This window comes from Anaerofustis sp. (assembly GCF_019420015.1).
Lineage (GTDB): Bacteria > Bacillota > Clostridia > Eubacteriales > Anaerofustaceae > Anaerofustis.
Window position 1 is genome coordinate 1 of sequence record NZ_JAHZIA010000007.1, and the last position, 104,546, is coordinate 104,546.

97 protein-coding genes, 1 tRNA gene, 1 other RNA gene and 1 riboswitch are annotated in these 104,546 nt (G+C 30.5%); of the genes, 51 read left to right on the plus strand and 48 right to left on the minus strand.

The genetic code is table 11. The features are described from left to right. Window positions 1-529 precede the first annotated feature (529 nt). The 3 genes from QZ357_RS00865 to QZ357_RS00875 all read left to right on the plus strand — a co-directional run bounded on the left by QZ357_RS00865 (window position 530) and on the right by QZ357_RS00875 (window position 5,054). A complete protein-coding gene (locus tag QZ357_RS00865; RefSeq protein WP_290770777.1) occupies window positions 530-3,130 on the plus strand; it encodes a calcium-translocating P-type ATPase, PMCA-type in 2,601 nt (866 codons plus the stop codon). A 107-nt stretch (window positions 3,131-3,237) separates the two neighbouring features. Then, window positions 3,238-4,425: a hypothetical protein gene (locus QZ357_RS00870; RefSeq protein WP_290770779.1), complete on the plus strand. Its 1,188-nt coding sequence runs from the start codon at window positions 3,238-3,240 to the stop codon at window positions 4,423-4,425. A gap of 224 nt (window positions 4,426-4,649) precedes the next feature. Next, complete coding sequence (locus tag QZ357_RS00875) at window positions 4,650-5,054, plus strand: hypothetical protein (protein ID WP_290770781.1); 405 nt, start codon at window positions 4,650-4,652, stop codon at window positions 5,052-5,054. A gap of 46 nt (window positions 5,055-5,100) precedes the next feature. On the opposite strand, the gene QZ357_RS00880 is transcribed toward QZ357_RS00875, so the two are convergent. Both QZ357_RS00880 and QZ357_RS00885 read right to left on the minus strand, forming a co-directional pair. Beyond that, a complete protein-coding gene (locus QZ357_RS00880; RefSeq protein ID WP_290770783.1) occupies window positions 5,101-5,676 on the minus strand; it encodes a hypothetical protein in 576 nt (191 codons plus the stop codon). Between the two features lie 110 nt (window positions 5,677-5,786). Further along, entirely contained in the window at window positions 5,787-6,164 is a 378-nt protein-coding gene (locus QZ357_RS00885) for a nuclear transport factor 2 family protein (protein ID WP_290770785.1), read from the minus strand. 134 nt (window positions 6,165-6,298) lie between these two features. On the opposite strand from QZ357_RS00885, the gene QZ357_RS00890 reads away from it, so the two are divergent. The 3 genes from QZ357_RS00890 to QZ357_RS00900 are packed head-to-tail and all read left to right on the plus strand — an operon-like array spanning window position 6,299 to window position 9,084. Beyond that, window positions 6,299-7,837, plus strand: coding sequence for an FGGY-family carbohydrate kinase (locus tag QZ357_RS00890; protein ID WP_290770787.1), 1,539 nt, complete (start codon window positions 6,299-6,301; stop codon window positions 7,835-7,837). A gap of 11 nt (window positions 7,838-7,848) precedes the next feature. Further along, entirely contained in the window at window positions 7,849-8,811 is a 963-nt protein-coding gene (locus tag QZ357_RS00895; RefSeq protein ID WP_290770789.1) for an acetylxylan esterase, read from the plus strand. Window positions 8,812-8,826: 15 nt separating this feature from the next. Further along, window positions 8,827-9,084, plus strand: a complete 258-nt coding sequence (locus tag QZ357_RS00900) for a TIGR03905 family TSCPD domain-containing protein (protein WP_290770791.1) — start codon at window positions 8,827-8,829, stop codon at window positions 9,082-9,084. 24 nt (window positions 9,085-9,108) lie between these two features. Here the strand turns inward: QZ357_RS00900 and QZ357_RS00905 are convergent, their stop codons facing one another. The 4 genes from QZ357_RS00905 to QZ357_RS00920 all read right to left on the minus strand — a co-directional run bounded on the left by QZ357_RS00905 (window position 9,109) and on the right by QZ357_RS00920 (window position 14,523). After that, the gene (locus QZ357_RS00905) at window positions 9,109-10,497 is read right to left on the minus strand and encodes an MATE family efflux transporter (protein ID WP_290770798.1); all 1,389 of its coding nucleotides are present in this window, start codon (window positions 10,495-10,497) and stop codon (window positions 9,109-9,111) included. Between the two features lies 1 nt (window position 10,498). Beyond that, a complete protein-coding gene (locus QZ357_RS00910; RefSeq protein WP_290770800.1) occupies window positions 10,499-10,942 on the minus strand; it encodes a MarR family winged helix-turn-helix transcriptional regulator in 444 nt (147 codons plus the stop codon). A gap of 108 nt (window positions 10,943-11,050) precedes the next feature. After that, window positions 11,051-12,640, minus strand: coding sequence for a Na/Pi cotransporter family protein (locus tag QZ357_RS00915; protein ID WP_290770802.1), 1,590 nt, complete (start codon window positions 12,638-12,640; stop codon window positions 11,051-11,053). 293 nt (window positions 12,641-12,933) lie between these two features. Continuing rightward, window positions 12,934-14,523 carry a ClC family H(+)/Cl(-) exchange transporter gene (locus tag QZ357_RS00920; protein ID WP_290770804.1) on the minus strand — a complete coding sequence of 530 codons (1,590 nt, stop codon included), beginning with the start codon at window positions 14,521-14,523 and terminating at the stop codon, window positions 12,934-12,936. A 327-nt stretch (window positions 14,524-14,850) separates the two neighbouring features. Between QZ357_RS00920 and QZ357_RS00925 the strand changes: the two genes are divergently transcribed. Together QZ357_RS00925 and clpB are read left to right on the plus strand one after the other, a co-directional pair. Further along, complete coding sequence (locus tag QZ357_RS00925) at window positions 14,851-15,513, plus strand: CopG family transcriptional regulator (protein WP_290770806.1); 663 nt, start codon at window positions 14,851-14,853, stop codon at window positions 15,511-15,513. A 20-nt stretch (window positions 15,514-15,533) separates the two neighbouring features. Next, the gene (gene clpB, locus QZ357_RS00930) at window positions 15,534-18,122 is read left to right on the plus strand and encodes an ATP-dependent chaperone ClpB (protein WP_290770808.1); all 2,589 of its coding nucleotides are present in this window, start codon (window positions 15,534-15,536) and stop codon (window positions 18,120-18,122) included. A 62-nt stretch (window positions 18,123-18,184) separates the two neighbouring features. Here clpB and QZ357_RS00935 read toward each other — a convergent pair whose 3' ends face one another. From QZ357_RS00935 to murC, 4 genes are all read right to left on the minus strand, one after another. Beyond that, window positions 18,185-19,636 carry an FAD-dependent oxidoreductase gene (locus tag QZ357_RS00935; protein WP_290770810.1) on the minus strand — a complete coding sequence of 484 codons (1,452 nt, stop codon included), beginning with the start codon at window positions 19,634-19,636 and terminating at the stop codon, window positions 18,185-18,187. A 120-nt stretch (window positions 19,637-19,756) separates the two neighbouring features. Next, window positions 19,757-20,527: a 4Fe-4S binding protein gene (locus tag QZ357_RS00940; protein ID WP_290770812.1), complete on the minus strand. Its 771-nt coding sequence runs from the start codon at window positions 20,525-20,527 to the stop codon at window positions 19,757-19,759. 55 nt (window positions 20,528-20,582) lie between these two features. Continuing rightward, the gene (locus tag QZ357_RS00945; RefSeq protein ID WP_290770814.1) at window positions 20,583-21,128 is read right to left on the minus strand and encodes a ferredoxin domain-containing protein; all 546 of its coding nucleotides are present in this window, start codon (window positions 21,126-21,128) and stop codon (window positions 20,583-20,585) included. 205 nt (window positions 21,129-21,333) lie between these two features. After that, window positions 21,334-22,734 (minus strand): UDP-N-acetylmuramate--L-alanine ligase, encoded by a 1,401-nt coding sequence (gene murC, locus QZ357_RS00950; RefSeq protein WP_290770817.1) that lies wholly within the window; start codon window positions 22,732-22,734, stop codon window positions 21,334-21,336. A 243-nt stretch (window positions 22,735-22,977) separates the two neighbouring features. On the opposite strand from murC, the gene spoVG reads away from it, so the two are divergent. Further along, a complete protein-coding gene (gene spoVG / locus QZ357_RS00955; RefSeq protein WP_290770819.1) occupies window positions 22,978-23,259 on the plus strand; it encodes a septation regulator SpoVG in 282 nt (93 codons plus the stop codon). A gap of 121 nt (window positions 23,260-23,380) precedes the next feature. On the opposite strand, the gene QZ357_RS00960 is transcribed toward spoVG, so the two are convergent. Then, complete coding sequence (locus QZ357_RS00960) at window positions 23,381-23,947, minus strand: ECF transporter S component (protein ID WP_290770821.1); 567 nt, start codon at window positions 23,945-23,947, stop codon at window positions 23,381-23,383. 79 nt (window positions 23,948-24,026) lie between these two features. Further along, window positions 24,027-24,139: riboswitch (FMN riboswitch) on the minus strand. A 230-nt stretch (window positions 24,140-24,369) separates the two neighbouring features. Here QZ357_RS00960 and QZ357_RS00965 point away from each other — a divergent pair. Then, window positions 24,370-24,612, plus strand: coding sequence for a helix-turn-helix transcriptional regulator (locus QZ357_RS00965; protein WP_290770823.1), 243 nt, complete (start codon window positions 24,370-24,372; stop codon window positions 24,610-24,612). Between the two features lie 162 nt (window positions 24,613-24,774). On the opposite strand, the gene deoC is transcribed toward QZ357_RS00965, so the two are convergent. After that, a complete protein-coding gene (gene deoC / locus QZ357_RS00970) occupies window positions 24,775-25,446 on the minus strand; it encodes a deoxyribose-phosphate aldolase (protein WP_290770825.1) in 672 nt (223 codons plus the stop codon). Between the two features lie 47 nt (window positions 25,447-25,493). Further along, entirely contained in the window at window positions 25,494-26,591 is a 1,098-nt protein-coding gene (locus tag QZ357_RS00975) for a galactitol-1-phosphate 5-dehydrogenase (protein WP_290770827.1), read from the minus strand. A gap of 177 nt (window positions 26,592-26,768) precedes the next feature. Between QZ357_RS00975 and QZ357_RS00980 the strand changes: the two genes are divergently transcribed. Then, a complete protein-coding gene (locus QZ357_RS00980; RefSeq protein ID WP_290770829.1) occupies window positions 26,769-27,701 on the plus strand; it encodes a sugar-binding transcriptional regulator in 933 nt (310 codons plus the stop codon). A 30-nt stretch (window positions 27,702-27,731) separates the two neighbouring features. On the opposite strand, the gene QZ357_RS00985 is transcribed toward QZ357_RS00980, so the two are convergent. The 14 genes from QZ357_RS00985 to pflA all read right to left on the minus strand — a co-directional run bounded on the left by QZ357_RS00985 (window position 27,732) and on the right by pflA (window position 41,503). Further along, window positions 27,732-28,175, minus strand: a complete 444-nt coding sequence (locus tag QZ357_RS00985) for a threonine/serine exporter family protein (RefSeq protein ID WP_290770831.1) — start codon at window positions 28,173-28,175, stop codon at window positions 27,732-27,734. A 1-nt stretch (window position 28,176) separates the two neighbouring features. After that, complete coding sequence (locus QZ357_RS00990) at window positions 28,177-28,929, minus strand: threonine/serine exporter ThrE family protein (protein WP_290770833.1); 753 nt, start codon at window positions 28,927-28,929, stop codon at window positions 28,177-28,179. A gap of 148 nt (window positions 28,930-29,077) precedes the next feature. Continuing rightward, complete coding sequence (gene phnX, locus QZ357_RS00995) at window positions 29,078-29,854, minus strand: phosphonoacetaldehyde hydrolase (protein ID WP_290770834.1); 777 nt, start codon at window positions 29,852-29,854, stop codon at window positions 29,078-29,080. Continuing rightward, complete coding sequence (gene phnW, locus QZ357_RS01000; RefSeq protein WP_290770836.1) at window positions 29,847-30,947, minus strand: 2-aminoethylphosphonate--pyruvate transaminase; 1,101 nt, start codon at window positions 30,945-30,947, stop codon at window positions 29,847-29,849. Before phnW ends, phnX begins: the two co-directional genes overlap by 8 nt. A gap of 3 nt (window positions 30,948-30,950) precedes the next feature. Then, window positions 30,951-31,952 carry an extracellular solute-binding protein gene (locus QZ357_RS01005; RefSeq protein ID WP_290770838.1) on the minus strand — a complete coding sequence of 334 codons (1,002 nt, stop codon included), beginning with the start codon at window positions 31,950-31,952 and terminating at the stop codon, window positions 30,951-30,953. After that, window positions 31,936-33,576 carry an ABC transporter permease subunit gene (locus tag QZ357_RS01010; protein WP_290770840.1) on the minus strand — a complete coding sequence of 547 codons (1,641 nt, stop codon included), beginning with the start codon at window positions 33,574-33,576 and terminating at the stop codon, window positions 31,936-31,938. The genes QZ357_RS01005 and QZ357_RS01010 overlap by 17 nt, the downstream gene beginning before the upstream one ends. Next, on the minus strand, window positions 33,573-34,343 hold the full coding sequence (locus QZ357_RS01015; RefSeq protein WP_290770842.1) for an ABC transporter ATP-binding protein: 771 nt from the start codon (window positions 34,341-34,343) through the stop codon (window positions 33,573-33,575). The genes QZ357_RS01010 and QZ357_RS01015 overlap by 4 nt, the downstream gene beginning before the upstream one ends. A gap of 220 nt (window positions 34,344-34,563) precedes the next feature. After that, a complete protein-coding gene (locus tag QZ357_RS01020) occupies window positions 34,564-34,917 on the minus strand; it encodes a heavy metal-associated domain-containing protein (RefSeq protein WP_290770844.1) in 354 nt (117 codons plus the stop codon). Between the two features lie 185 nt (window positions 34,918-35,102). Beyond that, window positions 35,103-35,276 (minus strand): FeoB-associated Cys-rich membrane protein, encoded by a 174-nt coding sequence (locus QZ357_RS01025; protein WP_290770846.1) that lies wholly within the window; start codon window positions 35,274-35,276, stop codon window positions 35,103-35,105. Window positions 35,277-35,351: 75 nt separating this feature from the next. Next, window positions 35,352-37,535 (minus strand): ferrous iron transport protein B, encoded by a 2,184-nt coding sequence (feoB, locus tag QZ357_RS01030; RefSeq protein WP_290770848.1) that lies wholly within the window; start codon window positions 37,533-37,535, stop codon window positions 35,352-35,354. A gap of 66 nt (window positions 37,536-37,601) precedes the next feature. Beyond that, the gene (locus QZ357_RS01035; RefSeq protein ID WP_290770850.1) at window positions 37,602-37,820 is read right to left on the minus strand and encodes a FeoA family protein; all 219 of its coding nucleotides are present in this window, start codon (window positions 37,818-37,820) and stop codon (window positions 37,602-37,604) included. 46 nt (window positions 37,821-37,866) lie between these two features. Continuing rightward, on the minus strand, window positions 37,867-38,079 hold the full coding sequence (locus tag QZ357_RS01040; protein ID WP_290770852.1) for a FeoA family protein: 213 nt from the start codon (window positions 38,077-38,079) through the stop codon (window positions 37,867-37,869). A gap of 470 nt (window positions 38,080-38,549) precedes the next feature. Continuing rightward, window positions 38,550-40,778: a formate C-acetyltransferase gene (gene pflB, locus QZ357_RS01045; protein ID WP_290770854.1), complete on the minus strand. Its 2,229-nt coding sequence runs from the start codon at window positions 40,776-40,778 to the stop codon at window positions 38,550-38,552. Between the two features lie 23 nt (window positions 40,779-40,801). Further along, entirely contained in the window at window positions 40,802-41,503 is a 702-nt protein-coding gene (pflA, locus tag QZ357_RS01050; RefSeq protein ID WP_290770856.1) for a pyruvate formate-lyase-activating protein, read from the minus strand. Window positions 41,504-41,790: 287 nt separating this feature from the next. Here pflA and QZ357_RS01055 point away from each other — a divergent pair, with 287 nt between their 5' ends. Next, entirely contained in the window at window positions 41,791-42,960 is a 1,170-nt protein-coding gene (locus QZ357_RS01055; protein WP_290770858.1) for a cation diffusion facilitator family transporter, read from the plus strand. Window positions 42,961-43,015: 55 nt separating this feature from the next. Beyond that, the gene (locus QZ357_RS01060; RefSeq protein ID WP_290770860.1) at window positions 43,016-44,227 is read left to right on the plus strand and encodes an HD domain-containing protein; all 1,212 of its coding nucleotides are present in this window, start codon (window positions 43,016-43,018) and stop codon (window positions 44,225-44,227) included. 108 nt (window positions 44,228-44,335) lie between these two features. Here QZ357_RS01060 and udp read toward each other — a convergent pair whose 3' ends face one another. Together udp and QZ357_RS01070 are read right to left on the minus strand one after the other, a co-directional pair. Next, on the minus strand, window positions 44,336-45,109 hold the full coding sequence (udp, locus tag QZ357_RS01065) for a uridine phosphorylase (RefSeq protein ID WP_366934104.1): 774 nt from the start codon (window positions 45,107-45,109) through the stop codon (window positions 44,336-44,338). A gap of 21 nt (window positions 45,110-45,130) precedes the next feature. Beyond that, window positions 45,131-45,667, minus strand: a complete 537-nt coding sequence (locus tag QZ357_RS01070; RefSeq protein ID WP_290770864.1) for a TIGR00730 family Rossman fold protein — start codon at window positions 45,665-45,667, stop codon at window positions 45,131-45,133. A 167-nt stretch (window positions 45,668-45,834) separates the two neighbouring features. On the opposite strand from QZ357_RS01070, the gene QZ357_RS01075 reads away from it, so the two are divergent. Both QZ357_RS01075 and ilvC read left to right on the plus strand, forming a co-directional pair. After that, complete coding sequence (locus QZ357_RS01075; protein WP_290770866.1) at window positions 45,835-46,536, plus strand: GntR family transcriptional regulator; 702 nt, start codon at window positions 45,835-45,837, stop codon at window positions 46,534-46,536. Between the two features lie 142 nt (window positions 46,537-46,678). Continuing rightward, window positions 46,679-47,704 carry a ketol-acid reductoisomerase gene (gene ilvC / locus QZ357_RS01080; protein WP_290770868.1) on the plus strand — a complete coding sequence of 342 codons (1,026 nt, stop codon included), beginning with the start codon at window positions 46,679-46,681 and terminating at the stop codon, window positions 47,702-47,704. A gap of 55 nt (window positions 47,705-47,759) precedes the next feature. On the opposite strand, the gene dcd is transcribed toward ilvC, so the two are convergent. After that, a complete protein-coding gene (gene dcd, locus QZ357_RS01085) occupies window positions 47,760-48,278 on the minus strand; it encodes a dCTP deaminase (RefSeq protein WP_290770869.1) in 519 nt (172 codons plus the stop codon). A 404-nt stretch (window positions 48,279-48,682) separates the two neighbouring features. On the opposite strand from dcd, the gene ffs reads away from it, so the two are divergent. Continuing rightward, an RNA gene (gene ffs, locus QZ357_RS01090) (signal recognition particle sRNA large type) lies at window positions 48,683-48,948 on the plus strand. A gap of 26 nt (window positions 48,949-48,974) precedes the next feature. Beyond that, window positions 48,975-49,874 carry a DMT family transporter gene (locus tag QZ357_RS01095; RefSeq protein WP_290770871.1) on the plus strand — a complete coding sequence of 300 codons (900 nt, stop codon included), beginning with the start codon at window positions 48,975-48,977 and terminating at the stop codon, window positions 49,872-49,874. A gap of 53 nt (window positions 49,875-49,927) precedes the next feature. Here the strand turns inward: QZ357_RS01095 and QZ357_RS01100 are convergent, their stop codons facing one another. After that, window positions 49,928-51,292, minus strand: coding sequence for an MATE family efflux transporter (locus QZ357_RS01100; protein ID WP_290770873.1), 1,365 nt, complete (start codon window positions 51,290-51,292; stop codon window positions 49,928-49,930). Window positions 51,293-51,545: 253 nt separating this feature from the next. Between QZ357_RS01100 and QZ357_RS01105 the strand changes: the two genes are divergently transcribed. Then, window positions 51,546-52,964 carry a 3D domain-containing protein gene (locus QZ357_RS01105; RefSeq protein ID WP_290770876.1) on the plus strand — a complete coding sequence of 473 codons (1,419 nt, stop codon included), beginning with the start codon at window positions 51,546-51,548 and terminating at the stop codon, window positions 52,962-52,964. A 483-nt stretch (window positions 52,965-53,447) separates the two neighbouring features. After that, complete coding sequence (gene secA, locus QZ357_RS01110; RefSeq protein WP_290770878.1) at window positions 53,448-55,940, plus strand: preprotein translocase subunit SecA; 2,493 nt, start codon at window positions 53,448-53,450, stop codon at window positions 55,938-55,940. Between the two features lie 73 nt (window positions 55,941-56,013). On the opposite strand, the gene QZ357_RS01115 is transcribed toward secA, so the two are convergent. Both QZ357_RS01115 and QZ357_RS01120 read right to left on the minus strand, forming a co-directional pair. Next, entirely contained in the window at window positions 56,014-57,672 is a 1,659-nt protein-coding gene (locus QZ357_RS01115; protein WP_290770880.1) for a hypothetical protein, read from the minus strand. Then, window positions 57,662-59,761 (minus strand): MMPL family transporter, encoded by a 2,100-nt coding sequence (locus QZ357_RS01120; protein ID WP_290770882.1) that lies wholly within the window; start codon window positions 59,759-59,761, stop codon window positions 57,662-57,664. The genes QZ357_RS01115 and QZ357_RS01120 overlap by 11 nt, the downstream gene beginning before the upstream one ends. 206 nt (window positions 59,762-59,967) lie before the next feature. On the opposite strand from QZ357_RS01120, the gene QZ357_RS01125 reads away from it, so the two are divergent. The 5 genes from QZ357_RS01125 (at window position 59,968) to upp (ending at window position 63,521) form a co-directional block, all read left to right on the plus strand. Then, window positions 59,968-60,567: a TetR/AcrR family transcriptional regulator gene (locus tag QZ357_RS01125; RefSeq protein WP_290770884.1), complete on the plus strand. Its 600-nt coding sequence runs from the start codon at window positions 59,968-59,970 to the stop codon at window positions 60,565-60,567. Between the two features lie 118 nt (window positions 60,568-60,685). Next, entirely contained in the window at window positions 60,686-61,546 is an 861-nt protein-coding gene (locus QZ357_RS01130) for an ABC transporter ATP-binding protein (protein WP_290770886.1), read from the plus strand. Further along, window positions 61,546-62,265 carry an ABC transporter permease gene (locus tag QZ357_RS01135; protein WP_290770888.1) on the plus strand — a complete coding sequence of 240 codons (720 nt, stop codon included), beginning with the start codon at window positions 61,546-61,548 and terminating at the stop codon, window positions 62,263-62,265. The genes QZ357_RS01130 and QZ357_RS01135 overlap by 1 nt, the downstream gene beginning before the upstream one ends. 86 nt (window positions 62,266-62,351) lie before the next feature. After that, entirely contained in the window at window positions 62,352-62,819 is a 468-nt protein-coding gene (ybaK, locus tag QZ357_RS01140; RefSeq protein WP_290770890.1) for a Cys-tRNA(Pro) deacylase, read from the plus strand. Between the two features lie 72 nt (window positions 62,820-62,891). Next, window positions 62,892-63,521 carry a uracil phosphoribosyltransferase gene (upp, locus tag QZ357_RS01145; protein WP_290770892.1) on the plus strand — a complete coding sequence of 210 codons (630 nt, stop codon included), beginning with the start codon at window positions 62,892-62,894 and terminating at the stop codon, window positions 63,519-63,521. A gap of 52 nt (window positions 63,522-63,573) precedes the next feature. On the opposite strand, the gene QZ357_RS01150 is transcribed toward upp, so the two are convergent. Both QZ357_RS01150 and QZ357_RS01155 read right to left on the minus strand, forming a co-directional pair. Then, a complete protein-coding gene (locus QZ357_RS01150; protein WP_290770894.1) occupies window positions 63,574-64,035 on the minus strand; it encodes a pyridoxamine 5'-phosphate oxidase family protein in 462 nt (153 codons plus the stop codon). 10 nt (window positions 64,036-64,045) lie between these two features. Next, window positions 64,046-64,879 (minus strand): pyridoxamine kinase, encoded by an 834-nt coding sequence (locus QZ357_RS01155; protein ID WP_290770896.1) that lies wholly within the window; start codon window positions 64,877-64,879, stop codon window positions 64,046-64,048. Between the two features lie 277 nt (window positions 64,880-65,156). Between QZ357_RS01155 and QZ357_RS01160 the strand changes: the two genes are divergently transcribed. From QZ357_RS01160 to QZ357_RS01185, 6 genes are all read left to right on the plus strand, one after another. Continuing rightward, a complete protein-coding gene (locus tag QZ357_RS01160) occupies window positions 65,157-65,927 on the plus strand; it encodes a DeoR/GlpR family DNA-binding transcription regulator (RefSeq protein ID WP_290770898.1) in 771 nt (256 codons plus the stop codon). 285 nt (window positions 65,928-66,212) lie between these two features. Then, on the plus strand, window positions 66,213-66,803 hold the full coding sequence (locus QZ357_RS01165) for a DeoR/GlpR family DNA-binding transcription regulator (protein WP_290770900.1): 591 nt from the start codon (window positions 66,213-66,215) through the stop codon (window positions 66,801-66,803). A gap of 121 nt (window positions 66,804-66,924) precedes the next feature. Then, the gene (locus QZ357_RS01170; protein ID WP_290770902.1) at window positions 66,925-67,218 is read left to right on the plus strand and encodes a PTS galactitol transporter subunit IIB; all 294 of its coding nucleotides are present in this window, start codon (window positions 66,925-66,927) and stop codon (window positions 67,216-67,218) included. A 33-nt stretch (window positions 67,219-67,251) separates the two neighbouring features. Further along, complete coding sequence (locus QZ357_RS01175; RefSeq protein WP_290770905.1) at window positions 67,252-68,520, plus strand: PTS transporter subunit IIC; 1,269 nt, start codon at window positions 67,252-67,254, stop codon at window positions 68,518-68,520. A gap of 12 nt (window positions 68,521-68,532) precedes the next feature. Beyond that, window positions 68,533-68,847 carry a hypothetical protein gene (locus QZ357_RS01180; protein WP_290770907.1) on the plus strand — a complete coding sequence of 105 codons (315 nt, stop codon included), beginning with the start codon at window positions 68,533-68,535 and terminating at the stop codon, window positions 68,845-68,847. 1 nt (window position 68,848) lies between these two features. After that, window positions 68,849-69,988 carry an amidohydrolase family protein gene (locus tag QZ357_RS01185; RefSeq protein ID WP_290770910.1) on the plus strand — a complete coding sequence of 380 codons (1,140 nt, stop codon included), beginning with the start codon at window positions 68,849-68,851 and terminating at the stop codon, window positions 69,986-69,988. A gap of 70 nt (window positions 69,989-70,058) precedes the next feature. On the opposite strand, the gene QZ357_RS01190 is transcribed toward QZ357_RS01185, so the two are convergent. Beyond that, complete coding sequence (locus QZ357_RS01190; protein WP_290770912.1) at window positions 70,059-70,598, minus strand: stage V sporulation T C-terminal domain-containing protein; 540 nt, start codon at window positions 70,596-70,598, stop codon at window positions 70,059-70,061. A gap of 105 nt (window positions 70,599-70,703) precedes the next feature. Further along, window positions 70,704-71,297, minus strand: coding sequence for a TetR/AcrR family transcriptional regulator (locus QZ357_RS01195; protein ID WP_290770914.1), 594 nt, complete (start codon window positions 71,295-71,297; stop codon window positions 70,704-70,706). Window positions 71,298-71,570: 273 nt separating this feature from the next. Here QZ357_RS01195 and QZ357_RS01200 point away from each other — a divergent pair, with 273 nt between their 5' ends. From QZ357_RS01200 to dnaN, 3 genes are all read left to right on the plus strand, one after another. After that, the gene (locus QZ357_RS01200; protein WP_290770917.1) at window positions 71,571-72,026 is read left to right on the plus strand and encodes an S-ribosylhomocysteine lyase; all 456 of its coding nucleotides are present in this window, start codon (window positions 71,571-71,573) and stop codon (window positions 72,024-72,026) included. Between the two features lie 533 nt (window positions 72,027-72,559). Continuing rightward, entirely contained in the window at window positions 72,560-73,945 is a 1,386-nt protein-coding gene (gene dnaA / locus QZ357_RS01205) for a chromosomal replication initiator protein DnaA (protein ID WP_290770919.1), read from the plus strand. 185 nt (window positions 73,946-74,130) lie between these two features. After that, a complete protein-coding gene (gene dnaN, locus QZ357_RS01210; protein ID WP_290770921.1) occupies window positions 74,131-75,237 on the plus strand; it encodes a DNA polymerase III subunit beta in 1,107 nt (368 codons plus the stop codon). A gap of 50 nt (window positions 75,238-75,287) precedes the next feature. Here dnaN and QZ357_RS01215 read toward each other — a convergent pair whose 3' ends face one another. The 3 genes from QZ357_RS01215 to guaB all read right to left on the minus strand — a co-directional run bounded on the left by QZ357_RS01215 (window position 75,288) and on the right by guaB (window position 79,096). After that, window positions 75,288-75,632, minus strand: coding sequence for a LytTR family DNA-binding domain-containing protein (locus QZ357_RS01215; RefSeq protein WP_290770923.1), 345 nt, complete (start codon window positions 75,630-75,632; stop codon window positions 75,288-75,290). A 441-nt stretch (window positions 75,633-76,073) separates the two neighbouring features. Continuing rightward, the gene (gene guaA, locus QZ357_RS01220; protein ID WP_290770925.1) at window positions 76,074-77,621 is read right to left on the minus strand and encodes a glutamine-hydrolyzing GMP synthase; all 1,548 of its coding nucleotides are present in this window, start codon (window positions 77,619-77,621) and stop codon (window positions 76,074-76,076) included. An 11-nt stretch (window positions 77,622-77,632) separates the two neighbouring features. Continuing rightward, complete coding sequence (gene guaB, locus QZ357_RS01225) at window positions 77,633-79,096, minus strand: IMP dehydrogenase (RefSeq protein ID WP_290770927.1); 1,464 nt, start codon at window positions 79,094-79,096, stop codon at window positions 77,633-77,635. Between the two features lie 316 nt (window positions 79,097-79,412). On the opposite strand from guaB, the gene QZ357_RS01230 reads away from it, so the two are divergent. Genes QZ357_RS01230 through QZ357_RS01250 form a run of 5 tightly spaced genes read left to right on the plus strand, consistent with a single transcriptional unit; the run spans window position 79,413 to window position 82,754 of the window. Continuing rightward, entirely contained in the window at window positions 79,413-80,177 is a 765-nt protein-coding gene (locus tag QZ357_RS01230) for an AAA family ATPase (protein ID WP_290770929.1), read from the plus strand. Between the two features lies 1 nt (window position 80,178). Beyond that, on the plus strand, window positions 80,179-81,054 hold the full coding sequence (locus tag QZ357_RS01235) for a ParB/RepB/Spo0J family partition protein (protein ID WP_290770931.1): 876 nt from the start codon (window positions 80,179-80,181) through the stop codon (window positions 81,052-81,054). Between the two features lie 4 nt (window positions 81,055-81,058). Next, the gene (locus tag QZ357_RS01240; protein WP_290770933.1) at window positions 81,059-81,868 is read left to right on the plus strand and encodes a hypothetical protein; all 810 of its coding nucleotides are present in this window, start codon (window positions 81,059-81,061) and stop codon (window positions 81,866-81,868) included. A 19-nt stretch (window positions 81,869-81,887) separates the two neighbouring features. Continuing rightward, window positions 81,888-82,565 (plus strand): CvpA family protein, encoded by a 678-nt coding sequence (locus QZ357_RS01245; RefSeq protein ID WP_290770935.1) that lies wholly within the window; start codon window positions 81,888-81,890, stop codon window positions 82,563-82,565. Window positions 82,566-82,574: 9 nt separating this feature from the next. Next, window positions 82,575-82,754, plus strand: coding sequence for a DUF951 domain-containing protein (locus QZ357_RS01250; protein ID WP_290770937.1), 180 nt, complete (start codon window positions 82,575-82,577; stop codon window positions 82,752-82,754). Between the two features lie 29 nt (window positions 82,755-82,783). On the opposite strand, the gene QZ357_RS01255 is transcribed toward QZ357_RS01250, so the two are convergent. Together QZ357_RS01255 and QZ357_RS01260 are read right to left on the minus strand one after the other, a co-directional pair. Then, window positions 82,784-84,109, minus strand: a complete 1,326-nt coding sequence (locus QZ357_RS01255; RefSeq protein WP_290770939.1) for a hypothetical protein — start codon at window positions 84,107-84,109, stop codon at window positions 82,784-82,786. Between the two features lie 240 nt (window positions 84,110-84,349). Then, entirely contained in the window at window positions 84,350-85,294 is a 945-nt protein-coding gene (locus QZ357_RS01260; RefSeq protein WP_290770941.1) for an AEC family transporter, read from the minus strand. Between the two features lie 184 nt (window positions 85,295-85,478). Here QZ357_RS01260 and QZ357_RS01265 point away from each other — a divergent pair, with 184 nt between their 5' ends. The 9 genes from QZ357_RS01265 to QZ357_RS01305 all read left to right on the plus strand — a co-directional run bounded on the left by QZ357_RS01265 (window position 85,479) and on the right by QZ357_RS01305 (window position 92,196). Further along, window positions 85,479-86,237 (plus strand): acyl-ACP thioesterase domain-containing protein, encoded by a 759-nt coding sequence (locus QZ357_RS01265; protein ID WP_290770944.1) that lies wholly within the window; start codon window positions 85,479-85,481, stop codon window positions 86,235-86,237. Continuing rightward, window positions 86,227-86,700 carry a 23S rRNA (pseudouridine(1915)-N(3))-methyltransferase RlmH gene (rlmH, locus tag QZ357_RS01270; RefSeq protein WP_290770946.1) on the plus strand — a complete coding sequence of 158 codons (474 nt, stop codon included), beginning with the start codon at window positions 86,227-86,229 and terminating at the stop codon, window positions 86,698-86,700. The genes QZ357_RS01265 and rlmH overlap by 11 nt, the downstream gene beginning before the upstream one ends. Window positions 86,701-86,753: 53 nt before the next feature. Beyond that, window positions 86,754-87,416, plus strand: a complete 663-nt coding sequence (locus QZ357_RS01275) for a YoaK family protein (RefSeq protein ID WP_290770948.1) — start codon at window positions 86,754-86,756, stop codon at window positions 87,414-87,416. A 292-nt stretch (window positions 87,417-87,708) separates the two neighbouring features. After that, a complete protein-coding gene (locus QZ357_RS01280) occupies window positions 87,709-88,299 on the plus strand; it encodes an ECF transporter S component (RefSeq protein ID WP_290770950.1) in 591 nt (196 codons plus the stop codon). 10 nt (window positions 88,300-88,309) lie between these two features. Continuing rightward, complete coding sequence (locus QZ357_RS01285) at window positions 88,310-89,083, plus strand: type III pantothenate kinase (RefSeq protein WP_290770952.1); 774 nt, start codon at window positions 88,310-88,312, stop codon at window positions 89,081-89,083. Beyond that, window positions 89,061-90,077 carry a tRNA-dihydrouridine synthase gene (locus QZ357_RS01290; protein ID WP_290770954.1) on the plus strand — a complete coding sequence of 339 codons (1,017 nt, stop codon included), beginning with the start codon at window positions 89,061-89,063 and terminating at the stop codon, window positions 90,075-90,077. The genes QZ357_RS01285 and QZ357_RS01290 overlap by 23 nt, the downstream gene beginning before the upstream one ends. Continuing rightward, window positions 90,074-90,949, plus strand: a complete 876-nt coding sequence (locus QZ357_RS01295) for a YicC/YloC family endoribonuclease (RefSeq protein WP_290770956.1) — start codon at window positions 90,074-90,076, stop codon at window positions 90,947-90,949. Before QZ357_RS01290 ends, QZ357_RS01295 begins: the two co-directional genes overlap by 4 nt. Before the next feature lie 11 nt (window positions 90,950-90,960). Continuing rightward, window positions 90,961-91,506 (plus strand): guanylate kinase, encoded by a 546-nt coding sequence (gene gmk / locus QZ357_RS01300; RefSeq protein ID WP_290770958.1) that lies wholly within the window; start codon window positions 90,961-90,963, stop codon window positions 91,504-91,506. A gap of 21 nt (window positions 91,507-91,527) precedes the next feature. Then, window positions 91,528-92,196 carry an allulose-6-phosphate 3-epimerase gene (locus QZ357_RS01305; protein WP_290770960.1) on the plus strand — a complete coding sequence of 223 codons (669 nt, stop codon included), beginning with the start codon at window positions 91,528-91,530 and terminating at the stop codon, window positions 92,194-92,196. A gap of 51 nt (window positions 92,197-92,247) precedes the next feature. Here the strand turns inward: QZ357_RS01305 and QZ357_RS01310 are convergent, their stop codons facing one another. The 6 genes from QZ357_RS01310 to QZ357_RS01335 all read right to left on the minus strand — a co-directional run bounded on the left by QZ357_RS01310 (window position 92,248) and on the right by QZ357_RS01335 (window position 98,775). Next, window positions 92,248-93,195: a calcium/sodium antiporter gene (locus tag QZ357_RS01310; RefSeq protein WP_290770962.1), complete on the minus strand. Its 948-nt coding sequence runs from the start codon at window positions 93,193-93,195 to the stop codon at window positions 92,248-92,250. A gap of 116 nt (window positions 93,196-93,311) precedes the next feature. After that, window positions 93,312-93,881, minus strand: coding sequence for an ANTAR domain-containing protein (locus QZ357_RS01315; protein WP_290770964.1), 570 nt, complete (start codon window positions 93,879-93,881; stop codon window positions 93,312-93,314). A gap of 28 nt (window positions 93,882-93,909) precedes the next feature. Beyond that, entirely contained in the window at window positions 93,910-95,205 is a 1,296-nt protein-coding gene (locus QZ357_RS01320) for a glutamine synthetase family protein (protein WP_290770966.1), read from the minus strand. A gap of 8 nt (window positions 95,206-95,213) precedes the next feature. After that, window positions 95,214-95,945, minus strand: a complete 732-nt coding sequence (locus QZ357_RS01325) for a glutamate synthase (protein WP_290770968.1) — start codon at window positions 95,943-95,945, stop codon at window positions 95,214-95,216. A gap of 216 nt (window positions 95,946-96,161) precedes the next feature. Next, a complete protein-coding gene (locus tag QZ357_RS01330; protein ID WP_290770970.1) occupies window positions 96,162-97,667 on the minus strand; it encodes a glutamate synthase-related protein in 1,506 nt (501 codons plus the stop codon). 1 nt (window position 97,668) lies between these two features. Further along, a complete protein-coding gene (locus QZ357_RS01335) occupies window positions 97,669-98,775 on the minus strand; it encodes a glutamine amidotransferase family protein (protein WP_290770972.1) in 1,107 nt (368 codons plus the stop codon). A gap of 415 nt (window positions 98,776-99,190) precedes the next feature. Here QZ357_RS01335 and QZ357_RS01340 point away from each other — a divergent pair, with 415 nt between their 5' ends. The 4 genes from QZ357_RS01340 to QZ357_RS01355 all read left to right on the plus strand — a co-directional run bounded on the left by QZ357_RS01340 (window position 99,191) and on the right by QZ357_RS01355 (window position 104,545). Beyond that, window positions 99,191-101,275 (plus strand): glutamine synthetase III, encoded by a 2,085-nt coding sequence (locus QZ357_RS01340; protein WP_290770974.1) that lies wholly within the window; start codon window positions 99,191-99,193, stop codon window positions 101,273-101,275. 85 nt (window positions 101,276-101,360) lie between these two features. After that, the gene (locus QZ357_RS01345; RefSeq protein WP_290770976.1) at window positions 101,361-103,088 is read left to right on the plus strand and encodes an ammonium transporter; all 1,728 of its coding nucleotides are present in this window, start codon (window positions 101,361-101,363) and stop codon (window positions 103,086-103,088) included. 180 nt (window positions 103,089-103,268) lie between these two features. Next, the gene (locus tag QZ357_RS01350; RefSeq protein WP_290770977.1) at window positions 103,269-104,315 is read left to right on the plus strand and encodes an alcohol dehydrogenase catalytic domain-containing protein; all 1,047 of its coding nucleotides are present in this window, start codon (window positions 103,269-103,271) and stop codon (window positions 104,313-104,315) included. 145 nt (window positions 104,316-104,460) lie between these two features. Beyond that, a tRNA-Tyr gene (locus QZ357_RS01355) sits at window positions 104,461-104,545 on the plus strand. The last annotated feature ends 1 nt before the right edge of the window (window position 104,546 follow it).

The window sequence follows — 104,546 nt, forward strand, 5'->3', positions numbered from 1 at the left end:
CAGGACTTGAACCTGCGACCTCCGGGTTATGAGCCCGACGAGCTGCCAACTGCTCCACCCCGCGTCAGTACGTTATATTATAGTCTCAAAACATTAATTTTGTCAAGTATTTTTTTTATTTTTTTAATATTTTTTTACATAATTTATTTATGTATCTCTATAAAAACAGTATAACATAAAACACTGCAATAAATATACCTTATCATAAACAAAGTAATCCTTTGTAATACGTCTTATTTACAAAAGAATAACATTCATACAGTATAAATTTACATAGAAAGTAAAACCATAATATATAAATTTATAAATTTCGTAATAATGCTATTGCATTTTAAATCAATATAAGGTATATTATATATCAAATAAAAGGGAGTAGCTGGCACAATGTGTTTATGGTGTCGTCAATCTCGACAGTACAACTGTCCGTATCATAATTAAACAGCGAGACTTTTATTGTATATTGATATACAATAAAAGTCTCGTTTTTTATTGTATATTAAAAATTTGTATGAAAGGATCAATTTAGAGAATGAAAAACTACTACAACCAATCTGCCAATGATGTAAAAACGGCAATCAACGGTTCAACAGAACCGATAAGCAGCAGTAAAGTAAAAGAAAACCAAGAAAAATACGGATACAATGAACTATCCGAAGGAAAAAAGAAAAGCATACTCCAAATATTTCTTGAACAGTACAAAGATTTTCTTGTAATCATACTTATTATTTCAGCTGTAATCTCAATGTTTTTGGGTGAAAAAGAAAGCGCCATAGTAATATTGGTAGTTATAACAATCAATGCTATTTTAGGAACAGTTCAAACAATTAAAGCAGAACAATCTTTAAACAGCCTCAAGCAGCTTTCTTCTCCAAATGCAAAAGTTTTAAGAAATGGTATAATCGTTGAAATACCTAGCAGAGAAGTAACTATCGGAGATGAAGTCCATCTTGAAGCAGGGGACTATATCCCTTCTGACGGAAGAATTATAGAATGCTCAAGTCTAAAAGTAGACGAAAGTGCACTAACCGGAGAAAGTCTGGCTGTGGAGAAAACAGAAGAATCTCTTAAAGGAGAACTTCCTTTGGGAGACAGAAAGAACATGGTTTATTCCGGAAGTTTCGTAACATACGGAAGAGCTTCATATATAGTTACCGACATAGGAATGAATACGGAAGTAGGAAAGATAGCATCGCTTATTAAAAATACATCTGAGAAAAAGACCCCGCTTCAAGTAAACCTGGATAAATTCGGACAAAAACTTTCAATCGCAATATTAGCACTATGCGGATTATTATTTGCCCTTCAAGTAATACAAGGGGGAAACATAACTGACGCATTTTTATTTGCAGTAGCACTTGCCGTAGCTGCAATTCCAGAGGCTTTAAGCTCAATAGTCACAATTGTTTTAGCCTTTGGAACACAAAAAATGGCAAAAGAAGGAGCCATAATACGTAAGCTTCAAGCAGTTGAAGGGCTCGGCAGTGTATCCGTAATATGCTCGGACAAAACAGGAACACTTACACAAAATAAAATGACAGTAGAAAATTACTATGTAGAAGAAAAAGATATAACCGCAGATAAAATAGACATAAATAATCCTTCTCATGCAGATATGCTTCTATACAGTATCTTATGCAACGACTCGACAAACGTCGACGGAAACGAAATAGGAGACCCTACAGAAACGGCTCTTATAAACTTAGGTGAAAAATATGCATACAGCGCAGTACAACTGAGAAAAAAATATCCAAGACTAAGTGAAATTCCTTTTGACAGTGACAGAAAGCTTATGTCTACACTGAATAAAATAAAAGATAATTATACTGTTATTACAAAAGGAGCAATCGACGTAATACTAAACAGAGTAACACACATAAATAAAGATGGAAAAAACGTCAAAATTACCAAAGAAGATATAGAAAAAATAGAAAAACAAAACCTTGAGTATTCTAAAAACGGTCTTAGAGTTTTAGGTGTAGCATATAAAACTTTAAAAGAAGAAAAAACTTTAGATCTTAATGACGAATATGATTTGATTTTCCTTGGACTTATTTCAATGATGGACCCTCCAAGGGAAGAAAGTGCAAAAGCCGTACAGGAATGTTTAAGCGCAGGTATAAAACCCGTTATGATCACAGGAGACCATAAAGTAACCGCATCGGCAATAGCAAAAAGAATAGGAATATTAAGAAATGATGACGAAGCCTGCGAGGGCGCTGAAATAGAAAATATGTCCGATGAAGAATTAAAATCTTTTGTGGAAAAAACAAGTGTTTATGCAAGAGTTTCTCCTGAACACAAAATAAGAATCGTAAGAGCATGGCAGGATAAAGGAAATATAGTTGCAATGACCGGGGACGGAGTGAACGATGCCCCTGCATTAAAACAGGCAGATGTAGGAGTTGCTATGGGGATTACAGGAACGGAAGTATCAAAAGACGCTTCTTCAATGGTACTGACGGATGACAATTTTGCAACCATTGTTAAAGCAGTAGATAACGGACGTAATGTATATGCAAATATTAAAAAAGCAATACAATTTTTAATTTCCGGAAATTTTGCCGCTATCTTGGTCGTATTATTTGCTTCATTAACGGGTCTTCCGGTTCCTTTTGCACCGGTTCACTTATTGTTTATCAACTTGCTTACAGACAGTCTGCCTGCAATAGCACTTGGGCTTGAACCTCATAACCATGACGTTATGAACGAACCTCCAAGACCTATGAATGAATCTATAATGAATAAAAAATTCTTAACAAGCGTCGGAACTGAAGGGTTTGTAATAAGTATAATGACAATAGCAGCATTTTTAATCGGATACAAAAACGGAAATGCAGTTTTAGCTAGTACAATGGCATTTGCAACATTATGCTTATCCAGACTTATGCACGGATACAACTGTAAAGAAAATAAACCTGTACTATTTACCAAAAGATTTTTTAACAATAAATATATGCAAGGTGCTTTCGCCATAGGTTTTGTACTTCTAAATACAGTTTTATTGATTCCTGCGGTACAAAGCATATTTTCGGTTCAAACACTAAATATAACTCAATTAATAACCGTATATATCTTATCATTTATAAATATACCTGTAATTCAACTACTTAAAAAGATAAGAAATAAATAAAAATAATTAAAAGGTACTTATATATAAGTACCTTTTTGTTTATTTTATCAAAAAATATGACTTTTCCGTCAATATATGGTATAAATATATATATCGGAGGAAATAAATTGAAAAAAACAATACTAAGATTATTAACTTTAATATTTCTGATTATGTTTTGTTTTTCACTTTGCGGATGCAAAAACAATGCTTACAAGAGTTTCAGCAAAACAATAAAATACGAAGACCTGGACAGCGTGGATAAAAAAATGCTTAGCCAATTAAATAAAATACTATATAAATCAAAAGAAAATTTATGGCAAAACTTTAACTTGAAAAACAAGCCTTTAATAATGATAAGAAAAGACGAAAATGATGATAAAGGAAAACAAAACAGAAAAGATATATCCTATTATGCAATAAACATAGACGGCATAGAAAAAGAAGCCACAAAAAAAGTCAAAATGCCGGAGGGCTTTTATTTCAAAAGCGTATACAGATTTAATAAAGTACCGGACTATTTAAGCCGGTTAAACGAAAATCACAGTTTGGCTGATGATAAACTGAAAATAGGAAATATCGATAATATATTTTATTTTAAATATAACAGCAAAAATTTTACAACCGAAACCGAAAACAATATAGAAAATTTATTCCCCGTATCATTTTCAAAGAGCGCTTTTGAATATTATGTACAAAATTCATGGAAGTTGACATATCCCAAAAGTATAGCCCTTACAAAAAAAGAAATATCTTATATAGGACTTAAATATAAAATTATAGAGCAGCTGCAAAAAGAAAACAAAAAAGAAGAGATAAACAAGAAAAAAATAAATATGCTTATAAGTGAATACATAAGCGTTGAAGCAGAAAGGTATTCACTAAATAATAAAGAGTATCTTGAACAAGAAAGAATCAAAGAAACCGTATTGGGAAGCTCATTTTATATTTCATTCAGAGCATCAAAGCTCACAAATACGAAATATGATATACTGCAATATGAAAATAAAATCGTTACACTTTCAGAAGTATTCAACTTGATGAGTCAGGATAAATATCCCGTTACATTTATTTCTAACGACGAACTGTCTATAACCGGTATGATTTTATGTATTTCTTTAAACAACATCCAAGGTACAAAATGGCAAAGCGAAATCAATAAAAATGACGAAGAAAAAACAATAACATTATATGACATTATACATGACTATTATAAAAAAAATAAGTTAAAAAAAATAAATATAGAGGATATAAAAGAAAAATATAACTATAATAAAATATTGGAAAAAAGTGAAAAAATTCAAAGATTACTATAAACAGAGGTTAAGACCTCTGTTTTTTATTTTATATATGAAAGTATTATTGACACAACAAAAACAATATATTTATAATAAAATCAAAATCAGATACAAAAAGCAGAAAACTTTTATTAAAAGTAAATACAAGACCTAATTAAAATGATTAACTTAATCCCAGTTTAAAAGTTTATTTCTAAATAAGTCTTAAAAAATGTAATTGGAAGAAAAGAGAGGGTTGTATTATGTCAAATAATTTAATAATGATTATTATTATTTTCATGATGTTAGTCTTTGTACCTACAACAACAGTGTTTTTAATAATTATATTTAGTAAAAAAAGCAGGGAAAGAAAAATTAAAAATTATACAGGTACTGCCGAAGAAACAATAACAAATATCGTTAAACGAGGAATAGATTCTCCATGGATAATATATGCATCCTACAATGTAGATGGGATACACTACAACATAAAAGAAACAGCAAAGTTAAAAAGTAATATCATAAAAGTAGGGAAAATCCCCATAGGACAAAGGAAAACATTTATAATGGGATTTATTAAAAAAGGCAACAAAATAAAAATCCAATATGACGAAAATAATCCGAAGAAAGCAATTATTGCCGATAACAATGGTATCATAACAGGCTGATATAACAAAAAACACAAAATAAAACAACCATAAATTTATGGTTGTTTTAAAAATGAAATTTATCATTTAAATCTATTATTTCTTCATATTCTTTTTTCTTTTTTAAGTGAAATAATATTAAAATTCCACCGATAAGTATCCCTATTCCCAATCCGATAAAAAAGTCCACCGGGTAATTTGATATTATATAAAGTTTTAAAAATATCATAATCGCAGTTATACCCAAAGCATATTTCCCAAATTGTTTTTCATTATAATATATCAAAACAGTACTGCACGCACTCATCATTATATATCCGGCAGGAAAAGCATATCGTCCTATTTCCGGAAGATAAATACCAACCCCGTTTTCACTTAAGAAAACTCTAAAATGAAACAACAAAGGTTTCATAACTTCATTTCCGATTATAGAGCAAATAAATAATCCAACGATAATAAGTACTGTAAATTTTTTGTCTTTTTTATAAAAATAAAGACATATACTAAAAACAATCCAAACAAATCCCATTACCAATACATTACTTATAACGGGAATAATATGTCCGGATAAAATTTTATTTAAAGATATCGGAAGTGCAAGATTATCGACAAACATAACCAGAGTATCAAGTAAACTATCCATATACAACTCCTATTACTTATATTAAATATTTTATATATTATAAACCAAATACATAAAAAGGTCTACTTATCTTTTATAAAAATAATAAAGAGGATTAACCCCCTTTATTTTTAAACCGTAGTAAATGTTTTTTGTATTATTCTCCATTCATCGTCAACTTTAATTAAGTGAAACAAATCTTTTATCGTTGCAAATCCAAAAAAGCCATCAACATATAATGTCACTTTTGCAATACCACCGATAACTTCCAAATCACTTATAACACATTTGCAATCGATATTTTCACTTTTCATTGAAGGTTTAGAAGAAAGATCTTCATAAAAAATTTCCGGAGTCCCGACAATCACATCTTCCCCCAAATAACCGCTCATACCTGCTTTTTCATGAAATATTTTTTTAAGTGTATCAATATCGGCCGCATATACCGCATTAAAGTATTTTTCTACCAATTGCTCAATCGCCTTAGCTTCCAAAAAATTATTATTCATAATTCTCTCCTTTGCAACTATATTTTTATTTATTATAACATAAACCAATATTTAATTTATTGATTAAAATCTAAAAAGTCAAATTTAATATGCTATAATAAAACATATAAAAACAATACAAACGGGTGAATTTTATGCAACATATTGTTTTAATAATAGACTGCGGTACACAAAGTATACGGGCAATGCTGATAAATCAAAAAGGGGAAATACTTTTAAAAAAGAAAAAAGAGTATTTATACATAAAAAACGAAAAAGAAAATTTTATAGAATTTGACGCAAATGATTTCTTTGAAGACATAATAAAATTACTGATAGATTTAAGAAAAAGCAATAAAAATTTGTTTGAACAAATTAAAGGAGTCAGTATCACTACACAGAGAGATACATTTGTGGTGGTAGACAGAAACGGAAAACCTTTAAGAAATGCCATATCATGGATGGACAGGAGAAAAGCAAAAAACTATAAGCCTCTAAATCCTTTTTACAGCATACTTTTTAAAATTGTCGGAATGGATAAAATGGTAAAGAGCTTTATGGAAGATGCACGATTTAACTGGATTATAGAAAATGAACCTCAAATCTGGGAAAAAACGCATAAATATCTATTGCTTCCACAATATTTAAACTACAAATTTATAGGTAAATACATAGAAAGCGACGCAGGAACAGTCGGACATATTCCTTTTGATTATAAAAACAGAACATATGATAAACCCTATGGAATAAAAAGAAAGCTGTTTAATGTAGAACAAAGAAAACTTGCAAACATAGCCCCTTCAACAACCGTTATGGGAACAATATCAGATGAAATATGTGAAAGAATAGGATTAAGAAAAGGAACACCCCTAATAGCCAGCGGAAGCGACAAAGCGTGTGAAACCGTTGGGGTAGGGTGTATAAAAGAAGGAATCGGAAGTATATCTTTGGGAAGTCAGGTTACGATACAAGCCACAACGGACAAATATTATGAACTTACAAAATTTGTTCCGCCTTTTGACAGTGTAATCCCTAATATGTACAATCCCGAAATAATTTTATATAGAGGATTTTGGTTAATAACTTGGTTTATAAAAGAATTCGGATACAAGGAAGAAACAATATCTCAAAAAAATAATGAAGATATATTTCATATAATGGATAGTAAATTAAAAGAAATTCCTATAGGATGTGACGGATTAATACTCCAACCATACTGGGGACAAGATATTTTAAGACCCCTTGCAAAGGGCAGTATTTTGGGATTTAATGACCAACATACAAGAATGCATATATACAGAGCAATAATAGAAGGTATAGGATATTCTTTAAAAGAAGGAATAAACAAAATCGAAGAAGCATCAAAAGTCAAAATCAAAAAAATTGCTTTGTCGGGCGGAGGTTCCAAAAGTGATATTATTTGTCAGATATTAAGCGATATTTTAAATAAAGAACTTTATACAATACAAACATATGAAGCTTCCGGAATAGGTGCGGCAATGACATCTTTCATAGGATTGAATATATACGAAAATTTCGAAGAAGCCTGTACAAATATGGTAAGAATCAATAAAGTTTATATTCCAAAAGAAGAAAATGCAGAAAAATATAATCGGATTTATAACAATGTATACAAAAAAATATACAAGAATGTAAAAAATATTTATACAAAAATAAATAAAACAAATATATAAGGAGGAGTAACATGCCACTAAAAAATACTATCGAAAATTATAAAGATTATATGGGTATTTCCCCAAAAGCAGAGGACTTTGATGAATATTGGAATGAAGGCATAGAGGAAATGAAAAAAACAGATTTTTCTTATACACTGGAAAAAAAGGATTTCCCCATGGAAAATATAGAGGTATTTGATTTATACTTCAAGGGCATGAACGGCGAAAATGTTCATTGTGAATTTGTAAAACCAACGCATATCAAAGAAAAAATTCCTGCTGTAATATCTTTCCACGGTTACACATCCAATGCAGACAGCATTTACTCAAAAGTACCATATGCGTATAACAATATTGCATTTTTAGCTTTTGAAGTTCCAGGGCAAGGAGGAAAAAGCGAAGATAATTATACGGCAAACGGGCCGACCCTTTACGGACAAATAATAAGAGGTGTTGATGACAAAAACAAAAATAAACTTTTTTTCAGAAATATATATTTAAACGCCTTAAAAATATCTTTAATACTTTCCGATATGGACTTCATAGATGAAAACAGAATCGGAACAACCGGGAAAAGTCAGGGAGGAGCATTAAGTCTCGTAGTTGCGGCTCTAAACAATAAAATCAAAGCAAGTGCGGTCATTTATCCTTTCTTGGCAGATTTTAAAAAAATATTTGAAATGAATATGTGTGAAGATGTGTATGTTGAGTTTAAAAATTGGTTTAGAAAATACGATACTCTGCACGAAAAAGAAGATGAATTTTTTGAACGTCTGTCTTATATAGATGTACAAAACTTTGCAGATAAAGTAAAATGCGATACTTTGTTTTTTACTGCATTATTGGACACAACCTGTCCTCCGATAACACAATTTTCAATATACAATAAACTTAAATGTAAAAAAGATATTAAAGTATACTGTGAATATACTCATGAAAGATTACCTTACTCAGATGATATAACATATAAATTTTTTAAAGAAAAACTATAATTAAAAGGATAAAAAATGAAATATAAATACAAAACAAAAGGAACATGCTCCACAGAAATAACTTTTGATATAAATAACGACGTAATAACAAATGTAAAATTTACGGGCGGATGCAACGGGAATTTACAAGCTGTATCAAAACTCGTAGACGGATTAAAAGCAGAAGAGATAGAAGCAAAATTAAAAGGTATACACTGTGGGATGAGAAATACCTCCTGTGCAGACCAACTTACTATTGCAATAAAAGAAGCCCAAAACAAACAAAAAGGATGAAACTATTCATCCTTTTTTATTTTTTTAAGCATTAATTACCTCATTATTATCCATATTTTTTAATATTTTTTTACTGCTAAAGACAAATACCATACATGTTGTAAAAATGGCGATAACATCCGCAACCGGCTCTGCCCAAAATACGGCGGCAACTTTGTTTTCAAAAAATAAAGGCAAGATATAAATAAGAGGAATCAGCAATATAATCTTTCTGAATATAGCCAAAAAAGTAGATATTAAAGCTTTACCGAAAGCAATAAAAGTCTGCTGACATGCTATTTGAGCACCCATAAGAAGTAATCCCGCCATATATATCCTAATTGCCCATACCGACAATTCCATAAGCTGAGCGTCATTTGTAAAGATTGAAATAAGAAGCTCTGGAGTAATTTGTGCAAGTAACCACAATAGTGTCGAATATGACAGGCAACATATAAGGGTTAACTTAAATGCTTTCTTTATACGTTCCTTATGACCCGCACCGTAATTATAACTTATTATAGGTTGTCCGCCTTGTGTAATTCCCTGTAGAGGGAGCATTGCAAATTGCATAACACTAGATAATATAGTCATTGCTCCGACGGCCAAATCACCTCCGTATTTAAGAAGAGATGAGTTAAAACACAAAACTAAAACACTTTCTGTGGCCTGCATTATAAAAGGAGCTATACCAAGAGCAATAGAAGGAAGAAGTATATTAAAATCAATTTTGAAATTTTTTATCTTCAACTTCAAAACTGTATTTTTTCCTGTTAAAAAATTTAAAGCAAACAATGCGCTTATAGCCTGAGATATAACCGTTGCGAATGCTGCCCCCTGAACTCCCATATCAAATCCAAAAATAAATATAGGATCCAATATAATATTGGTAAGAGCACCTATTATAACGGTAAACATACTTACCATGGAAAAACCCTGAGCCGCAATAAAAGCATTCAAACCAAGAGTAAGCTGAACAAATATTGTCCCAAGAGCATATATAGTCATATACTTTTCCGCATAAAATATAGTATTTGCACTGGCGCCAAACATATAAAGTATCGGTGTTTTAAAAATCACAATAACAACAGTAAGAATAAGAGATACTATAATCAGCGATATAAAAGAATTTCCTAAGACTTTTTCCGCACTGTCATTATCTTTTTTACCCATAAATATACTTGCTCTTGGAGATCCTCCGACACCGAATAAAAAAGCAAAAGCAGAAATTATCATAATGACGGGAAAACATACCCCGACACCGGTTAGGGAAGCTGCACCTATCTCTGGGATATGACCTATATACATTCTGTCTACCATATTATAAAGAGCATTTATTATTTGAGAAGTTATTGCAGGAAGTGCCAATATCAACAATAACTTACCTATCGGTGCATTTTCTAAATCCACTTCTTTTGACATTTTTAATTTCATATTACTTCAACCTCTCATTAAAACAATCTAATATTTTTCTTATTGTACTTTGTGCTTGACGTATTTCCTCAAAAGATATATTCGTTAATATAGAAGATGTTATCTCTTTTTGTACAGAAGATATTTTCTTTATAATAAGATCAGACTTATTTGTAAGACTGATTCGCTGGATCCTTTTATCGAGCTCATCCTTCTTTACATCTATCAGTTCTTTTTTTTCTAAACTATCAATACTGCGACATATCAAACTTTTAGATACATCCAAATAAATATACAAATCTTTATTAGTATTTTTTAAAGGGTTATTATAAAGAAAAATTAGAATACTTATCTCATTGGGAGAGTAGGTATTATCATTAAACATTTCGGTAAATACTTTTGAATAAGCCTTTCTTACCGTCGCCAAATCTTTTAGTACAGTTTCTAAATTTTTTACAAAATACATGTTTACACCTTAAATAATCTACAATAGTTTACTTGTGAACTATTATAGTTTCTTTATATATATATTGTCAAGAAAAAAGAACACCTTAATAGTGTTCTTTTAAAAAATTTAATCTTCATTTACAACCATCATATTATAATCCCTTGCAATGGCAAGTATATGTTCGTTAATTCTCTCTACATCGTTGACCAGCTGAGAAAAGAATAATGTTAACTCAAAAGAAATACTCTTTTCTTTCATTCTTTCGATTTGGCTTTTTTTGATATCTTTACATAATGCTTTTATATTAATATAATTTTCTTCTTCTTTATTGATATCTTTTAAATCTTTGGATGCAGATATAATAAGCTTTTGAAGTGTATTTATTCTTTCTTTCTCTTGTTCGTTTAGCTTATTTTTTGAATAACCCTGTATTCTTACGGCATAATTTGAGATACGCTCAATATCTATAAGTAAATGATAATAAATACTCATAACAAAACTGTTTTCACTGTTTTGCTCTATCCCCAAAGCCTCAGTTATATACTCAGACAACTTATTATTGATTGCATCAACCTTTTCTTCTCTTTTTAAAAGACTTTTTTCTCTTTCTTTATCAAAGGATATCAACTGCGAAAAGCTGTCATCGATATTTTTAAACGCAAGATTCTGAATATGTTCTATTTCACTTTCGATTTGTTCTACCAAAATTGCCGATGTACCGATCTGGTACGAAAGGGTAGGAAGAGGAGATGAGAAAATATCTTCTTCTTCATTATTTTTATTGGCAGGCAATACTTTTTCTGCAAAGTTTGCAAGATATGTTCCGAATGGAAGCAATAATAATGTCGTTACTATGTTAAATAATGTATGCATATTTGCAATTTGCGCGGCTGCATTATCAGGTGCAAACGAGCCCACAAAAGAAACAAGTGGCGTAAACATACAAATAACAGTAAAAATAACAGTACCTATAACATTGAAAGATAAATGTATAACGGTTGTTTGTTTAGCTTCTCTTCCCGTTCCTATAGATGCCAAAACAGCTGTAATACATGTACCTATATTTTGTCCGAAAAGCACATATACCGCTCCATCAAGACCTATAAGCCCATTTGCGGCTAAAGCTTGTAATATCCCTACAGAAGCACTTGAAGACTGGATAATTGCCGTAAAAACAGCTCCTGCCAAAATCCCAAAGAAAGGATTAGAAAATGTAGTCATAAGACTGATGAAACTTTCAGACTCTCTAAGAGGCATCATCGCACCGCTCATCATTTCCATACCTATGAAAAGAACTCCAAGCCCTGCTATAATTTCTCCTATACAATGTACCTTAGGATTCTTAAGGAAAACAACCAACACTACTCCAGCAAAAGCCAAAACCGGTGCAATCGCTCCAATATCCAAAGCAATGAGCTGACCTGTAATTGTAGTACCTATATTTGCCCCCATGATAATCCAAACTGCTTGTCTTAGTGACATCATTCCGGCATTAACAAAACCTACAACCATAACGGTAGTGGCACTTGATGATTGGATAATGGCAGTAATAACAGCCCCTACAATAACACCCAAGAATCGATTTGAAGTAAGTTTTTCCAAAATACCCTTCATTTTATCTCCGGCAGCTGTTTCCAGCCCTCCGCTCATCATCTGCATTCCATACAGGAACAGTGCAAGTCCTCCAAGTAAACTGATTATATTTGTTAATGTCATAAAATTTCTCCTTTTAATTTTATTAATTATTGTTACGTAAATTTATTGTATAAAAATTGTATAAAATCAGTATAACAATTGTAAAATCAAGTAGATAAAATGTACATAGGGTATCCATATTTTTTACATTGACTTTACATATATTTTACTTTAGGAGAAAAATAACACAAATTATAATAAATGAAATCTCAGATTCAAATAAAAAATACTTGATGTATAAATCAAGTATTTTCCCATTTAAATAACAATAAATCACTATTTTAAAACACATAATTAAAGATACTGTATATTCATCAAGTAATATATTTATTTTTTTTCTCACAACACATCTGAGTTAATATTTCATTCATATAATCCATTTCTTCGGCGCTTATAAGTACAGTAATGAAATCACCTGCTTTTACTTTATTATAACCCCGCGGAATAAATTCGTGATTTCCCCTTTCAATAGAAACGACCAGACAATTTTTAGGCCATATAATTTCACCCATTTTTTTACCGTCAACTTCACTTTCAAAAGTAACATTATATGTAATCAACATCGTTTCTCCTGCAGGTTTTCTTCTGTCAATTTTTCTGTTATCTAAAATCCTCTCTAACAAGCTTTCATATATTGGCTCGCTTCCGCAAAAATATGCCACGACATAGGATATTACACTTACCAAACTTATGGAAAGCATATGCTCCAACGAGCCCGTCATTTCAGAAACCAGAATTATACCTGTTATAGGTGCTCTTACCGTTGCAGCAAAAAAGCCTGCCATAGCAAGAATGATAAACTTACTCATAAACGCTTCCGTCAAACCTAAATATTCGATTACAAAACTTCCATATATAGCACCGCAAAAAGACCCCATAACCAGTAAAGGAAAGAATATACCTCCGGGTGCCCCTGAACCAAAACAAACAGCTGAAAACAAAAATTTTACAATAAGCAATACGATAAGAGTAGAAACAATAAAATTACCTTTTACCAATATATCGACCATAACGCTTCCTCCTGCAAGAACATAAGGATAAGTTAAAGCCAAAATACCGGATATAACAAAAGGAATAATAATTTTATATTCCGGTTTTATCCCTTTAATTTTAGCATAAATGCTTTGAGCAAATAGCATACCTTTGTTGTACAAAACACCGCAAAATCCCAAAAATATTCCCATAACAATCAAGGTCCAAAAATATTGCAAAGGAATCGTCTGTAAATTTCCGTAATTAAATACCGTTGTCATTCCAAAAATACTTTTAGCCAAAAAATCTGCCGTAACGGCAGCAGTCATAACGCTGACAATAACTCTTCCGTCAAAATTCTTATGTATTTCTTCCAGTGTAAACATAATTCCTGCCAAAGGTGCATTGAAAGCAGCAGCAAGCCCCGCACCTGCACCACAGGAAATATATGTTCTTTCTTTTGTTTTACCTTTATGCTGAACTTTCGCAAGTAGTTTACCTGCCATTGCTCCTAGTTGTATGGAAGGACCTTCTCTTCCGAGGGATAATCCGCCTATAATACATGCGGTACCGCCCAAGATTTTATTTACGATTACCCTCACAGGATTATGAGAAAGATATCCTTTCATCTCTCCGCTGACCTGAGGAATTCCGCTGCCTGATATTAAAGGCTCTGCCTTAACAAGTTTTCCGACAATAATACCCAGCAATATCAAAAAAACAAACCATAATATTATTCTTATTGTATTTCCTTGTATCAAATCAATACCGTTAAATAAAAACTTCTCTGCCTGCAAAAGTAAAAATCGATATACTATCGCAACCAAACCCGAAACGATACCGATAAATAATCCCTCAATAACAAACTCTATTTGAGCTTTTCCCCTTTTATTATTAAGCCTTGTTTTTATGTTCTCCATCGTATTGTTCAAAATAAATACCTCACCTGAATATTTAACCTTTATCTATATAATATTTAGTGCTTATTTATTGACGAAAATAAGCAATTTTTACTTAAAAACAACATACAAATATCGGTTAGAAATTCTCTTATAATACATTCTAAATTACATGAATAATATTGTAAAGAATTAATGTTTAGGATTAACTACATAAGTCAAAAATTATATATTAAATAGTTATTGAAATATATAAAATATTCCGTATTATTAATTTGTAATTAAAATTATATAATTATATTGACAAATTATATAATTGGGTATATAATTCATTCAAAATAAAGGAAAGGCAGAGGAAAAATGGGAAAAAGTGTATATAGTTTAGTACTTATGGACGAGGTTGTTGAAAAGATAGATGAAGAAGCTTATCAAATGGGAACAAGCAGATCAAATCTCATCAATCAAATTTTGGCGGATTATGTATCATACACAACACCTCAAAAACAGGTAGAAGGAATTTTTTCTTCTTTGGAAAATATGTTTAAAGAAATGAATACTTTTCAGGTTTTGGCAAATCCGTCTCCTTACTTTATGAATATAACTAGCTCGTTAAGATACAAATACAGACCTACGATAAAGTATGGGGTGGAGTTATACGACAATTCAAAATACTCTTTTGGCGAATTAAAGGTTACACTGAGAACAACAAATCAATCTTTAATCAGAGATATGAATCAATTTCTCAAATTTTACGCCCAACTGGAAGAAAAATATATAAGAGGAATTTTGGAGGAAAATTTATGTTACAAAATAGAAGAAAAAAAATATACAAGACAATTTGTTTTACCGAAAGAAAGAGGAGTTGACAAGGTTGATCTTGGAGTATTAATCGGAGAATATATAAAAGTATTCGACAGTGTGCTTAAAGTATTTTTAAGCGAACTGCCTTATACACAAGATGCATGCCAAGATGCAGAAAAAGAATACATTACTTTAATGCAAAAAGTACATGCAATTATTTAACTTAAAGGAGGATAAAACTTATGAATGCAAATGATTATACCGAAAAATCTCTTTTAGCAATACAAAATGCCCAAAACATGGCACTGAACAATAAAAATTCCGTTATGGAAACAGAACATCTTTTATATGCTCTTTTGGATGACACCGGTGGGCTTATAGGGGAACTGCTTTCTAAAATGCAAGTAAATGTAGAAAGTTTAAAAACGGAAGCAAAAAGGAAAATAGATTCTTTTCCAAAAGTCAATTCAATAGATGTGAATAGTCTTTACGCCAGCAACAATTTAAATAGGGCAATAAATTTATCGGAACAAATAGCAAAAAATATGAAAGATGAATATGTTTCCGTTGAACATTTATTTTTATCACTATTCAGCGAAGGCGGAAGCTATATAAATGATTTATTCAGAAAATATAAAATAGATAAAAACAACTTTACAAAAAATTTATCTTTAGTGAGAGGAGGAAGAACAGTGACAAATCAAAATCCTGAAAATACTTATAATGTTTTAGAAAAATACGGTTCTGATTTGGTAGAACTTGCAAAGAAAAATAAACTTGATCCGGTTATCGGACGAGATGACGAAATAAGAAATGTAATAAGAATATTATCGAGAAAAACAAAAAATAACCCTGTCTTAATAGGAGAACCGGGAGTCGGGAAAACAGCCATAGCCGAAGGATTGGCTCTCAGAATAGTAAGAGGGGACGTTCCAAACAACCTAAAAGACAGGAGCATATTCTCTCTTGATATGGGAGCATTGGTAGCAGGTGCAAAATTCAGAGGAGAATTCGAAGAAAGAATAAAAGCGGTACTTGATGAAATCAAAAAAAGCGAAGGTAAAATAATTCTGTTTATAGATGAACTCCACACCATTGTAGGCGCAGGTAAAACCGACGGAGCAATGGATGCCGGAAATCTGTTAAAACCACTGCTTGCAAGAGGAGAACTACACTGTATCGGAGCAACAACACTGAACGAATACAGAGAATATATAGAAAAAGACGCTGCACTGGAAAGAAGATTCCAACCTGTTATGGTAGGAGAACCTACCGTTGAAGATACCATTGCGATTTTAAGAGGACTCAAAGAAAGATACGAAATTTATCACGGAGTAAAGATAACCGACCAGGCATTGGTATCAGCAGCAGTCCTTTCCAACAGATATATAACAGATAGATTTCTTCCTGACAAGGCAATTGACTTAATCGACGAAGCTTGTGCATTAATTAAAACAGAAATGGATTCAATGCCTACAGAACTCGATGAAGTCAACAGAAAAATAATGCAATATCAAATCGAAGCAACTGCGCTAAAAAAAGAAAAAGACGAACTTTCCAAAAAACGCCTAAGTGAAATCAATAAAGAAATTGCCGAACTTACAAGCAAATTCAATGAAATGAAAGCAAAATGGCTTAAAGAAAAAGATAATATAGGCAAAGCGCAAAAGCTAAGAGAAGAAATAGATAAAGTGAATATAGAAATAGAACAGGCGCAAAGAGTCAATAACCTCAATAAAGCCGCAGAACTTAAGTACGGGAAATTACCGGAACTGCAAAAGGAACTTAAAGCAGAAGAAGAAAAGTCAAAGGAAAAACATTCAACACTGTTAAGAGACAAAGTATCAGACGAAGAAATAGCAAAGATAGTTTCAAAATGGACACATATCCCTGTATCCAAACTTGTAGAAGGAGAAAGAGAAAAACTTCTTCATTTGGAAGATACTCTCCACAAGAGAGTAATAGGACAAGATGAAGCTGTAAGACTTGTAAGCGATGCGATAATAAGATCAAGGGCAGGAATACAAGACCCTTCAAAACCGATAGGTTCTTTCCTATTTTTAGGACCTACCGGGGTCGGAAAAACAGAGCTTGCAAAAACTCTTGCCTACACACTCTTTGATAATGAACAAAATATAATCCGTATAGATATGAGCGAGTACATGGAAAAATTCAGTGTATCAAGACTTATAGGAGCTCCTCCTGGATATGTCGGATATGATGAAGGAGGACAACTTACTGAAGCGGTAAGAAGAAATCCCTACAGTGTCGTATTGTTTGATGAAATAGAAAAAGCACACCCTGACGTATTTAACATTCTCCTCCAGATACTTGATGACGGAAGAGTAACGGATTCACAAGGAAGAACAATAGATTTTAAAAATACAATAATTATTCTTACTTCAAATTTGGGAAGTGAGTATCTTCTTGAAAGCACTGAAAAGTACGGAGATATTACGGAAGAAACCAAAGACAATATAGATAAACTGTTAAAAACACATTTCAGACCAGAATTTTTAAACAGGCTTGATGAAATAGTTATATACAAACCACTTAAAAAAGAAGAAATATCTCAAATAGTAGATTTAATGCTTGAAAGCTTAAAGAAAAGGCTTGAAGACAAATTCTTACACCTAGAAGTAACCGATACAGCAAAAGACTTTATTATAGATAACGGTTATGATCCTATATTCGGAGCTAGACCTTTAAAAAGATTTATTCAAAGCAAAGTCGAAACATTGATTGCAAAAGCAATACTCGCAAACAACTTTGAAAGCGGAACAACATTAACCGTCGATATAAAAGATAACAATCTAAGTATAAGATACTAAAAATAAAAGGACCTAAAGGTCCTTTTATTTTTATAATACATAGTAATTAAAACATTAAATTTTTATCGTTTTACGAAATCCAACTTATAAACACTAGGGCCGGTTATTACATTGCCTTTATAATCGAATCTTGAACCATGACAAGGACAATCCCAGCTTTTTTCATCGGGATTCCACACAAGCTCACATCCAAGATGCGGGCATTTTACAGATACCATATAGCAGCTTCCGTCAGTATCTTTATATACGCCTATCTTTTCCCCATTATACTCAACTATACCTCCATGTCCTAAAGACAATTCATGCAATTCAGTATCAGGTAAATTAAAATACTCTCTGCCTATTCCTTTTATAACATGAGGTCCTTCTTTTATAACCGATTTACTTATATCTTTTGTATCAAATCTTTCCGGCGAAAATATACTTTTATCGTTATTTAAATTTTTTGTTATCATATCCTTTATAACTTCACTTCCGTACATAGCGTGAGTTAATCCCCATTTATTAAATCCGGTTAAAACATAAATATCCTTCAATCCTTTTGATAACTGACCTATATAAGGAACCTTATCTATGCTCATACAATCTTGAGAAGAATAATGATATATTTCCTTTGAATGCTTATAAAACTCTTTTATCTTATCTCTTAAAAGATTATATTGACCTCCCTCGCTATTTTCACCGCACCTATGCTTTGCTCCTCCAAATAATAAGTATTTTTCATACTGACGAAAAGAGTATCCGTTATCTATATCAAAATAAATATCTTTCAATATATCATTATTTTCTAACACCAAAAAATAAGACCTTTCTTGATGCATGCGCATAAAATAAAATCCGGGAAAATTCAAAAAAGGAAATCCACAGGCAAATACTATTTTATTTGCTTTAATTTTAAATCCTTTATTGGTCAACAGTATTTTTCTTTTTTCTTTTATTGTTTCTATACGTGTATTTTCATATATTGTCAAATCCTTCAAAATGTGATTAATGAATTTTAACGGATTGAACTTTCCCTGCTTATTGTATTTTATTGCTCCTTTAAATCCTCGCGGAAGCTTATCAGATGATAAATACTTACAATCAATTCCACATTCAATCAACGCATCATACTCATCTACCAAAATATCTTCACTTACAGTTGAATATAAATAAGCACTACACTGCTCAAAATCACAATCAATATGATTTGATTCTATCATTTTTTTATAGTCTTCTATACCTTTCTCACAACTTCTTGCATATTCTCTTGCCTTTTCTATTCCAAAGTCATTTAATAACTGCGCATATATAAGCCCATGCGCCAAAGATATTTTACCGGTAGTAAATCCGCTGGTACCACCACAAATTTTACCGGATTCAAAAATAACAGGATTGAGCCCTTCTTCTTTTAATTTATAAGCCGTTAAAATCCCCGATATGCCTCCTCCTATTATCGCGACATCCACATTAACATTTTTATTCAAACTCTCATAGTCGGAAAGAACAACCGTATTTTTCCAAAATGAATTCATATTATACCTCTTGATATTTATTTTCTGTATTATTGACAATTATAGGTAATAATATAAGTCGAAAAGAAAAAAACTTTGCTTCATTTAAAATAAAAAAGACTTTTAAAAAGTCTTTTTTAATTATAGAAATAATTCGTTTTCTTTTCTTACTGAGCATACTTCCTTTAATTTATGCTTTAAAGAAATAATTAACTTTTCATCCAAATAGCGCGCATTGCTACTACATAATTTTATACACCTCATACAGGATATACATTTTTTATTATCTGTACTGCTTGGGTTGTCCATAGGTATAGCTCCGACAGGACAAACCCTTGCACAATATCCGCAAGAAGTACAACTCTCATTCACATCGGGTACTATCGGAACAGTACCGTATTTCTTATAAGAAATATTACCTGGAACACAAACTTCACGTATTGAGTCATTTTCTATGACCGATCTTATTTGCAAAGCATAATTCTCTAATGTTTTAATGTCACTGTAATCAGGTCGCCCCTTTGCATAACTACTTACTATAGAGTGCTCACAAACAACGCCGATAGCGGCAATACAGATAAACCCACTATCCTTAAGTATATTTTTAAGTTCTAAAAGGGTATCCTCATAAGCTCTGTTTCCGTATGTTACCACAATGACGGCAAGTGTATTATTACCTTTTATTTTCTTCAATCGTTCACTTGCATCCCTTGGAACCCGTCCCCCGAAAGACGGTACTCCTACAATACATATTTCATCTTGATTAAACTCATAATTCGAATAATCTCTCTGCCTAACCGTCAAGTCTATGTTTGTAGACTTATCAGACAACACATTGCCAACAATTTGAACGACCTTCTCAGTAGAATATGTAGGGCTAAAATAAATATTATTTATTTCTTTTATTTCCATATTTTATTCCTCTTATATCAATGAATTCATGATATTTCAATAAAATCCTTTATAACTATTTTTTCACTCTGTCAAAATATGGACTTTTACCACTTATACTTATAGGAATACCTTCCCAAATAATATCTTTATCGTCCACATATTCCATTTCAGAAAATACCTTGCCTATAGAAAACATCACTCTACTGTCAACTCTGTTATCCGCAGCCACAGAAACGGCAGAGCCTATCGCAATTCCCAAATCAATAGTGTTAAATGCACATCTGCCACCTGCCGTTTTATTTGCTCCGCAATTTTCAAACCCACAAAAAGAACAATGCTTAAGACCCGTATAGGCTTTTTTCACACCTATAAGCACAACTGCACCGGAATTTCTCAAATTTTTCCCATCTCTGACATAATGCCCTTCTTTTTCGCCAAATTCCCTAAAGTACACTTCTTCCATTTTATCCGCAAGTGCATCTTTTTCATTCCCTGTCAACACATAAGTGACAATATTATCTACACCTTTTGTCTTAGGAGCTGTTCTCGCTGCCGCACACATCTTTGCTGCAGTTTCCAGCAATGCTTTTTCTTCCATGCCTTTACTTTCATACAACATTTTATTTATCTCCTTTATATTTAATAAAATAATAATCCCCGACAACGTATATTATATTCTGCTAATCCATAACCCCAAATTATCATATTATAAAATTATTGGTTAACACTAGTTTATCATATGATAACGTTTTTGTAAATTTGCACATTTGCTTTAAAATATATAAAGTTTTATAAAAATAAAAAGATGTACATAAATGTACATCTTACTCATATATCTCTTTTAATTTATCTACTATATCATAAGCAACTTTATTAATAGACTGACTTCCGGCAACTAAAACAAAATCGCCCGCTTTCGCATTTTCTACAATATAGTCTCTTATATCATCAAACTCGCTTATAACTTTAGAAGGTATATTGTATTTTTCAACAACCTTCTTTGCTATATCTTCAGAATATATATTCCATTCATTATCTTCTCTGTCAGAATATATATCATTAAGAATTAGTTCGTCCGCACCTTGCATTGCATCAACAAATTCATCAAACAAAAGAAATGTTCTGGAATAAGTATGAGGTTGGAATATAACAAACAGCTTATTGTGTTGATAATTCTTACAAGCATCAATTGTTACCTTTAATTCGGTAGGATGGTGAGCATAATCTTCTATTACCGTAATATCGTTGATTACACCTCTTTTTTCAAATCTTCTTTTTGCACCGGTAAATTCTTTAAAGCTTGCATTTACCACTTCTTTATCTATCATAAAGAAATCTGCCACTGCAATTACGCTTAAAGCATTAAGAACGTTGTGTTCTCCCGGAATATTCAATTCGAAATGATAGTAAAATTCTCCGTTCTTATATATATCAAAGCTAGGTTTTCCAAGTTCATTATATTCTATATTTTTCGCAACAAAATCATTATCGTCTTTTAATCCTACCTTTATAATGTTACACTCAAGCCCATCAATAATATCGAGAATATTTTTATCGTCTCCGTTAATTACAAGCAAACCGTCCTTCGGTGTTATCTCGGCAAATTTTCTGAATGATTCTTTTATCTGCGATAATCCTCCGGTAAAATAATCGAGATGGTCTCTTTCTATATTTTGGATTGTTCCGACAAAATGTCTTGAATGAAGAAAACTGTCCACAAATTCACAAGCTTCTATAACAAAATATTCACTGTCTCCAACTCTTGAATTACCATTTATCTTTTTAAGAGTTCCTCCTATGGATATAGAAGGATCAAGATTAGCATTTAAAAATACCAATGACATTAAAGAAGATGTAGTCGTTTTTCCATGCGTACCGCTTACCGCAATGGTTCTTTTATAATATCTGCTTATAAGTCCTAAAAATATAGAACGTTCTATCTCTAGAATCCCCTTATTTTTACCCTCTACTCTTTCGGGATTGTTTTCTCTTATTGCTGCCGAATATACTATTAAATCAATATCATCTGTAATATTATCTTTATTATGACCGATAATAACCTTGATACCGTTTTTTTCCAGCTTATCCGTATACACACATGGTCTCATATCAGAGCCCAACACTTCTTTTCCGTTTATTTTTGACATAAGCGCAAGTCCTGACATACTTGTACCGCCAATACCTATAAAATAAATCTTTTTAATATTTTCTAAATCTATATTCATAAATTATTCACCGCCGTTATTTAGTAAAAACTCAATATTATATCTATTTTACTATTTTTTCATGTATTTTACAATATATATTTAAATCATATTTGTACATATAAAATTATATGCCTTTATATAAAATTTTATTACATATATAACTTTATATAAGCCCTTTATTCATCGGTATGTAATCGTTATTGCAATTATTTAATTTATGATGTATAATAAAATTAACAGAAGCAAAGGGAGGAAATACAAATGCAAATCACAGACATTAGGGTAAGGAAGACATATGATGAAGGAAAGATGAAAGCGATTGTATCTGTTACTTTTGATGATCAGTTCGTTATTCATGACATCAAAATAATTGAGGGAGACAACGGGGTATTTATAGCTATGCCTAGCAGAAAAATGCCTAACGGAGAATTCAAAGATATTGCGCATCCAATAAACCTTGAAACCAGAGTCGAAATACAAAATAAAGTTTTGGAAGCATATGAAGAAAAGCTAAAAGAGCTTGCTGAAGAAACAGAAGAATAATGAAAAATCAAAAAACCTTTCAACTTGAAAGGTTTTTTCTTTATAAGAAATCTTATAAAGGAAAATAAAAGAGCCTCTCAAAAGAGAGGCAATGGATTCATTAAGTAAAGATTTATAAAAACTATTTGGTAACTTTTACACTTTTTCTATCAGGCTCTTTATGTATAAAGTTACTGATAGGCTTATATATAATAAATGTAACCAAACAGTTAATACCGGCTTTAAGCAAATTAAAAGGAATAACAGCAACAGGAAGAGATGCTTTAACGGCTTCAAGGGGCATTCCGTAAAAGTTAGTTGTAATAATCAAATTAGCCGGAATCATTATCAATACCATAGATAATGCACCAAGTATCAATCCTATCATGGCTCCTTTTTTTGTTTTGTTTTTACCATACACATATGCGGTAACACCGACAAGAGCACTGCTTGATATTATATGCATAAGAGCTCCCACCCATCCGTTCATGGCACTCACGGTCATCGCCTGAATACAACTCGAAATTACTACGGCAATAATCCCAACCACAGGTCCAAACTGTAAACCCGCAATAAGAAGCGGAATATCCATAGGCTCATATTCAAGCCATGCAGCCGATGGCATAATAGGAAATCTTACGATAAGCATAAGTACAATTGATAATGCTATAAGCATTGAAAGTGTTACAAGTCTTCTAGTGTCTTTCATTTTTTTATACCTCCTTAAATTTAAGGTATACATAAAAAAATAGTAATCTCCCTTCAGGAAATTACCAAAAAAATACTTTATGTATCCTCTCTCATCCGGACTTTACCGTCGGTAAAGGAATTTCACCTTTTCAGCTTTCGCTCGCAGACTTTAACTGCCGGTAGGGAATTTCACCCACCCCTGAAGATTGTTCAAATCTATTATAGTAAAATATATTGGAAAAGTCAATATAAAGTAGTTATAGATTACTTTTATATTCCTTCAATTTAAGATAAAATATATTGGTAGTTTAATTTAGAAATAGTATTATGTTAATTGAAATATTATTTTAAATAATCAATAATTTATAAAAATATTTTTTTTGATTTTTAATACTACTTTATACTACTTTTATCTGCACAAAATAAAAAAGGAGGTAAAAAATGCAGCTAAGAGACGCATTGAACAGAAGAATTATAAGTCTTGGCGAAGAGAGAGGATACTCTGTCAACAGCTTAGCAAACATGGCAGGAATTCCACCGACAACATTATACAGTATGTTTGATGGGAAGTGCAAAAATCCAAGCTTTAAAACAATAAAAATGATTTGTGATTGCCTGGAAATCAGCATTAAAGATTTCTTTAACGACGAAATTTTTGATGATTTGGAAATTGGATTTAAGTAAATTGCAGTATGGCATATTATCGGTTTTTTAATTTCTGAATTTAATAAAACAATTTACGAGTATTTTTAATTAAGTTATTTAATCGGAAAACAAAACGGATAATAAAAAAAGAAGAGATTTTATCTCTTCTTTTTATTTTAACAAAGTATAACCTTAAAATTATTATTTGCTTGCTGCATCAATTTCATCAAACATAGCTTGTGTTTTTGAAATACCAAGTCTTGAACAACCGGCTTTCAAGAATGCTTCTGCGTCTGCTACTGTAGCAATACCGCCTGCAGCTTTTATTTGTACTCTTGTAGTATCAATATTTTCTTTCATTATAGCTACATCTTCAAGTGTTGCGCCGCCTGAAGAGAATCCTGTTGATGTTTTAACAAAACCTGCGCCTGCGTCAGAACAAATTCTTGAAGCTTTAGCGATTTCTTCTTTTGTAAGTAAGCAGTTTTCCAAGATAACTTTAATGTTAGCAGGAGAAGCGTTTACTACTTCGTATACATCATTATAAACTGTATCATAATCTCCTGATTTTAAAGCTGAAACATTTAATACGATGTCAACTTCTGTAGCACCCATGTTATATACTCTTTGAGTATCTGCAACTTTTGACTCAGTTAATTCAGCGCCGTTTGGGAAACCAACACATGCACATACAGCAGTTTCAGATCCCTTAAGTATTTCATAAGCCATTTTTACTCTGCTTGGAGTAACACATACAGTTCTACATTTCCATTCTTTAGCGAATTGGATACCTTTTCTTACTTCATCATAAGTTAATTGTGGTTTTAATAAAGAGTGATCGTTCGCTCTTGCTAATTCATATTTTGTTAACATTTTAATTTTCTCCTTAATATTATTTATATTTTAATTTTAATTAAAAACTATTTTCCCGGTTCATAACCGTCTTGTGTAATTACGATTTTATTAAAGAATTCTTTTCTTTCTATTAGTTCAAATGCATCTTTAACATCATCTACTTTAAATCTGTGTGAAATAATTGATGTCAAGTCAAGAAGACCTTTTTTAGCCGCATCAATCGTTGCACAGAATTCTTCGTATTCAGGTGTGAAATTATAACACCAAGAACCTTTTATTGTAAGCTCTTTTCTTAAAATACATTTATCATAAGATTTATCAAGTACATTTACGTCCCCGTGAGGTGTACCTATACATGTAAATGTTCCGTGTTTTTTCAAACATTGTAGCGCTTGATTAAATGTTATAGGAGAACCGGCAGCTTCTATACATACTTCAGGACCGTCTTCTCCTGTATATTCTTTAATTTTTGCAACAACTTCTTCATTTGTCATTCCCATTGAGTTGATTGTATATGTTGCACCAACTTTTTTAATAAGGTCTAATTTTTCATCTTTGATGTCAACGGCAATTACCATTCTTGCACCGCATATATTTGCCCACTGTACCATATAGTATCCAACAGGACCCGTACCGAATACTACTACCGCATCGTTAACTTTAATACCTGCTCTTAAAGCACCGTGTAAAGATATAACCGCAGGGTCTATTTGACAAATCATATCCCAACTAAAATCATCCGGGCATACATAGCATTGAGTAGCTTTTACCGCAACATACTGACCGAATCCTCCGTCGCTTCTTGAACCCGTATAACCATATGTATCACAAAGATTGATATTACCGTTTAAACAATCTTTACATTTTCCGCAACCTGTCATTGGGTTTACATCGACTCTTTGACCAACTTTTAACTCTTCTCTTAAGTCAAGGTCTTTTACGCCTTTACCTATTTCTACGATTTCACCACCAAATTCATGACCAAGTGTTGTAGGAAAATGATATGTACCTGTTGAAAATACTCTTCCTAAATCCGAACCGCATATACCTGCGCAGTATACTCTAAGTAAAACTTCGTCATCTTTAATTTGCGGAATATCCACTTCATCACATCTTATATCATTAATTGCATGAAGTCTGCCTGCTTTCATTTTTCCTTCCATTTTTCTCCTCCTAAAATAACTGAATTTATCTACATTTTATTGACATCAGTAATATAATATGTTAAAATTCTTTTTGTTCATATGAACAAATGATATGCTCATATGTTCAATTTCAACCGTATTATATAATAAAAATTTAAAGATGTCAACTCATTTTCTGAAATTAGGAGAAAAAATATGCTTGATAACAATACACTATCTCAAATAGCAAAAATGTATTACCTTGAAGGACTAACCCAAAAACAAATAGGCGATAAATTGGGTATTTCAAGAATAGGAATATCCAGAGCTCTAAAAAGATGTATAGACGAAGGTATAGTCGAAATTAAAATAAAAGAATTTACACCTATAAGTAACTTGGAAGAGGCCTTAAAAAATAAATATAAAAATATTGATTTTAAAATAGTACCTTATTTTAAAGACAAAGTTAAACTTGCCCGCTCATTGGCAGACGGAGCGGGAGAAGTGTTAAACGATCTTGTCAAAAATAACAATAACATCGGAATAGGGTGGGGAAGAACCCTTAGCAATGTAAATATAGAAAGCAATATAAAGTATCCAGAAAAAACCTTTGTTTCTTTGCTTGGAGGCTACGGGAATGTATCCATAGATATGCATTCAAATCAAATAACCGCAAAAATAAGCGAACAGTACGGAAGCAAAGCAATGGTACTGTTAGCTCCTTCTATTGTGGAAAATAAAAAATTTAAAGACATAATAATAAATGAGGGTTCTATAAAAGAAGTATTTGATATGTACAAAAAACTCGACTGTGCCATAACATCTCTTGGAAATCCCGCTGATGACAATGCGACCATATATAAATCAGGATACTTTAAAGATGAGGATTTAAAAGAATTAAAAGACAGAGATATATGCTGTGATATTGTTTCTTCCTTATTTTTAAACCGAGAAGGAAAAGAAGAAAATTTGGAGATACTTGACCGAATCATAGGAATAAACGGCAAAGAATTCAAAAAAATACCTACAAAAGTCGTAGCGGCCGGAGGAGAAAACAAAATGTTTGCAATATATCTTGCATTGATAAACGGTTATGTAAACAAAATTATTACAGATGAAAATACTGCCAATTACCTTTTAAAAAAATAAAATACCGTATATACTACGGTATTTTTTTATTTAGTAAAAATATTTCTTTATTCTGGTGATTATTTGCATAACTGATGTAACAATAATAATTCCAAAAGATATAGCAGCAGCTTCTTTCATAACCAAAGAAAAATAATATATAAACATATCCATATTGTTTATGACAAGATTATACATTGTATAATATAAATCTCCTCCCGGAATTAAAGGAATCAATATTGGAACCAAAATAACAATAACCGGAGTCTTTATTTTTCTTGCTAAAATTTCTGAAAATAAAGAAAGTATAGTTGTTGTTATAAAAAGAGTTATAACTTTACTTCCGTTAAAACTAAAGAAAAACAAATAACAAATCCATCCTATTGCAGAACCGATACCTATAATAGAAAGTTTATCTCTTTTTATATTAAATAAAATAGCAAAACCAAGAGACCCTATAACCGCCATAATTATCTGTATAATTCCCTGTAACATATTAACCTCCTATAGGAATTAATATAAAAGCAAATCCCATTGCAATGGCTATAGCCTTTAAAATAGACTCCAAAACACCCAAAAGTCCAGAAATAATATCTCCGTTTATCATATCCCTCAGGGAAGAAGTAAGAGTAAGTCCAGGAATAAGAAGCATTATATTTCCTATAATAATCTTATCTATATTCACACCTATTCCTATATTATTTAAAATAACGGCACAAAGAGCTGTTATAAGAGAAGAAAGAAGATTAGTTACAAAATTATTTATCTTTAATTTATTTAATAAATTAACAGTAAAATACATTACACCCCCGGTTATCATGGAGGCAATACTATCCATCAAATTTCCACCAAAAAATACAGAAAAGGCTCCTGATACAAAAACATAAGAAAGAAAAATAAGCTTTTTATCATAATGATCCGTATTTCTAATATTATCTATTTCCTGGCCAAGTTCTGTTATATTTGGTCTTTTTATACATATATTTCTTGAAAGTTGATTTACATATTCAACCTGCTCTAAGTTTGTTTCATATTTACTTATTCTTCTTGTTTGAGTTATAATATTGTCATTAGAAAATTTAACAGTCAAAATAATGGTAGAGGTAATAGTAAAAACATCTACCTTTTTTAAAGCATAAGCATTTCCTATTCTACTTAAAGTATCCTCTACTCTGCTTACCTCTGCTCCGGAAGTAAGCAGTATCTCCCCTAAATCCAACATATATGAAACAAATTTTTCTTCCTTCATTTTAAATCCTTTCGATATTTATTGGGATATGTACTTAAAATATTATATTAATCTTTATTAACTTTTTCCAGTATTATTAACTCTAATTTACAAAATAAAAATAGATGACAAGTAACTTGTCATCTATACATACGAGGTAAAGTATATATTAAAGATTATTCACCAAATCAATAACTCCGCTAATATCTTTTATTACATAATCAGCACCGGCTTTATTATATATATCCGTTACTTTTTTAATTTCTTTATTTCTTTCTTCTTCGCTTAAACTGTCATATTCTTCTTTTGTAAGTCCCATTTCAGAACTGCCTTCAATAATACCAACAGAAATAATTCCCGCATTTTTCCCTTCTTTTATATCAGAAACAGTATCTCCGACCTTAATTACTTCTTTTACAGAGCCTATTTCAAGTTCTTGCATATTTTTATATATCATATAAGGATAAGGTCTGCCTTTACCTAAAGTAGAATCAGGACTAAACCAAGCATCTGGTTCATACCCTTGCTCTTTTGCAACCTTTGTTACAATTGCCATCATTTTATCTGTGTAACCTGTTGTAGAACCTATTTTTATTCCCATTTCTCTTAGTTTATTAACAGTTTCAATAACATATGGTTTAACATCTGAATGTTTATCCAAAACTTTTAATATCATATCTGAAAATCTGTCATGCATTACATGAACATCATCTTCGTTAAAATCTCTTCCATGTTGTTTTTTAAACTGTTCTCGTAAACTTTCCATATTAAGCATTGTTCTTATATGATCTATTTTAAGCATACCCATTGGTTTTCTTGTTTCTTCCATTGTTGGATTCATACCATATGCTTTAAATACTTCTATAAAAGTTTGAACAGGTGCAAAACATCCATAATCTACTGTTGTTCCTGCCCAGTCGAATATCACGGCTTTAATATTACTCATTTTCTACTCCTTTTAAAAATTCTCTAAATATTTCATATAATTTAATTATATCTTCTTCGTAAATTTCTCCTATATTGCCTATTCTAAAAGAGTTTATATCTTCAATTTTACCGGGATATATTGCATACCCTCTTTGTTTTATAAAATTATACATTTCTTCAAAAGTATATTTAGCATCTTTAGGATAAATAAAAGATGTTATTATTGGAGATTGATAATCAATATCCACATAAGTATCAAATCCAAGTTCCTTCATTTTTTCTATTAAAAGACGATTATTGTTATAATATCTTTGATGTCTTTTTTCTATCCCTCCTTCTTCATTAAGTTCATCCAAAGCTTTGTTAAAAGCTAGAACAGTATGAGTAGGCGATGTAAATCTCCATTTTCCGTCTTTGTTCATTGTTTCCCACTGTGCATATAAATCAAGAGAAAGACTTCTTGCTTTATCTTTACATTTTAAAAGCTCATCTTTTTTAGCAATTATAAAAGAAAATCCCGGAACACCTTGTATACATTTATTTGCACTGCTTATAATAAAATCTATATTATAATCTTTTACAGGAATATCAATTCCACCAAAACTGCTCATTGCATCAACAATAAATGTTTTATCATATGATTTAACTACATCTGAAACTGATTTTATATCATTTAATATTCCTGATGTTGTTTCGCTGTGTACCATTGAAACATGAGTAATATCACTGTCACTTTCAAGTATTTCTTTTATTTTATTTAAATCATGTCTTTTATTATATTCTTCAACATACATAACATAATTAATTTTACTATGTTCTGCTATTTCAGACATTCTTTTTCCATAAGCACCGTTTGCAAGAATCAATAACTTGTCCTCTTCTCCAACACTGCTTGTAATAACTGATTCAACGCCAAAAGTACCGCTTCCCTGCATTAATGTACAAGCGTATTCATCTTTTGTAACATGTGCTAATTTAAGTAATTTATTTATAATATCTATAGTTATTTTTTTATAATCGTCATCCCAAGTACAATGGTCAAAGAGCATTTGCTCTTTGACCGTTTTTGTAGTTGTTAGAGGTCCCGGTGTTAATAATTTATAATTAACCATTTTTTATTTAGCTGCCTCCTGTTTACATTTTTCTGAGAATTCTTGGTGTTGCTTTAATAAATCTGCAGATAATTTTTCTTTAAATACTTTAGGATATTTAGAAGCATTTTCTTTGTTTGTCGTTTCACCTTCGTATACTGCATTTGGATAATATTTCATTAATTCGCTTCTTCCTTTATTGATAATGCAATCTGCGATTTCCATACAAAGAGGATTTGTTTCTTCTCCTTTATCTATTACTGCAACTGATTCTGTTAAAGAAAAGTTTCCTTCTGTTGGGTCAACATAGTCTACTGGAAGACCTTCTTTTTTATCTGAAACAGCTTGTTGTCTAAGCCCGAACCCTATTGCAACCTCTCCTGAACGAACTTTTTTGATAGGACCTGATCCTGAATCTTCAATATGAGGGCCTGCATTTTCATATATCTTTGTAAGAACTTCAGCTCCTTCTTCTTCACCGTATTCACTTATTATTGCTTGAATAAGTAACCAAGCTGTTGAAGATGATTGAATGTCTGTTACAGAAATATTATCTTTGTATATATCTTTTGTTAAATCTTTTATAGATTTAGGCATTGGTAAATTATTTTCTTTTAATACATCCGTATTAACTATTATTGTACCTTCTTGAGATGTTATAGGAGCATAGAATGATGGAAATTTATCTTTTGTTTTTACATCAAAAGTTAAATCCTTAAACATTTTATTTTTTTCCTGTGCACTGTCAAGATAGAAAGAAGACATTGTTACCATATCGGCTTCAATATTTGTTCCCTCAGCAATAAGTTTTCCGCCAAGTTCGCTTGTTCCGAAAGTTTGGAACATATATTTATCTTTATATCCGTTTTCGTCTAAAATTTTAGACATAGCTTCAATTGCTTCATCATCTGCGTTTGAGTAAATAATTACTTTTTCATCACTCCCGGAAGCATCTTTACTTCCACATCCTGTAAATAAAGTAAGTCCTAAAAATAAACATAATAATAAACTAACTAATTTTTTCATTTATTTTCCCCTTTTTGTTTGATAATTTTTGAAATAATATTTTTATGATTATATTTGTTATCATTATCATTAAAGATAAGATAAAAATTTCATTAAATTTAGCAAAATGCTGTAATTCTACTATTTTTGTTGTCATAACCATTGTTTTTGTTCCAACAAGGAATACTATGGCACTTATAGTTACCATTGCATTAACAAAATAATAAGATAATACTTCAAATATTGTAGATTTTGCATTTGGCGTAACAATTCTAAATATTGTCTTTATCCAGCTATCTCCCATAAGCATTGCCGTTGTTTCCCATGAACTGTTCATTTTTCCAAGAGAATTTTTAAACATTAGATACGGTGTTGAAAAATAGTGAATTATATTACAAATAATTATTAGAGGGAATGTATTTTGAAGACTCGTTCCCGTAAACATAAGAAGATATGCTATACCAAGAACCATTCCCGGAATTGTATTTGTAATTAAAGAAATATTTTCAATGATATTTTTTAATTTTTTACTTAAATTACTTCTTGCTGTTACAAGAGCGGCAGAATAAGTAAGTATCATACCTATAACTGCAGTTAAAGCAGCAACAATCAATGAATTAATATATACTTGTAATAAGTTTTGACCTATAATAGCTTCTTTTAAATTATCAAATGTAAAAGATAAATCATAAGGCCATCCCTTTATAAAAGGAATAATAAATATTACAAGAAATAAAGAAAATACCATTATAGAAAAAATAGAAGAAAGTGCTCCACATAATATATCTCTTATATTATTTTTCTTTATTTCTATTTTTGATATTTTTTGATATCTTATATTGTATTTTTCCAAATAAGTTAGAAGCGTAATACTTATGATAGAAGGGATAAGCATTACTATTGCAATAACAGCCCCACTATTAAAATCAGGAATTGCCCCGAGCATTTGACTATACAAACTTGAAGCTATAACAGAATACTGCCCTCCAACGGAAGCAGGAATACCAAAGTCCGTAAAACTTAAAAAGAAAGTTTGTATAAAACAAGCTGCCAAGGTTCCAAGTAAAGGTCTTAAAAGTGTATTTTTAAATGTTTTAAAACCGTTATCTCCCATTACCTGTGATACAACCATATATTTTCTGTCAATATATTTCATGGTGTTGCTTATTAGCATGAAAGCAATTGGTAAGGTATAAATTACAAAGCCAAGAACAAGCCCATTAAAACCGTAAATATCAAATATTTGCCTGCCAAGTAATTTTGTAATAAGTCCTTGTTTACCAAATGAGTATATTATTGCAAAACCATATGTAACTGTAGGAAGTAACATTGGAAGAGTACAAGCTGTTTTTATAACTTTTTTTATCCATGATTTTATGTTTGTGTATTCAATTGAATATGCCATTATAAAAGCTATAAAAGTTGCAATTAAGGCACTGACGATTGATACCGTAAATGAATTTTTCAGTGTCGTTGTAAAATCAGCCGAAGATGTGGCTTGTTTAACATAATCCAGAGTAAAACCACTTTCAGAAATGAAAGCATTACCTATTATTTTTAAGAATGGTAACAGTAGAAAACCTGCAAAGATAATTAAAATAACAGAAAATATTATTTTAATCTCTAAGCTTTTTGTTTTCCTCATGCAAGCTCTCCGTTAATGTTCGTATTTAATTGGAACAGAGAAAATATATTATTTCTCTTTATTTCAAGCTGATTTAATATAAAATCTTTTACAAAATTATTATTAGGATTATGTATTATTTCTTCAGGTTTCCCATATTGTGATATACTTCCTTCGTTTATAATCAAAACTCTGTCTGATAAAGTCAAGGCTTCTTCGGGGTCATGAGTTACTATGATTGTCGTAAGATAAAGTTCTTTTGCTATTGTTTTAATTTTGTCTTTTATAGACTCCTTTATAACCCCATCAAGAGCACTCAAAGGTTCGTCTAAAAGAAGTATTTTAGGTTTCATAACCAAAGTTCTTGCCAATGCAACTCTTTGTTTTTGCCCACCTGATAATTGCTCTATTCTTTTATCCAAATGTTTTTCCAGCCCAAGTAAATGTATAAGTTCATTTACCTCTTCTTTTGTTGAAATATCAGGATTATTTTTTAGTCCGTATGTTATATTTTCATAAGCATTTAAATTTGGAAATAAAGCATAGTCTTGAAAAACAATGTTAAATCCTCTTTTTTCCATAGATACATTTGTAATATCTTTTCCGTCAAACTCGATTATTCCGCTGTCTGCATCGGTTAAACCAAGTATTAAATTTAACAGTGTAGTCTTTCCGCTTCCGGACGGACCCAAAATAGAAACTATCTCTCCGTCATTTATTTCCAAATTAATATCTTCTAAAATGACGTTATTATCATAAGATTTTTTTATATGTTCTAACTTAAGCATTTTTATTACTCCTTTTACTTTCTTGCTCAGTAAGTTTAACCAAAAAATAAAAAACAAACTATCAAGATACTATTAAATTTTTGTAAATATTATGTAAACCAATAATTATAAAATTTGACCGATACTTTGCATATTTCTATCTCCAAGCTATTAATATGAAATATCAACCAAAAATTTAAAGCAAATAAAAAATACCGTATTAAACGGTATTTTTTACTCTTTATATAATTTTAAAACCTGCCGATTCAACGGCATTTTGAATATCTTTATCATCGATTTCTCTGTCATAGGATATTACAGCCTGTGATTTTTTCAAACTTACTTTTGCACTTACGCCATCTATTTTGTTGATTTCATTCGTTAAACTTTCCACACAACGCTCGCAGTGCATACCTGAAATATTAATGGTTTTCTTTCCCATAACCGGGCCTGACAATTTCTTATCTTCGGTTTTTGAAATTTTTTCATACCCTCTGCCACAACAAGAACTTTCTCCTTTAAAATGCTTTATAGCTCCTTTTAAAGCAAGAACCATTAAAATAACACAAACTATAAGCACTAACATATCTGCCATTTGTTCTTCCTCCTACCGCTCGTCTTTAAATTTCCTATCCTTTTTATTCAAAGACCTGTTTTTTATAAACAAATATAACTGATACAGAGAGACACCTACAATATAAATTAAAATAATTAACAGAAAAAACCAAAACATAGAACTTGTAACATTTGACGGATTTCCCATTTTAATCTACCCTTCTTTTACTTATATATATTTTCATAATAAGGATTTGAACAGCTCGAACATCCGCTGCACCCGCAACAACTTCCACAACATCCCCCTGATGCTTTTGCTTTTTTATTTTTCTTATGTCTGTTGATAATAACGAAAGCACAATAACCTATTACAAGTGCTAATACAATTATATCTGCCATGATGTAAATCTCCTTTGTTTAAAAGCCGGATACATTAAATGTATCCGGTAATTTTTAATAATAGTATATTATATATTATGCTCCTTGTACAGACCTCTTGGAATAAACCTTTTGATTCTTATAAGGATCAGGTCTAAACAATAAGAACAAAATTGCTAATAAGAATATGAATCCCACTGCAGTACCAAATCCAAATGCTCCGCCAAGTAAGAAAGACCCTATTTGATAAACACATAAACATACTACATATGCAAATATGTTTTGGAATAAAATCGCAAACCAGAACCATTTTCTTGACTGCATTTGCTGAGCCATAGTAGCTATTGCCGCAAGACATGGTGAGTCAAGCATATTGAACAGCAAGAACGAAAATGCTGCTATAGTTGAAGGGAACCACATGTGTACAGCCTGTGCAACTGTTACCACATCTTCAGATGCATCCCCTGCAACATTTGCAAGTACTCCCATCGTAGTAACAATTGCTTCTTTTGCAGTAAAGCCAGAAAGCGAAGCCGCGACAGGCTGCCATTCTCCAAATCCCAAAGGTGCAAATATAGGCGCTATTGCTCCGCCAATAACAGCAAGTAAACTGTCTTTGCTTTCTTCAACCATTGTGAAACTTCCGTCAACAAATCCAAAACCTCCAAGGAACCACATAACAACGCAAGCCAAGAATAAAATTGTTCCCGCTTTAATAATAAAGCCTTTAAGTCTTTCCCATACATGAAGAAGGACCGTTTTAACTTGAGGAACATGATACTGAGGAAGTTCCATAACAAACGGAGCCGGCTTTCCAGAGAAAGGTTTTGTTTTCTTAAGAATAATCGCCGATACAAGAACAGCCGCGATACCGATAAAGTACATAAGAGGGGCAATAAATCCTCCGGCTTCATAACTTCCTGTAGCATAACTTGCCATGACTCCACCCATTAAGGCAATAACAGGGAGCTTCGCACCGCAAGGAATAAACGTTGCTGTCATAATTGTAAGACGCCTGTCATTATCCTGTTCAATCGTCTTAGATGCCATAATACCAGGAATACCACATCCTGAAGATATTAACAGAGGAATAAAACTTTTCCCTGACAATCCAAAATGTCTGAATACCCTGTCCATTACGAATGCAATACGCACCATATATCCACAGTCCTCAAGTATTGATAAGAATAGGAATAAGATGGCCATCTGAGGAACAAATCCAAGAACAGCACCCACACCGCCTATAATACCATCAACAACAAGACTGTAAACGACGTCTCCCGTACCTATACTTGTAAGGATACCGCCTACAAAATCCTGAATTGCCACTACGAAAACATCATTTGTCCAATTGGTAACCAATGTACCTATTGTCGTAACTGATATGTAATATACAATAAACATAACGGCAATAAAAATCGGAATACCTAAGAAACGGTTCGTTACTATTTTGTCTATTTTATCTGATACAGTTAATTTTTCTTTGCCTTTTTTAACAGTTGTCTTAACGATTTTTTGAATGAATTTATAACGCTCGTCCGTTACAATACTTTCCATATCATCATCATGCTTTTCTTCAAGTTCTTTTCTGTTATTTTCTATAACCTGGCTGCCTTCAGCCGAAACATGAATACTTTCCACAACTTTATTGTCATTTTCCAATAACTTAACTGCATACCATCTTTTCTTATCTTCTGATACAGACTTAGGAAGATATTCTAGAACCTCTTTTATGGCACTCTCTAATTCACCTGAGAATATTTCATCCGGAAGTTTAACATTCTTTTGCTTTGCAACTTTTACGGCTTCATCAATAAGTTCGCTTAGTCCTGTTCTTTTTAAAGCCGAAGTCTCTACTATAGGACATCCAAGAAGCATCGAAAGACGCTTTGTGTCTATCTTCATTCCTCTTTTGTCAATTAAATCCGCCATGTTAAGAGCTACTACAACAGGAATGCCGGTTTCTATTAATTGAGTCGTCAAATAAAGGTTTCTCTCAATATTGGTTGCATCCACGAGGTCAATAATAACATCTGGATTTTCATTTAATAAATAGTCACGGCTTACCACTTCTTCCAATGTATATGGTGAAAGAGAATAAATACCCGGAAGGTCAGTAATGATAACTTCATCTTTTTTTCTGGATTTAAGTTTACCTTCCTTTTTTTCAACAGTAACTCCCGGCCAGTTGCCGACATACTGATTAGATCCGGTCAAACTGTTAAACATAGTCGTTTTACCACAGTTTGGATTACCGGCAAGTGCAATTTTAATTGCCATTATATTACCTCCTTGAAATTGTTTGTTCTGTTAACTTTTTATAAATACTGCTTGTGGCATTAGAATTTATTTTACTTCAACGCATTTAGCATCTTCTTTTCTTACAGAAAGTTCATAGCCTCTTACCGTAATCTCAACGGGATCTCCGAGAGGTGCCACTTTCCTGATATAAAGTTCACTTCCCTTAGTTATTCCCATATCCATTATGCGGCGTTTATAAGCACTGTCTCCTTCTATTTTTGTAACTACGACCGTGCTTCCAACTTTTGCTTCGCCTAAAGTCATTGTTAATTTCTCCTTTCTATAAACTAAACTTTTACTACAAAAGACACTAAACCATTATGTGCCTTGCCATATCCTGATTTACGGCAATCCTAGAATCTTTAATGTTAACTATTATATTGCCTCCGATTGAAGATACAATGTTTACCTTCGTTCCGCTTACAAAACCCAAATTTTCCAAAAAACGTTTTGTTTCTTCGTTTCCCTTAACTCTTTGTATAACGGCTTCCTCACCTGTATTTATCATTGTCAGCGGCATCATTCTTACCCCCTCTTTCTTTAATCAAACTGAAAATACAATTTTTTCATTTATTTTCATAGAAAAGTTAGCCATAGCTTACTTCTTTATGAAGTTAGTATACGCTAACAATTTATGGAAGTCAAGTATTTTTTCATAATATTCAAAGAAAATAAACCTAAAAAATAAAAGAATTTAAAAATTTACTTTATGAAACAACAGGCATTATTATTTGGTTACAATATGTAAAAACATTGAAAACGAATAAATATTTACAATAGATAATTTATAATAATTTCCATCATAAAATTCCATTTTGTAAAACAATGAAAAACAAATTAACGAATTTAAATGATAAATCGAGAATAAAAATTAATCTAAAAATTTAATATTATACGAAATTAAAATATAGAATAAAGCTTAAAAATAAAAAATATATCTCCTCTTAACAATAAAAGCAGCAATAAAATATTGCTGCTTTTATATGATAATTATTAAATACATTCATGGAATGTTCTTTTAATAACTTCAAGCTGTTGTTCTTTTGAAAGTCTATTGAAGTTAACGGCATATCCTGAAACTCTAATTGTAAGAGTTGGATATTTTTCAGGATGATCCATAGCGTCAATAAGAACTTCTCTGTTCATTACATTTACATTTAAATGATGTGCTCCTTGATAGAAATATCCGTCTAAAATATTTACAAGATTTTCAATTCTTTGTTCTTCTGATTTACCAAGTGCATCAGGTACAATTGAGAATGTATTCGAGATACCATCTTGACATACATTTCTATATGGAATTTTTGCAACAGAGTTAAGCGAAGCAAGAGCTCCGTTAATATCTCTTCCGTGCATTGGGTTTGCACCAGGAGCTAAAGGTTCTCCAACTTTTCTTCCGTCAGGAGTACTTCCCGTTTTCTTTCCGTACATAACGTTACTTGTAATTGTAAGAGCAGAAAGAGTATGAATTGCATCTCTGTAGATATGATGTTTTTTAAGTTGTTTAAAGAAGTATGTTACAGCCTCAACAGCAAGTAAATCTACTTTGTCATCATCATTTCCGTATTTAGGGAAATCTCCTTCAATTTCAAAATCAACGGCAACTCCGTTTTCGTTTCTGATTGGTTTTACTTTTGCAAATTTAATTGCAGAAAGTGAGTCAGCCGCAACAGAAAGTCCGGCAATACCAAATGCGGTAATTCTTTCAACATCTGTATCATGAAGAGCCATTTGAACTGCTTCATAAGCATATTTATCATGCATATAGTGAATAATGTTTAATGTATCTACATATAGCTCAGCAACATATGAAAGAACTTTTTTGTAGTTTTCCATTACTTTATCAAAATCAAGAACATCATCTTTGATAGGTTCAATTCCAGGAACTACTTTAATTCCTTTTAATTCATCAACCCCGCCGTTAATTGCATATAAAAGTGATTTTGCAACATTTGCTCTTGCTCCGAAGAATTGCATTTGTTTACCAATTGTCATAGCTGATACACAACATGCAATACCGTAATCATCACCATAAACTGGTCTCATTACATCGTCATTTTCATATTGAATAGAGTCTGTATCAATACTCATTTTTGCACAGTACTTTTTGAAGTTTTCAGGTAAATGTTCACTCCAAAGTACTGTTAAGTTTGGTTCAGGAGCTGTTCCCAAATTCGTTAGAGTATGTAAGTAACGGAATGAGTTTTTAGTAACCAATGTTTTTCCGTTAATACCCATACCACCTATCGATTCAGTTACCCATGTAGGATCTCCTCCGAATAATTCATTGTATTCCGGAGTTCTAAGATGCCTTACAAGTCTTAATTTAATAATGAATTGGTCAATTAATTCTTGAGCTTCTTTTTCCGTTATTACATTGTTTTTAAGGTCTCTTTCAATGTAAATATCAAGGAATGTAGAAGTTCTTCCAAGGGAAGTAGCAGCACCGTTATTTTCTTTAATACCGGCAAGATATCCGAAATATAAAGCTTGTACGGCTTCTTTTGCATTTGTTGCAGGTTTTGAAATATCTACGCCGTAAGACATAGCCATATTTTTAAGTCTGCCTAAATTTCTGATTTGTTCGCTTACTTCTTCTCTGAGTCTTATTCTGTCTTCACTCATTGGACCGTCTAAGTTTTCAAGATCCATTTGTTTTTCTTCAATAAGCTTGTCCACACCATAAAGAGCAACTCTTCTGTAGTCACCTATAATTCTACCTCTGCCGTATGCATCAGGAAGACCTGTTAAAAGCCCCGCAGTTCTTGCAAGTCTTGTTCTTTTTGGATAAGCATCAAAAACACCGTCATTATGTGTTTTTCTGTATTCTTTAAAATGTTTTTCAATATCTTCGTTTAGTTTATATCCATATTGTTCAAGGGCAGAAGTTGCCATTCTCATTCCACCGTAAATATTTACAATTCTTTTTAGTGGAGCGTCTGTTTGAAGTCCGACAATAACTTCATTATCTTTATCTATATAGCCAGGTTTAAAATTTTCAATACCCGATACAGTATCTACTTCAACATCAATTATACCTTTTTTAATTTCCTCAACGATTAAGTCATGAGCCTTTGCCCAAACTTTATCTGTTTTTTCCGTTGTTCCTTCTAAGAAAGAGTCATCACCTTCGTAAGCAGTGTAGTTTCTTTGAATAAAATCTCTTACGTTTATTTCTTTTTCCCAAACACCGCTTTTAAAATCATACCATGGATTAGTCATATAATTCCTCCCTTGACTTAAATTTATTTATTAAAAAATATCTTTTGATATTTTTCAACCACATCTTTTTCCATAGGTTTTATATTCTCCAAAGAATAATCAATTCCCATGACATTGTACTTTTCCTTTCCAAGTTGATGGAAAGGAAGAAGTTCAACTTTTTCAACATTTTTTATTGTATCAATATACCTTTTTAAATCTTTTATATGTTCTTCACTGTCCGTAAGCCCAGGCACAACAACGTGCCTTATCCATATTGGTATATTGTTTTCTTGTACCTTTTCAATGAATTTTAAAGTTTCATCTTGTTTTCTTCTTGTTATTTCATTATATTTTTCATAATCTTCATGTTTTATATCATAAAGAATTAAATCAGTATATTTAAGTATTTCATCATAATCACCCTTACCGTACCCCGCGGTATCAATACAAGTGTGAATATCAAGCTCTTTACATTTTTTTAAAAGCTCAAGCAAAAATTCCGACTGCATTAAAGGTTCTCCTCCGGAAAAAGTGACTCCTCCGTTATTTTTAAAATAAGGTTTAAAACGCTTTATTTTATTTATAACTTCTTCAGCCGTCATTTCTTCGCCTGCACACAAATCCCATGTATCCGGATTATGACAATACAAACATCTAAGATTGCATCCTTGAAAGAATACAACCGTTCGTATTCCGGGACCATCTACGAGCCCCATAGATTCTATTGAATGTATTCTTCCCATATTTCCTCCTTTTAAGATTAAATGTCTATATATGTTATTTTAACTTATTTCATACCTTTAAACAATATAATTTAATCGGTATTAAATATTTTTTATTGTTTTTATTCCTCCTTATTTAAATTAACAATAAATATATTGTTTAATACATTATACAATAAAATGTTAGTTTATGCTAACATTTTATCAAAAAAATAATATTTTTTATTTATTACGAAATATTTGAATATAAAGCTTTGTAAATATTTTTAAAATATAGTATTATAGCTTACATAAAAGGAGATGACATTATGATTAATTTTTTGGTAAAAAAATTCATTAAGAATCACGAAGACATACAAAATGAAAAAGTAAGAAGTTCTTACGGAATACTTTGCAGTATAATGGGCATTATTTTTAATGTCATTTTATTCATTATAAAATACATTGCCGGACTGATAAGCGGATCAATTGCCATTACGGCAGATGCTTTTAATAACCTTTCGGATGCAGGTTCTTCGATTATAACATTAATCGGATTTAAATTTGCAGGTATGGAGCCGGACTTGGAACATCCTTTCGGACATGGCAGAATAGAATATATATCGGGATTTGCCGTTTCGGTACTTATAATACTTATGGGAGCAGAGCTGTTAAAATCTTCATTTGAAAAAATTATTAATCCCCAGTCAATAGATACATCGACAGTATCTTTCATAATCTTAATCATTTCAATAATGGTTAAGTTATATATGTCAATATACAATAAAAGCATAGGAGAAAAAATAAATTCTTCGGGAATGAAAGCAACGGCAACGGACAGCAGAAGCGACTGTATAGCAACCTTGGTAGTTCTTCTGTCAATGCTCGTTACAAAATTGACAAACTTCAATATTGACGGATACAGTGGATTTATTGTTGCAGGATTTATTTTATATGCAGGGTATGATGCAGCAAAAGAAACATTGAGTCCTCTTCTCGGAAAACTTCCTGATAAGTCACTGGTAAAAAGCATAGAAGATATAGTTTTAAAATATGAAGATATAGTCGGAATACACGATCTTGTGGTTCACGATTACGGTCCGGGCAGGCTTATGATATCTTTACATGCAGAAGTACCCGGAAGTGGAGATATTTTTATTTTACATGATGAAATAGACAGTGCAGAAAGAGAGTTAAATGAAAAATTACATTGTGAAGCCGTAATACATATGGATCCAATAGATACGGATAATAAAGAAGTTATGAAGATGAAAGATAAAGTAGGGCAGATGATAAAAAGTGAAATAGACGAAATCATATCCATTCATGATTTTAGGATGGTAAAAGGTCCTACTCATACAAACATTATCTTCGATGCCGTCATTCCACCAAAATATAAAATGGCTGAAAAAGAAGTGGAAGAAAAAATTAAAGAAATAGTTAAATCAAATTTCAATAATTATTTTGCTATCGTTAAAGTTGAAAGTACTTATATATAAGTTATTAATCTTATATTTTAGAATGATAAAATTTATATAAAGGAAAAATACTAAAATGAAAAAATTAAAATATCAGCAGTTGTCAGAAGAAATACAAAACCAAATAATAAAAGACAGAAAAGAACACAAAGAAAATCCTTATAAATTTAAAGACGAAAACATAATAAGAAGAAATCCAAACCATGACAACGCAACACTATGGCGTCCGGCTTTTGTTAGAGACACAGAAAAAATCATGCATATTCCTTACTATAACAGGTATTCTGACAAAACCCAAGTATTTTCTTTTTACAAAAACGACGATATATCAAGACGTGCATTTCATGTACAACTGGTTTCCAGAATAGCAAGAAATATAGGAAATATGTTAAATCTAAATATTGATTTAATAGAAGCAATAGCCTTGGGGCATGATATTGGGCATACACCTTTCGGACACGCAGGAGAAAGTATACTAAACGAAATTTATAATGGACATACAGGAAGATATTTTAATCATAATGTACACAGTGTCAGAGTTTTGGATAAAATAGCCAAAAGAAATATATCACTGCAGGTTTTAGACGGAATTTTATGTCACAACGGTGAACTGGAGCAAAAAGAATATAAACCAATTGAATTAAACAATTTTGAGGACTTTGACGAAAAAACCGAAAAATGTTACATTGACGAAAAAAATATAGGACACCTCATACCTTCTACATTGGAAGCCTGTGTGGTAAGAATAAGCGATATGATAGCCTACATAGGAAAAGACAGACAAGACGCGGAAAAGTTAGGAATGATAAATGTAAATTCAGCTTTCTCAAAAGGGAAAATAGGAGGAACAAATGCAGAGATAATCAATAATTTATCCGTTAACATAATCGAAAACAGTTATGGAAAGCCATATTTACAAATGGATGAAGATGTATATGACGCACTCAGATGCGGAAAAAAAGAAAATTACGAATTTATATATAAAGATAAAAGCGTAACCGAAGAATATGAAAAAAATATAAAACCGATGTTTTGGGATTTATACAACACATTCTTAACAGATTTGAAAAAAGGAAACAAAAATTCCCTAATTTACAAGCATCATATAAAATACGTAAACAATTTAAATAAATATTCAAATGACGAACTTAATTATGAAGAAAACGATAAAAATGACATAGTCACCGATTATATTGCAAGCATGACGGATGATTATTTTATAGATTTGCACAAATATTTATTCCCAAACAGCAAATATAAAATTGAATATAAAGGTTACTTCAAATAAAAAAGAACAAAAAACATTTATTACCCGGGGAATAAATATATATTTTTAACATTCACAAAAAATACTCTGTACACATTACAAAAATATAGTACAGAGTATTTTTAATAATTATTCATTATCCTCTTTTATTAGTCGCCTTATTGCTTCTACGGCAACTTTTATAACTTCATTAGTATCATGAACCTGAACATTATCAAGTCCGGCTTTTTCTCTTTCTTGATTTGCTATAGCAAGAAAACAAGCCCCACACCTTACTTTTAAATAACTGGCAACTATAAATAAAGAAGCACTTTCCATTTCGCTTGCTTTACATCCAAGCTTACACCATGCATCCCACTTATTGAGAAGTTCACTTTTGTTAGGAAGTGTTTCTGGGCTATGCTGACCATAAAAAGAATCTTTACTTTGAACAACTCCTATGTGATTTCTAAGTCCAAACTTATCCGCTGCATGTTTAAGGGCTGTTACTATTTCAAAATCAGCAACGGCAGGATATTCAATTGGCGCATATTCCTTGGATGTTCCTTCAAATCTTATCGCACCACTCGCAATGACAATATCTCCGCCTTTTACATTTAAGTCCATTCCTCCACATGTTCCGACCCTTATGAAAGTTTCGGCTCCGCAAACCTTTAATTCTTCCATTGCTATTACGGCAGAAGGTCCGCCTATACCCGTTGAAGTAACGGAAACTTTTATTCCATCCAGTGTCCCAGTATAAGTAACAAATTCTCTGGAATCAGCAACAAGCTTCGCATCATCAAAATATTTTGCTATTTCAGCACATCTTTTCGGATCTCCCGGAAGAAGCACATATTTCCCGACTTCGCCCTTCCTAACTCCTATATGATACTGTTTGCCACTACCCTGTGCATAATCAATCATAGTCTTTTCCTTCCTTAACTAATAATTTTCAAGATAATTAAACATATCACTCATACTGTCGGTAATATAAAACAAGTCAAAAATATTTTCATTCATCATATTTTCTTTTATTATTTTTTTCATAAACAAAATTAAATCATTGAAAAAATCTTTATGATTAAATAATACAATCGGTTTATCCCAAATACCCTTATTCTTTAAAACCAATATTTCAAAAAATTCGTCCAGTGTTCCAATTCCACCGGGAAGTATGATAAAGCCGTCTGAGTTATCTTCCATATATAATTTTCTTTCACTCATATTTTTCTTTGATATAAGCGTAGAACATTCTTTATAAACAAAATTTTCCATATCGGAATCATCTAGAATTATACCCATTGTTTCTCTATTATTGTTATTTACAGCTTTTGCAAGCTCACCTAAAAGTCCGTTTTTACCTCCTCCGAAAATAAGATTATGACCTCTTTTTGCAAGAGCCTCACCTATGTTCTTTGAAACTTGTATCATTTTTTCATCTAAATTTTTTGAATAGGAACCATAAATACAAATATTCATATAATCACCTCTGTTTCTTTATTTTATTGTATCATAATAAACTAACTGTAAGTAAAATATTGTTAAAATAAATACATGAATGTATGAATAATTTGTATGATAATTATTGACAAACATCAGACAAGTTTCATATAATCAATATTAATCAAATTTTGCAGGAGATATATATGGAAATCGAAAAAAAGAATTTAACACAAAACACTGCTGATATACTTAGAAATTTCATACTAAAAGATCATTTATATAAACCAGGGGAAAAACTCCCAAATGAAAATATCCTTTCATCCAAACTTGGCGTAAGCAGATCAACTTTAAGAGAAGCCATAAGAATTTTGGTATCCGAAGGTATTTTAGATGTTCAAAGAGGAAGAGGTACATTCGTAACCAACACTTTAAACCGCTATACAAAAAGCAATATCGACATAAAATCCTTCTCCGATATGAAAATAACACTCAGAGATTTATATGAAACAAGAATGATTTTTGAACCTGAAGCGGCAGCTTTAGCATGTAAAAGAGCTAAAGACAAAGAAATAGAAAACATTTTATTACTCGGAGAAAAATGTCAGGATTTAATACTAGAAAATCCGTTGAGCAAAAAGAGAATAAAATCAGAAAGTGAATTTCACGGCTCTATAATCAAAGCATCTCACAATGAATTTATAAGCAGTTTTCTTCCCGTATTGACTCAAACTATCGAAAAAACATTTGCACTTAATTTTAATTTAGACATAATAGCAAAAGATGCATACAAAGATCATATAATGATAATGAATTTTTTAAAAAAACGTGATGCAGAAGCACTTAAAAGCGCAGTAACAATTCATCTTCATCACGCATTTTGGACGGAAGAGCTTTCTTGGAAATAAAAAATAATTTTAAGTTAAGTTAAAAACATCAATAATATTTTTTTATTTTCATAAAACTCTTGACAATAGTCTCAATTGGTTTTAAAATAAACATCATACAAGTATAGTTAAGTTGTCATACAAATATATAGGAGGAATAAAAATGGATAATTTCAAAATATTTTATCAAGAAGATTGTAACTTATCATTATTAGACGGGAAAACAATTGCAATTATAGGATATGGAAGCCAGGGACATGCACATGCATTGAACTTAAAAGAATCAGGATGTAACGTAATAGTAGGTCTTTACAACGGTTCTAAATCTTGGGAAAAGGCAGAAAAACAAGGGCTAGAAGTTTATACAGCTGCAGAAGCCGCAAAAAAAGCGGACATTATCATGATTTTAATCAATGACGAAAAACAAGCAGATATGTATAAAAATGATATTGAACCTAATTTAGAAGAAGGAAACATGCTAATGTTTGCTCATGGTTTCAATATTCACTACGGATGTATCGTACCACCAAAAAATGTTGACGTAACAATGATTGCTCCTAAAGCACCGGGACATACAGTTCGTTCAGAATATTTGGAAGGAAAAGGGACTCCTTGCTTAATCGCAGTTGAACAAGACGCAACAGGTAAAGCACAAGACATTGCACTTGCTTATGCTGCAGGTATAGGCGGAGCAAGAGCCGGAGTACTTGAAACAACTTTCAGAATCGAAACAGAAACAGACTTATTCGGAGAACAAGCTGTTCTTTGCGGCGGTCTATGCGAACTAATGCAAGCAGGATTCGAAACATTGGTAGAAGCGGGATATGATGCAAGAAATGCATATTTTGAATGTATTCATGAAATGAAATTAATCGTTGATTTAATTTACCAATCAGGATTTGAAGGTATGAGATACTCTATTTCAAATACAGCTGAATACGGTGATTACATAACAGGCAAAAAAATCATTACCGACGAAAGCAGAAAAGCAATGAAAGAAGTTCTTTCTGATATTCAAGACGGCTCATTCGCAAAAGAGTTCTTACTTGATATGTCAAATGCAGGAAGACAAGTTCATTTTAAAGCTATGAGAAAATTAGCTGCAGAACATCCATCAGAATCTGTAGGTAAAGAAATACGTAAATTATACAGCTGGAATGACGAAAACGATAAATTAATCAATAACTAATTATTAATGTACACAAAAAAGCACTGAATTGTTTCAGTGCTTTTTTAACAAAATTCTATTCAAAATCTTTAAACATAAGACTTGGTTGTATACCGATATTATTCTGATATTTCCCGCTTTTATAAAGATCATATTCTCCCTTGATATCATGATAGTATATCTGACATATTTCCACATTGGGATATATTTTAATCGGTTGTATACAGAAAATTTCAAGAGTCCAATATCCGGAAAAACCAACATCTCCGAATCCTGCCGTAACATGAATAAAAAGCCCGAGTCTTCCGGTTGAAGAACGTCCTTCAAGCATAGGTACAAACCTTTCTGTTTTGGTAAACTCATTTGTTCTTCCAAGATATAATTTATTAGGCTCAAGTATTAATCCCTCTTCTGGAATAATAATTTTTGAAGCTTTATTTTCCTTTTTCATATCAAGAACATAATCATCATAAACCAAAAGCTCATTGGACAATGATAGATTATAACTGTTTGGATTTATCTTTTTTTCGTCATAAGGTTCTATAATAATATCTTTACCTATATTTTTCTTTATTTCTTTTCCAGATAATATCATTTTATTTCTCCGTTAAACATTATATAAATAAATTAAAAAATACGCACTTTAAACATGTAATGATTTTAATGCAAAATGTATAAATTTTATTTATAGTATATCATAATAAAACATATTATCAATAAAATATGATTATTTTAGGCATACAAACATCTATGACAAACATACCAAACAGTGGTATATATGTATATATAACATATTGGACAAAAGAAGAGCTATAAATCAGAAAAATAAATATATCTTTTTCTTCTCATTCCTAAACACTTTCTTTTGGCATAAAGACAATGGATGCTTATATTTTAAATTGCATTTCAATAAAATTCTAAAATAAAATTTCCTACTTTAAAAGGTATACATTATTCCCCTTGACTTAATAATAAAAAGAATCTATAATTAATAATTAGCTACACTAGGTGGGGAGTTAGCGGTGCCCTGTACCTGCAATCCGCTACAGCAGGACTGAATTCCCGTCTTGAGGCTATTGAAATTAAGGTTTGCGCTTATATTTGAATGTTGAGAGCTGGGCTTCGTGCAATTGTACCTTACAAACTCCATCAGGTGCGAGAGCAAGCAGTGGTAAGTAAGTGTTATGATGTGCCCCGAAATTACCTGGTTTGAGTTCACTTATAAGAAAGCATTTGATTTTGATATGTCGATGTCGGGTGTGTAGCATAAAAATTGTATATGAGTCGGGCGATGAAAAATAAAAAGATATTTTACATTATATTGGTGCTTTCAATAATGTTTGCAAATACAGCGGTTATCTTTACAAAAAACGCACTGCATTACGGTGCGGCGCCTATTATTATAGGGTTCTATAGACTTAGCTTTTCTGCTTTGATTGTGGTACCTTTTGCTTTATATAAGGAAGGTTTTGATTTCCTTGGTATAAAAAAGCATGATTTAAAGTTTTGTATTTTGGGCGGTATATTTATGGCTTGTCATTTTGCCTGCTATTTTTCTTCCCTTGTATATACCAACGGATTTATTTCTACCATAACCGGCGCTTTACAACCTATTGTTATTGCTGCGGCATCTTTTTTCTTATTCAAAGAAAAAATAAATAAAAATGGTATTTTTTCTATGGGTATAGCTTTAATTGGACTTTTTATAATCGGGTTGTTTACTTTCTTTTCTGCAAAAGGTAGTAGTTCCTTTTTGGGGTTTGTTATATCTTTGTTTACAGCTTTGTTTTTTTGTGCATATTTATTATGTTCAAGAGCTGCAATAAAAAATATGGGATCATATACATTTCTTGCTGTATTATTTACCGTTTGTGCACTAACTCTCGGAATTTTTGCCGCTGTAACCAAAACTCCGTTTTTTGGTTATGAAAAAGAAGTATATATAAATAGTTTCGGTCTTTGTATTTTTTGTACTATTATGGGGCATGCAGTATTTAATATTGCCGTTAAATACGTTTCGGCAACAGTGGTCAGTGTATTAAACCTTCTTGGTCCGATATTTGCGGCTTTTTATGATTTTATATTTTTTTCAAGTAAAATATTTTCATTTCAAATAATCGGAGGATTGATAATATTTGTAGGAGTTTATTTTTTTATAAAAAGTCGGGAATCAGAAACAGAAAAAGCTTAAAGATAAATCTTTAAGCTTTTTTTAATTAAAAATATTCTATATTTATTAACTAACTATAATTTATTTTTATCTTCCTTAATTTCAGGAAGAACGGTTAATAACATTGTTAAAAAACAGGCGATTCCTCCAATAAAATTTGATATCGGTTCTGCAAGGAATACTCCGTCTACTCCAAGAGAGAAGATTTTTGGGAGTATAACAGTAAGCGGTGCTACTATTATAACTTTTCTAAATATGGAAAAGAATACGGCATGTTTTGCTTTTCCTAAGGAAACAAATATTCTCTGTCCTGCAAATTGTAAAGCCATCATAAAGAAACCAAAGAAATAAATTTCTATGGCAGGTATGCTTTTTGCGATGAGCATTGCATCATGGTTAAATATTTTTATAAATATATCCGGAAACTCAATTATTATAAGCCAAGCTATAAAGGTATATATTATACAGGTTACAGACATAAATATCATGGCTTTTTTGAGCCTGTTGTATTTTCCAGCTCCATAATTATAGCTCATTATTGGAGTTGCACCGTCTGTCAGTCCTGACACAGGCATTGTGAAAATTTCCCTTATGGAATTAAGTACCGTCATGACTCCTACATATAAATCTCCGCCGTAAACTTGAAGTGTTGCATTGCATACTATTTGAACTATGCTGTTGGTTATTGACATAATAAATCCTGACATTCCAAGAGTTACTATTCGCTTTATTCTTTTTAAGTTTAAAATCATACTTTCCTTTGTTAATTTTATTATGGCTTTTTTCCCAATAAGAAAATGCATAACCCATAAACTAGAAAGAAACTGAGATATGACGGTTGCGGTGGCAGCTCCTTTTACACCCATATTAAAGTAGAAAATAAAAATCGGATCGAGAATAATGTTGACACCTGCTCCGAATAATGCGGTAAGCATTCCGGTTTTTGCATATCCTTGTGCATTTATGAAGCTGTTCATTCCAAGACTTATCATTACAAAAATATTTCCCAGTAAATATATTGTTATATATGATTTTGCAAAAGGATATGTTGCATTGCTGGCGCCGAATAAATACAGTATAGGTTTTTGAAAAAGAATTCCTATGATTGTAAGTAAGATTCCTGATAATATCATCATTAAAAAGGAATTTCCCATGATTCTTTGGGCTTCTTCGACATTTCCCCGTCCTCTTTCTATAGAAAACAAAGGAGCACCTCCTGTGCTGAATAAATTTGTAAATGCCGTTACTATCATTATAATCGGAAAGCATAATCCAAGCCCAGTAAGAGCGAGTGTTCCGATTTCGGGAATTCTTCCTATATAAATTCTGTCTACCATGTTATAAAGGAGATTTATAATTTGTGCGATTGTCATCGGAATAGCAAGTTTTAATATATTTTTTGCTATACTTCCATTGCCAAAATCCCCATTATTTTTCATGGTTATTACACTCCTCCTTCCCTTTATGGTATTAATATTATATCATAAATGAATTTATTGAGTTCACATAGAATTTTAATTAATCTGATTAAATCATATATTTATTTACAGTGGCTCATCAATGTATTTGAAGCGTTGTATTTTTGTGTTATATGGTAAAAATTACACTGTTTAAAAGAGGTGTGAGATTTGACAAATTTCTTCAATTAATGTATATTTTATTATACAAAACCTTAAAAAAGGATATGGTAACATGAGTAATATAAAGGATAAATTTTTTGAAAAATTAAATAAAATCAAAGATATAAAATCAGATATTACCCTTAATGATACAGACAACACCGATGATAATAATATTCCTGATTTATCAGATAATGTTTTGCAGGAAAAGGAAGATATTAAAAAAGATGAAAGTCTTATATCAAAAAAAGAGAATATCGCCTGTGATAAAATTGATGAAGGAAACGCCGTTCAATCTTCCGATAAAAAAACAGATATTAATGATATAAATTTGGATGAAGATACACTAAAAGCCACAAAATTAATAAAAGAAAAAAATATGGATGTTATTGAGGCTTTGGACCATTTGGATAAAATGGATGAAGAGGAGGATACATCTTTTCAGAGTACAAAAAGAAGGAAAATGAAAGAGTATCTGGACAAGAAGCTGATACCTCTTTGTATTTGCTTTTTCATTACCGCTATGGTTGGCATCACTGCTATGCTTATAAATATGTCAACTTTAAAAGTAAGCGTTGTTGTGGATGACGATGATCCGATAACGGTTAAGCAAATAGGAACTCTTACCACTGCAGAGGCATTACATAAGGCAAAGATAGCTCCTTCAAGTTCGGATGTTATTTCAAAGTCACTTGATGATAACTTAAAGAATAATGATGTTGTTAAGATAAAAACATCTTCAAAAGTCTTGGTAACCGACGGAAATGATATTGTTAAAGTTGATACGGGGTTATCGAATGAAAAAGATATAGTTAAGCAAGCGGATTTTAAAGTTGAAAAAGGTAAAAAAGTTTCGAGCATAAAACATAAAAATACTTCCGTATATGCTGTTTTGGATGAAAATCAGAAGTTAGTCAATAAAACCAAAAAAGTAAAATATAAGACGATTTACAAAGAAGTCGATACTTTAGATGGCGACGACGAAAAAGTGGTGAAAAAAGGGCAGAACGGAAAGCTTAGTTTTATAAGTGTTGTTACTACCAATGATAATGGTGAGGTTGTAAAAACAAAGAATCTGACGAAAACAGTTGAAAAGCCTGTTCAAAATAAAATTGTCGAAGTTGCAAAAGATTCGGACGAAGTTATTATGCTTCCTGATGCAAATGGTAAAGCTCCTGTAAAATACAATCAAAAGATAACAGTTAATGTTACTGCATATTGTGCCTGTGCAAAATGTTGTGGTGTTTCAACGGGTAGAACAGCAAGCGGTACATATGCGACCCCTAACAGAACTATAGCTGCTTGGAGCGGTCTTCCTTTCGGCACAAAAGTTTACTTCCCTTCTATGGCAAACAGACCAAACGGCGGTATATATACCGTAGAGGACAGAGGGGGCGCTATAGGTCCTGGAAGAATAGATATATATTTTTCTTCTCATTCCGAAGCACTTGCTTTTGGCAGAAGAACAATGGATGCTTATATTTTAAAATAGTAATTTAAATGTAAAGACATATCGAGTTTTTCGATGTGTTTTTTTGTATTGTAATGTCAAGAAAATTCGAAAATAAAGCTCTTAAAATATATAAATATAAAAGAATAAAAATATATTCGCTTCTATAATATCTATTTTAAAGTCATAAATAAAATACTCACAAGATTTATAAAAATATTTATAGAATGATAAACGTTTATATAGGTTAGTTAATATTATTTATTTACCTAACTAAAAATAACAATTAGTATCTTCTAAATGATGTTTTAAATATTAAATCATCGCATATATATTTGCCTAAAAAATTAATGACTATAATTTACAATATGTTATATTTAATTTTAACTTTTATTCATAATACTTAAATTAATTAATAAAACACATGCTTTTCATTAAAAATTACTTAAATTTTACATTTTTCATTATATATTATGATACAATATAATTTACGAAAAATCTTTTTAATAAGAGAGGAATAACGCAATGGGAATACTTGGAGCGGTTGCTAAATCGTTAGATAATAAAGAAATCAAAAAGCTGGAAAAAACAGCAAATAAAATAGAAGCATTGGCAGATGAATATGCTGCACTGAGTGATGAAGATTTACAACACAAAACAATAGAATTCAAAGAAAGACTTCAAAACGGAGAAACACTGGATGACTTGCTTGTTGAAGCTTTTGCAACAGTAAGGGAAGCATCGACAAGAATACTGGGACTAAGACATTTTAAAGTTCAACTTATAGGCGGTATTATTCTTCATCAAGGTAATATTGCCGAAATGAAAACAGGTGAAGGTAAAACACTGATGGCAACCTTACCTGCTTATTTAAATGCACTTGAAGGTAAAGGAGTACACATAGTAACGGTAAATGACTATTTGGCAAAAAGGGATAGCGAATGGAACGGAAAAATGTTCAACTTCTTAGGATTAAGCGTTGGGTTGATAGTACACGGACTTGATTTTGAGGAAAAGAAAAATGCATACAATGCAGATATCACTTATGGTACAAATAATGAGTTTGGCTTTGATTACCTTAGGGATAATATGGTAAAAGAAATGGATGATATGGTACAAAGAGATTTAAACTTCTCTATTGTCGATGAAGTAGACAGCATCCTTATAGATGAAGCAAGAACTCCTCTTATAATTTCCGGAAGCGGGAATGAAAGCACAAAAAGATATTACGATGCAAATGCTTTCATAAAAACACTAAAAGAAGATGACTATGCCGTAGATGAAAAAGATAAGACATGTAACTTAACTGAAAAAGGTATTGAAAAAGCAGAAAGAGCATTTAATATAGAAAATCTTTCTGATATAAACAATATGGAACTACAACATCATATTAATCAAGCACTTAGAGCCAATACTTTGATGTTTAAAGACAGAGACTACGTCGTAAGAAACGGGGAAGTATTGATAGTAGATGAATTCACCGGAAGAATAATGGAAGGAAGACGATATTCAGAAGGACTTCATCAAGCAATCGAAGCCAAAGAAGGAGTTAAAGTAGAAAGAGAAAGTGTTACATTGGCTACAATAACATTTCAAAACTACTTCAGAATGTATAACAAGCTTGCGGGAATGACAGGTACAGCAAAGACAGAAGAAGAAGAATTTAAAGAAATATACAATATGAATGTACTTCAAGTTCCTACAAATAAACCTTTAATAAGAGAAGATATGAAAGATGCCGTTTTCACTACAAAAAAAGGTAAAGAAAAAGCCATAATAAATGAAATAAAAGAAAGACATGCCAAAGGGCAGCCTGTACTTGTAGGCACAATAGCCATAGAGGACAGTGAAAAATTAAGTAAGCTTCTTAAAAGAGAAGGCATAAAACACAATGTATTAAATGCTAAATTTCATGAAAAAGAAGCAGAAATAATTGCCGATGCAGGGCAAATGGGTGCCGTAACAATATCAACCAATATGGCAGGAAGAGGTACGGATATAGTACTGGGAGAAGGAGTAAAGGAACTTGGCGGTCTTCATATTCTAGGTACAGAAAGACATGAAAGCAGAAGAATAGACAACCAGCTTCGAGGTAGAGCAGGAAGACAAGGAGATCCGGGATCTTCTCAATTTTTTATCTCATTGGAAGACGATTTAATGAGACTCTTCGGAGGAGAAAGAATACAAGGGTTTGCAAACAGAACAAGCCTTGAAGAGGATGAAGCATTAGAAAGCAGAATGCTTACAAAAACAATTGAAAATGCACAAAAACAAATAGAAGGAAAGAACTTTGGTATAAGAAAATACGTTTTGCAATATGATGACGTAATGAACAAACAAAGAGAAGTTATATATGCTCAAAGAAAAAAAGTCTTAAAAGGAGAAGACGTATCAAATGCAATTCGTGAGATGATTGATTCAATTATAGAAAATACCGTCGAAGCATATACAACAAACGAACATTATACCGATAACTGGAATCTTGACAAAATAGAAGAAAATATATTTAATACTTTCGGACTTATCGTTGATATAGATAAAAATATAAGCGATAAAGAAACACTGAAAACTTTTATCATTGATGAAGTATATAAACTCTACAAAAAGAAAGAAGAAGAATTCTCAAGTGAAGAATTAAGAGAACTTGAAAGATTGGTTCTTCTAAAAGTAGTTGACTCAAACTGGATGGAACATATAGACAATATGGACCAACTAAAACAAGGTATCAACTTAAGAGCATACGGCCAAATAGACCCGGTACAGGCATATACAAAAGAAGGCTTTGAAATGTTCGAAGAAATGAATGAAATAATAAAAGAAGATACCGTCAAATACTTATTCCATATGGAAAAAGTAGAGCAGATTGTAAACGAAGCTCCAAAGGATATGTATTTTAATGATGGGGAAGAGGCTCCTAAGAAAAAGCCTGTCGTTAATAAAAACAAAATCGGAAGAAATGATCCTTGTCCATGTGGAAGCGGAAAGAAATACAAAAAGTGCTGTGGAAAAAACAAATAAAAAATATATGAAAATCTTAAACTATTTAGATAAAAAGGAATAACTCTCATATTGGAGTTATTCCTTTTTGCTTTTATTCTATTGAATCTGTTTTATATACGAATTTAACGCTACCATTCATCCCATTGCTGAGTCCTGAAAAAGTATTGTAATCATCCGCTTTATCTATAGTATTGTGTATTCTTACTTTTAAGTTATCCAGACTTCCTGCCGTCTGAACAAGTTTTTCTATTCCTTCTCTATCAAATCTACTCATTCCTTCACTAAGTTGTTTAGATCCTTTTTCCAGTTCATTTATTCCCTTTATGAGTTTATCACTTCCTTGCTGCAACGTATTAAGTCCTTCACTCAAATCTTCACTTCCTTGAATCAATGGATTTATTCCTTTATTTATTAATTCATTTGCACCTAAAGCTATTTTATCACTTCCTTGGGTTTTTAGCTGTGTGCTTCCTTCGTAAATTTCATTTAATCCATTTTCGAGTTTATCAGCACCTCCCATAAGAGTTTTATCACTTTTTGAGGTTAGGTTCAAAGATATTAGTTTTTGATTAGATATTGTTTGCTCTAATGTACCTGCCATTTGTTCCAAATTTGGAATTAAGGCATTATTCGGATCGACCTGTTTTAATTGAGATATTGTATTTTTAATACCACTTAAAACCTGTTCATTGTATTTTATGGTTTCATTTAAACTGCTACCTGCAGTATTCAACCCATTCTTCAACTGAATAGCACCATTTTTAGCATCATTAATACCACCAGAAAGAACATCTATATTATCAGATAAAGCCTCTGCACCACTCTTTATATTATTTACGCCACTCTTTAGCTGCTTTCCTCCGCTTGCAAGACTCTTTGCTCCTTTATTTAGTTTACTGACTCCTGTGGTTAAAGTACCGGATTTATCTATTAAAGTATTAATCCCTTCATTTAAAGACTTAGATCCCTCTACTAATATTTGAGAAGAACTACTCAATTTTTCAAGAGAACTCGTTAAATCCATTATACTGTCAATATCATCGATATTTATATCTTTGAATACTTCATTGGTTACATAGCTCATTGTTCCATCCATTGTAAAATCTTTAACATCTGATTCAATTTCCGTATAATTAGGAATATCAATACCCTTCATCGAAAGAGATTCATCAAGCCCCGGGAATCCATAACCCACAACAAGTATATTTTCACCTTCTTCAACCGACTTTCCGTTTGTTACTTTTACGTTACTTACTTTATCATAATCCAATATCATTCCGGTAACAGCCATAAAAACATTATTATCAAAAGTGTTGTTTGAATAGTCTATTCTTATTTTTAATTTACCGCTTTTATGAGCCAAGTTTGCAGGTGATATTTTTTCACCGTTTAAATAATATGTCAATTTTATATTTACCGGTAATTTTTTATTTGATATACCTTGGTATGTTATATCTTTCCCTTGCGAAGTCCAAACCAGTTTATTTAATCTTTTATCAAATTTTTCATTTCCTTTTATATTTTCAACATTTTTTAAATTGGATTTATCTTCTATCTTTTCTCCTTTTCGAGTGTTTTTAAGTGTGGAACTTACTATTTTTTTATTTACATTTCCGTTTGCATCGGATATTACATATACGCTTTCCTCTTTTGTTATATTTTCATTCTGAGCAAGCACAGGTGCGGTTAAAGAAGAAAACACAAATATAGCACAAAGCGCAACAACAATTACCTTATTTTTATTCTTCATTTAAAATTTCTCCTTTATCATTTTGTATTTTAAATTTATAACTTGTTTTTATAATTAATTTATCAAATATCATTAAGGCACTCGGAAGCATCAATATAACGACAATCATACTTACAATCGCACCTCTGGACAATAAAGTACAAATAGAACTTATCATATCTATTTTTGAATACAATGAAACACCCAAAGTAGAAAGGAAGAAGCCCATAGCACTGACCGATATCGAATTAACCGATGTTTTAAGTGCAACGGATACAGACTCTTTTTTATCCAAACCTTTCATTCTCTCTTCTTTATATCTTGTAGTCATCAATATTGCATAATCTACCGTTGCCCCGAGCTGTATTGTACCTATTACTATTGATGCCACAAAAGGTATAGTAGTGTTTGTATAAAAAGACATACCCATATTTATAAATATCGCAAATTGTATAATCGATACCAAAATAATCGGAATGGATATTGATTTAAATACTATCAATATAATCAAAAATACAGCTGCAATGGATATATAATTTACCACATTAAAATCATGATTTGTAACGCTTATCAAGTCTTTTGTACATGGAGCTTCACCTATTACCATCGATGTTTTATCGTAGTTTTTGGTGATATTATCTATTTTTGTTATTTGATTGTTTACTTCATCACTCGCCGTTTTGTATGCCGAATTAATAATTAAAAGGTTATGTTTATCGCTTTGTACAATATTTTTTATATCTCCCGGAATAAATTCATCTGGAACAGAAGAATCAACTATTGAATCAAGACCCAATACATTTTTTACACCGTCTAAACTTTCTATTTCTCTTATAATATTGTAAGTATCTTTTTTAGGTAAATCCTTATCTAAAAGAACCATATGAGAAGATCCTATATCAAAATCATTTTTTAGTTCATTATTTGCCTGTATGCTTTTTGCACTGCTTGGAAGAGTATCATATAAATCGTAATAAACATTTGTATTGTTATATCCGTATACAGCGGGAATAAGCATTATAACAAATAATAAAGCAAATGATTTATAATGCTTTATAACAAAATTACTTAATTTATAAAAACTTGGCATATAATTTTTATGTTTAAATTTATTTATAGATTTTTCAAAGGTAAGTATAAAAGAAGGAAGTATCGTTACACATGCAATAATACCTATTACAACACCTTTTGCCATTACTATCCCCAAATTAAGTCCAAGAGCAAATGTCATAAAACACAAAGCCAAGAATCCAGCTATTGTCGTTATAGAACTACCCACAATAGACGTAAAAGTATTGGTTATCGCATGTGCCATAGCTTCATTTTTACTTTCGTAATGTTTTAATTCTTCTTGATATCTATGATATAAAAATATAGAATAATCCATCGTAACCGCAAGCTGTAAAACAGCAGTTAATGCTTTGGTTATAAATGAAATTTCTCCGAGGAAAAAATTACTTCCCAAATTATACAGTATCGACATCCCTATACTAAGAAGAAAAAATATCGGTATCATAAACGAATCCATCGAAAAACCAAGAATAATACCCGTTAAAATTGCCGCTATAATTACATATACAACAGTCTCTTGATTTATATAATTCTTTATATCGGTAACAACCGAAGACATACCACTTAAAAAGCATTGCTCATTTGATATTTTTCTGATTTCCTCAACAGCTTGCATCGTTTCGTCCGAACCCATACTCTTATCATAAAATATTGCCATTAATGTTTCATTCGTATCTTTATTGTTAAAAGCTTCATATACATCATTCGGAAGTATTTCTTTGGGAACTGAAATATCAAGCACATCATCGTACCAAATAACCGATTCCACATGATCTACCTTTTCTATTTTACTTTTTAAAGATACTACTTGCTTGTTATCCATACCCTTTACAATGTACATGGAAAATCCACCCTTACCGTATTCCTGCAAAAGTAAATCCTGACCTTTCATAGTTTCCAAATCTTTCGGAAGATAAGAAAGTATGTCATAATTTATTCTTGTCGTAACAAAACCTATTACAGACGGAATTAAAAGCAAAACAGATAAAACCAAAATCAATATTCTGTTTTTAACAATTTTTTCAGATATTTTTATCATTAAAATTCCTCCTTTTATAAGAACAATATATGCAACACACACACATAAATGACTATTAGTCATTTATATTGTAGAAGATTATAATACTAAAATGACTGATAGTCAATATAAAATAAAAAGAAAATGACTAATAGTCAAAATTTTACAATATTAAATTGACTTACAAAAATATTTTTTGTAATATTTATATATAGGAGAGATATATTATGGGAATTATAGAAGATAAAAAAAGAATAAAAATAAATGCTTTATTGGATTCTGCTTTTGAATTATTTATAAAAAAAGGAATAGAAAATACTTCCGTATCAGATATAACCAAAAATGCAAACGTAGCAAAAGGAACTTTTTATCTCTATTTTAAAAACAAATACGAAATAAAAGATATATTAATATTCAACAAATCGAATGAAATATTCGATTGTGCGAAAAAAGAATTGGAAGATTCAAATATAAATAATTTTCATGACAAAGTTATATTTATTGTAGACAATATTTTAAATACTTTAAATGATAATCCCGTAATACTTAAATTTATTTCAAAAAATTTAAGCTGGGGAGTTTTCAGAAAAATAATCATTGACAATAACGAATCCAATCAATTCAAAACTTACTTTGAAGATATGATACAAAACTCAGGATACGACTTCGATAACTACGAACTCATGTTTTATACAATCTTAGAACTTATAAACGGAACTTGTCACAACGTAATACTTAATAACGAGCCTGTAAGCCTCAATGTTTTAAAAAAATATTTATATAAAGATATAATTTCAATAATAAATAACCACATCATAAAAGAGTAAATTTATTACTCTTTTATTTATTTTAATAAAATAAAGATAAAATTGTAAACAGTTGACTACTTATTTTAAACAGTATATAATTGGATATAAGTTTTAAAAATTGTATAAGAGGTAATATATGGCTAAGAACAATGATATTATGATTAAGCTCGAACATATCAATAAAAAATTCGGAGAAAAAGAAGCACTTAAAGACGTAACTTTCTCCGTAAAAAAAGGAGAAATTTTAGGATTTTTAGGCCCTTCAGGAGCCGGAAAAACCACACTTATAAAAATACTTACAGGTCAAATAACTTCAGATTTGGGTATTGCAGAAGTGTTCGGAAAAGAAGCTATTAAACTTCAAAACGAAGATTATGAAAAATTGGGCATGGTGTTGGATGACAGCGGAGTTTACGAAAGACTCACATGTTTTGACAATATATTGTTTTTTGCTGATATTCACGGTATATCAAGACAAGAAGTTCACGATGTTTTTGATAAAGTAGACTTAGCAGACGCAAAGTGGGAAAAAGCCGGGAACTTATCAAAAGGGATGAGACAAAGACTTGTAATCGCAAGAGCCATACTCCACAAACCGGAACTTATATTTCTTGATGAACCTACAAGCGGTCTTGACCCTTTAACATCTCAGAAGATTCATAATTTATTATTTGAACTCAAAGAACAAGGTACGACAATATTCCTTACAACACATAATATGGAAGAAGCAACAAGACTTTGTGACCATGTCGCTCTGCTTAACGAAGGAGTTATAGTAGAATACGGAGTACCGGAAGAATTATGCCGAAAATATAACGACAAAAACGAAGTCACAATACTTTTAAAATCAAATGAAAAAGTCACATACTTAAACAACAATGAAAATGCAAATAAAATATATGAACATTTTAAAAACAATGAAGTTGTTTCAATTCACTCTTCCGAACCGACTTTGGAAACTGTATTTATTTCACTAACAGGAAGGAAATTAATATAATGGCAAAATCTAAATCTAAAAACAATTCTCTTAGAAAAATAAAGGCAATTTTTATAAAAGAAATAAAAGATGCATTGAGAAGCAATAAAATAGTATTTCTATTTTTACTTTTCCCCGTATTTACATACTTTCTAACTTTTGCAATGAAAGGTAACGTAGGAACAAATCCTTTAATATTTTTAACAATGCATATATCAATGATACCTTTAATGGTTACAGCGGCACTTATAGCAGAAGAAAAAGACAAACAAACTTTGAGAGTATTAATACTTTCAAACGTCAAACCTATGCAATACTTGCTTGGTATCGGAAGTTTTGTTTTTATTTTAAATATAATAACATCTTGCTTTTTCTTACCGCTGCTTCATTTACAACTTATATTTATTCCTAAGTTTTTACTTATTATTTCACTTGGTATACTATGTTCAACAATACTTGGTGCTATAATAGGAGTTATTGTAAAAGGAGGTTCAAATGTCGCCGCAGCAAGTACACCTATCACAATTTTGTTTGCCCTTGTACCTTTATTAGCCTCAGGCTCGGGAAACGGATTTTTAGCTTCAATTGCTTCATGGCTATATAGCGGACAGCTAATGACAATTATATTCGATTTGGCAAATAACTTTACTTTCGTAAGAGTATCAATAATGTTAACAAATCTTTTGATTTTAACGACAGTATTCGTATTTGTATATAACCAAAAAAAATTATCGGACTAAAATAAAAACAGCACTTTTACCGGTGCTGTTTTTTGTATACTTATTATGTTATAATACAATAAAATTTAATATTTAAAAGGATTGTTATGAGTGAAAAAACAAACGTAATGAGAATATTATCTCAAAAAAAAGTAGTATATAAAAGTTATTCATATAAAGAAAAGGGAATGTTAAGCGGAACTGAGGTAGCAAAATATTTAAAACAGGATGAAAATCAAGTATTCAAAACATTGGTTACTGTAGGAAAAAGCAAAAACAATTATGTTTTTGTAATACCGGTAAATAAAGAACTGAATTTAAAGAAAGCTGCCAAAAGTGTACATGAAAAATCAATTTCCATGATAAAAGAAAAAGAACTTCTTCCCCTCACCGGATATGTTCACGGAGGGTGTTCGCCGATAGGAATGAAAAAAAGTTTTAAAACCGTAATCAATAAAACAGCCGAAAATTTTGAAAGTATCATATTTTCTGCGGGAAAGATAGGATATCAAGTTGAAGTTAATATTAAAGATTTAAAAAAAGCAATTGATTTTAAGCTTGACGATATTGTATGAAAACTACTATACATTTGATTTATTTATAACTTTACAGTAAAATTATAAAAAACAAAAAATAAGGGGAAAATTATGTCAAAAGTTATTACAATTAATCATCCCATAATTAAGGACAGTGTATCAATATTAAGAGATGAAAAAACGACAATAAAAGATTTCAGAGAAGTTGTAAAAAGACTGTCTTTATTTTTAGGATATGAAGCACTAAGAAATGCCAAAACAGAAAGTCATAAAATAAAAACGCCTATATGTGAAACTGAAGGAGAAAGATTAATAAACGAAAATATAACTATAATACCAATATTAAGAGCCGGACTTGGAATGTTGGAAGGAATGTTAGAGTTATTACCAAATGCAAAAGTAGGACATATAGGGCTGGAAAGAAACGAAGATACTCTAAAAGCAAGAGAGTATTATTTTAAAATGCCAAATAACTATGAAACCATGGAAGCTTATGTAGTGGATCCTATGCTTGCAACCGGAGGATCTGCGGTAGATGCAATAAACAAGCTTAAAGAAAGAGGTATAAATAATATTAAATTCTTATGTATTATATCTGCACCGGAAGGAATAGAAAAACTTCAAAACACTCACCCGGATGTAGATATATATACCGCCGTTATAGATGAGAAGTTAAACGAAAGCGGATATATAATTCCGGGACTTGGAGATGCCGGGGATAGGATATTCGGTACAATATAATAAAAAACAAAAGCTTTCAAAATGATGAAAGCTTTTGTTTTATTAAACTTATTTAATCATATTTCTTTCTTTTACCACTAATGTTATCCATCTCTATTTTTATTACATTGGTTCTGAATAAACTTCTTTCAATTGCACTTTCAAACATACCCATATTTGATGACGCATACTTTTTACATATCAAATTAAGAGCATGTATCTTTTCATCTTTATCTTTAACTTCATACGCTCTTCCAAAAACAACAGCACTTTCAAATTCAAGAGAGTAGTCTTTGGGTATGGGTTTGGCTTTATTTACAAAAGATAAACATACTTTATTATTATTTCTTATACTTTCTATTTTTTTACCTTCAAAAGCACAATGAAAATACAAATTATTATTTTCCCTTACGACAGATACAGGAATACCGTAGGCTAATCCATTATTGTCAATCATGGATATAGTGGCAAAAGAAGCATTATCTATAACTTCAAGTGAAAATTCTATATTCATTTCTCTGTCTTTTCTTCTCATATAATCCTCCTTATTTCAAAAATTGAAGGTTATCTTCAATATTCATACCCATTCTCTTATCTACAACAATTTTTTCATCTTTTTCCATTGCTTTTCTTACAAAATCCGAAGCTGTTTTACAAGAATCCTTAAGTGTATAACCTTTTAATACTTTACCTATAAGTACACTCGAAAACACATCTCCGGTTCCGGGAAATCTCACGTTTATATAGTCATAAGGAACAGAAAAATATTCATCCTCAAAATGAGAATATCCTTCAATAGAATACTTTCCGTTCTCTTTATTTTTTACGCTTGTTATGACAACCGATTTTGACCCAAGCTTTCTGAATTTATCTATATATTCTTTTATGTCCTCACTGTCAAGTTCTTCTTTTTGCATACTGTCAAATAAGATAAAAGAAGCTTCCGTAAAATTAGGTGTTACTATATCTGCCATAGAGCACATTCTTCTCATATTATAAACAACATTTTTACTAAGTCCCATATATAAGTTTCCGTCATCTCCCATTATCGGATCTACCATAACAACAGGATTATTATCTTTATTATACTTAATGATTTTTTCAATTAAATCAACCTGACCATCAGAATTTATAAATCCCGTACAAATACAATCAAATTTAAAATTAAGTTTATTCCATATATCTATTGTTTTTTTCATATAGTCGGTCATATCCAATATTTCAAACAAACCATAATCCAAGGTATTTGAAACAATCGCAGTAGGAAGATTATGAACTCTGAATCCCATGGAAGAAACTATAGGCATCATTGCAGATAAGGCAACTTTTCCAACCCCCGGTATATCATTAATAAGTAATATATCTTTATTTTTATCCATATCACCATTTCCTCAACATTTATTATAAAATAATAAAAATTCAAATTTAAAATTTTATATTCATTATATAACTATAAACAACAAAAAACCATAAAAATTATACATTTTATAAAATAACATTAATATTAATAAAAAATAATTATTTTATTTAAATTCTATACAAAAATTTTATACGACAAAAGATAAAACCAATTAAATATATATCGAAAAACATTTTATTTTATGATAAATTATATATAATGAAATATATACTTAAATAGGATTACGGTGAAACAAAATGAATAAAGTTGATGAACGACAAATAAAAATAATGGAAATAATAAATAAAAATAAACATATAACAATAAATGAACTAGTTGATATGTTGGGAGTATCGCATTTAACAATAAGAAGAGATTTGAAAACTTTGGAGGAAACACAAAATATTACAATAACTTACGGGGGAATGATTTTCTGTAAAGAAGAATTCTCACAATTTTCAAAAAGAGAAACTGAAAACGAAGAATTTAAAATACAAATAGCAAAAAAAGCAGTAAAACATGTTAAAGAAAATGATATTATTTATATAGGCGGAGGAAGCAGTTGCATACAATTTGCAAATATACTCTCAAAAGAAAAACCAAATATTAATATAAACATAATAACAAGCTGCGCTGGTGTGGCAAGAATAACATCCAAAATGCTTTTTTCCAATGTAACATTAATAGGCGGAAATTTTATTGATGAAAATGAAACTATGGTTTCTCTTTTTACTTTAGATGTTATAGAAAATTTAAACTTCAATAAAGCTTTTCTCGGATGTCTCGGTCTTACGGCTAAAAAGGGAGCTATGTTTATTGATTTAACAGTTGCGAAGCTAAAAAAACTGGTTGCCAAAAATTCTCAGCAAGTTATACTTCTTTGTGATTATGACAAAATAGGAAAGCAATCTATGGCAACAGGTCTCAATATGGAAGATATAGATATTATAATTACCAATAAAAAAGCAGAAGAAACGAAAGAAATAAACAACATAAAAAAATATTCCGTAAATATAGAACTTATATAAAAATAGCAGTATTAATCATACTGTTATTTTTTTATTTATTTTTATCATTTTATTTAAATATATTATCATAATATTATAAATATATTTATAATATATAAAATTATTAAAAAAATATATTTAAAATTTCTTTCGAAAGAAAAGTAATATTATATATTTTTAACATAAAACGAAACATTTCAAAAGAAAAATATATAAAAAACAATAAAAACAAACTGATTTAATTTACTTATTATTTTGTTTTTATTATAATTAAAATAAAGAAACATAAAAAAAGGATTAATCGTTATGTACAAAAATAAAAGACAATATGCAATACTTGAATACATATATGAAAAGAAAGAAGCAACAGTAAATGAACTATCAGAAAAATTTCATGTTTCTAAAGTAACTATAAGAAAAGATTTGGTTGAATTAGAATCAAAAGGAAAAATAAAGAAAAATCACGGCGGAGCTATTCCGGCAGAAAATATAATGCTTAACGAAACTCCTTATTACAAAAAAAATATGACCGCAATAAACGAAAAAAGGAAAATAGGAGCTCTCGCTTCAAAACTAATACAAGACAAACAAATTGTAATTATTGACAACGGCTCAACAACAAATGAAATCGCGTCTTTTTTAAGCGATAAAGAAATCGTTGTCGTTACCAATGATATCAGAATAGCCAATAAGCTTTCCGGATATACGAGTATGAACATAGTAATATGCGGAGGTTATATAAAAACTCCGGGATATGCTGTTTTCGGTTCAATGGCAGAGGATCTTTTTAAACATACTCTTGCTGACATATGTTTTTTATCGGTAGACAGTTTGGATATAAATGACGGACTTTCTTATAATTTTTTAGATTCTATATATGTGATGTGGAAAAAATAGATATTTTAATAACAGATAAAATGGAATTAGAACTTAAAAGAAGATTTGAAGAAAAAGGCGTAAGAGTTCTTATAGCTAAATAATTAATATATTTATAACAATTAAGAAAGGAGGAAATAAAATGTCAGTAAATATAATAGTGGCCTGCGGAAGCGGAATTGCAACTTCAACAGTTGTGGAACAAAGATTGAAAGAAATAGCGGAAGAAAATAATTTTGACGTCAAACTTACAAAAACACCGATGAGCGGACTTGAAGGAATGCTTGCAGATGCGGATTTGGTAGTGGTTACAAGCAGATTTCAATCTGATAACAAAGATGTTGAAATATTATCCGGTACATCACTTCTTACAGGTATAGAAGACGATATTTTTATTGAAAAATTCGTTGAAGCAGTAAAAAAACTTCAAAAATAATAATCAAAAAAATTAAAATTAAAGGAGAAAATCATGGATACTTTATTAACTATAGTAAAATACATCACAGACTCTTTAGGTGCAATGGTAGTTATGCCTTTATTCCTTATAATATTGGGACTTGCATTTAGAATGAAACTTTCCAAAGCTCTTCGTTCAGGTCTTCTTGTAGGAATAGGTTTTCAGGGAATTAATCTTATTATAGGTCTTTTATCAAATGCTGTTTCGCCTGCAGCTACGGCTCTTGCAGAAAAAGTAGGTCTTAATTTTAATATAATCGATGTAGGATTCCCTACAATTGGAACGGCAGCATGGGCTACTCCTATAGCAGCACTTGTAATACCGTTGGCTTTATTAATCAATGTTATAATGATAACTTTAAAACTTACAAAAACACTTAATATCGATATATGGAATATGTTCCATTTCATATTGGCAGGCGGTGTGGCTTACTTAATTTCAGGAAGTATAGCAGTAGGACTTGTAGTATCTGCTATATTCTCTATAATTACATTACTTCTTGCAGACTGGGATTCAAAAACATGGCAAGAATATTTCGGACTTGAAGGAACAAGTTGTTCAACTCTTGCAACAATGACAAGTGCTATATGTTCTTTTGTAGTAAATAAAATTATAGATTTAATCCCAAAAGTAAGAGATTTTGATATAAATCCTGCAAAAATAAATAAATTAAAAGGCATAAGTGATCCTATGTTCTTAGGATTTGTAATAGGTATAGTAATATCATTAATAGGAGGACTTCCTGTTGCTCAAATACTTAACACAGGTGTCGGTATAGCAGCTGCAATGGTTTTACTTCCTAGAATGGTTTCACTTTTAATGGAAGGTTTGGCACCAATTTCAAGAGCAGCTTCAGAATTCACAAAGAAAAGATTAAAAGGAAGATCTCTTCTTATAGGTATGGACTGTGCCATTGGAATAGGGGATCCTACCGTTATAGCAGCATCTACAATAATGATACCTTTTGCAATTCTTCTTGCTGTTCTTCTACCTGGTAACGGATTTTTACCTATAGTTTCACTTACAGGACTTACATATTTCTGTGTTCCTGCAGCAGCTTATTCTAAAGGTAATTTATTCAGAACAATAATTACTATGCTTATATTCTATACACTACATATATATGTTATAAATGCAATAAGTCCGTTAATTACAGAACTTGTAAAATGGGCGGGAGTAGCTCTTCCTGAAGGTGCAGCTCTCGTTGCCGGAGGTAACCCAGAACATGCCTTCTTACTTTTAATCAAACCTATATTATCTGTATTTGGTTTAGCCGGTTAATGGAGGTAATTTATGATTGAAGTTCTTTTGGTATCAAACAAAAATAGCGACGATGTTGATAAAATAAGAGATGTCATCTATAATTTAGGTAACGATTTTTTTATAGAAAGTAATATAACCGTAGTAGAAGCAGAAAATGCGGAAGATATAAATTTTGAATATGATTTTGCGGTTACATTAGACAGTAAAGTACATCTAAATAAAAAAACAATTGATGCAACTCCTATAATATTGGACAGAGCAGGAGAAAAAGCTGAGAAAGATATTCAAAATCAACTTCTTAAAGCCAGAGCTACTCATAAAAGACTAAGAGAAAGTGGTAAGTAAAATGAAATATGATATTGTCATAGAAAACGGAACGGTAATTGACCCTGTAAGAAAAACAAACAAAAAAGAAAATATATATATAATAAACGATAAAATAGTAAAAGCTCCTCAAAATAACGAAAATATAGAATATGGACAAAAAATTGATGCTTCGGGATGCTTTGTTATGCCGGGTCTCATCGAAAACCATACTCATATTTTTTACAGAGGAGGAGATGTAAACTTAAATCCGGATGTTGTAATGCTTCCAAGCGGAGTAACATCGGCAATTGACCAAGGTTCTTCAGGATGGTCAAACTTTGAATCCTTTTACAGAAACGTTATATTAAATTCCATTATGAATATAAAATGTTATCTTAACGTATCAAATACTGGACTTACAACAGAAGATTATTTCGAAAATATAGATCCTAAATATTATAATAAAAAAATGATTGAATTCTTATGTAAAAAATATAAGGATACAATAATAGGATTAAAAATAAGAATGGATAAAAATTCCATAAAAGATATGGGATTAAAACCTCTTGAAAAAGCTGTCGAAATAGCAGAAGATTTAAATCTGCCTCTTTCGGTTCATGTTAAAAATCTTGATAATATAAAAGATATAGCAAAAATGTTAAGAAAAGGAGATACATGGATTCACATATATCAGCAAAATGGAGATACATTAATTGACGATAAAGGAAATGTCAGAAAAGAAATAATCGAAGCACAAGAAAGAGGAGTCCTATTTGATGTTGCAAGCGGAAGAGGAAGTTTTTCTTTCGATATGATAAATAAAGGATTACAACAAGGATTTAAACCTGACTTTTTAGGTACTGATCTTGTTACTTACAATGTATATCAAAGACCCATATTTTCACTTCCATATACTATGTCAATTTATCTTAATCTTGGTTTTTCGATTGAAGAACTTGCACAAATGTGTGTACAACTTCCGGCAAAAACAATGAATATGTCTGATGATATATCTTCTTTTAAAGAAAATACAACTGCCGATATTTGTATATTAAAAATAAAAGAGAAAGATATATTATTTAAAGATAAACACGGCGGAAGTTTAAAAGGTAATAAACTTATATTTCCACAAATGACAATAAAAGAAGGAAAAGTTATGTACAGAAATATAGAATTTTAAAAGCGGTATTAAATACCGCTTTTTATATTAATAAAACCACAAATAAAAAACAAATATTAAAATGAGTTTTTTATTGTTCAAGTTGTTTTGCTAAAAAAATTGAACCTGTTTTTGCAAGTAAACTTCCTTGTTCAATAGGAAGAGTATTTTTATCTTTACTGAGTAACAGTATCGCACCTATAGGATCTCCATTAGCAACAATAGGAGAAATAACTTCATAAACATGTTCGCTTTTTTTATCATTTACTATATCGTAATCACCGTTTAAAGATGTAACAAGCTGTCTTTTAGAAATAAGTCTGTCAAGCTCTTTACTTATCTTCTTATCCATAAGTTCTTTTTTATCTCCGCTTGATGCCGCAACTATATTTTCTCTGTCGCATATTACACTGGTAACTTTTGCTGAAAGAGATAAGCTGTCAACGTACTCCTGAGCGAAATTTGAAAGTTCTCCTACCATGGAATATTTTTTCAAAATAACTTCTCCCTTTGAATCTGTATATATCTCCAAAGGATCTCCTTCTCTTATTCTCAGAGTTCTTCTTATTTCTTTTGGTATAACAACTCTTCCTAAATCATCTATTCTTCTAACAATACCTGTCGCTTTCATTAAAATCTCCTTTTTAAAACTTATTAATTATAGTTTTGCTAAAAATAGAAATTTTATACTTTTTATTCCAAATAAAACAAAAAACATTCAAACAAATTGAATGTTTTATTTAAATTCTTCCATTTTATGATTTTTAATAATACCGTTCATTCCAAAAAATATTATATTATATATTTCTTCTATATTTTCGTTAGTATTTTCTATTTTGTTATCGGCTATTTTTGCGGCAAAGCTTAATGTAATTTCAATTACATAAGGCCAAAATATATCACTATCCATACCTAATTTAGGCATAATTTTTTTAGTAATCTTAACAAAAAAATCAAAAGATTTTTCCTGTTCTTTCATCACTTCTTCATTATAATAAGAAGACGTTCTGTACATTGAATAAAATTTTGCATAATCTCCGTGTTCTATAAAATACATAAAGTATTCATACCAAAGTTTTTGAACACCTTTAAATAAGCTAAAACTAAAAAAGGGAATGCCCCTAAAAATACTGTCAACTTGATTATCTATATAATATAAACACTCAGATAATAATATTTTCTTATTTTTAAAATGATATAAAACAGTTCCTTCCGATATATTCATTGATAATGCAACTTTTTTTGTAGTAACATTTTCAAGCCCATGGTCAGCTACATATTTAATTGTATTTTCCAAAATTAATATATTCGTTTTATTTATTTTTTTCACTTATAAAATTTATCCTTTAAATCAATATACTAATATAATATATCATTTTTAGTATTTATTCAAATCAATATTAATAAAAATTCATATTTTATATTTAAGTAATTACTTAAAATACTATTGTTTTATTAAATCTTAATTGTTAAAATAATAATATAAAATAAAAAGATGAGTAACCTATAAATTTATTCCTCATTACACACGCCTCTATTACTCATCTTTTTTTATTTTATAAAAAATCGTGTTATAATGTATAAAAAACTCGGAGAAAATAAAATGAAGAAAATTGCAAGTTTTATGGTAGACCATACAAAATTATATCCAGGAATATACTTATCAAGACAAGACGGTGAAGTTACTACATACGATTTAAGATTTATAAAACCAAATACACCACCGTTCTTATCAAATGAAGCTCTTCACACGATAGAACACTTATGTGCAACTTATTTAAGAAATTCAAGTTTAAGTGAAAATATTATTTATTTCGGTCCAATGGGATGCAGAACGGGATTCTATCTTCTTACAGTAAATTTAACTCATAAAGAAGTAATAAAATTGATAAAAAATACAATATCTGATTTATGTAAATACGAAGGCGAAATTCCGGGAAAAAGTGAAATTGAATGCGGAAATTATAAAGAACTTAACCTTGATGAAGCTAAAAAAGAATTAAAAAAATACAATAAAATAATAAAAGATATTACCGAAGAAGATATATACTATAAATAAAATCTCTAATGAGATTTTATTTTTTTATTTTTAATTAAACATATTTCATTCTCTTAAATTTTATTTTTATTAACTTCAAATTAAACCATAAAATAGTTATAAATATTTTTATACTAAAATTTCTTTTTCTAAATTTATTCAAAATGAATTTTATATAAATATTTTTATATTAAAATAAAAATTATTTTATAAAATATATTTATTTTTTATATTATAAATTTGAAAAAAACACTAAATATATTATTTTTTATAAAAAATATAGCATATATTGTATTTTTATATGTATTTATATATGTTTATAACAGTATAAATAACTGTTGATAATTTAGTATTTTTTGTTATAATAAGTAAAAAGAAGACTTATCTACACATATATAATAAAGTTATTAACAAGTTGTGGGTATTTTGTAAATAAGCCTATTTTTTTTCTGCTTTTTACTTTAAATACTAAGTATCATGTACGTTTATATGTTGATAATATATATGTTAATAAATTAAATAAAAAATCAATATTTGTAAATTTGGGGGTTAAAATGTCTTTTAAAACAGAACTATGGAGCAACGCACTTGAATATTTAGAAGACGAATTGTCTGATTTCGTATTTAAAGAGTATTTTGAAACGTCTATAAAACCTTTAGCTTTTGAAAATGATACTTTTTATCTTCAAGTACCGGACGAAGGAAATAAAATTTTACTTGAAGGTCAATATGCTGTATTGGTGGAAAACGCTTTAAAATATTATACTCAAAGATATATTAAAGTTAAGTTCGTAGTTGCATCATCAAATGATATGGTATATACAAAAAATGAAGCAATAGATGAAATTGCAGCAACATCAACAAGTACAGAATTAAAAAAACAAAGTAAAGAATATAATGTTTACAATACATCTTATATTCAATTCAATCCTAAATATACCTTTGATTCTTTTGTTGTAGGTCCTAATAATAGGTTTGCCCATGCGGCTTCTCTTGCGGTTGCCGATGCACCTGCAAAGAAATACAATCCTCTTTTTATATACGGAGGTGTAGGACTAGGGAAAACACATCTTATGCATGCCATAGCTCAACATATATTAAGAAAAGATCCAACAAAAAAAGTGGTTCTATTATCGAGTGAACAATTTTTAAATGAATTTTTAGATGCCATACAAAATAAAACAAATGTGCAATTTAGAAATAAATACAGAAATGCAGATGTACTTTTAATAGACGATATTCAATTTATAGCTGGAAAAAATGAAACACAAAACGAATTTTTCCATACTTTTAATGCTTTGCAAGGTTCAAACAAACAAATTATACTCACATCAGATAAACCTCCAAAGGAAATACATAATTTAGAAGACAGGCTTCGTTCCAGATTTTCTCTTGGTTTAATATGTGATATATCAATGCCGGACTTTGAAACAAGGCTTGCAATACTCAGAAAAAAAGCAAAAGAAGAAAATTATCAGGTAAGCAATGAAATACTTAATTATATTGCAGAAAATATAGAATCAAATATAAGAGAACTTGAAGGACTGCTTTTAAAGGTTATGGCTTTAAGTGAAATTTACAACGAACCTTTAAGTTTAGAGCTTGTAAAAAAACAATTAAAAGATATAATTGATATAAGCGATAAAAAAATATCTTTGGATTTAATTACAAAAATAGTATGTGATTACTATAATATAACAAAAGATGATATACTATCGAAGAGAAGAACAAAAAATATAGCTTATCCTAGACAAATATGCATGTATTTATCAAGAGAACTTACAGATAACTCTCTTCCTACAATAGGGGAGTACTACGGAGGAAGAGACCATTCAACAGTTATACACGGATATGATAAAATAAAAGAAGATTTAAAAACAAACGGCGGACTCCAAGAAGAAATAAATAAAATAACAACAAACATAAAAAACAGTAAATAACAACTTATCAATATATTTATACCTATAAATAATATTAATTATTAACAAGTAAAAATACAAATTAACCTTTTATAACAAGAAAAAATACAGTTATCAACATTATCAACACTACTAATACTATTACTAATTAATAATATTTAAATATATAAAGATAATAAAGAGCCAAAAAAGAAAGGAAAGCCAAAATGAATATAAAAGTAGACAGAAATGAATTTCTAAAAGCACTCATAACAGTAAGTAAAGCAACTACACTTAGAAATGTAGGTTCATTGGAAGGAATACTTCTTGAGAGCTATGATGATGTACTATCTTTGTATGCTACAAATAAAGAAATACAAATCTCTACGATAATTGATGCAAAAGTAATAAGAGCAGGAAAACTTCTTATAAATTCAAGAATTTTAAGTGATATAGTAAGAAGTTTTGATAACGGTGAAATTGAAATAAATTCAGATGAAAACAATAATATAAAACTTACATGTTTAAATTCAAAGTTTAACATAACAGCAATGGATCACAGAACTTTTCCTAATAAAGAAGTATATAATATAAACGATTTTATAAAGATGGATAATCACGTTATCAGAAACATGATAAAAGAAACTTCTTTTGCATGTGCAAATTCTGATTCGGTTTCACCTATACTTACAGGTATACTTATAGAAAATAATGACGAAGACATTAAATTCGTTGCAATAGACGGCTTCAGAATGGCTATAAGAAGCGAACAGTCAAAAGAGAGATATATGAATAATATAAAGTGTGTCGTTCCTGCAAGCACTTTAAATGAGCTTAATAAGATACTTACCAATTATGAAGATGATGTGTTCTTAAATATAAATGATAAGAAATTTATTGCAAGTGTCGGAAGAACTCAAATAATTTCAAGTTTACTTCAAGGTCAGTTTATAGATTACTTTAACTTACTTCCTAAAGAAAGTAAGACAATAGTAAAAATGAATAAAAATGAGTTGTTATCGGCATGTGAAAGAGCTTCTATAATTTCTGACGAGGGAAGGGCTCACTTAATAACTCTTCATTTCAATGAAAATAATTTATTGCTTACAAGTAAATCAGCTTATGGAAATGTTGAAGAAAATATATCAATTAACTTGAGCGGAGAAAGTTTGGATATATCTTTTAACAGTAGATATGTTATAGATGCTTTAAAAGTAATAGAAGATGAAAAAGTAATACTGGAGTTTAACAGTTCAAACAGTCCTTGTTTGATAAAACCTGTAAATTCAAATAAATTTACATATCTTATAATGCCTGTAAGAATATCAAATTAAAAGAGCCTTAATAAAGGCTCTTTTTTATATTTATATATTACTCATAAAAATTATTTATTTAAATTTGCTTTATATTCGTCTATAAAATTTCTTACTTTTTTATTATAATTTCTACCTACAATAAGTCTTTCTCCGTTTGAGAGTATTGCTTCCCCTTTAAATATTTTATTTATATATTTACTGTTAACTATAAAAGCTCTGTGTATTCTGACAAAATCACATTCTTTAAATTTATTTTCAAGTTCTTTTATTGTCGAATTAAATTCTATTGTGTCATTTATTGAATGAAGTATAATTTTTCTGTTTATTGTTTCAAAGTATATTATCTCTTCTATTTTTATATTGTAAGATTTTCTTTTGAATGTAAAATTTAAACAATCGTTTTTTATATTCATTACTATATTCCTTTATATTTTTTACTTGTAAATATATATATAAATTACTTTATCATTAAATATATAAAAATACAATATGCATTTTAAGTAATTACTTGAATATTATTAAGTTTTTACTTAAAAAAGTATACTTTTTTTAACACTTATGTTATGATAAATAAGTTATGATATATCGTTATTTTATTACATAAATAATTAATATTATTGCATTATATGTAATAAATTTTATAATTTTAAAATGTCACTAAAAGTATACTTTTTTTTATATATTTTTATAAGGTTCATTGTATTTTTTTTGAGTATTCTCTGAGCATAAAAAGAACGACCTGACATTGGCTTTTCTGCCTTGTCTAAGGTCGTTGTTTTTATATTTCTATTCTTTTTTCAGAATACCCAACTTTGCCCTTTTGGGGATGGGTGAGAGTGCCTCGGAATATTATCCTACTCAAACTCAATAGTTCCAGGTGGCTTACTTGTGCAGTCATACAGTACTCTGTTGACATGGTCCACTTCGTTTACGATTCTTGTTGTTACTTTTTGTAGAACTTCCCATGGAAGTTGTGCGGCACTTGCTGTCATGAAGTCAGATGTCATAACTGCTCTTAGTGCTATAGCGTAGTCGTATGTTCTGAAGTCTCCCATAACACCTACTGAACGCATATTTGTCAGTGCTGCAAAATATTGACCCAAGTCTTTGTCTACTCCTGCTTTTGCAACTTCTTCACGATATATTGCATCCGCATCTTGAACTATTTTTACTTTTTCTTCTGTAACTTCACCGATTATTCTGATTGCAAGTCCAGGACCGGGGAATGGTTGACGCATTACTAAATACTCAGGTATTCCAAGTTCCTTTCCTGCTTTTCTTACTTCATCTTTAAATAAATCTCTAAGTGGTTCAATGATTTCTTTGAAATCTACATGATCAGGAAGTCCTCCAACGTTGTGGTGAGATTTTATAACTGCACTTTTATCAAGTCCGCTTTCTACAACATCGGGATATATAGTTCCTTGAACAAGAAAATCTACCGCACCGATTTTCTTAGCTTCTTCTTCAAATACTCTTATGAATTCTTCGCCGATGATTTTTCTTTTTGTTTCAGGATCTGTTACTCCTGCAAGTTTATCGTAGAATCTTTGTTGTACATTTGCTCTTACAAAATTTAAATCGTACGGACCATTAGGACCAAATACGGCTTCTACTTCATCTCCTTCGTTTTTACGTAGAAGACCATGGTCTACGAAAACGCAAGTAAGTTGTTTTCCTACTGCTTTTGCAAGAAGTACTGCTGCAACAGAAGAATCAACTCCGCCTGATAGGGCACAAAGAACTTTTCCGTTTCCTACTTTCTTTCTGATTGCTTCAATAGTTTCTTCAACGAAAGAATCCATTTTCCAGTCACCTTTGCATTCACATACATTATATAGGAAATTATGAATCATTTTAGTTCCGTTTTTTGTATGCATAACTTCAGGATGGAATTGTACTGCATATAGTTTTTTTTCTTTATTTTCCATAGCAGCGATAGGGCAAACCGGAGTTTTAGCTGTTATATCAAATCCTTTAGGTGCTTTGCTGATGTAATCGGTGTGACTCATCCAACAAATATTTTTTTCTTCAATATCTTTAAATAATAAAGAAGATGTATCAATATCAACTTCGGTATGTCCGTATTCGCTTACCGGAGCTGTGTCAACTTTTCCGTCTAACTTATAAGCCATAAGTTGAGAACCGTAACATATTCCTAAAATAGGTATACCCATTTCAAAAATTTCTTTTGTATAGGTGGCTGAATCCTCTTTATATACACTGTTTGGACCGCCTGTAAATATTATTCCTTTAGGATTTAGTTTTTTTAATTCTTCCAAAGGAACAGTGTAAGGTTTTATTTCACAGTATACATTGCATTCTCTTACTCTTCTTGCAATTAACTGATTGTACTGTCCTCCGAAATCCAAAACAATTACTAATTCGTTTTTTTTGTTCATAATGTTTATCCTTAAAATTCTCTTGTATAATTTGGAGATTCTTTGGTTATTGAAATATCATGAGGATGAGATTCTTGAAGAGATGCAGAAGTTATTTTTACAAAGTTTGCATCATGTCTTAGTTCTTCTATTGTGGCACATCCGCAGTATCCCATTCCGGCACGTAGTCCTCCCATTAATTGGAATACGTTGTCGGCAATATTTCCTTTATAAGCAACTCTTCCTTCAACACCTTCCGGAACAAGTTTCTTTTGTCCGCTTTGGAAGTATCTGTCTGAAGAGTTATTTGCTTGAGACATTGCTGCTACAGAGCCCATTCCTCTGTATGCTTTGAATTGTCTTCCTTGATATATTATAAGTTCGCCCGGAGCTTCTTCTGTTCCTGCAAACATACTTCCTAGCATAACAGTACTTGCACCTGCTGCTATTGCTTTTGAAATATCTCCTGAGAATTTAATTCCTCCGTCTGCAATAACAGGAATACCATATTTATCTCCGACTTGAGCACAATCCATAACTGCCGTTACTTGAGGTACGCCTATTCCTGCAACTATTCTTGTAGTACATATTGAACCAGGTCCCATACCTACTTTAACTGCATCGGCTCCTGCTTTAATTAGGTCTTCTGTAGCTTCTCCTGTTGCAACGTTACCTGCTATGATTTGTAAATCAGGATATTCTGCTTTTATTTTCTTTAACCAATTAGAAACATTGGTAGAATGTCCATGGGCTGTATCAAGTACAAGTACATCAACTTTTGCTTTAACAAGTGCCGCTACTCTTTCCATTGTGTCGGCAGCTGTACCTACAGCCGCTCCTGCAAGAAGTCTTCCTTGTTCATCTTTTGCAGCATTAGGATATTGTATCTTCTTTTCTATATCTTTTATTGTAATAAGACCTTTTAATTTATAATTTTTATCTACTATAGGAAGTTTTTCAATTCTGTTTTTCTTAAGTATTTTTTCAGCTTCATCAAGAGTAGTGCCTTCAGGTGCTGTTATTAAATTATCCTTTGTCATGGCATCTTTTATTTTTTTGTTTGGATCTCTTTCAAATCTTAAATCTCTATTTGTTATTATACCTACCAAGGTACCGTCTTTATCTGTTATAGGAACTCCTGATATTTTATATCTCGCCATTATTTCATTTGCATCTTCAATAACATGTTCAGGAGATAAAAAGAACGGATCTACTATTACACCATGTTCACTTCTTTTAACTTTATCAACTTCGGCAGCTTGTTGTTCTATTGTCATATTTTTGTGTATGATACCTATACCACCTTGTCTTGCCATAGCAATTGCAAGCTTTGATTCAGTTACAGTGTCCATACCCGCACTTATTAGCGGAACATTAAGTTTAATTTTTTTTGTTAAATATGTTGATGTGTCTACTTGTGAAGGTATAACGTCACTTTTTCTGGGTATTAATAATACATCATCAAATGTTAAACCTTCTTTTAAAATTTTTCCCATGATAGCCTCCTTAATAATATAAAAAAATCGAAGATAAATTTTGACTATCTTCTAAAAGTAAACAGTATTTAATTTATATATATATTAAAGCAAAAAGTTACTTTTGTAAACAGTAATTTTAAATAAAAATAATAAAAAAACAGGTTAATTTGTTTCACGTGAAACATTACTAAAATAATGATTATAATAATGTGTCAATTATAAAATAAAATATGTGTTTCACGTGAAATATTTATTTTAATATTAAATTTATTGAAGGGGGTCTTTTTCTGTGTTACAATGTAAAAAGTAAAAAATATAGGAAGAAGAAGTTTTTATGGTAAAAGTAATATCTTTATTTAATCAAAAAGGTGGAGTAGGAAAAACAACAACAGCTGTTAATTTATCTGCATGTCTTTCAAAAATGGGTAAAAAAGTGCTTGGTATAGATTTAGATCCTCAAAGTAACTTTACTAGTGGTCTTGATGTAGACAGATCAACCCTTGAAAGCAGTACGTATGATATAATAGTAAACAAATATAAAGGTGAAGATGTTGTTATACATACTTCTGTAAAAAATTTAGATTTAATACCGTCAAGTATAGACTTGGCAAGTGCAGAAATAGAAATTGCAAATACGGCAAAAAGAGAAACTATACTTAAAAGAAGTATAAAAGATATTATAGACAATTATGATTATGTTATTATTGATTGTGCGCCTTCACTTGGGCTACTTCCTATAAATGCACTTTGTGCTTCTAACAGTGTTCTTATACCTATCCAATGCGAGTATTATGCTTTGGAAGGAGTTAGTCAACTTATGAATACAATAAATCTTGTAAAAAAAGGAATTAATCCCAGATTAAAAGTAGAAGGTGTATTGCTTACCATGTTTGATAACAGAACAAATTTATCAATGCAGGTAGTTGAAGAAGTAAAGAGATTTTTTGGTAAAAAGGTATATGATACAATTATACCAAGAAACATAAGACTTGCGGAAGCTCCGAGTTTTGGACAAACCATTATTGATTATGATATTTCATCAAAAGGTGCAAAAGCTTATATAAATCTTGCAAAAGAATTAGTAGAGAAAGGTGAATAGAATGAAAAAAAAATCCGGTGGATTGGGAAAAGGACTGTCAGCTTTAATTCCACAAGAAGATATTGACGGTGTGTTTAATGATAATAATGAAAATGATATTAAAAATATTGATATTAATTTGATAAAAGCAAATGTTAATCAACCAAGAAAATTTTTTGATAAAGAAAAAATAAAAGAATTATCTGATTCCATAAAAGAACACGGAGTAATTCAACCTTTAATTGTTGTAAAGAAAAATAATGATTATATTATCGTTGCGGGAGAGAGAAGATATAGAGCATCGATTATGGCAGGTTTAAAAGAGATTCCTGTTATTGTTAAAGAATATGACGAAAAAGAAATAAGCGAAGTATCCTTAATAGAAAATCTTCAAAGAGAAGATTTGAATGAAATTGAAAAAGCCGAAGCTTATAATGAATTAAAAGAAACTTTTAATATGACTCAGGAAGATATTGCAAAAAGACTTGGAACAAGCAGAACTGCGGTTGCAAATACATTAAGGCTTTTATCGTTAAATAAAAAAGCTAAAGAATTATTGAAAAACAACACTATTTCTGCCGGACATGCCAGAGCTGTTTTGTCGGTTGATGAAAAATTAAGAGATGATTTTTTAAATGAAGTTATATCAAAGAAACTTTCTGTCAGAGAAAGTGAGAAACTTTCAAAAGATTATAAGGGTAATATAAAAATCAAAAAAGATATAAAAGAAAAAAAAGAAAATCCTTATATTACAGATTTAGAAGAAAAAATGTCTTTGACATTGGGTACAAAAGTAAAATTAAAAGATAAAGGAAACAAAGGAAGTATAGTGATAGATTATTATTCTAATGAGGATTTATCCAGACTTTTAGAACTTTTTAAGATAGAGGAAATATAATATTATGAAAAAAGAAACAAAGTATTTTAGTACAGCGGTATTGGTAAACGGACTTCAATTATTATTGTGTTTTATAATATATTTATTAAGTCTTATTGTTAATGTAAATAATGTAGTTATAGCATCTGTTATGCTAATTGCTGAAGTTGTTATATGGTTGATATGCGGATTTAAATTATCTGTAAGCGGAAATATGAATAAATTCGCTAAATTGTTTTTAGGAGTTTTTATAGCTGTATTTCCGATTTTAATATATACAGGAATTGCTTATACAGTCAGTAAACTTATTGCTGTTGAAAGTCAAGGATGGACTCATTTTTTCTTTTTGGGAGGACCTCTTTTATTCTTTAATAAACCTGTTTCTTTACTTATGGGTATATTTAAAGGAAGTGCGTATATACTATTCGGTGTAAATTATATTATTATAACTGTTTGTTATTTTATAGGAGAATTATTCGGATATGCAATTAATGGGGGAAAGAGAAGAAAAAATAAAAAATCAGAAAAAAAAGAAAGTAATAAAATTAAAAAAAATAATAAAAAAGATAGAAAATCAAAAAAGAATAAAACAACAGATGATATTAGTGAAATAGAAAATATTGATAATTTAAAGGAAATTGAAATAGAAGAAGAGACAGAATATACAGATAAAGAAGAGAATATCAAAAATAGTATATTAAATGATACTGAAAATAATACAGATATAAAGAAAACTATTGAAGATAATGAAGATAAACTTGCAGAGGAAATTGTAAATAATATTTTAAAGGAAAATTTAAAGGGGCAAAAAAATAAAAATAAGGATAAAGAATAATCTTTAAAGGTATTTTATTATGCTTACTTGGATAGATATATTAATTGTTGGAATATTATTAGTGTGTATGTTATGGGGATCTTTTAAAGGCTTTATAAAAAGTGTTTTTTCCATAATAACGATAATTTGCAGTTTTATAGCAGCAAAAATATTTACACCGTTTATAAGTGATTGGCTTATTAGTAATACGCGTATTGAAGATACCATACACAGTTTTTTGAGAGTTAACGAAGTCCTTCCGGATATACCCGAAGGTGTCAGTATCGGTGCAAATAATATTAAGGAGTGGTTTGCAAGCATTAACTTGGGTGAAGTTCCTAATTCTATAATAAACTTTTTTTCGAATTTATGGAATAATGGAACAAGTTCTGCCATAAATGCAGGTTCAGCAGTACAAGATGCTTTAACTTCATCAATAATATCATTTATATCTTTTATGGGAATATTGATATTTGCATATGTAGTTATATCTTTATTGGTTGAAATATTAAATTTGATTTCAAAGCTGCCTGTAATAGGAACTTTTAACAGACTTGGAGGCGCATTGGTCGGTATTATAAAAGGAATAATTTTAAATTTAATTATTATAAGTATATTGTTTGTAGTAGCAATATTTTTAAAAGATTCCTCTCTTAATACTGCTCTTGGAAATTCAATGTTTGCAAGTTATTTTTATATAGGATATATATTATTGTAGGAGTTATATATGGAAAATGATTTTCTTGTAAATGATATTGTTATTATGAAAAAAGAACATCCTTGCGGAAGCAATGAATGGAAAATAATAAGAATAGGAATGGATGTAAAACTTCAATGTATGGGATGTGGAAGAATAATAGTATTGCAAAGAAATAAATTTAATAAAAGTATAAAATGTAAAAAATAAAAGGATATCATTAGATATCCTTTTATTTTTTAGTTTTGTTGTTTTTTCTTTAATGTAATGATAGTTATTATACCTACAATTGAAATGATAAATATAATTGTAAATAATGTTATATTTGAATTATCGCTTGTTTGAGGAGAAAATGTTTCTATATTTTCATTTGCAGTGTTATTTTTTGAAGTAGAGTCTGTACTGCTTGATGAAGAATTATTTTCATCTTTATCATTTTTATCATTATCTGTTGTTGGAGGTATTGTTGTAATACTGCCGCCCGCATTTAAGTTTTCATTATTTATAACAACTTTATTTCCTGAATTGTTTGTTACAGTAACATTTTCTGGTATAGAAAGTTTTGTATTTTCAGGAACAGTTAAAAGTTCAATTGAATCTCCTGATTTTAAATTTTTAATTGCTTTATTAAAATCTTCTTTTCCAATAACTGTTTTGTTTCCTATTTTTGCACTATATTTGCTATTTACATTAACGTTATCACCTAATTCTTTTAGAAAAACTCCACCTGTTATTTCGATTTTGTTAGTTCCTGATGAATTAACTGTTCCGTCTATGGTTCCTTTTTGAATAGTAATTTTTCCTTCTTCCGTACTTGATACATTACCTTTAATATCAGTACCGTTAATTGTAATTACAGGAGATTGAGAATCATATCCTGAACTTGTATAATTTGATGCTAAAACTTCACCGTTGATTGTTCCGCCGTTTAAAGTCATTTTACCGCCGTTTGTAGCATTAATATTACCATTTATTGTTCCACTTTCAAGAATTACGTTTCCACCGTCATAACCGCCCCATTTGTCAGAATCAAAAGCTATTCCTCCTGATGCTGCAGTTATTTCACTGCCGCCTGTTATTGTAGTTGAACCGTTATTGTTTGAAATGATATATTGGGTTAGATTATCTGTACCTGATAATTTAACATTATCAATAGTTAAGTCACAATAATTTTGAATTAACATTTTTGCTGTTTGAGATGTTATGGCACCATTTTGAATTTTAACTGTAGAACCTTTTAGTAATTGTAATCCGTTTGTTTCTGTTCCGGCTGAACCTACAGTGTCTGTAATATCCCATGTAAAATTATTCAAGTCAAATGTTATATTTTGATTTGCATTTACTTTTACACCAGGACCTTTAAAGTTGTCATTAAATGTAATGATTGCATTAGTGTTGTCTTTTGGTACATCAGCAACGGCTTCTGCTACAGTATCATAATTTACTTTACTATCTCCGATTTGAAGTGTTACTGCATCTGTTGCTGCGAATACGTTTGAAAATAAAGAACATATTATTGTAATTACCGCAAAAACAGATATGATTTTTTTGTTTTGTTTTTTCATTAGTTTCTCCTTTTTTTATTTTATACTTATTGTGATATTTGTATTATTATAAAAAACAGGATACATTATAATTCTGTATAAAAAACAATATATAAATATCCTATAAAATAAAAAATATTATAACAAAAAGTATACTTTTTTATGCGACTTGTTACAAAATTATTATATATGATTAATTTTATAAATGCAAGAAAATCCTTTATATATGGTATTATTAGAGTGTTGTTTCACGTGAAACAATTATATAAGAGAAAGAGATTTTAATATAAAAATCCAAAAGGTTAATGTAACAGAGCTGAACATGGTTGTCAGCATAACAACACTTGATGTTAAAGTTCCTTCATGTCCCATATTTTTAGCCATAATATAAGAACTTACGGTTGTTGCGGAACCTAGCATGACAAGTATTGTTACCAGATAGTCGTTTCTGTATCCAATAGCAACGGCAAAAGGTATAAACAGTATACAGAATACTAATAACTTAAAAACAGAGCATATTAATGCAGGTTTTATTTTTCTAAAAGCTTTTTTTAAATTAAAACTTGCTCCTATTGTTATAAGACCCAGAGGAGTTGCTGTGGAAGCTAAACTTGACAATGTTTTATTAAGTATAATACTTTTTTTAAAACCTGATAATGACCATATAAGTCCTAAAAATATCCCTATTATAATAGGGTTTGTTATTATTCCTCTTAATGTTTTGGTTATCATTTGTTTGTTTAAATTATGTTCTTTTTTATTAAATAAAGATAGAACGATAACTGCAGTAACGTTATAGAGAGGAACAGCACCTATGAGCATTAAAGGGGATGCTCCTATATTTCCATATATATTTTGAACGAAAGCTATCCCTATTATTGAAGCAGAGCTTCTGTATGAAGACTGTATAAATTCTCCTTGTATTGATTTATCTTTAAAAAACATTGATACGAAATATGAAATGATAATAGATATAAATGTAGTAATAAAACAAAATATTACGAACTTACTATCCCAAAGTTTAATAAAATTTGTTGAACTTATATCTTGAAATAACAATAAGGGTAAAGCTAAATTAAAAACAAATTTGTTGAGCCCCTTTTCAAATTCATCATTAATAATATTTAATTTCTTTAATAATATACCAATTACCATAATAAGAAAAATAGGTATTGTTGCATTCAAACTAAAAATAAAATTATTCATTTTGTTAACCTCATTTTAAAAAGTTTATCATAGGTAATACATTATTACAATAAAACTGTTTTAACATTATCTGATTATACATATATAGTAAAAATTAGTGAATGATATTTGATACATAATATTTGAAAAAAAAATCAATAGTAGTATAATTGTTAATGCAATATACATAAAAGCAGGTGATTGTATGCATAATTTAAAATCTTTTATAACCGAATCTCATACAATAAAATATTCAAATGTAGATAATAACAATATGTTAAAACCTATGGAAGCTGCAAGATGGTTTCAAGATATATTTTTAAAACAAGATGAAGTTTTAGGAATTAAAAGAAACGGAGATTTTACGTGGATATTGTTAAATTATGATATGAATATTTATGAATATGGCAAAATAGGAGATAAAATAAAAATAGAAACATATCCTTATTCTTTTAATAAGTTTTATGGCAACAGAATGTTTTTTTTGAAAGATATGGATGATAATATTCTGATTGAAGCTAAGACAAGGTGGCTCTTGGTTGAAAAAAATACTTTTAAAATAAAAAAAGTTACAAAAGAAATAGCAGAAGTATATGATTTACATGAAATTGATAAGGGAAAAGGTTTTGATGTTGATAAAATAGAAGACAGTTTATTTGATAATATAGAATCAAAGAAACTTAATATAAGACAAAGTGATTTGGATATAAATAATCATGTTAACAATACTCTTTATTTTTCTTATTTTTATGATTTTATCGACAATGAAATATTGACAAAATATCAACCTTATAAAATACAAGTTACTTATAAAAAGCAAATAAAAATTGATGATAAACCAAAAGTGTATACAAAAAATATTGTAGATAACGGTCAGTTATATACAAACATAAAAATATGCAGTGACAATAACGATAAATATACACTAATTAAAATACTTTGGAAAAGAAAAAATGAATATTAATATAATATGTGTAGGTAAGTTAAAAGAAAAATATTTAAAAGAAGCTCAAACTGAATACGTAAAAAGAATATCCAGATTTACAAAAATAAATATAATAGAGATTGCAGATGAAAAACTAACCGGTTCAGAGTCCCTTGATGAATTGGCAAAAGAAAAAGAAGGAGTAAAAATTTTAAATAAATTAAATAAAAATTCTTATATTTTTGCAATGGATATAAAAGGATGTCAGATGAATTCTGTTGAGTTTGCTGAAAAAATAGATAATTTAATTTTAAAGGGTAAAAGTAATTTTACTTTTATTATCGGAGGAAGTTTAGGTCTTAGTAAAGATGTATTAAATGTTGCAGATAAAAAGCTTTCATTTTCTTCAATGACTTTTCCTCATCAATTATTCAGAGTTATGCTTCTTGAACAAATTTACAGATGTTTCAAAATCAATAATAACGAAACTTATCATAAATAAGATAAAGTATTTATATGATGTACGATATAAATATGTAATAATAAGAGGTAATTATGAATAATAAGAAGCAGATGTCCGAAACGTATAGGTTGGGAATAATACTTGCTCTTGTGGGAGGTTTCCTTGACGCATATACTTATATTTCCAGAGGAAATGTTTTTGCAAATGCGCAAACTGGAAATATAGTTTTGCTTGGAGTAAACTTTGCACAGGGTAATTTAAAAATGGTCGGTTTTTATTTTCTGCCAATTCTGGCATTTTTTATAGGGATAATAGCTGCGGAAATGATAAAAAAGAGACATAAATACAATGAAAACATACATTGGAGACAAATAATAATAGTAATAGAAATAATAACATTACTGATTGTTGGTTTTATTCCCGGCGGAAGACTTGATATGTTAAGTAATATTTTAATTTCATTTGTTTGTTCTTTGCAGGTTGAAAGTTTTAGAAAAGTAAACGGAAATGCTTATGCAACTACAATGTGTACCGGTAATTTAAGAAGTGCCACAGAGCATTTATATAATTTTAAACAGACAAAAGATAAAAATCTTTTAAAGAACAGTATTCAATATTATGGTATCATATGTTTCTTTATTATAGGTGCAATAATAGGCAGTATCCTTACGGATATTTTTATGACAAAATCGGTTTTATTTACTCTTATAGGTCTTTTAACTGTTTTTATGCTTATGTTTAAGGAAGAAATATAAAGGAGATGAAATGTATTTTTCATCTTTTTTTATATATGTTTAAAAGATATTATTATATTAATAAAAAGATAAATAGTATGGAAAAATTTTTAATTATATATATTGTACATCAGATCTTTTTATAAAATATTAAAGGAGTAACTCTTATACTTATAAATATAAAAACAATCAAAAAATAAATTTTGTTTTTTCTTGACAGTAATCTTTGCAATGATATAATTATTTATTGAAAGAAAGCGTCTTGCATCCTGGCTGCTTCAGCCAAAAATAAGGAGCGAGAACGGAGGTTAAAATGAATAAAATATTTAATGATACCAAAGAGTTCACTTTTTTAAGTGTTATGTTTGGTATTACCATCTTTTTTACGTATACGGCAGGTATGATCCCTGCGGGAATGGCGTCGGTAGCCATACTTTGCTTTATACCGACAGTTATTACATCTTTAATTTATGGTCCTAAAGCAGGGGCATTTATGGGTTTTCTAGCCGGACTTGTATCTTTGTCAAAGGCTATTGTTGCTCCGGCAGGGATATTGGATCCTTATTTTATTAATCCTTTGGTTTCTGTTTTTCCAAGAATCTTCATAGGTATAATCCCTTATTATGTTTATAAATTAGTAAAAAAAATAAGTAAATCAAAAAGTATAAGCTTTTTTGTTTCCGGGGCTATGGGAGCTATAATAAATACGGCATTAGTTATGCCGATGTTATATATATTATATGCCACACAGATAGCACAAGCTGTAGGTAGTAGTTTTAAAGTGTTATTGATGGGTATTATTACTTCTTCAATGTTAATAGAAGCCGCTGTTATGGGGGTATTTACACTTGCGGTGATGATAGTATATATTAAGAAAAATCCAAATATAAATGCGGATAAATAGGAGATAAAGAATGATTTTAGTTATTGATGTCGGAAATACAACGACACAGCTTGGAATATTCAAAGGTGAAGAATTAATACATGATTTTAGATATATAACCAAACAGGATAGAACAAGTGATGAAATTGGAACGCTTATGATAGCTTTTTTCTCTCATTTTGGAATTAATATAAAGGATTTCCAGGGTGCTATTATATCAAGTGTTGTTCCTGATGTTAATTACCATCTTGTAAATGCAATTAAAAAATATTTATGTGTTGATCCTATGATTGTCGGAAGCGGCATAAAAACCGGTATAAATGTCAGAACAGACAATCCAAAAGAGGTTGGAGCAGACAGGATTGTAGATGCTGCGGCAGCTTATAATATTTATAAGTGTCCTGTAATTGTTGTAAATTTCGGTACGGCTACAAGATACGATTATGTAAATAATGAAGGAATATTTTCTTATGCCGTAACGTCTCCCGGTATACAAATATCTGCTGATGCACTTTGGAAGCAGGCGGCAAAACTTCCTAAAATAGAAATTGAGAAACCTAAAAGTATATTGGCAAGCAATACAACTACCAGTATGCAAGCAGGTCTGGTATATGGATATATAGGACAAGTGGAATATGTTATTAACAAAATGAAAGAAGAATTAAATCAAGAAGGAATTAAAGTTGTTGCATGCGGGGGATACGGAAAAATTATTTATCCGGAGACAGATGTCATTGATACTTTTGACCCATTACTTACATTAAAAGGATTGAAGATTATTTATGATAAAAACAAAAAGAAATAATTATTTCACTGAATTATTTGAATCTAATAAAAATAAAGCTATATTAGCACCGATGGCAGGAGTAACAACCCTGCCTTATCGTTTATTTATGAGAGAAATGGGATGTCGTGTTTTTGTAAGCGAGATGGTAAGTGCAAAAGGTTTATTTTACGGAAGCAAGAATACTTTCCCACTAATGGAAACAAATGTACTTGAACATTCGGATTGTAAGACGGGTATCCAAATATTTGGAAGTGATGCCGATATTATGGGAGAGGTAACAAAAAAATATTTAAATGATACTGATTTTGATTTTATAGATATCAATATGGGATGTCCCATGAAAAAAATCGTTAATAACGGTGATGGTTCTGCATTATTAAAAGATTTGAAAAAAGCATATAAGGTTGTGAAATCAGTTAAAGATAATTCAATAAAACCACTTAGCGTTAAAGTCAGACTAGGATTTAATGAAAAAAATATAATTGATATAGTTAAAGCTGTAGAGGATGGCGGAGCAGATATGATTACTGTTCACGGTCGTACCAGAGAACAGGTTTTTAACGGAGATGTCGATTATACCGAAATAAAAAAGGCAAAAGAATATTGTTCTGTTCCTGTAGTAGTAAATGGGGATTTGGATAATTATATAAAAGCAAAAGAGAAAATGGAATATACAAATACCGATGCAGTAATGATCGGAAGAGGAGCAAATTACAATCCTTTTATATTTTTACAGTTTTCGGATATTCTAGAAGGTAAAGAAGTAATGGATTATTCATTGGAAGATAAAATAAATGCAGCAAGGAAACATTTTGAAATACATATGGAATATTCTACAGGTAAAAAGAAAGTTGTTGAATTTAGGAAATATCTTTATTGGTATATAAAAGGTATAAAGAACAGTGCTAAAATAAGAAATAATATAAACAATATTGTTGAACCTGAACATGTTTATGAAATATTTGATAAAATAGATAAAATTTTAATCGAAGGAAAAGGTGATGTAGAATGAAAAGTATGACGGGTTTTGGAAGAGGAGAATACAGAAGTGCAGATCTTGTTGTTGATGTGGAAATAAAAACCATAAATCATAGATACAGAGACTTTAACATAAGATTACCCAGGAAATATTCTTCTTTTGAAGAAAAGATAAGAAATTTTATAAGCAATAAAATAAACAGAGGAAGAATTGATGTTTTTATCAAAACAGAAAAATTTTCAGGTGAAGATATTTCTTTGTTTTATGATGATGTATTAGCAAAAGAATATTATGATATTTTAAATAAAATAAAAACTGATTTTAAAGATATAAAAGATGATATTTCGGTAAATACAATTGCCAGATATCCGGAAGTAGTTAAAGCTCAAGAAGCGGAAGTTGACTTAGATGAACAATGGAAATACTTTGAAGCTGCTTTAAATGATGCAGTAAATACTTTGGTTGAAAGCAGAGAGAATGAGGGCGAAGCTTTAAAGAAAGATTTTATTAAAAGAATAGAAATTATCTCTAAGGAAAGTGAAAATATATCAAATCTTGCCCATGAAATACCGAAAAATTATGCAAAAGAATTAAATGAAAATATAGAGAAATATAAAATCGGAATTATAGACAGTGACAGAATAGCAACGGAAATAGCAATTTATGCTGAAAAGGTGAATATAACAGAAGAATTGGTAAGACTAAAAAACCATTTAAAATCATTTTTGTCAATCATTGAAAAATCGGAACCGATAGGCAGAAAGCTAGATTTTCTTTTACAAGAGATTAACAGAGAAGCAAATACAATAGCATCTAAATCCAACAGTTTTGAAATAAGTTCTGCCGTTGTTGAAATAAAAAGCGAACTTGAGAAGATAAGAGAACAAATTCAAAATATAGAATAGGAGACTAAATAATGAAAGGCAGTTTATTTGTTATATCAGGTCCTTCCGGAAGCGGAAAAAGTACAATATGCAAAGAACTTGAAAAAGAAGAAAATATTAAAATTTCAATTTCAGCTACTACCCGTGATATTAGAAACGGAGAAGAAGAGGGAATTAACTATTATTTTTTAAGTAAAGAAGAATTTGAAAGAAAAATATCCGAAAATGCATTTTATGAATATGCCAAAGTTTTTAATAACTACTATGGTACTTTGAAGGATAAAGTGGACGAGATGTTAAAGGATGGCTATAATGTTATTTTAGAAATAGATGTTCAGGGTGCAATGCAAATCAGAGAGCAGAACAAAGATGCTGTTTTAATTTTCATTATGCCGCCAAGTGAAGAAGAACTTATTAAAAGACTTACAGGCAGAAATACGGAAAGCGAAGAACAGTTAAAGCTTAGAATAGAAACGGCAAAAGAAGAAATATCTTATAAAGATAAATATGATTATGTGGTAATAAATGATAATCTTGAAAAAGCCGTAGAAGAAATAAAAGAAATAATTTTAAAATAAAATAAAAAAGGAAGAAAACAAATGGAATATAAAATCAGTCCATCTCTTATGTGTATGGATTTATTAAATATTGAATCACAAATAAAAATTCTTAACAAATATGTTTATTCTTATCATATAGATATTATTGACGGTGTTTATTTTAAGAATTTTTCTTTTACACCACCGTTTATGAAAGCAATAAGAACCATAACCGATAAAAAATTGGATGCCCATGTTATGCTTATAGATCCTTTTTATTATCTTAATAATATGATTGAGAGCGGAGCCGATTGCGTAAGTATACATTCTGAAAAGTTAGTAAACGAAGCTTATAGAACAAGTTCTTTTCTCCATAAAAATAATAGAGAATTTGGAGTTGTGTTGAGTCCTGCTTCAGGAGTTTCAACTTTATTACCTTACATAAATGAAATTGACAAGGTTACGGTTATGAGCGAAGAACCCGGGTTTGCAGGAGGAGATTTTATTCCTTCATGCTTAAATAAGATAGAAGAACTTGTAAAAATAAGAGAGAAACATCATTTGAACTTTTTGATAGAAGTAGATGGTGTTGTAAACCAAGATCACTTTAAGGAATATAAAGATGCAGGAGTCGACATATATATAGTCGGAAACAGAGGGTTGTTTTCATTGGATGAAGACTTGGAAAAAGCTGTAAATATAACTTTAGAACAAATAGATAAAGCGTAAATTAAATATTATAATTTATTATAAAAAAGTTCTAATTAATATTAGAACTTTTTATCTTATACATATATATGTCATGTAAATAATATACATAACAATCATTATAAATCCTTCTTTTTTATTAATATCTGTTTTTGAAATGCAGAAGAAATATGTAATTATACTTACTATGCAAAGAACAATTAAATCGATAACTGATTCCATCGTTACAACTATAGGCTGTATAGCAGAAGCCATTCCTAAAATCAAAAGTATGTTGAATATATTTGAGCCTATTATGTTTCCCAGTGCCATATCGCTGTCACCTTTTTTTGCTGCGACCATACTTGTTACAAGTTCCGGCAGGCTTGTTCCGAGTGCAATAATCGTAAGACCTATTAAATTTGCGCTAAGTCCTATTGCTGCAGCAATGGAAGAAGCTCCGTCTACAACCATATCTCCTCCCCATATAACTCCGATTAATCCTATTATTATATACAAGATACTCATTAAAGGAGACAGTGTTTTAAAATCTTCTTCAAGGGTTTCTTTGTTCTTAATTGCTGATATTATCATATATATTAAAAACAATACAAATAAAATCAAAAGAACTATTCCTTCTATTTTGCCCAGTGTAATAATATCTTTTCCAAAAATAAAATCGGATATGAAAAATAACAATAATATACTGATTAGAATTGAAAAAGGATATTCTCCTTTTATTAAACTTTTTTTCACTCTAATCGGTGTTATTAAAGCACATACTCCTCCGACAATCAGTAAATTAAATATATTTGAGCCAATAACATTAGCAATTGCAATTGCATTTTCACCTTTTATTGCGGCAGATATACTTACAGCTGCTTCGGGTGCACTTGTACCCATTGCAACAATCGTAAGACCTATAATAATAGTAGGAACTTTTAAAAGTTTTGCAATTGAACTTGCTCCGTCAACAAGAAAATCTGCTCCTTTTATTAAAAACAAAAAACCTAAAAATAATATAATAAAATCTTTAATCATATTTTCTCCTTAAAATAAAAAAACTTATATATAAATACATAAGTTTAATATTAATAAAGCCTATGTGAAAATTTTGTATAAATATAATATATTTTATAATAAATATTTATACGGTGTCAAGAAATATTATATTTGTTCAATATTTCTATGGATACTTTATAGCGGCTTATTCTTTTATTCATTGCTTTTTTTTCTATATACTTATGAGCTTCATCTTCGTTGAAATGTTCTTTTTCCATTAAAATCAATTTAGCTCTGTCAACGGTTTTAATTTCTTCTATCTTGCCTCTAAGCTTTTCATTTTCTTTTTTTAAATTTAAAAGTCTGTTTTTAATAGCCATTTGCATTTTAAATGCCTGATAAAACATTTGTTTAATTATGGGTTTTTGAAGTACAAAAACTCCCGCAAATTCAACGTCCGCACTTATTTCATCAACAATTTCGTTCTTTACCATTAAAATCGTACCTATATTGAGTCTTGCAAAATCTAAACTAAGCTGGGTTCCTGTTTCTTCCTTGAGAGGTGAGTTGATAATGGCAATACCCACTTCATTGTTTGCTGCATATCTTCTGGCTTTTGAAGCGGAAGATGTTGTGATTATTTGAATGTTGTGGTATTCTTTTAAAAGTTGACACAAAGTATCTTTTGCTTTTTCGTTATATGAAACTATCAATACCTTATCCAAATAATCACCTCCTGTTATAAATATATTTTTATTCGGTTAAAAAATATTTAAGTTCCTGAATGTCTTCATCTATTTGTAAATCCTGTTTTCTTTTATTTACGAAGTTATATACAAGATTTTCTCCCAGGCATTCTTTTACAAATGTACTGTTTTCAAATACTGCGAGTGCAAGATTAAAAGTGTCTGCAAGCATATCAAAATTATCTGAGTTTGAATCTTGTGTAAAATATTTTAAATGTGCGTTTTTGTTTAATTGTTCTTTTTTTCTTATTCCCTCCAGCCCTGCATTTATTACAAGCGCAAATGCCAAGTATGGATTTGCTGTAGGGTCTAAACTTCTTAGGGTTATTTTACTCCTGTTTTCGATATAATCCGTTATTTTTATAAGCGTATCGGGATTTTTCTTTGACCAGGTAATTGATTTGGGAGCATAGAATTCACCGAATCTTTTATATGAATTTCTTGTTGGGTTTAACATTGCGGTTATTTCCTTGATTCTGTTCATAATACCGGACACAAAATATTTGGCATCTTCGGATTGTTCAAATCCGTTTGATAATATATTTTCATTATTTTTGAATAAAAGCAAATTAAGGTGAAGCCCACTGCCTGACAGTTCTTTTAAAGGTTTCGGCATGAACGTTGCATATCCTCCGTTTTTGTTTGCTATCGCTTTTACAATCCATTTAAATGTAACAAATTCATCTGCGGCGAGCAAAGCCTCGGAGTTTGTGAATATGATTCTATTTTGTCCCGGAGCTCTTTCATGGTGAGAGCTTATTGGAGCTATTCCCATTTCTTCGAGTGTAAGGCAAATTTCTCTTCTTATGTTTTCTCCTTTATCTAGCGGAGAAACATCAAAGTATCCTGCTTCGTCATAAGGTATTAAAGTAGGCTGTCCTTCGTCATCTGTTTTGAATATATAAAACTCGCACTCTGTTCCTATTTTTATCGTATATCCCATTTTTTTTGCCTTGTTTACTGCTTTCGTGAGTAGATGTCTTGAATCACTTTCAAAATTTTCTCCGTTTGGATATTTTACATCACAAAAAAATCTGGCGACTCTGCCTTCGGAAGGTCTCCAAGGAAGAATTGACAAAGTTGTAGGGTCCGGAAATAAAAGCAATGTATTGTTTTTTTCATTTGCAAATCCGTCTATTGCAAATCCGTCAAAAGCTATTCCGTGTTCAAAGGCATTTTTTAGTTCGTCAGACATTATTGCAATGTTTTTTTGAATGCCAAATACATCGCAAAAAGCAAGTCTTATGAATTTAATGTCATTTTCATTTACGAAATTGATTACCTCTTTTGTAGTATTATTCATATACCCTCCTAATGATTAGTATATAATTGTTTATATGGACTTTTTGTGTTTGCTACTATAACATAATAGTTATCGTTGATTATTTTATTATAATCTTTATTAAAATAGTTACAATATTTTTTTATATTTTTTTCTATATCTTTTATATCCGAATTATCAGCTTTTCTAATAATTAATTTTTCTTCATTTACTTGAGGCGGATTAGTTGTTCTTAAATAGATTTTTCCTCCGTGCATACCTGTGGCAAAAAAAGAGCCTATTGGAATTGATGTGTTTTCATAACCTATACCTAAAACTATTATATTTCCTCCCGCTTGATACTCCCCGAGGAAAGAACCTGTTTTTCCTCCTATTACTATAGTAGGTTTTTTATCGTTATAAGCTTTCATATGTATGCCAGCTCTGTATCCTACGTTTTTTTCAACGTATATACTTCCACCTCGCATGGCATATCCTGTAGCATCTCCGCTTGAACCGTGTATTATTATTTCTCCGTCATTCATAGTATCACCGGTAGCATCCTGAGCATTTTCGTGTAATGTTAATATAGCTCCGTTTAAATAAGCCCCAAGAGCATTTCCGGCAATACCGTTTATTATAATATTTATTTTAGAAAATGCTGCGCCTATAAATCGCTGACCCATAACATTATTTAATATTATTTCATTGTCTTTTAAAGCACATATTTTTATTTTTTGATTAATTTCTCTATGGGATAATCCATTTACATTAATTATCATATTCATCCTCCTCAGAGATATTTTTATTTTCTATTAAAGACAAAAGAAGAGTATATTTGTTAGATTTTATGGGGATGTCTTCTTAAATATTAAGGGGTATTTAAAATTTTATTAGGTACTCTTTCATTTGTCTTTAATAAATTTATATAAAATCATTTACCTATATAACGTTTTATTGTTTATTTATAGATAAGATGATTTTTGGCTAGTTATTATTTATTCTCCCGCATGTTTAATTCCCAGTATTTCTAATTCTTTTTGATTTAAACCTATACCTCTTAACATTAGTCTGTTTCCTTTTAATGCTTCGATGGCATTTATTCCCATACCTCCCATCATCTCCTTTATTTCATGATTCCACGCAGTTACTAAATTTACAATTCTTTTATATCCGATTTCAGGATCTAATCTTTTTACAAGTTCTGGATTTTGTGTTGCAATACCCCAATTACATTTTCCTTCATGGCAGGTTCTGCATAAATGGCATCCAAGAGCTATTAATGCAGCTGTTGCAATATACACGGCATCGGCACCCAGTGCGATTGCTTTTACAACATCCGCACTACTTCGTATGCTTCCTCCCGCAATTAAAGATACATTATCTCTTATTCCTTCATTTCTAAGTCTTGTATCCACACTGGCAAGGGCAAGTTCTATAGGAATACCAACATTATCCCTTATTCTTGTAGGTGCTGCTCCGGTACCGCCTCTGAATCCGTCTATGGCAATTATATCAGCTCCGCTTCTTGCAATTCCGCTTGCAATAGCTGCAACATTATGTACCGCAGCTACTTTGACTATTATAGGTTTTTTATAATTTGTAGCTTCTTTTAAAGAAAATACCAGCTGTCTTAAATCTTCAATTGAATATATATCATGATGGGGAGCAGGACTTATGGCATCACTTCCCTCGGGTATCATTCTTGTTTTTGAAATGTCCGGTCCTATTTTTTCACCTGGCAAATGACCTCCTATGCCAGGCTTTGCACCTTGTCCTATTTTTATTTCTATTGCAGCACCGGTATCCAAGTATTCTTTGTGTACACCAAATCTTCCGGATGCAACTTGTACAATGGTATTTTTTCCGTATTTGTAAAAATCTTTATGAAGCCCACCTTCACCTGTATTATACATTATACCAAGTTCTTCTGCTGCTCTGGCTAAGCTTTCATGGGCATTATAGCTTATTGAGCCATAAGACATTGCGGAAAACATAATGGGAATATCGAGGTTTATTTGAGGTTTTATTTCTGGAATGATATCTCCGTTATTATTTCTTTTTATTTTGATTTTTTTACTTCCCAAACTTACTTTTGTTTCCATGGGTTCTCTTAAGGGATCTATGGAAGGATTGGTTACTTGCGAAGCATTTATCAATATTTTATCAAAATAATTGGGGTATTTTTTAGGGTTTCCCATTGAAGAAAGGAGAACCCCGCCATACTCTGCTTGTCTGTATATATTTTCTATGTTGTCGCTATTCCAATTTGAATGTGTTTTGAATGTATGTGTACTTTTTATTATTTTAAGTGCATTTGTCGGGCATGTTGCTACGCATCTATGACAATTAACACAATTTACTTCATTTACCATCATTTTTTTGTTTTTTTCATCAAAAAAATGAACTTTATTTGCACATTGTTTTGCGCATATTTTGCAATTTATACATCTATCGTTATTTCTTATAATTTCAAATTGAGGATGAATATAATTAATTTGCATGTTATTCTATCTCCTTATTTAGTTTTACTATTATTGCTTCGCCTCCACCTGGAGAGAAAATATCATCAACATTTTTTTCTATTATTTTTATTGCACTTTCTTCACTGGCTATATATACTGTTTCGTCTTTTTTAGCAACAACCATTGAACGAAGTTTTAATCTGTCGTTAAGAGCCATAAGCCCTCCGTTAAAACCCAAGATTATAGAAAAAGGTCCTGTTATTAACATATTAGAAAAGACTGTTCTCAAATAAGTTAAACGTTCCTTTTCTTTTGTTTCTTTTTCTTTTATGGTTTCCCAGAAAGGTGCTGCAACAATTTCTGCTGCTTCTTTTAAAGTTAGTTTGTTTTTTCTAAGTAAATAGTCCATCATATATGTAATTACTTCTGTATCTGTTAGAAGATTACATTTATATCCAAACATTTCAATATATCTTCTGTTTGCATCGTAAGAAGAAATTTCGCCGTTATGTACGATAGAGTAATCTAGTAAACTGAAAGGATGGGCGCCTCCCCACCATCCGGGAGTATTTGTGGGATATCTTCCGTGTGCCGTCCAAGAATATGCTTTGTATTCATCTAGCTTATAAAATTCTCCCACATCTTCGGGGTAACCTACTGCTTTGAAAGAACCCATATTTTTCCCGCATGAAAAAACATAAGAACCATTCATATTTGTGTTTATGTTCATAACACATTCAACTACAAATTCTTTTTCGTCAAGTTGAGAAGCTTTTAATTTCGATTCTTTTGGCAATACAAAATATCTATATATTAAAGGTTCGTTTATAATTTTATCGATTTTTCTTGTAGGAATAATTCCTTGCTCGATAATATCAAAATGAGTATCTAAAAAAGCTTCACATTCTTTTCTTACAATATTGTCATCATAAAAAACATGAAAAGCATAATAGTCTTTATATTCGGGATATATGCCGTAAGCGGCAAACCCTCCTCCAAGTCCGTTGCTTCTTTCGTGCATCACTTCAATTGATGTTATTATCTCTCTTCCGTCGGTTCTTTTTCCATCTTTGTGAAAAATACCGCTTATGGCACATCCTGAAGGTATTCTTACATTTCCTTCTTTATATCTTTCATCACATATCATTTCTACACCCCCAAAAAATAAAGCGCCCAATAAGCACATAAAAATAAAGTACTTATTGGACGCCATTGTCCTTAATATTTAGTTAGTGGTATAAGTATAAACTCAAAATTATAAAAATGCAAGAGAAATTTATATTTTTTTTGAATTTTCTAAAAATTTAAAAAATTTCAAAAAAAATGCTTGACAAAAATAAAACCTCGTAGTAAAATCCACTCATACACAGCAAAGGCGCTGTAAGCAAAATGCTTACGGTGCCTTTTTGCTTACTTAATACAAGTTTACTTTTAGATTTATTTATATAATTTGTAGATTCAGCTTTAATTTATAGTAGAAAGATAAAGAAAAATTTTGTATAATTAATCTATATGTAAAAGTATTAAGAATGATAAAAAACATATGAAAGGATGTATATATTATGAGCGCAATACCTGAGTTCTTTGGTTGTAAAGTTTTCAATGATACTACAATGAAAGAAAAATTACCTAAAGATACATATAACAAATTAAAGAAGACTATTGAAGAAGGCAAAAAATTAGATATAAGCATTGCAAATGCAGTAGCCCATGCAATGAAAGAGTGGGCTCTTGAAAATGGTTGTACACATTATACTCACTGGTTCCAACCAATGACAAGTTTAACAGCAGAAAAACATGATGCTTTTATAGTTCCTGACGGAGATAACGTTGTACTTAGATTATCAGGTAAAGAATTATTACAAGCAGAACCTGATGCTTCATCTTTTCCATCAGGAGGACTTAGAGCAACAAATGAAGCGAGAGGATATACAGTTTGGGATCCTACAAGTTATGCTTTTATTAAAGATAATACTTTATGTATTCCTGCAATTTTCTGTTCTTATAACGGTGAAGTTCTTGATAAAAAAGCTCCGCTTCTTAAATCTATTGAAGCAATCAGTAATCAAACAAAAAGATTATTAAAACTTCTTGGAAAAGAATGCAGTGGTGCTGATACTTCAGTTGGAGCAGAACAAGAATACTTTATTATCTCAGAAGAAATGTATAAGAAAAGACCTGACCTTATTTATACGGGAAGAACATTATTTGGTTCACCTTCTCCTAAAGGTCAAGAACTTGATGATCATTATTTTGGTTCAATAAAAGCAAAAATCTTAGAATATATGGAAGACTTGGATAAGAGTCTTTGGGAATTTGGTATTACTGCGAAGACAAGACATAACGAAGTAGCTCCTGCACAACATGAACTTGCGCCTGTTTATTCATCAACTAATACAGCAACAGACCAAAATCAAATTATGATGGAAATGATGAAAAAAATTGCAAGAAAACATGGACTTGTTTGTTTGTTGCATGAAAAACCATTCGAGGGTATAAATGGAAGTGGTAAACATAATAACTGGTCTATCACAACAAAAGAGGGGGAAAACTTACTTTCTCCTGGATACGACCCTAAACAAAATATGCAGTTTTTGCTTGTTCTTGCCGCTGTAGTAAAAGCTGTAGATGAACATCAAGATTTACTTAGAATTTCAGTAGCAACAGCAGGCAACGACCACAGACTCGGTGCAAACGAAGCTCCTCCTGCAATTATCTCTATATTCCTTGGGGATGATTTAAAAGGTGTTGTTGATGCAATTATTTCAGATAATGATTATAAGAGCGAAGGAAAAACAAAGTTTTCTCTTGGAGCAACTGTTCTTCCTGACTTAACAAAAGATACAACGGACAGAAACAGAACATCACCTTTTGCTTTTACAGGAAATAAATTTGAATTTAGAATGGTAGGTTCTAAAGACTCAGTTGCTTGTCCTAATATGATTTTAAATACAATTGTTGCAGATGCATTTAGTGATTTCGCAGATAGATTGGAAAAAGATAATTCAGAAGAAGCAATAAAAGCTTTAATTAAAGAAACATTTACCGCTCATCAAAGAATTATCTTCAACGGAGACGGATATTCTGATGAATGGGTAGAAGAAGCAGCTAAAAGAAAACTTCTAAATTTAAGAACAAGTGCTGAAGCAATTCCTTATTATAGAAAAGAAGAAAATGTTAAGTTATTTGAAAAACATAAAGTTCTTTCAAAAGATGAACTTGAAAGTAGAACAGAAGTATTGCTTGAAGACTATTCAAATGTTTTATCTATTGAAGCAAAAGCTACAATAGAAATGGCCAAAAATGCTATCTTACCTGCATGTATTACATATGTAAAAGAAGTTGCAGAAACACTTCAAGTAAAACAAACAGCTTGTCCAAGTGCAAACAACAAAGTAGAAGAAGATACTGTTGTAAAAGTAAGTGATTTGAATGCAAAATTATATGATGCAATCAGTGAATTACAAAAAGGTTTGAAAGAAGCCGAAAGTGTACAAAATGCAGAAAAACGAGCAATAACCTTTAAAGAAAAAGTATTTGAAAATATGGAACATTTAAGAAAATATGCAGATGAACTTGAAACAATAGTGGATAAGAAATTCTGGCCGTATCCATCTTATGGTGAAATTTTATTCAGCGTTCAATAAAAAATAATAAATTTTGACACAAAGGCGTGTATGTAATATTTACATATGCGCTTTTTTATTTATAAATTTTAGGAGGAAAAGAAAAATGGGAACAACATTTAGTGCTCTTGATACAATTTGGGTATTAGTCGGAGCAATATTGGTATTTTGGATGCAAGCAGGATTTGCAATGGTAGAGGGAGGTTTTACCAGAGCAAAAAATGCAGGTAACATTATTATGAAAAATTTAATGGACTTTGTTCTTGGTACCATTATTTTCTGGGTACTTGGTTTTGGCATAATGATGGGTGATGATATCGGAGGGATTATAGGTAAAATTGATTTTTTTATTAGAGGTAACTATGATGGTACTTTCCCTACAATGGCCTTCATTATTTTTCAAACAGTGTTCTGTGCAACGGCTGCTACAATTGTATCAGGTGCAATGGCAGAAAGAACAAAGTTTATTGCATATTTAATTTATTCGGCTGTAATAAGTGCAATTATTTATCCAATCTCAGGTCATTGGATTTGGGGTGGTGGCTGGTTAAGTCAACTAGGATTTCATGATTTTGCAGGTTCAACGGCAGTACATATGGTAGGTGGCATATCTGCATTGGTAGGTGCTAAAATTCTTGGTGCAAGACTTGGTAAGTATGATAAAAGCGGGAAAAGCAAAGCCATTCCTGGACATAATATTGCAATAGGTGCCCTTGGTGTGTTCATCTTATGGATGGGTTGGTTTGGATTTAACGGTTGCTCAACTGTTGCAATGTCAACTGACGCGGACATGATTTCAGCTTCAAGCATTTTTGTAACAACCAATATGGCAGCAGCAGCTGCGGCATTAATGAGTTTAATCGTAACTTGGGTAAGATATGGTAAACCTGATGTTTCAATGACTTTAAATGGTGCTTTGGCAGGGCTTGTTGCAATTACAGCTGGTTGTGATATGGTTTCTGTAGCAGGTTCATTCTTTATCGGAGCAATTGCAGGTGTACTTGTTGTATTTGCGGTTGAATTTATTGATCATAAATTAAAAATTGATGACCCTGTTGGTGCAATCGCTGTTCATGGGTGTTGTGGTTTGACAGGAACACTTTTAACAGGTTTGTTTGCTGTTGATGGTGGTTTATTCTATGGTGGCGGTATTCATATGTTTTTAATACAACTTTTGGGTGTTGCTAGTGTAGCAATTTATGTATTTATTGCAATGTTTATTGTATTTAAGCTAATTGATAAGACAGTAGGTTTAAGAGCAAGTGCAGAAGAGGAAATTTTAGGACTTGATATAACAGAACATGGTCTTGTAAGTGCGTATGCAGATTTTGCTCCTGCAGGTAATTTATATTATTCATTAGATGATGAAAGTGGATTATTTAGAGTTGAAACGCCTACTCCCTTAGCTAAAGAAATCAAACCTGTTATGCAAACAATAACTGATGGAGATGATATTAAAGTTACAAAACTTGATAGTGGTATAAGTAAAGTTACCATTGTAATTAATCAAGATAAATTTGGTTCTTTAAAAGCTGCAATGCAAAAAATTGGTGTTACAGGTATGACAGTAACAAATGTTCTTGGATGTGGTGTTCAAAAGGGTAGAAAACATTTCTATCGTGGTAGTGAAGTAGAGTCAATCTTACTTCCTAAATTAAAGGTAGAAATCGTAGTTGCGGCAGTTCCAGTAAGAGAAGTTATTGAAGAAGCTAAAAAAGCTTTATACACAGGCAATATCGGGGACGGTAAAATCTTTGTGTATGGACTTGACAATGTTGTTAAAATTAGAACGGGAGAAGAAGGGTTTAATGCTTTACAAGAACCTGAAGAATAATAAAAAAGACTTGTACATTATATGTACAAGTCTTTTTTATTATTAATTTATAATGAGTCATATAAAAATATTTTTAGACTATTTTTTCAATAAAATTTTTCTTTGCAAATTTTTTCAGTATTGTAAAATATTTTACTTTATTTTAAACTGTAATTAAGAAAAGACTAAGGAGAATATAATATGAAAGCAGTAATTTATAATGGTCCAAATGATTTTGAGTATGGTGAAATTGAAACTCCCAAATGTCCTAAAGAAGGAGTTCTTGTAAAAGTGATATCTGTAGGTCTTTGTGGATCTGATATAAGAACATTTACTTCCGGACACAATAAAGTAAAACCTCCGTATATTATCGGGCACGAAGTTGCAGGTGTTGTTGAAGAAAGTGATGTTCCTTACTATAAAAAGGGGCAAAAGGTTATGCTTAATCCGGGGATTACTTGTGGTGAATGTAAGTTTTGTACATCGGAAAAAAATTTAAGAAATTTGTGTAAAAATATTGTTGTTCCTGGAATGGATTTTTACGGTGGATATGCACAGTATATGGCAGTGCCAAAAGTTGGGGCAAATCCTAAATTCTTACATATTCTTCCGGATGATTTTAATTTAGATTTGGCACCACTATCTGAAACTCTTGCCAGTGTATATTCAACACATGAATTTATAAATGTTACAAAAGGAGATATTGTCCTTATAATGGGTGCGGGTCCCCTTGGAAATCTTCATAGTGCAATGGCTAAGATAAGAGGGGCAAAGAAAGTAATTTTATCGGAAGTTAACCAGCCGAGATTGGAAAAAGCAAAACGATTTGACTTTATAGATATCTTTGTAAATCCTACGGTTGATAATTTAGAAGATATTGTTATGAAAGAAACAGATGGAGATGGAGTAGATGTTGCCATTACAGCCTGTCCTGTAGGTTCTGCACAGGAGGAAGCAACTCATTATCTTCGTCCGAGAGGAAAGTTATTATTGTTTGGAGGACTTCCTCATGATAACTGTCATGTGAATTTTGATAGTAACTTGATTCATTATAAAGAATTACAACTTTGCGGGGGATACAGTTTTTCTCCTGAATCATTTAAAAGTGCCTTAGATTTAATTATTGAAGGAAGGATTGACGCTGCAAAATTTGTTACTCATACTATTCCGTTAAAAGATATAAAGCACGGAATAGAAATGACGAGAACAGGAGAAGCAATAAAGGTAATTTTAAAGCCTTGGGAATAAAATATATAAAAAAACGGAAAATTTTTCCGTTTTCTTTTTTACAAATAATAATAGATAAAGTTATGTATATAACCACATATTTTTATATTGCTATAATCTATTGACAAAATATGAATAATATATTAAAATATTATAGCATATTCATGGGAGAGTGCCCGAGTGGCTAAAGGGGGCGGACTGTAAATCCGTTGGCTCAGCCTACAATGGTTCGAATCCATTCTCTCCCACCAT

Excerpts from the sequence above, each read along its gene's own strand:
- QZ357_RS00865 (WP_290770777.1), top strand. The coding sequence starts at position 530 with ATGAAAAACTACTACAACCAATCTGCCAATGATGTAAAAACGGCAATC.
- QZ357_RS00875 (WP_290770781.1), top strand. The coding sequence starts at position 4,650 with ATGTCAAATAATTTAATAATGATTATTATTATTTTCATGATGTTAGTC.
- QZ357_RS00880 (WP_290770783.1), bottom strand. The coding sequence starts at position 5,676 with ATGGATAGTTTACTTGATACTCTGGTTATGTTTGTCGATAATCTTGCA.
- QZ357_RS00885 (WP_290770785.1), bottom strand. The coding sequence starts at position 6,164 with ATGAATAATAATTTTTTGGAAGCTAAGGCGATTGAGCAATTGGTAGAA.
- QZ357_RS00890 (WP_290770787.1), top strand. The coding sequence starts at position 6,299 with ATGCAACATATTGTTTTAATAATAGACTGCGGTACACAAAGTATACGG.
- QZ357_RS00895 (WP_290770789.1), top strand. The coding sequence starts at position 7,849 with ATGCCACTAAAAAATACTATCGAAAATTATAAAGATTATATGGGTATT.
- QZ357_RS00900 (WP_290770791.1), top strand. The coding sequence starts at position 8,827 with ATGAAATATAAATACAAAACAAAAGGAACATGCTCCACAGAAATAACT.
- QZ357_RS00905 (WP_290770798.1), bottom strand. The coding sequence starts at position 10,497 with ATGAAATTAAAAATGTCAAAAGAAGTGGATTTAGAAAATGCACCGATA.
- QZ357_RS00910 (WP_290770800.1), bottom strand. The coding sequence starts at position 10,942 with ATGTATTTTGTAAAAAATTTAGAAACTGTACTAAAAGATTTGGCGACG.
- QZ357_RS00915 (WP_290770802.1), bottom strand. The coding sequence starts at position 12,640 with ATGACATTAACAAATATAATCAGTTTACTTGGAGGACTTGCACTGTTC.
- QZ357_RS00925 (WP_290770806.1), top strand. The coding sequence starts at position 14,851 with ATGGGAAAAAGTGTATATAGTTTAGTACTTATGGACGAGGTTGTTGAA.
- clpB (WP_290770808.1), top strand. The coding sequence starts at position 15,534 with ATGAATGCAAATGATTATACCGAAAAATCTCTTTTAGCAATACAAAAT.
- QZ357_RS00935 (WP_290770810.1), bottom strand. The coding sequence starts at position 19,636 with ATGAATTCATTTTGGAAAAATACGGTTGTTCTTTCCGACTATGAGAGT.
- QZ357_RS00940 (WP_290770812.1), bottom strand. The coding sequence starts at position 20,527 with ATGGAAATAAAAGAAATAAATAATATTTATTTTAGCCCTACATATTCT.
- QZ357_RS00945 (WP_290770814.1), bottom strand. The coding sequence starts at position 21,128 with ATGTTGTATGAAAGTAAAGGCATGGAAGAAAAAGCATTGCTGGAAACT.
- murC (WP_290770817.1), bottom strand. The coding sequence starts at position 22,734 with ATGAATATAGATTTAGAAAATATTAAAAAGATTTATTTTATAGGTATT.
- spoVG (WP_290770819.1), top strand. The coding sequence starts at position 22,978 with ATGCAAATCACAGACATTAGGGTAAGGAAGACATATGATGAAGGAAAG.
- QZ357_RS00960 (WP_290770821.1), bottom strand. The coding sequence starts at position 23,947 with ATGAAAGACACTAGAAGACTTGTAACACTTTCAATGCTTATAGCATTA.
- QZ357_RS00965 (WP_290770823.1), top strand. The coding sequence starts at position 24,370 with ATGCAGCTAAGAGACGCATTGAACAGAAGAATTATAAGTCTTGGCGAA.
- deoC (WP_290770825.1), bottom strand. The coding sequence starts at position 25,446 with ATGTTAACAAAATATGAATTAGCAAGAGCGAACGATCACTCTTTATTA.
- QZ357_RS00975 (WP_290770827.1), bottom strand. The coding sequence starts at position 26,591 with ATGGAAGGAAAAATGAAAGCAGGCAGACTTCATGCAATTAATGATATA.
- QZ357_RS00980 (WP_290770829.1), top strand. The coding sequence starts at position 26,769 with ATGCTTGATAACAATACACTATCTCAAATAGCAAAAATGTATTACCTT.
- QZ357_RS00985 (WP_290770831.1), bottom strand. The coding sequence starts at position 28,175 with ATGTTACAGGGAATTATACAGATAATTATGGCGGTTATAGGGTCTCTT.
- QZ357_RS00990 (WP_290770833.1), bottom strand. The coding sequence starts at position 28,929 with ATGAAGGAAGAAAAATTTGTTTCATATATGTTGGATTTAGGGGAGATA.
- phnX (WP_290770834.1), bottom strand. The coding sequence starts at position 29,854 with ATGAGTAATATTAAAGCCGTGATATTCGACTGGGCAGGAACAACAGTA.
- phnW (WP_290770836.1), bottom strand. The coding sequence starts at position 30,947 with ATGGTTAATTATAAATTATTAACACCGGGACCTCTAACAACTACAAAA.
- QZ357_RS01005 (WP_290770838.1), bottom strand. The coding sequence starts at position 31,952 with ATGAAAAAATTAGTTAGTTTATTATTATGTTTATTTTTAGGACTTACT.
- QZ357_RS01010 (WP_290770840.1), bottom strand. The coding sequence starts at position 33,576 with ATGAGGAAAACAAAAAGCTTAGAGATTAAAATAATATTTTCTGTTATT.
- QZ357_RS01015 (WP_290770842.1), bottom strand. The coding sequence starts at position 34,343 with ATGCTTAAGTTAGAACATATAAAAAAATCTTATGATAATAACGTCATT.
- QZ357_RS01020 (WP_290770844.1), bottom strand. The coding sequence starts at position 34,917 with ATGGCAGATATGTTAGTGCTTATAGTTTGTGTTATTTTAATGGTTCTT.
- QZ357_RS01025 (WP_290770846.1), bottom strand. The coding sequence starts at position 35,276 with ATGGCAGATATAATTGTATTAGCACTTGTAATAGGTTATTGTGCTTTC.
- feoB (WP_290770848.1), bottom strand. The coding sequence starts at position 37,535 with ATGGCAATTAAAATTGCACTTGCCGGTAATCCAAACTGTGGTAAAACG.
- QZ357_RS01035 (WP_290770850.1), bottom strand. The coding sequence starts at position 37,820 with ATGACTTTAGGCGAAGCAAAAGTTGGAAGCACGGTCGTAGTTACAAAA.
- QZ357_RS01040 (WP_290770852.1), bottom strand. The coding sequence starts at position 38,079 with ATGATGCCGCTGACAATGATAAATACAGGTGAGGAAGCCGTTATACAA.
- pflB (WP_290770854.1), bottom strand. The coding sequence starts at position 40,778 with ATGACTAATCCATGGTATGATTTTAAAAGCGGTGTTTGGGAAAAAGAA.
- pflA (WP_290770856.1), bottom strand. The coding sequence starts at position 41,503 with ATGGGAAGAATACATTCAATAGAATCTATGGGGCTCGTAGATGGTCCC.
- QZ357_RS01055 (WP_290770858.1), top strand. The coding sequence starts at position 41,791 with ATGATTAATTTTTTGGTAAAAAAATTCATTAAGAATCACGAAGACATA.
- QZ357_RS01060 (WP_290770860.1), top strand. The coding sequence starts at position 43,016 with ATGAAAAAATTAAAATATCAGCAGTTGTCAGAAGAAATACAAAACCAA.
- QZ357_RS01070 (WP_290770864.1), bottom strand. The coding sequence starts at position 45,667 with ATGAATATTTGTATTTATGGTTCCTATTCAAAAAATTTAGATGAAAAA.
- QZ357_RS01075 (WP_290770866.1), top strand. The coding sequence starts at position 45,835 with ATGGAAATCGAAAAAAAGAATTTAACACAAAACACTGCTGATATACTT.
- ilvC (WP_290770868.1), top strand. The coding sequence starts at position 46,679 with ATGGATAATTTCAAAATATTTTATCAAGAAGATTGTAACTTATCATTA.
- dcd (WP_290770869.1), bottom strand. The coding sequence starts at position 48,278 with ATGATATTATCTGGAAAAGAAATAAAGAAAAATATAGGTAAAGATATT.
- QZ357_RS01095 (WP_290770871.1), top strand. The coding sequence starts at position 48,975 with ATGAAAAATAAAAAGATATTTTACATTATATTGGTGCTTTCAATAATG.
- QZ357_RS01100 (WP_290770873.1), bottom strand. The coding sequence starts at position 51,292 with ATGAAAAATAATGGGGATTTTGGCAATGGAAGTATAGCAAAAAATATA.
- QZ357_RS01105 (WP_290770876.1), top strand. The coding sequence starts at position 51,546 with ATGAGTAATATAAAGGATAAATTTTTTGAAAAATTAAATAAAATCAAA.
- secA (WP_290770878.1), top strand. The coding sequence starts at position 53,448 with ATGGGAATACTTGGAGCGGTTGCTAAATCGTTAGATAATAAAGAAATC.
- QZ357_RS01115 (WP_290770880.1), bottom strand. The coding sequence starts at position 57,672 with ATGAAGAATAAAAATAAGGTAATTGTTGTTGCGCTTTGTGCTATATTT.
- QZ357_RS01120 (WP_290770882.1), bottom strand. The coding sequence starts at position 59,761 with ATGATAAAAATATCTGAAAAAATTGTTAAAAACAGAATATTGATTTTG.
- QZ357_RS01125 (WP_290770884.1), top strand. The coding sequence starts at position 59,968 with ATGGGAATTATAGAAGATAAAAAAAGAATAAAAATAAATGCTTTATTG.
- QZ357_RS01130 (WP_290770886.1), top strand. The coding sequence starts at position 60,686 with ATGGCTAAGAACAATGATATTATGATTAAGCTCGAACATATCAATAAA.
- QZ357_RS01135 (WP_290770888.1), top strand. The coding sequence starts at position 61,546 with ATGGCAAAATCTAAATCTAAAAACAATTCTCTTAGAAAAATAAAGGCA.
- ybaK (WP_290770890.1), top strand. The coding sequence starts at position 62,352 with ATGAGTGAAAAAACAAACGTAATGAGAATATTATCTCAAAAAAAAGTA.
- upp (WP_290770892.1), top strand. The coding sequence starts at position 62,892 with ATGTCAAAAGTTATTACAATTAATCATCCCATAATTAAGGACAGTGTA.
- QZ357_RS01150 (WP_290770894.1), bottom strand. The coding sequence starts at position 64,035 with ATGAGAAGAAAAGACAGAGAAATGAATATAGAATTTTCACTTGAAGTT.
- QZ357_RS01155 (WP_290770896.1), bottom strand. The coding sequence starts at position 64,879 with ATGGATAAAAATAAAGATATATTACTTATTAATGATATACCGGGGGTT.
- QZ357_RS01160 (WP_290770898.1), top strand. The coding sequence starts at position 65,157 with ATGAATAAAGTTGATGAACGACAAATAAAAATAATGGAAATAATAAAT.
- QZ357_RS01165 (WP_290770900.1), top strand. The coding sequence starts at position 66,213 with ATGTACAAAAATAAAAGACAATATGCAATACTTGAATACATATATGAA.
- QZ357_RS01170 (WP_290770902.1), top strand. The coding sequence starts at position 66,925 with ATGTCAGTAAATATAATAGTGGCCTGCGGAAGCGGAATTGCAACTTCA.
- QZ357_RS01175 (WP_290770905.1), top strand. The coding sequence starts at position 67,252 with ATGGATACTTTATTAACTATAGTAAAATACATCACAGACTCTTTAGGT.
- QZ357_RS01180 (WP_290770907.1), top strand. The coding sequence starts at position 68,533 with ATGATTGAAGTTCTTTTGGTATCAAACAAAAATAGCGACGATGTTGAT.
- QZ357_RS01185 (WP_290770910.1), top strand. The coding sequence starts at position 68,849 with ATGAAATATGATATTGTCATAGAAAACGGAACGGTAATTGACCCTGTA.
- QZ357_RS01190 (WP_290770912.1), bottom strand. The coding sequence starts at position 70,598 with ATGAAAGCGACAGGTATTGTTAGAAGAATAGATGATTTAGGAAGAGTT.
- QZ357_RS01200 (WP_290770917.1), top strand. The coding sequence starts at position 71,571 with ATGAAGAAAATTGCAAGTTTTATGGTAGACCATACAAAATTATATCCA.
- dnaA (WP_290770919.1), top strand. The coding sequence starts at position 72,560 with ATGTCTTTTAAAACAGAACTATGGAGCAACGCACTTGAATATTTAGAA.
- dnaN (WP_290770921.1), top strand. The coding sequence starts at position 74,131 with ATGAATATAAAAGTAGACAGAAATGAATTTCTAAAAGCACTCATAACA.
- QZ357_RS01215 (WP_290770923.1), bottom strand. The coding sequence starts at position 75,632 with ATGAATATAAAAAACGATTGTTTAAATTTTACATTCAAAAGAAAATCT.
- guaA (WP_290770925.1), bottom strand. The coding sequence starts at position 77,621 with ATGAACAAAAAAAACGAATTAGTAATTGTTTTGGATTTCGGAGGACAG.
- guaB (WP_290770927.1), bottom strand. The coding sequence starts at position 79,096 with ATGGGAAAAATTTTAAAAGAAGGTTTAACATTTGATGATGTATTATTA.
- QZ357_RS01230 (WP_290770929.1), top strand. The coding sequence starts at position 79,413 with ATGGTAAAAGTAATATCTTTATTTAATCAAAAAGGTGGAGTAGGAAAA.
- QZ357_RS01235 (WP_290770931.1), top strand. The coding sequence starts at position 80,179 with ATGAAAAAAAAATCCGGTGGATTGGGAAAAGGACTGTCAGCTTTAATT.
- QZ357_RS01240 (WP_290770933.1), top strand. The coding sequence starts at position 81,059 with ATGAAAAAAGAAACAAAGTATTTTAGTACAGCGGTATTGGTAAACGGA.
- QZ357_RS01245 (WP_290770935.1), top strand. The coding sequence starts at position 81,888 with ATGCTTACTTGGATAGATATATTAATTGTTGGAATATTATTAGTGTGT.
- QZ357_RS01250 (WP_290770937.1), top strand. The coding sequence starts at position 82,575 with ATGGAAAATGATTTTCTTGTAAATGATATTGTTATTATGAAAAAAGAA.
- QZ357_RS01255 (WP_290770939.1), bottom strand. The coding sequence starts at position 84,109 with ATGAAAAAACAAAACAAAAAAATCATATCTGTTTTTGCGGTAATTACA.
- QZ357_RS01260 (WP_290770941.1), bottom strand. The coding sequence starts at position 85,294 with ATGAATAATTTTATTTTTAGTTTGAATGCAACAATACCTATTTTTCTT.
- QZ357_RS01265 (WP_290770944.1), top strand. The coding sequence starts at position 85,479 with ATGCATAATTTAAAATCTTTTATAACCGAATCTCATACAATAAAATAT.
- rlmH (WP_290770946.1), top strand. The coding sequence starts at position 86,227 with ATGAATATTAATATAATATGTGTAGGTAAGTTAAAAGAAAAATATTTA.
- QZ357_RS01275 (WP_290770948.1), top strand. The coding sequence starts at position 86,754 with ATGAATAATAAGAAGCAGATGTCCGAAACGTATAGGTTGGGAATAATA.
- QZ357_RS01280 (WP_290770950.1), top strand. The coding sequence starts at position 87,709 with ATGAATAAAATATTTAATGATACCAAAGAGTTCACTTTTTTAAGTGTT.
- QZ357_RS01285 (WP_290770952.1), top strand. The coding sequence starts at position 88,310 with ATGATTTTAGTTATTGATGTCGGAAATACAACGACACAGCTTGGAATA.
- QZ357_RS01290 (WP_290770954.1), top strand. The coding sequence starts at position 89,061 with ATGATAAAAACAAAAAGAAATAATTATTTCACTGAATTATTTGAATCT.
- QZ357_RS01295 (WP_290770956.1), top strand. The coding sequence starts at position 90,074 with ATGAAAAGTATGACGGGTTTTGGAAGAGGAGAATACAGAAGTGCAGAT.
- gmk (WP_290770958.1), top strand. The coding sequence starts at position 90,961 with ATGAAAGGCAGTTTATTTGTTATATCAGGTCCTTCCGGAAGCGGAAAA.
- QZ357_RS01305 (WP_290770960.1), top strand. The coding sequence starts at position 91,528 with ATGGAATATAAAATCAGTCCATCTCTTATGTGTATGGATTTATTAAAT.
- QZ357_RS01310 (WP_290770962.1), bottom strand. The coding sequence starts at position 93,195 with ATGATTAAAGATTTTATTATATTATTTTTAGGTTTTTTGTTTTTAATA.
- QZ357_RS01320 (WP_290770966.1), bottom strand. The coding sequence starts at position 95,205 with ATGAATAATACTACAAAAGAGGTAATCAATTTCGTAAATGAAAATGAC.
- QZ357_RS01325 (WP_290770968.1), bottom strand. The coding sequence starts at position 95,945 with ATGATAATTAATGTAAATGGATTATCCCATAGAGAAATTAATCAAAAA.
- QZ357_RS01330 (WP_290770970.1), bottom strand. The coding sequence starts at position 97,667 with ATGCAAATTAATTATATTCATCCTCAATTTGAAATTATAAGAAATAAC.
- QZ357_RS01335 (WP_290770972.1), bottom strand. The coding sequence starts at position 98,775 with ATGATATGTGATGAAAGATATAAAGAAGGAAATGTAAGAATACCTTCA.
- QZ357_RS01340 (WP_290770974.1), top strand. The coding sequence starts at position 99,191 with ATGAGCGCAATACCTGAGTTCTTTGGTTGTAAAGTTTTCAATGATACT.
- QZ357_RS01345 (WP_290770976.1), top strand. The coding sequence starts at position 101,361 with ATGGGAACAACATTTAGTGCTCTTGATACAATTTGGGTATTAGTCGGA.
- QZ357_RS01350 (WP_290770977.1), top strand. The coding sequence starts at position 103,269 with ATGAAAGCAGTAATTTATAATGGTCCAAATGATTTTGAGTATGGTGAA.